Here is a 113420-nt window from a genome sequence, read left to right on the forward strand (position 1 = left end):
GGCTCGAACTGATCGCGGTCCAGTATCTGCAGCTCGTCCTGGAGATGACGCCGCTGGAGACCGGCCTGCGGATGCTGCCGCTGACCTTCGCGGCCATGGTCGCGGGCGTCCTCGGCTCCTGGATACTGCGGCGGTTCGGCCCGCGCACCATGGTCAGCTGCGGCTTCGCCCTCACCGCCTGCGCGGTGCTGCTGCTCTGCCTGATGGGCGAGCAGGACCGGCCGTGGCTGCTCGGCGCCGGGTTCGTACTGCTCGGCTTCGGCTTCCAGTCCACGCTGTTCGGCGCCTACGAGTCGATGCTCACCGAGGCCCCGGCCGACGACGCGGGTGGCGCCGCCGCCATCGGCGAGACCTCCTACCAGCTCGGCGCGGGCATGGGCATCGCGCTGCTCGGTTCCGTGATGAACGCGGCGTACGCGCCCGGACTCACCCACGTACAGGGCGTTTCCGAGGTGGCGAGCGGGGCGGCCGGGCATTCGCTGGGGGAGGCGTACCAGATCGCCGCGCGGCTCGGCGGCGGGGCGGGAAGCGCTCTGCGTGAGGCGGCACGCGGCTCGTTCGTGCACGGACTGCACGTGACCCTGATCGTCAGTGCGGTGCTGCTGCTCGTGGGCGCGGGCGCGGCGCTCCGGCTCCCGCGCCGCATGGACTGTGAGACCGCTGCGGCCGAGGAGCACGCACCCCGCGCGGAAGCGCCGGTCGCCTGACCGGCGGCTCTGCTGCTGCGGCTGTCAGCCCGGGCTGTCAGCTCTGGTTGAAGAAACCATCCGGCTGGGTGCGGGACTCACGGCCCGAGACGATCTGGGTGTCGGCCGGGGTGAGGAGGAAGACCCGGGTGGCCACGCGGTCGATCGAGCCGCGCAGACCGAAGATGAGACCCGCCGCGAAATCGACGACGCGCTTGGCGTCCGACGGCTCCATCGCCGTCAGGTTCATGATGACCGGAGTGCCCTCCCGGAACATCTCGCCGATCCGCCGGGCGTCCCGGAAGCTGTCCGGCGTCACGGTGCCGATGCGGCGCCCCTCCTCCTGGGCCTCCTCCGACGCGACCTTCACTCGCGGGTCCGTCACCCAGGCGGCTGCGCTCGCGGCGGGCTCGGGCCCCTCGTCGTAGTCGTCGTCGTAGTAACGCTCGTCATCGTTGTCGTCGACGAGGCCAAGCCAGGCACTTGCCTTACGCACCGATCCCATGGACGCCTCCTCTCACAGCGGTTCCTCTGCGTTCTGTATCCCTATGGTCGTCCATGATGCTGATGCCGCGCCAAGTGGATAGTCGCCGCGCGGGGTTTTCGTGACGGTACTGGTGCACAGTCAACACGGGGTTGTCCCAAGGTTTTCAAGGGGCGTGCGCGTCAAAGGTGCTGACCGGGCATGAAATGTGATCCTCCGCGGCGTTCGGGTGATCTTGGGTGCGTACGGGTGAACGAAAGGGTGTCGTGATCGCTCGGTACGATCGGACGTACCCGGTCCGTGCGAGTTGACACCGCGTCCTCGCTTGTTGACGGGCCATCATCCGACGTACGGGGGAGACGTCTTGTTCGGAATTGTCCGGCCTTGCAGCCATCGGCTCGGTGAGGGGCTGAAGACCCAGTGGATGGCGCACCTGTGCGGGCTCTGTCTGGCGCTGCGCCGCGACCACGGGCAGTTCGCCCGGATCGTCACCAACTATGATGGTCTGCTCGTCTCCGTGCTGACGGAGGCTCAGACCGAGGCCGTGGGTGACGGCCGCAGGCAGGCGGGTCCCTGCCCCCTGCGCGGCATGCGCACCGCCTCCGTCGCCCAGGGCGAGGGCGCCCGGCTCGCCGCCGCCGTCTCGCTCGTCCTCGCCTCGGCGAAGGTCCGCGACCATGTCGAGGACCGGGACGGCATGTTCGCCCGCAAGCCCGTCGCCGCCGCCGCGAAGAAGGTCGCCGCCAGCTGGGGCAGGGCGGGGGCCCGCAGCGGGTCCGCCATCGGGTTCGACACGGCCGTGCTCGTGGACGCCGTCGAACGGCAGGCCGGGATCGAGTCCCTGGCGGGGCCCGGCACCGCCGTACCGGAGGTGACCGAGCCGACCGAGACCGCGACCGGCGCCGCGTTCGCGCACACCGCCCACCTCGCGGGCCGCCCGCACAACGCCGAGCCGCTCGCCGCGGTGGGCCGCATGTTCGGCCGGCTCGCGCACCTCCTGGACGCCGTCGAGGACCGCGCCGCCGACGCCGCCGCCGGCGCGTGGAACCCGCTGACCGCCACCGGCACCGGGCTCGTCGAGGCGCGCAGGCTCGCCGACGACGCCGTGCACCGCATCCGCCGCACGCTGCACGAGGTCGACTTCGCCGACGGGAAACTGGCCCATCTGCTGCTCGCGCACGAGCTGAAGCGCTCGGTGGACCGGGCCTTCGGGACGGAGGCGTGCGCCACCGGGCATGGCGCGCACGCCGCGACGGCCTCCACGCCCCAGCAGGGCTCCACCCCGGACGGCCGGGTCCCGACGGGGGCGCCGGGCGGCCCCTACGCGCCGACGGGCGGCCCGGGCCCGTACGCCTCGAACAACCCCTACGGGGGCGGGCAGCCGGGGCAGCCGGTCCACCCCGGCGGGCCGGGCGGGCCTGGCGACCCCGGCTGGTTCGGCGGTTTTGGAGGCGGGGGCGGGCACGAACCGCACAAGCCCGGCAAGCGCGGACTCCTCGCCGGATGCGCCGTCGCCATCGGCCTGTGCTGCACCTGCAAGGTGTGCTGCGCGAAGGAGTACGAGGGCCCGTGGTCCCGCAAGAAGCGCGAGGGCGCCTGCCGGGACTGTGACGACTGCTGCGACGCATGCGACTGCTGTGACTGTTGCGAGTGCTGCTCGTGCTGCGACTGCGGCTGAGGCGGCCGGGCCGGGGTCAGTCCTTGATCTCCGGCGGGGAGATCCTGGACGTGTCGATGCCGGACGGGACCGTGCCCCACTTCCTCAGGATCTTCGCGTAGGTGCCGTTCGCGATCAGCTTGTTCACCGCCGCCTGGAACGCCGGGGCCAATGGCGTGCCCTTCTTGAAGGCGAAGCCGACGTCCAGGCGGTGGAACTCGTTGAGGAACTTCAGCCCCTCCTGCTGCTTCACGGCGTAGCGCAGTCCGTTGATCGTGCTCATCACCACGTCGGAGCGGCCCTGCTGGAGCGAGGACCAGACCGCGCTCGACTCGGAGTACGTCTTCACGTCGTACGGCTTCTCGCCCGCGGCCGAGCACGCCTTCCTGTTCTCCTCCAGCGTCGCCTCGAAGGTGGTGCCCGCGCCCGTCGCCACGTTCAGGCCGCACAACTGCTTGAGGTCGGTGACTTTCTTCAGGCCGCTGTCCTTGCGGACGGCGAAGCCCTGGCCGTCATTGATGTAGGTGACGAAGTCGATCGTCTTGCGGCGCTCGTCGGTGACGCCGAAGTTGCCGGTGCCGAGGTCGTACTTGCCGCTGCCCAGGGCGGGCAGGATCGCCTCGAAGCCGGCGACCTCCTGGTCCAGCTCGATGCCGAGCACCTTCGCCACGGCGTTCGCGAAGTCGACGTCCTGGCCGACGATCGTCTTCCCGTCGGGCAGATATGTCGAGTTGGGCGGGTTGCCGCCGACGGTGACGGCGATCTTCAGACTGCCGCTCTCGCTGACGTCGGGAGGAAGCAGTTCCGCCGCCGCCGGATCTCTCGCGAGGCCCGAGACCACATCCGTCGTGGGGATCTCGGCGTTCTTGGCGGCGGTGGTCTCACCGCCTGCGGCGCCGTCGCCGGAGCCGCAGGCGGTGAGACCCAGGGCGGCGACGGTGATCAGCGCGAACGTGGAGGTCAGGGAGGTGGAGCGCATGGCGTGGGGTTCTGCCCTTCGGTGACGGCACAACAGGACGACGCAACTGACGGATACGCGAGGGGAGGGGAGGGCGCAGCAGGGCGAAGGCGCGGGCAGGTACGCGAAACCGCGCGTACCGGGACGCGTGGACAAGGGGTGTGCGGGGCGCGATGGCGAAGGGGCGTACCGGCGCGCGGACGTGCGCTTACGCGGTCATACGGGGACGACGGCGCGCGATCGCGGGGGAGGGAAGAGCAGAGTCGACGCGCACAGAAGGCGTCAGAAGGGCATCAACAGGACGCGGACCACACTCGACCGAAGTCGATGTGGGAGCGCGTGACCAGCCACTGCTGCGGATGCATGCGCCAAGTGGAACAGGCATCCGTTTCGGCGTCAACTCACTTGAGACGTACGGCTCACACTGTGGACACCCTTGACAGAGCGCGTGAACGGCCCCGTAATCTCGGGGGCGGTACCGCCGCTGAGGGGCTCCGGTGCCGTTCCCGTGCGCACGCAGGTGTCGAAGGCACGATCAGGCCGGCCATCCAGGATGTCCGGCCCCACGGAGCCTTCTCATGTCATCGGACACCCTCGCCGAAGTCCCGCCCTCGGCCCCGCCGGCCGCCGCCTCCGCCGCACCGCGCATCGTTCCGCGCCGCCGTCCCGGTCAGTGGGCGGCCGCCGCCCTCGTCCTCGTCCTGCTCGGCCTCGCCGTCAACTCGGTCACGCGCAACGAGGCCTTCCAGTGGGACGTCGTGGGGGAGTACTTCACCTCGTCGTCCGTCCTGCGCGGGCTCGGGCTCACCCTGTGGCTGACCGCGCTCGTCATGGCGCTCGGTTTCGCGATCGGCACCCTGCTCGCCATCATGCGGCTCTCCGCCAACCCGGTGCTGCGCGCTGTGAGTCGGGGCTACGTGTGGCTGTTCCGGTCCATGCCGATCCTGGTGCAGCTGCTGTTCTGGTTCAACATCGGCGCCCTGTACCCGACGCTCCTCGGCGTGAAGACCGTCGACCTGTTCGCCCCCGTCACCGTCGCCGTCATCGGACTCACCCTGCACGAGGCCGCGTACGCCGCCGAGGTCGTGCGCGGCGGCATCCTCTCCGTCGACCGCGGCCAGATCGAGGCCGCCCAGGCGCTCGGGCTCAGCCGCTCGCGGCGCTGGCGCCGGATCGTGCTGCCGCAGGCCATGCGCTCCATCGTGCCGCCGGCCGGCAACATGCTGATCGGCACCCTCAAGGGCACCTCGATCGTCAGCGTCATCGCCGTGCAGGACCTCCTGTACTCGGTGCAGCTCGTCTACCACCGCACCTACCAGGTCATCCCGCTGCTCCTCGTCGCCACCATCTGGTACATCGTGGTCACCTCGCTGCTCGGCGTCGGCCAGTACTACATCGAGCGGCACTACGCGCGCGGGACGACCCGATGAGCGCGGCGCGGCAGTCCCTGGTGATCGTGGGCGCGGGGCCCCGCGCGACCGGCATCCTGGAGCGCGTCGCCGCCAACGCCCGGGACGACGGCGGGGAACTGCGGCTCGACGTGCACCTCGTCGACCCCTACCCGCCGGGCGCCGGACGCATCTGGCGGCGTGAGCAGTCGCCGCTGCTCTGGATGAACTCGCAGGCCCAGGACGTCACCATGTTCACCGACGACACCGTGCGGGTCGACGGGCCGGTACGGCCGGGCCCCGCGCTGCACGAGTGGGCCGGTATCGACGGCCGGGTCTTCGCCGACCGGCGCAGCCAGGGCCGCTACCTGCGCTGGGTGTACGAGAAGGCCGTCGCCGCGCTGCCCGAGGGGGTCGTCGTCCACCACCACGCGCGGCGCGCCCTGCGCGTCGACGGGCCGCGCGACGGACGCCAGCAGGTGTGGCTGGAAGGCCGCGCCCGGCCGCTGCTCGGCGACGCCGTCCTCCTCACCCAGGGCCACCTCGACGCCGAGCTGGACGCGGAGCAACGGGAGCTGCGCGCGTACGCGCTGCGGCACGGCCTCGTCCACCTGCCGCCGGACTTCACCGCCGACTCCGACCTGAGCGCGCTCGCGCCGGGCCGGGACGTGCTCGTGCGCGGCTTCGGGCTCGCCTTCGTCGACCTGATGGTGCTCCTCACCGAGGGGCGCGGCGGGCGCTACGAAGGGGACCGGTACATCCCCTCGGGCCGCGAGCCCGTCCTGCACGTCGGCTCGCGGCGCGGCGTCCCGTACCACTCGAAGATCGGCTACGACTGGGACGCGGCGACCGGCGGACGGCCGCCCCTGCCGCGCTTCCTCGGGCCCGCCCAGATCGACGAACTCCTCGCCCGGCCGGGCGGGTTCGACTTCCGCGCCGACGTGTGGCCGCTCGTCGACAAGGAGCTCGGCTACGCGCACTACCACCGCCTCTTCACCGCGCACCCCGAGCGCACCGCCATGGCCTGGACCGACTTCGAGGAGAAGTACGCCGCCGCGACCCCGCTCGGCGCCGAACTGCACGCCCTCGTCGCCTCCGCCGTGCCCGACCCCGCCGACCGGCTCGACCTCGACGCCCTCGACCACCCCCTCGCCGGCGTCCGGCACACCTCGTACGACGACCTCCAGGCCGGACTGCGCGCCTACGTCACCGCCGACCTCGACCGCCGCCACGACCCGGCGCACAGCCCCGACCTCGCCGTCTTCACCGGCCTGCTCTCCGTGTACGGGCAGGTCATGCGGCTCGGCGACATCGGCGACTGGTGGCACGGCTTCTTCAGCTACCTGGCGTCGGGGCCGCCCGGACCCCGCCTTCGGCAACTGCTGGCGCTGTCCCGCGCGGGCATCGTGAAGTTCGTCGGGGCCGACATGCGGGTCAGCGCCGAGGACGGGGTGTTCCGGGCGACCGGTGCCACCGTGCCGGGCCATGTCGTGGAGGCCCGCGCCCTGGTCGAGGCCCGCCTGCCGCAGCCGACGCTGGCCCGCACCCGCGACCGGCTGCTGCGCGAGCTGCACGCCGACGGGGCCCTGTCGACCCCCGCCGGGCTGCTCGCCGTCGACCCGGACGACGGGCGCGTCCTGTACCGCGACGGCGGCGCCCACCCGCGCCGGTTCGCCCTGGGCCCGCACACCGACGCGCGCGGCGCCGGAGGTTTCACCCGGCCGCGGACCAACAGCCCGTCCTTCCGGCAGAACGACGCCACCGCGCGCGCGATCCTCGCGTTCCTGCGCGACCTGTCCTGTCGTACCACCGCAGCGTGAGCGGCCCGCACTTCCTCCTTCACTCCTGACCGCCCGAGGTACCCCTATGTCTCTGACCAGCGACCCACCTGTCGAGCATCCGCAGAAGGCCGCGGCGCCGCCGCCCGCCGACTACTCCCAGCTCAAGGTCGTCCCCGTCCGCCACCCCTGGCGCTGGGTCGCCATCGCCGCGACCGCCGTACTGCTCGCCCAGTTCGCGCACGGCCTTGTCACCAACGCCGGGTGGGAGTGGGAGGTCTTCGCGGAGTTCTTCACCGCGGACGTCATCCTCAAGGCCGTCTGGACGACCCTGCAACTCACCTTCTACGGGACGGCGCTCGGCTTCGCGCTCGGCATCGTGCTCGCCTTCATGCGGCTCTCGCGCAGCCGGTTCCTGAAGACGGTGGCGTTCGGCTACATCTGGGCGTTCCGCTCGATCCCGCTCATCGTCCAGCTCCTGTTCTGGTTCAACCTGGCCTACCTCTACAAAGAGCTGCAGTTCGGCATCCCCTTCGGGCCCGGCTTCTTCTCCTTCGACACGATGGGCCTGGTCGGCGCGGTGAGCGCCGCCGTCCTCGGGCTGGCCCTGCACCAGGCCGCGTACGCGGCGGAGATCGTGCGCGGCGGCGTACTGGCCGTCGACAGCGGCCAGCTGGAGGCGGCGGCGGCGCTCGGCATCCCGCGCCTTCGCCAGATCCGCCGGATCGTGCTGCCGCAGGCGATGCGCTCGATCCTGCCGAACGCCGCCAACGAGGTCATCTCCCTCTTCAAGGGCACCTCGATCGTCTCCGTCATGGCGATCGGCGAACTCTTCTACCAGGTGCAGGTCATCTACGGCCGCAACGGCCGCGTCGTGCCGCTCCTGATGGTCGCCACCGCCTGGTATGTCCTCCTGACCAGCGCGCTCTCCGTACTCCAGCACTACGTGGAGCGCCACTTCGCGAAAGGCACGACCCGATGAGCGCCGCAGTCCCCGAGGTTCAGGTCCCCATGGTCGACATCAAGGCCGTCCGCAAGAGCTTCGGCCCGCTCGAAGTGCTGCGCGGCATCGACCTGGAGGTGAGGGCCGGTGAGGTCACCGTCGTGCTCGGCCCCTCGGGGTCCGGCAAGTCGACGCTGCTTCGCACCATCAACCACCTGGAGAAGGTCGACAGCGGCTGGATCAGCGTCGACGGCGCGCTCGTCGGCTACCGCCGCTCCGGCGACAAGCTGTACGAGCTGCGTGAACGCGAGGTCCTCAAGCAGCGCACCCACATCGGCTTCGTCTTCCAGAACTTCAACCTCTTTCCGCACCTCACGGTCCTGGAGAACGTCACCGAGGCGCCCGTCGCCGCGCTCAAGCGCCCCCGCGCCGAAGCCGTCGAGTCCGCGCGCGCCCTCCTCGGCCGGGTCGGGCTCGCCGACAAAGCCGACGCCTACCCCCGCCAGCTCTCCGGCGGCCAGCAGCAGCGCGTCGCCATCGCCCGCGCCCTCGCCCTGGAGCCGAAGCTGCTCCTGTTCGACGAGCCGACCTCCGCGCTCGACCCGGAGCTGGTCGGCGAGGTCCTCGACGTCATCAAGGACCTGGCCCACCAGGGCACCACGATGATCGTCGTCACGCACGAGATCGGCTTCGCGCGCGAGGTCGCCGACACCGTCGTCTTCATGGACGAGGGCCGCGTCGTCGAGCAGGGCGCCCCCGGCGACGTACTGGACGCACCACGCGAGGCACGCACCAAGTCGTTCCTGTCGAAGGTCCTCTGAACCCCACTCTTCCCGCTCGAACGAGATCACTCAGGAGTACGCACATGCTCTCCCGCCGCACCCTCGCCGCCTCCGTCGCCGCGCTCGCCGTCGCCCCGCTGCTCGCCGCCTGCGGGGGTGACAGCGACGCCGCCACGACCACGGGCAGCGGCGGCACCAAGAAGGTCGGCAGCATCAACATCGGCCCCGACCAGCACCGCGTCCGGGGCACGAAGGACGAGAAGATCGCCGCCTTGGTGCCCGAGGCGATCCGCGAGCGCGGCACGCTGCGGCTCGGCGGCAGCGCCGACGCCTCCCCACCGCTCGGCTTCTTCGCCACCGACGACAAGACCCGGATCGGCTCCGAGCTCGACATCGCCACGCTCGTCGCGGACACGCTCGGCCTCAGGCTCCAGCAGGAGCAGGTGAGCTGGGAGAACCTCTTCGTCGGCCTCGACAGCGGGAAGTTCGACGCCGTGTTCTCCAACGTGACGGTCACCGAGGAGCGCAAGGAGAAGTACGACTTCGCGACGTACCGGCTCGACAACATCGCCTTCGAGGCGAAGAAGGGCACGGACTGGCGGGTCAAGGGGCCCGAGGACGTCGCGGGCAGGACCATCGCCGTCTCCTCCGGCACCAACCAGGAGAAGATCCTCGTCGACTGGAGCAAGCAGGACGAGAAGGCCGGGTTGAAGCCCGTCACCATCAAGTACTTCCAGAAGGACACGGACTACTACCTGGCGCTCCAGTCCGGCCGTATCGACGCCTACCTCGGCCCGAACCCGTCCGCCGCCTACCACGTGGCCTCCGCCGGCCAGTCGCAGATCATCGGCTCCATCTCGGGCGGCGGCGACCTCGTGCAGGGCAAGATCGCGGCGACGACGAAGAAGGGCAGCGGCCTCGTCGACGCCTACGCGGCCGCCCTGGACCACGTGATCGCCGACGGCTCGTACGGGCGCGTCCTGAAGCGGTGGGGCCTGTCGAGCGAGGCCGTCCCGAAGTCCGAGATCAACCCCAGGGGCCTGCCCAAGCCGTGAGCCCCCGCCTCCTCTAACGCCGCTCCCGAAAGGTCCACCAGCCATGACCAGCCAACCGGGCCGGGGCCTGCTGCACCTCGCCGCGGCCGTCGACCTGCCCGGCACTTTCGACGCCGAGCCGCATCTTCAGCTCGCCCGCCTCGCCGAGCACGGCGCCCTCGACTTCGTCACGCTCCACGACGGCTTCGACGGGCCGGGCCCCGACAGCCTCTCCGTGCTGTCCCGGATCGCCCCGCGCACCTCCCGCATCGGCCTCGTCCCGACCGTCACCACCACCCACACCGAGCCCTTCCACGTCCAGGCCGCCGTCGCCACCCTCGACTGGGTCAGCCGCGGCCGGGCCGGCTGGCGGCCCGACGTCTCCACCGGCGATCACGAGGCGCGCCTCTTCGGGCGCCGGGCCGCCGCCGCCCCCGCCGACCTGTGGCACGAGGCGGGCGAAGTCGTCGAGGTGGCCCGCAAGTTGTGGGACAGCCGGGAGGACGGCGCCGAGATCAGGGACGCCGCCACCGGCCGGTTCGTCGACCGCGACAAACTGCACCACGTCGACTTCGAGGGGCGTACGTTCTCCGTGCGCGGCCCGTCCCTCGTGCCGCGCCCGCCGCAGGGCAACCCGGTCGTCGTGATCGACGCGACCCAGCCGTACGCGTACGACGTCGCCGCCCGGCACGCCGATGTCGCCCTGGTCGCCGTCGCCGAGCCGGACCGGCTCGCCGCCGCCCGCGACGGGCTCCGCCGCCGCGCCGCCGAGCACGGGCGCGACCCCGGCGCCCTGCGCGTCCTCGCCGCCCTGCGCATCGACCTCGGCGACGGCGAGTACGCGGCCCAGCCGGGCCACGGCGGCGGCCCGCTGCCCACCAGCGAGGGCCCGCTGTACCGCGGCGGGCCCGTCGACCTCGCCGAACTCATCACCGACTGGCACCGGGCGGGCGCCGCCGACGGTTTCCACCTGACGCCGCTCGACCCGCGCCGTGACCTGGAGCGCCTGGTCAACGGGACGGTGCCGCTGCTCCAGCACCGGGCCCTGTTCCGCACCTTCTATCCGGGCAGCACGCTTCGGGAGCATCTGGGGCTCGCCCGGCCCGCCGGCCAGTACGCCGCCCTCGCGGGAGACCCGTCATGACTCGTCCGGCCGATGAGCCGCGTAAGCAGATCCATCTCGCCGCCCACTTCCCCGGCGTCAACAACACGACCGTCCGGGACGACCCGAGGCCGAGGCCGCAGATCGACTTCGCCTCCTTCGAGCATCTGGCCCGCACCGCCGAACGCGGCCTTCTCGACTTCTTCTTCCTGGCCGAGGGGGAGCGGCCGCGCGAGCACCAGGGCCGTCTCCACGACCTGGACGTGGTCGGCAGGCCCGAGTCGCTGACCGTCCTGAACGCGCTCGCGGCCGTCACCGACCGGCTCGGGCTCGCGGCCACGGTCGACGCCACCTTCAACGAGCCGTACGAGACCGCCCGCCGCTTCGCCACCCTGGACCACCTCAGCGGCGGCCGGGCCGCCTGGAACGTGGTGACCTCCTCCTCCGCGTTCACCGGCGAGAACTTCCGCCGCGGCGGCCACCTCGACCGCGCGGACCGCTATACGCGTGCCGCCGAGTTCGTGGACGTGGCCCGGACGTTGTGGGACGCGGGCACCGAGCGCCCGTTCCGGCACGTGGGGCGGCACTTCACCGTCGAGGGGGACTTCTCCGTCCCGCGTCCGCCGCAGGGCCACCCCGTCTCCATCCAGGCGGGCGGCTCCGCCGAGGGCCGCGAGTTCGCCGCGTCCACCGCCGACGTCGTCCTCACCCGCCACGGCAGCCTGGAGGCCGGGCAGGCGTTCTACGCCGACGTGAAGGCGCGGCTCGCGAAGTACGGGCGCGAGCCGGACGGCCTCAAGATCATGTCCGGGGTGACGGTCGTGCTCGGCGACACCGCGGCCGAGGCGCAGGAGAAGGCCGCCGAGATCCGCCGCCGCCAAGTCTCCCCGCAGAACGCGATCCTCGCCCTGGAACAGGTGTGGGGCGTCGACCTGTCGTCGTACGACCCGGACGGACCGCTGCCCGACATCGACCCGGTCGTCGACTCCGGCCTCTCCCCAGGGCGTACGCACCGCGGTGACGTGCTCGCCCTCGCCGAGAAGTGGCGCGGGCTGTCCCGCGCCAAGGGTCTCTCCATCCGGCAGACCGTGATCGAGGCGAGCAGCAGGCAGTCCTTCGTCGGAACGCCGGACGCGGTCGCCGCCGGCCTCGACCGGTTCGTCCAGGGCGACGCGGCCGACGGGTTCGTCCTCGTACCGCATCTGACGCCCGGCGGGCTCGACGACTTCGTCGACGAGGTGGTGCCGCGGCTCCAGGAGCGCGGGGTGTTCCGCACGGCGTACGAGGGGACGACCCTCCGCTCGCACCTGGGTCTGCCCCCGGCATCCGGAGCGCCGACTTCCGGCCATCCCGTGGCGGCCGGCCAGGGCAGTGGAACCTGACGGGTGTCCAGCCCGTCCTCCCAGTAGAGAGCGAGCCCCGGCGGCGTACGGGATGTACGAGTGAAGCCGTCGGGGCATGCCGTCGTGGATGCGGAGATGCCGCGCACGTCCGAAAGGCGCTCTTGAGTCGATCAGTTGAATCGCCGAATACTCCCGGGCAAGCGCTTGTCAGGAACACGGCGTGTTCGGAATCCGGACGCCCGTCCCTGGCCGCGCCTCACGGGCCCCGACCCCACGCGGCCCCCGACTTCCCCCCGGGAGGAACGAGCAGTGAGGATCAAGCGCACCACCCCCAGTGGCACGGCAAGACGGACCAGGCTGATCGCCGCGGGCACCGGCTTCCTCGCCGCGGCAGCGTTCGCCGCACCCAGCGCGCACGCCGCCGAAGCCCCCCAGACCTTCAGCGCCGCCGAACTGGCGCAGACCAGCGACGCGGTGCGCAGCGCCGACATCGCCGGTACGGCATGGGCCGTCGACGCCAAGACCAAGCAGGTCGTCGTCACCGTCGACGAGTCGGTCTCGCAGGCCGAGATAGCCCGCATAAAGCAGGAGGCGGGCTCCGCCGCCGGGGCGATCCAGATCAAGCACACCCCCGGTACGTTCAACAAGCTGATCTCCGGCGGCGACGCCATCTATGCGAGTAGCTGGCGCTGCTCGCTCGGGTTCAACGTCAAGAACAGCGCCGGTGCCGACTACTTCCTGACGGCCGGGCACTGCACCGACGGCGCAGGCACCTGGTGGTCCAACTCGGGCCACACCACCACCCTGGGCACCACCGCCGGGTCGAGCTTCCCGGGCAACGACTACGGCCTCGTGCGGTACACCAACACCTCGGTGACCAAGTCCGGAGCCGTCGGCAGCGTGGACATCACCCGCGCGGCCACGCCCTCCGTGGGCACCACGGTCACCCGGCGCGGCTCCACCACCGGCATCCACAGCGGCCGCGTCACCGCGCTGAACGCCACCGTGAACTACGGCGGCGGCGACGTCGTCTCCGGCCTCATCCAGACCACGGTCTGCGCCGAGCCCGGCGACTCCGGCGGCCCGCTGTACGGCGGCACCACCGCCTACGGCCTGACCTCCGGCGGCAGCGGCAACTGCTCCTCCGGCGGCACGACGTTCTTCCAGCCGGTCGTCGAGGCGCTCAACGCGTACGGGATGCACGTCTTCTAGACCGCGTCCCCGAGACCCGGCGTCCGTGCCCGCGCGCGCACGGGCACCCGCGACGCCGGCAGTGTGAGAAACAGTGTGAGAGGCCCCCGCCGGCACGGCCCGGCGGGGGCCTCTCCTCGTCCTCTTCTTCTTCGTGCTTTTCCTCGTCACCCGGCTCTCCCGCCCCGCCCCCTGCCGGGGTTACCGTCGAAGTGATGCGTTGCTGCGCCCACTTCGGACCCAGGGGGGCCGTGGGATGGTCGAGGAACTGGTGGCGGCGGGAGTGGCCGCGTTCTGCGCCGGAGCGGTGTACGGGATGGCGGCGGCGCGGGTCGTGCGCCAGTACGAGCGGGGGGTGGTCTTCCGCCTCGGCCGGCTCAGGTCGGCGGTGCGCGGGCCCGGGTTCACGATGATCGTCCCGCTCGTGGACCGGCTCCACAAGGTCAACATGCAGATCGTCACGATGCCCGTGCCCGCCCAGGACGGCATCACCCGGGACAACGTCACGGTGCGGGTGGACGCCGTCATCTACTTCAAGGTCGTCGACGCGGCCGAGGCCGTCGTGCAGGTGGAGGACTACCGGTTCGCCGTCTCGCAGATGGCACAGACCTCGCTGCGCTCCATCATCGGCAAGAGCGACCTCGACGACCTGCTCTCCAACCGCGAGAAGCTCAACCAGGGCCTGGAGCTGATGATCGACAGCCCGGCCATCGGGTGGGGCGTGCAGATCGACCGGGTCGAGATCAAGGACGTGTCGCTGCCGGAGACCATGAAGCGGTCGATGGCCCGACAGGCCGAGGCGGACCGGGAGCGGCGGGCCCGCGTCATCAACGCCGACGCCGAGCTGCAGGCGTCGAAGAAGCTCGCCGAGGCGGCCGGGGTCATGTCGGACCAGCCCGCCGCGCTGCAACTCCGGCTGTTGCAGACGGTGGTGGCGGTCGCCGCCGAGAAGAACTCGACGCTGGTCCTGCCGTTCCCCGTGGAGCTGCTGAGGTTCCTGGAGCGGGCCACGCCGGGGGAAGCGGGGCGGGCGGCGGAGGCGGCCGTGCACCAGCTGACCGAACTGGACGGGAAAACGCGGATCGTGAAGGAACCCGCCGCGGAGGAAGACGTTCCACAGAGCACGTGAAGCGGCTCGCCGAGCACTTTCACACCATCGATTTCCGGACAGGACCAGACCTCACCCTCTGCCGAGCGCTCTGTGCACAGGGTGTTTGCAAAGGGGACCGACATGGGGCGGCGGGGGCGTACAAGGTACGAAAGGCGCACGGGAGTTCCCGCACGCGCGTCCTGAAGTCGACCTTGTGTGCTCCCTGTGACGCTCGGGATAGTGGGGTGCGTCACCCTCACGGATCCGGCCCACCCCCACATCGGGCCTGTTCCGAACCCCCCACAGGAGGACGTGAGTTGAAGCACCGACGCATATCCAAGCGGCGCGTCGCCGTGGCCGGGGCGGGAATCACCGCTCTGGTCGCCGCGGGCATCACCTTCCAGACTGCGAACGCCAGCACCCCGTCGCCGGACCCGGCGCCCCGGACCCTCTCCGTCGCGAAGGCCGGAAATCTCGCCTCGTCCCTGACACGGAGCCTCGGCACGGACACCGCCGGCAGCTACTACGACGCCGACGCCGAACACCTCGTCGTCAACGTGCTCAACGAGGACGCCGCGCAGGCCGTCCAGGCCGCGGGCGCCAAGGCCAGAGTCGTGGAGAACTCCCTCGCCGCGCTCGACGGCGCCCGCGCGACGCTGAAGAGCGACGCGACCATCCCCGGCACCTCGTGGGCCACCGACCCCGCCACCAACAAGGTCGTCGTCACCGCCGACCGTACGGTCGAGGGCGCGGCCTGGGACAAGCTGAGCAAGGTCGTCGACGCTCTCGGCGCGAAGGCCGAACTCAAGCGCACACAGGGCGAGTTCACCAAGTACATCGCCGGTGGCGACGCCATCACGGGCGGCGGCGGCCGCTGCTCCCTCGGCTTCAACGTGGTCAAGGACGGCCAGCCGTACTTCATCACGGCGGGCCACTGCACCGAGTCGATCTCCACCTGGTCCGACTCCAGCGGCCAGGTCATCGGCGCCAACGAGCAGTCCAGCTTCCCGGGCAACGACTTCGGCCTGGTGAAGTACACCGCGGACGTCCCGCACCCCAGCGAGGTCAACCTCTACAACGGGTCCGCGCAGCCGATCACCCAGGCCGGCGACGCCACCGTCGGCCAGCAGGTGACCCGCTCCGGCTCCACGACCCAGGTCCACGACGGCACGGTGACCGGCCTGGACGCCACCGTGAACTACGGCAACGGCGACGTCGTCACCGGTCTCATCCAGACCGACGTCTGCGCCGAGCCGGGCGACAGCGGCGGTTCCCTCTTCGCCGGCGACACGGCGCTCGGCCTCACCTCCGGCGGCAGCGGCGACTGCACGTCGGGCGGCGAGACGTTCTTCCAGCCGGTGCCGGAAGCGCTCTCCACCTTCGGGGCGGAGATCGGCTGATCCCCGCGCGGCAGTAGAAAGGCCCGCCTCCGCCACCAGCGGGGGCGGGCCTTCGTGCGCGGTCCTGTGCGGCCCGGGCCCGGGAGGGCCTACGACGCGACGCCCACGTGGGTCGAGCCGTCACCCGGGCCCCGGCCCGCGCCGTGCTCGTGGTGAGCGCCGCCGCGCCTGCGCTCCCGCAGAGCCGACGCGGCCAGCGTCACCACGACGCCGAGCACCGCCCAGGCCGCGAGGACGAGCAGGGACTTCGTGAGGGCGTTGCCCTGGAAGTACGCGATCGAGCGCGCCGCCCAGGTGCCCGCGCCCGGTGGCAGCCACGGCCCGATCGCCTGCCAGAACGGCGGGAGCATCGGCAGCGGGAAGGCGCCGCCCGCGCTCGGGTTGCCCGCGATGACGACGAGGAGCACGGCCAGGCCGATGCCGACGATGCCGGTCAGCTCCTCCAGGGCGAGCGTGAGCGCGCCGACCGCGAAGGTGACGAGGGCGCCGAGCCCGGCAAGCCCCCAGAAGGAGCCGGGCAGCGCGCCGAGGATCGAGTCGCCGATGATCCACGAGCCGCCGATGCCGCCGACGACGGAGACGACCGCCATGGCGCCGAGCCGGATCGCCGCGCGTTGCGGACTGCCGGACTTGGACCCGGCGCTGATCGACATGATCGACGCGCACAGGTAGCCGCCGACGCACCAGCCGACGACGAGGTAGAAGGCCGAGAGCCCGTCGAAGTCGCTGGGGGAGGCGGGGGCCACGTCGACCTTCTCCACGGTCCGCCGCTCGGCGCCGTCGACCCGGGTGGCGATCGTCTCCAGGGCGCCGGCCAGAACGGTGCCTCCGCCGGACGCGACGAGCAGGGTGTCCTTGCTGCCGCGCGGATCGAGGATCAGGGCGCCGTCGATCTCCCGGTCCATGATCTGCTGCCGCGCCGTCTTCTCGTCGGCGACCACGCGCGGGTCCAGCGGTGAGCCCGGCAGCTTCGCCATCCGCTGCTCGGCCTGGCGCGCCGCCTGCTGCGCCGGGGCGACGACGCCGAACGGCACGTCCTTCGGGGTCGGATTGTGCAGCGCCCCCACGTAGGAGGCGATGAAGAGCAGCTGGAGGGCGAGTACGCCGATCACCAGCAGCGTGGCCCGCGGGGTGACGGCGGATCTGAACTCATCGGCGAACCTCATGCCCCAACGCTCCGGCGGCGGCCGGTGTCGTGCAGTCGGGGTGGGCCGAACGGGTCTCCGGGCGCCACCTTTCGAACGCCTGTCGTACATGCGTTCGAAAGTTGGTCTATGGTGGAGGTGGGGGAGGTGAGATCCGATTGGCTCGAGGTGTGCTGGAGGTGCGTGCGGTGGACTTCACGCATCTGCACACCGTGTCCGGGTTCTCCGTGCGCTACGGCGCCTCCCACCCGGAGCGGCTCGCCGAGCGCGCCGCCGAGCGGGGCATGGCCGCCGCCGCCCTCACCGACCGGGACACCGTCGCCGGAACCGTCCGCTTCGCCAAGGCGTGCGCCAGGCACGGGGTGCGCCCGCTGTTCGGCGTCGACCTCGCGGTGGGCGCCCACGAGCCCGGTGCCAGGCGCCCGACGCCCGTACGCGGCGGCGCCTTCGTCGACGAGTCGGCGCCCCGCGCCACCTTCCTCGCCCGCGACGGGGCCCACGGCTGGGCCGACCTGTGCCACCTGATCACCGCCGCGCACGCCGGGGACGACCCCAAGGACGTCCGCCTGCCCTGGGACGCCAACCACGGCGACGGCCTCACCGTGCTGCTCGGCCCCGACTCCGACGTCGGCCGTGCCCTCGCCGCCGGCCGCCCCGACCGAGCGGCGGCGCTGCTCGCCCCCTGGCGCGAGATCTACGGCGACGCCCTGCGCCTCGAAGCCGTCCACCACGGCAGGGCGGGCACGGGCCCCGGCTCGCTGCGCCTGGCCGCCCGCACCGTCGGCTTCGCCGCCGACCAGGGAATTCGCCCGGTCCTCAGCAACGACGTCCGCTACGCCGACCCGGGCGCGGGCCCCGTCGCCGACGTCCTGGACGCCGCGCGCCGCCTCGTCCCCGTCGACCCGACCAAGGAGCTGGACAGCGGAGAGCGCTGGCTGAAGGACCCCGCCGCCATGCTGGCCGGGGCCGAGCGGATCGTGGAGGCGGCCGGCTTCCAGCGCTCCACGGCGCGCCGGCTGCTCGAACAGACCGAGGAGACGGCCGCCGCCTGCCGCGTCGACCCCGAGGACGACCTCGGCATCGGCTCCGTCCGCTTCCCCGAACCGCACCTCGTGGGCGCCGGGCGGCGCACCGCCCAGCGCGTCCTCGCCTCCCGCGCGGCCGCCGGCATGGTCCGCCTCGGCCACGCGGGCGACCGCTCGTACTGGGAGCGGCTCCACCGCGAGCTGGACATCATCGCCCACCACGACTTCGCCACCTACTTCCTCACGGTCGCCCAGGTCGTCGACGACGTGCGGGCCATGGGCGTCAGGGTCGCGGCGCGCGGCTCCGGCGCCGGATCGCTGGTCAACTACCTCCTCGGCATCGCCAACGCCGACCCGGTCGAGCACGGCCTGCTCATGGAGCGCTTCCTGTCCAAGCGCCGCTCCGTCCTGCCCGACATCGACGTCGACGTGGAGTCCGCGCGCCGCCTGGACGTCTACCGCGCGATCCTCGACCGGTTCGGCCCCGAGCGCGTCGCCACCGTCGCGATGCCGGAGACCTACCGGGTGCGGCACGCGATCCGGGACGTCGGCGCGGCCCTGTCCATGGCCCCCGCCGACATCGACCGCATCGCCAAGGCGTTCCCGCACATCCGCGCCCGCGACGCCCGCACCGCCATGGCCGAGCTGCCCGAACTCCGTGACATCGCCGCGGAGTTCGGCGACCACCCGAACCTCTGGGAACAGGTCGAGGCGCTCGACGGGCTGCCCCGCGGCGTCGCCATGCACCCGTGCGGCGTGCTGCTCTCCGACGCCTCCCTGCTCGCCCGTACGCCGACCGTGCCGACCAGCGGCGAGGGCTTCCCCATGGCCCAGTTCGACAAGGAGGACGTGGAGGATCTCGGCCTGCTCAAGCTGGACGTGCTCGGTGTGCGGATGCAGTCGGCGATGGCACACGCCGTGGGCGAGATCGAGCGGACGACCGGCGAGTCCGTGGACCTCGACTCCGTACCCCGGACCGACCCGGACACGTACCGGCTGGTCCAGTCCACCGAGACGCTCGGCTGCTTCCAGATCGAGTCGCCCGGCCAGCGCGACCTGGTGGGGCGGCTCCAGCCCGCCACCTTCCACGACCTGGTCGTGGACATCTCGCTGTTCCGGCCAGGGCCCGTCGCCGCCGACATGGTGCGCCCGTTCATCGAGGCGCGGCACGGCCGGGCCCCGGCCCGCTACCCGCACCCGGACCTGGAGGACGCGCTGCGCGAGACGTACGGCGTCGTCGTCTTCCACGAGCAGATCATCGAGATCGTCGACATCATGACCGGCTGCGGCCGCGACGAGGCCGACCGGGTGCGGCGCGGCCTGTCCGACCCCGGGTCGCAGGAGCTGATCAAGTTCTGGTTCGCCCAGCACGCGACGGTGCGCGGTTACGACGCCGAGACCATTCGGAAGACCTGGGCGATCGTCGAGGCGTTCGGCTCGTACGGCTTCTGCAAGGCGCACGCCGTGGCCTTCGCCGTCCCGACCTACCAGTCGGCGTGGCTGAAAACGCACCATCCCGCCGCGTTCTACGCGGGGCTGCTCACGCACGACCCCGGCATGTACCCGAAGCGGCTGCTGCTCGCGGACGCGCGGCGGCGGGGCGTTCCGGTGCTCCCGCTGGACGTGAACAACTCCGCGGTCGATCATCGGATCGAACTGGTGTCCGACGGCGACCGGCCGGACGGAACATGGGGCATCCGGCTCGCCCTCTCCGACGTGTACGGCATCAGCGAGGCGGAGGCCGAACGCATCGCCGCGGGGCGCCCCTACACCTCCCTGCTCGACTTCTGGGAACGGGCCCGCCCGAGCCGCCCGCTCGCCGCCCGGCTCGCCCAGGTCGGCGCCCTCGACGCGTTCGGCGCCAACCGCCGCGACCTGCAACTGCACCTGACCGAGCTGCAGCGCTCAGGACACGGCGCGCGCGGCGAGCAGCTCCCGCTGACCGGCGGACGGCGCACCGCCCCGGCCGGACTGCCCGACCTCGGCGACACGGAACGGATGAGCGCCGAACTCGGCGTCCTCGGCATGGACGCCTCCCGCCATCTCATGGGCGACTACCAGAAGTTCCTGGACGATCTCGGCGTCGTACCGGCGCGGCGGCTGCGCGACGCCGAGCACGGCAGCACCGTCCTGGTCGCCGGGGCGAAGGCGGCCACCCAGACCCCGCCGATCCGCTCCGGGAAGCGCGTCGTCTTCTCCACCCTCGACGACGGCACGGGCCTCGTCGACCTCGCGTTCTTCGACGACGCGCACGCCGCGTGCGCCCACACCGTCTTCCACTCGTGGCTCCTTCTCGTACGGGGCACGGTCCAGCGGCGCGGACCGCGGAGCCTGAGCGTGGTGGGCGAAGCGGCCTGGAACCTGGCCGAGTTGACGGAGGTCTACGGCGAGCAGGGGCTCGACGGGGTGGCGCGGCGGATGGCCGAGCCGCCGCCCGGGACGGAGTCCGGTCGGGAGCAGGGCGAGAGCGGCCGGCGGATCCAGATGGCCAACGGCTACGTGCTGAACCCGTGGGCCGACCTGAAGCCGGCCGGTGACGGGAACATGGGCCCGCGGCGCAAGCTGTGGCACCAGAGCCAGGGGAGTGCGGGATGAACGCGGTCGAGCGTCAGCGGTCCGGCGAGAGCGATGGCGAGGTGCTGTGCGTACGGTTCCTGCTGCCGCCCGGCGACGAGACATCGCTGCCCCGGCTGCTCGGACTCCTCGCCGGGTTCAGCCCGGCCGTGGAGGCGCTGCCGCCCGACACCGCCCTGGTCGACCTGCGCGGCGCCGTACGGTACTTCGGGCGCGACGCACGTCGGATCGCCTCCGTCATCCGCGTACGTGCGATCGCCCTGCACGGCGTGGAGTGCCTGATCGGGGCCGCTCCCGGACCGATGCTCGCGCGGATGGCCGCCCGCGAGGCCGCACCCGGGGAGACGCACGTGGTGCGGGACGCCCGGGAGTTCCTCGACGATCAGCCCGTCGGCGCGCTCCCCGGTGTCGGCGCCGCCACCGCGCGGACCCTGGGCGAGTACGGGCTCGACACCGTCGGCCGGCTCGCGACCGCGCCGCTGTCCACGCTGCAACGCCTCACCACCGCCCGCGTCGGACGCGACCTGCACGACAAGGCGCGCGGCATCGACCGCACCCGCGTCGTCCCGAACGCCGCCGCACGCTCACTCGCCGCCGAACGCGGCTTCGTACGCGACGAGCTGGACCCGTACCGGCACCGCCGCGCGCTCCTCGCCGCCGCCGACGAGCTGGGCGCCCGGATGCGGGACGAGGGCCAGGTGTGCCGCTCGCTGACGTTGACGGTGCGCTACGCCGACCGGTCCTCGACCGTACGGAGCCGGGCGCTCGCCGAGCCGAGCGCCCACTCCGTCGCCCTGACCGGGGCGGCGTACCGGATGTACGACGCGCTGGGGCTGCAACGGGCCCGGGTGCGCGCCATCGCCCTGCGGGCCGAGGGGCTCGGCCCGGCCGAGGCTGCCACCCGGCAGCTCACCTTCGACCCCGTGGACGAGCGGGCCAGGACCCTGGAGGCGGTGGCCGACCGGGCGCGGGCGCGGTTCGGACCCGGGGCGGTCGTGCCCGCCTCGCTGGCCGCCCGGCCGCTCGCCGCCTGACCTCAGGCGTTGGCCCAGGGCGGCGTGATCCGCGTACCGTCCGCGAGCTCCGCCTCCAGGCCGACCGAGGCCGTCACCCACATCGTGGCCGTGGCGTCGGCCGGGTTCTCGACCGCGAGGGTCGCGCCCGCGTTCACGATCGCCGCGTCCCCGGCGGTGAGGGTGTGCGCGGTGCCGTCGATCGTCAGGCGCAGCGAGCCGGTCAGGAGGTGGAGGATCTCCTCGCGGGTGACGGTGTGGGCGGGGGCCTTCGTACCTGCCGGGATCTCGCCCCGCCAGGCGGCCAGTTCCTCGCTGCCGGTGGCGGGACGGGCGTACGAGACGAAGCGGGTTCCGTGGAGTTCGTGGACGACGGCTTCGGCGGCGCGGATGACGGGCATGGCTGCTCCTCGTTCGGCGTGGGCGCGGTCAGGTGGCCCGACTGGTGGTCAAGCCGCTTGTCCATATAGTCAAGCTGCTTGACCATGCCGTCAAGGGTGTTTCAATGTCCGCGTGCAGAACTCCGACGCCATGGCCCTGTCCGTCGCCCTCCTCGCCGCAGCCGGTGAGCTGACGCAGCGCATCCACGCCTCCGTCGTGGCCAAGGGCTTCGAGGGGCTGCGGCCCGCCCACGGTTTCGCCTTCGTGCGGCTCTCCACCGGGGACGCCACCGCCACCGACCTCGCCGCGCACCTCGGGGTGACCAAGCAGGCCGCCGCGCAACTCGTCGACGAGCTGGTGCGCAAGGGGTACGCCGAGCGCCGCCCCCACCCCGCGGACGCGCGCGCCCGGCTCGTCGTGCTGACCGAACGGGGCTGGGCCTGCACCCGGGCGGCCGAGGAAGCCATGGCCGACGCGGTGCGACCGTGGGTGGAGCGGCTCGGGGAGAGCGGGGCGCGGGCGCTGGCCGCGCAGTTGACGGCCGTGGCGCCCGCGGGGCCGGTCAGGCCCGCCTGGTGAGGTGAGGTGAGGTGAGGTCAGGCCGGGTTCATCGCGTCGCGCGGCGGCGCACCGAGATGAACAGGCCCGCGGCGCCGAGCGCGAGCGCCGCGGCTCCGCCCACCGCGATGTAGGGGGTCGTGGAGTCGCCGCCGGTCTCCGCGAGGTTCTGCGTGTTTCCCTGGGCGGCGAGCTGCTGGCCGGCGCTGTCGTCCGTGGTCGGCTGAGCGGACTCGGCCGCCTGGCTTGCCTCGGTTGTCTCGTGGGACTCGTCCGGTGCGTGGGTCTCGTGCGCGTCGGCCTCGGACGCCTCTTGCGGCGCGGCCGCGCCCTCCCCGCTCATGTCCATGCCGCTGTGGTCGACCGTCGACTTGTCCGCGTCCTTTGCGATCTGCTCGTCGGTCGGGGCGGACGCCACCGGGGCCGCACCCTCCGACGTGGCGGAGGTGCCGCCGTATGTCACGTCCGAGCAGGAGTAGAACGCCTCCGGGCTGTCCGAACGCTGCCAGATGCCGTAGATCAGCTGGCGGCCCGTGCGCTCGGGCAGCGTGCCGGAGAAGGTGTAGAAGCCGCCCTCGGCCGTCGGGTCCGTCTTCGTCGCCACCGGGTGCTCCAGGTCCAGGTCGGACCAGGCCAGCGGCTTCGACGCGTCGTAGCCCTGCTTCGTCAGATAGAGGTTGAACGTGCCCTTGTGCTGGGCGGTCACCTTGTACTTGAACGTGTACGAGCCCGCCGACACCTGCGTCGCGGGCCAGTCGGCGCGGGCCAGGTCCATGCCCTTGAACTCGTCGGAGTCGGCCGAGCAGAGCTTGCCGTCCGGGATGCGCTCTTGCGACTTGCCGCCGGCCGCGCCGTCCCGGATGCCGTTCCAGTCGTACAGGGCCTGCGGACCGCCCGCGGCGACCGCCGCCTTGCACGCCGCCGAGGTCGGGTTCTCCGCGCCCTCCGCGTAGCAGGCGGCGACGCGGCTGACGGGGTCGCCGAGCGTGCCGTGCGCTGCCGCGGGGGTGGTCGACAGGGTGAGCAGGGCGAGGGGGGTGAGGCCGGTCGCGGTGAGGGCGGCGATCTTTCGGGGGGCGGGCATGAGGGCTCCTGGGCGTTGGTGAACGGGGGGTCGTGGCAGCGAAGTTAGCCCGGGGAGCTGCGCGGATCTGCCCTTCTGGGGCGTCCGAGTTGATCTTTATGGCGCGCTTAAGGTGCGGCTCAGATTGTGCTCAGGTAGAGCGGCCTCAGCGCCGTGGGGGCGTTGGTTTGTCGGTGGGTGCCGCGCCGTTGTGGTTGCTCGCGCAGTTCCTCGCGCCCCTGCAGGGCGCTGTGAGTGGTTCGGTTTGTCGGCGGGTGCCGCGTCGTCGTGGTTGCTCGCGCAGTTCCTCGCGCCCCTGCGGGGCGCCGTGGGTGGTTCGGGTTGTCGGTGGGTGCCGCGTGCTCCTAGGCGGTCCATCGGTAACGGCGCTCCGGCCGGCCTGTCCCGCCGTATCTCAGTGTCACCCGTGCCCGTCCCGTCCCCGCGAAGAACTCCAGGTATCTGCGCGCGCTCACCCGGGACAGTGAACCCGCCTCCTGGGCGCACTCCGTGGCCGAGAGGCCGTCGGGGTGGGCGCGCAGGGTGCGTTCCACCAGCTCCGCCGTGTGCGCGGCCAGACCCTTGGGCAGCTCCCGCGAACCCGGCGGGCGCGCGCCGAAGATCTGGTCGACGTCCTCCTGCCGCGCCTCGTCCAGCGTGTCCAGGCGCGCCCGTACCGCCGCCACGTGCCGCAACTGCTGCTGCAGCGCCGCCTGGTTGAACGGCTTGATCAGATAGTGCAGCGCACCCGCGCGCAGCGCCGCCCGTACGATCTCCGCGTCCCGCGCCGCCGTGATGAACAGGGCGTCCACCGGAGCCCGCGACGGATCGCGTTCCTCCGCCGCCCGCAGCCCCCGCAACACGTCGATGCCGTCCATGTCCGGCAAGTAGACGTCGAGCAGCACCAGATCGGGCCGGACCTCCTCCGCGGCGCGCAACGCCTCCGCACCGCTGTGCGCCACCCCGGCCACCTCGAAGCCGTCGAGCGCGGACACGTACCGGCTGTGGAGCTTGGCGACCATGAAGTCGTCGTCCACGACCAGCACCTTCGTCACCAGCACCTTTGTCACTGGCGCAGGGTAGGCGCGCGACCACAAGGACCACAACGTTTCTTGCTTGCGCAAGGGAGACAGCCTGTTGACGCGACGGCAACATGTGGGCCACCTCACAACCCCCCGCACACCCGACCCCCGTACTCGACAGGTGGTGGCACCCGTGCGCCTGCGCACACCCCTCGCCCTGCTCGGAGCCGCGGCTCTCGTCCTGGTGGGGCCGCCGCTGCTCACCACCGGCAGCGGCGCCGACACCGGCACGCAGATCCCCGGCCTGCGCCTCATGGTCCCCAACACGCCCGGCGGCGGCTACGACATCACGGCGCGCACCGCCGCCAAGAACGCCGAGGACGCCGGACTCACCCACAACATCGAGGTGTTCAACCTGCCCGGCGCGGGCGGCACCGTCGGCCTCACCCGTCTCGTCGGCGAGCACGGCAACGGCAAGCTCGCCATGTCCATGGGCCTCGGCGTCGTCGGAGCCGCGCGCTCGAACCACTCCCCGAAGACGCTCGCCGACACCACCCCCATCGCCCGCCTCACCGAGGAGGCGGATGTCGTGGTGGTGGCCAAGAACTCCCCGTACAAGGACATCGAGCAGCTCGTCGAGGCGTGGAAGAAGGACCCCGGCAAGCTGCCCGTCGGGGGCGGTTCGTCGCCCGGCGGACCCGATCACCTCGCGCCCATGCTCATGGCGCGGGCCGCCGGGATCCCGCCCAGGAAGGTCAACTACATCCCCTTCGACGGCGGCGGCGAACTGCTCGCCTCCATCCTCGGCAGCAAGGTCGCCTTCGGCGTCTCCGGCGTCGGGGAGTACCTCGACCAGATCAAGAGCGGCGAGCTGCGCCTGCTGGCCGTCACCGGGCCCGAACGCGTCCCCGGCCTCGACGGGCCCACCCTCAAGGAGTCCGGCTACGACGTCGACTTCACCAACTGGCGCGGCATCGTCGCCCCGCCCGGCCTCTCCGGCACCCAGCGCACCAAACTCACCACCCTCGTCCGCAAGCTGCATGCCTCCAAGGAGTGGAAGCGGTCCCTGAAGAAGAACGGCTGGGACGACGCCTTTCTCGTCGGCGACGACTTCGGCGCCTTCCTGGCAGCCCAGGACAAGAACGTCGTCTCCGTACTGAAGGAGCTGGGGCTGTGACGACCTCCACCGAGACCCGCCCGCCGCGGGCGCCCGCGCGCTCCTGGCTGCGCGACCACTCCGAACTCGGCGTCTGCGTCCTGCTGCTCGCGCTCGGCGTCCTCGTCCTCACCGACGCGCTCGCCATGGACGTCGACCTGACACAGCGCGGGCCCGTCGGGCCGAGGACGGTCCCGTTCATCGTCGGCGGCGGGCTGCTGCTCGTCGCCGTGCTGCTCGCCGTCGACGTCCTGCGCGGCGGGCGCGGCGAGGCCGAGGGCGGCGAGGACATCGACCTGTCCGAGCCCGCCGACTGGCGCACGGTCCTTCTCCTCGCCGGGGTCTTCCTCGCCACCGCCGTCCTCATCGAGCCGGCCGGCTTCCCCGTCGCGGGCGCCCTCCTCTTCTGGGGCGCGGCCTACGCGCTCGGCAGCCGCCACCTCCAGCGCGACCCGCTGATCGCCGCCGCCCTCTCCCTCCTCACCTACACCCTCTTCAACAACCTGCTCGGCGTCCCCCTGCCGGGCGGGCCCCTGATGGGAGCGCTGTGACGCCATGAACGCCCTCTCCTCCCTCATGGACGGTTTCGGCACCGCCCTCACCCCGGTCAACCTCCTGTGGGCCGCCCTCGGCGTCCTCCTCGGCACCGCCATCGGCGTCCTGCCCGGCATCGGGCCCGCCATGGCCGTCGCCCTGCTCCTCCCGGTCACGTACGGGCTCGAGCCGACCGGCGCGTTCATCATGTTCGCGGGCATCTACTACGGCGCGATGTTCGGCGGCTCGACGACCTCGATCCTGCTCAACACGCCGGGGGAGAGCGCCGCCGTCGTCGCCGCCATGGAAGGCAACCCGATGGCGAAGGCCGGACGCGGCGCGCAAGCCCTCGCCACGGCCGCCATCGGGCACTTCGCGGGCGGCATGATCGGCACGGTCCTGCTCGTCGCGCTCGCCCCCAAGATCGCCTCGCTCGCCGTCGACATCGGCGCCCCCGACTACTTCGCGATCATGGTCCTGGCCTTCATCGCGGTGACCTCCGTCCTCGGCTCCTCGCGCGTACGCGGCCTCGCCTCACTCCTCATCGGGCTCACCATCGGCCTTGTCGGACTGGACCAGATGACCGGCCAACAACGGCTCACCTTCGGTTCCTTGCAGCTGGCCGACGGTGTGGACGTCGTCATCGTCGCGGTCGGCCTCTTCGCCATCGGCGAGGCGCTGTGGGTCGCCGCGCACCTGCGCCGCTCCAGTGGCGAGGCCATCCCCGTCGGCCGCCCCTGGCTCGGCAAGGCGGACGTGCGGCGCACCTGGAAGTCCTGGCTGCGCGGCCCGCTCATCGGCTTCCCGTTCGGCGCGATCCCCGCGGGCGGCGCCGAGATCCCGACCTTCCTGTCCTACGTGACGGAGAAGCGCCTCTCCCGGCACAAGGACGAATGGGGCAAGGGCGCCATCGAGGGAGTCGCGGGCCCGGAGTCCGCGTCCTCGGCGTCGGCGGCCGGCACCCTCGTCTCGATGCTGACCCTCGGCCTGCCCACCACGGCCGTCGCGGCGGTCATGCTCGCCGCCTTCCAGCAGTACGGGATCCAGCCCGGACCGCTGCTCTTCGAGCGCGAACCCGACCTCGTCTGGGGCCTCATCGCGTCCCTCTTCGTCGGCATGGTCCTGCTCCTCGCCCTGAACCTGCCCCTGGCCCCGGTCTGGGCGAAACTCCTGCGCATCCCGCGCCCCTACCTCTACGCGGGCATCCTCTTCTTCGCCGCGGTCGGCGCCTACGCGGTCGGCGGCGAGCCCGTCGACCTGGTCATCCTGCTGATCATCGGCCTGATCGGGTTCGGCATGCGCCGCTACGGACTGCCCGTCCTGCCCGCCGTCATCGGCGTCATCCTCGGCCCCAACGCCGAACAACAACTGCGCCGCGCCCTCCAGATCAGCGACGGCAGCGTCCACGGCCTCGTCGACACGCCCTTCTCCGTGACCGTGTACGCGGTGGTCCTGCTCATCGTGGCGTGGCCGCTGGCCCGGAAGCTGGTGGCGCGGGGGAAAGGCCATGACGCAGACGGTCCGGCATGACCAGAGGCGGTCCACCCCGCCGCCCACGGGCAAGGGGTGGGCCGCGCCCTGCTCGGCTCCGTCGACGAGCGCGCGCGCCCTCGGACTGCCCCAACTGCGGCTTCGCACCAACGCGTTCACCGCAAGCGTCTCACCCGCATGCGAGCGTCCCGCCTACTCGTCGGGCCACCACGTCTTGCGCACGTCCTTGCGCACTTCGGGGCGCTCGCGCACCGTCTCCGCCGCCTCTTCCCGCAACCGGCGCGTCACGGTGCCCGCTCCGGTCGGTTTGTGGATGGTCACTCGGCGCATGGTGCCTCCTGTACCTACACGAGTTCCAACATCGTGCCGTTGTAGACCTGTTCCCGGCTGATTCCTCATCGAAGCGCAATTGTCAGTGGCGGTTGTCAGGATGTGGGAATGACGCACTCTCTGGGACATGCGGAATGGGACGCCGCCGCGGCCGACTTCGACGACGAACCCGACCACGGTCTGCGCGACCCCGCGGTCCGCGGCGCCTGGGCCGGACGCATGGCCGACTGGCTGCCTGACCAGCCAGGACACCTGCTCGACCTCGGCTGCGGCACCGGCTCGCTCTCGCTCCTCGCGGCCGAGCGCGGACACCGTGTGACCGGCGTGGATTTCGCTCCGAACATGCTGGATCTCGCCCGAAGAAAATTCGCGCCCCATGACGCCCGGTTCCTCCTCGGGGACGCCGCGGCGCCCCCTGTTCCGGCCGCCTCGTACGACGTCGTCCTCGCCCGGCACGTGCTGTGGGCACTGCCCGACCCGGCGGCGGCCCTGCGGACATGGGTGACCCTGCTGCGGCCCCGGGGGCGGCTCGTACTGGTCGAGGGCGTGTGGGGCGAGGTCAGTCCCGCCGGGATCCCGGCGGACCGGCTGCTCGGCCTCGTACGCGAACTGGTGCACGGCGGCGTGCGGCACGAGGAGTTGTCGTCCGACGCGCGGCTCTGGGGCAAGGAGGTGCGTGACGAGCGGTACGCGGTCGTCGCCCTGCGCGACTGACCGGCGCTCGGCGCTTGGTGCTCAGCGCCTGGTGCTCAGCGCAGCAGCGCCTCGAACCGGCCGCTGCGGGCCAGGAGTTCCAGCTCGTCCAGGGCCCGGGACGCCGCGTCGGCGGCGGGCGGGTCCTGGCCGGCGAGGCCGCTGGCCGCGAACTCGTCCTCGTCCAGGCGGAGCACCTGGACGCCGTCGGCGGAGACCCACAGGTCCAGATCGAGGTCGACGGAGACGATGTCACCCGCGGCTCCGCCCTCGCGGACCTCACGGACCGCCGGGCGCGTGATGTCGCAGTACCAGCCCTTCAAGGTGCCGTCGCCCGCCCGGACCTCCTTGACCGCGTACCAGCGGTCGCGCCAGTAGTGCTCGGTGAACACGTCGCCCGGCTCGAAGCGCACGAAGCCGAAGTCGCGGACGCCGTCGCCCGCCCAGTCGGCCCGCACGGTGATGCGCGTACCGTCGTCGGAGAGGAGCCGTGCGGGGTAACCGATCTTCGTACGGCCCGCCTTCACGAGTTTCACCCGTACCACTTCCGGGAGCGAGGGAGTCACTGTGCCCATGGGGCGCACGCTACGTGTCGGCCACACCCGCGTGCCTCCGCTTTTCCGGCGGCCGGGCGGCCCCTGCGCGACAATCGTGCGGTGACCTTGAAGATCCGCATTGACGACAGCGCCGCACCCTACGAGCAGGTGCGGGCCCAGATCAGCGAGCAGGCCAGGGCGGGGGCGCTGCCCGTCGGGTACAAGCTGCCCACCGTGCGCGGCCTCGCGGAGGAGCTGGGGCTCGCCGCGAACACGGTGGCCAAGGCGTACCGGGCCCTGGAGGCGGACGGGGTGATCGAGACGCGCGGGCGCAACGGCACACTGATCGCCGCCGCGGGCGACGCCGCCGACCGGGAGGCCTCGGCCGCCGCGCAGACCTTCGCGGAACGCGCCCGGCGCCTCGGCCTCTCCGAGGAGGCGGCCCTGGCGGCGGCCCGGGACGCGGTGCGCGCGGCCTACGCGTAGACGTAGACCTCCGAAGACCCGTGGCCCTACAGGTACAGGCCCGCCTCCGCGTCCCCGCGCTGCTCCGGTACCGACGTCGGCGAGATGCCCCGGCGCAGCGCGAACAGCTCGGCGAGGGTCGCGCCCTCGCGGCCGATCCCTTCCTCGGTGCCGAGCCAGCCGGTCGCCTCGCGGCGGGTCAGCGGGCCGATCTCGATCCGGGCCAGGCAGCGGCCGGGCCGGACCACGGCCGGGTGCAGGCGCTCCAGGTCCTCGTTGGTGGTGACGCCCACCAGGACGTTGCGGCCCTGGCCGAGCAGTCCGTCCGTCAGGTTGAGCAGCCGGGACAGGGCCTGGCCCGCCGTGTGCTTGGCCTCGCCGCGGATCAGCTCGTCGCAGTCCTCCAGGAGGAGCAGCCGCCAGCGGCCCTTCGCGGCGCCGTCGTCCTCGCCGATCGCGATGTCCATCAGGTAGCCGACGTCGGAGAAGAGCCGCTCGGGGTCGAGCACGCAGTCGACCTGGCACCAGTCCTGCCAGGACCGGGCCAGGGTGCGCAGCGCCGACGTCTTGCCCGTCCCGGGCGGGCCGTGCAGCAGCAGGAGGCGGCCCGCGATGTCCTCGGGCCGCACCTTCATCAGCTGGTCCATGGCCTCGGCGACCGGCTCGGTGTAGTTGCTCCGCACCTCTTCCCACGTACCGGCCGAGATCTGCCGGGTCGTGCGGTGCGGGCCGCGCCGGGGCGACACGTACCAGAAGCCCATCGTCACGTTCTCCGGCTGGGGCTCCGGTTCGTCGGCGGCGCCGTCGGTGGCGTCGCTCAGCACCTTTTCGGCCAGTTCGGCGGTGGTCGCGGTGACGGTGACGTCCGCGCCCCGGTTCCAGCGGGAGACCAGGACCGTCCAGCCGTCGCCGTCGGCGAGCGTGGCGCTGCGGTCGTCGTCGCGGGCGGAGCGCAGGACACGGGCGTCCGGCGGCAGCAGGGTGGCCCCGGAGCGGACGCGGTCGATGTTGGTGGCACGGGAGTGGGGCTGCTCGCCCGTGGCGAAGCGGCCCAGGAACAGCGCGTCGACGACATCGGAGGGCGAGTCGCTGTCGTCGACGCCCAGCCGGACGGGCAGCGCGTCGAAGGGGTTCGCGGACATGCCGCCATGATCCGTCACGAAGGGCCGGCTCGCACAGAGATTTCCGGTGTGCGGCCCCGACCCGGCTCATTATTCTCGTAGTCGATGGGACGTGATGGAGGGGGTCCGGGGGCGTCGCGGTGGCGGCTCGCCGCCGCGTTCGGCGTCGGCGCGGCGGCGCTGGCCGTCGTCCTCGCCGTGCCCGGCACCCTCGCCGACCCCGACTCCACGGGGGACCGCGCTCCGCCCGCACCCTCGGCACCGGGGCCCGGTGTCGGCTGGGGCCTCACCCACACCGAGCACTCCGCGGACGAGGGCGCGCCCGCCGCCCGCGCGCGCGTCGAGAAGCTGCTCAGGTCACGGCCGATGCCGCAGAACGAGGCGATCATGGGCTGGGGCGCGGGCAACCCCGAACCGGCGCCGGGCCGTTACGACTTCGCCGCCATGGACAGCCGCATGCGACTGATCCGCAGGTCCGGCGGTACCCCCGTGATCACGCTGTGCTGCGCGCCCGACTGGATGAAGGGCGGGAAGCCGGGCGCGGAGAACACCGACTGGAGCCAGGAGAACCTGGAGAAGGCGCCCCTGCCCGAGCACTACCAGGACTTCGCGGACCTCGCGGCGGCGATCGCCGAGCACTACCCCTTCGTACGCCACTTCATCGTGTGGAACGAGTTCAAGGGCTTCTGGGACGAGGAGCGCGGCCGCTGGGACTACGAGGGCTACACGAAGCTCTACAACCTCGTCCACCGGGCGCTGAAGAAGGCCGACCGGTCCCTCCAGGTCGGCGGCCCGTACCTGGGCATGGACAGCGTCGACCCGCAGCACACGGACCGCGGGGCGCCGGAGGGGGCGGAGGGAGCCTGGGGGCGGATGGACCAGCGGGTCGTCGACGCGTTCGACTACTGGAACGAGCACAAGGCGGGCGCCGACTTCGTCGTCGTCGACGGTGCCACCTACCCGACCGGGGGCGAGCCGCTGCCCGACGCGTTCGCGGCCACCGACAAGTTCACCGACGTCAGCGAGTGGATCAGGCGGCGGACCGGCGGTCTGCCGCTGTGGTGGGCCGAGTACTACGTGGAGCCCGCCGACGCCGCGGGCGCCCGCGAGGGCTGGAGCGAGCGGCACCGCGTCGCCGTCCAGGCCGCGGGCCTGACGGCCCTGGCGAAGGGCGGCGTCACCTCCGCCTTCCACTGGAACCCCGAGGCGCAGGCCGGGACTTCGTGCGCCGGGTGCGTGTGGCGGCCCACCGGCCGCGCCTCCGGCGGCGGCGCGCTCCCCATGTACGGCCTCCTGTCGCGGTTCCACGCGGAGTTCGGGCCCGGCACGAGGTTCCGCCGCGTCACCGTCGCCGCGACGGACAAGGAGCGCGTGCGCGTCCTCGCCGACGACGAAACGGTCCTGGTGGTGAACACCCTGGACCGGCCGATCAGCGCCGAGGTCGACGGCCGGCGCTTCCGGATGCAGGGCTACGAGGTGAAGTGGCTGCGCCGCTGAGGCGGGCGGGCGGGCAGGCAGGCGGGCGGGCGAGCGCCAAGACAGCCCGGCGTCAGGACAGGCCCGAGGTCGCGACAGGCCAGCCTCAGGCTAGGCGTCAGGACAGGCCCGAGGTCGCCGATAGGCCCAGCCTCAGACCCGGCGTCAGGGCACGCCCAGTGTGAGGAAGCGCCGGATCAGCGCCACCGCGACCACCGCGAGCAGCGCCAGCGCCCACCGGAACGTACGGTTCAGCCACCGCAGTCGCCGCACGCTCGGCGGGGCCGCCACCCGGACCACCTCGCGCGCCGCGAGCAGCACGGTCAGCGCGAGCGCCGCCAGGGCGCCGAGGGCCGTCCACGGTGTCCAGGTGATGTGCGGCCCGGCCGGACCGGAGTCGGCTCGCTCGACCGGCCCGGCCGGCTGGGCGCGCGAGCGGTACAGGGCCGCGTCCTCGTTGACGTAGACCTTCTCCAGCTCCTGCCGTGCGTCGAGGCTCCGCAGGAGCCGGGCCTGCCAGGACCGCGGGTAACCGGCGTCGAGGCGCAGGAAGGCGGCCTGGCTCTCGTTGACCACGAGGAACGTGTTCGGGCCCGCGTCCGTGACCGCCTCGACCAGGCCGTCGACCAGGACCGGGTCGACCGGCGCGCGCACCGGCACGTACGTGACCCGCTCCATGTCGCGGGCGCCCCACGGCAGCGACGGCGTCACGTCGGCGGCCGGGTCGCGGCTCAGCCACAGCAGCCGGACGCTCGGCTCGTCATGGGCGTAGACGTACTCCATCGCCGCGGCCTCGCCGGGCCTGACCCGTTCGAACGGCTCGTTGCCCCAGCGGGCCACCAGGAAGCCGCCCATGAGCAGCAGCCCCGCGAGGAGCGCGGCGAGCGGGGCGACGCTGATCCGGTCCCGGTCGCGCTCCTTCACGGTCAGCCCGGCGCGGGGGAACAGGGCGAGACCGGCGAGGAGCGCGGCGCCGGGGAGGGCGAACAGGAAGACGCGGAGCGCCATCTCACCCCCGTACGACTGCATGGCGAGACCGAGGAACGGGACGCAGGCCAGGACGGGCAGGGAGCGTTCGCGGTAGCGCCATTCGCGGCGGCGCCACCAGCCGTACAGGGCGCCGGTGAGGACGCCGCCCGCGAGGAGCACGCGCGCGTAGAGGACGAGGGCGTGGCTGGAGTCGCCGCCCTGGATGCGGCCGGTGACCGACGAGGAGACGTTCCCGCCGATTCCGCCGACGCCGCCGAAAAGGTCGCCGAGATGTCCGGCCCAGTACGGCTCCGCGGCGAAGCCGAGCCAGCCGACCACCATGACGCCGCACAGCAGCGGCAGGCCGGGCAGTTCGCAGCGGCCCGCGAGGACGAGGCCGGTCAGGGTGCCCAGCATCATGAACGGCGTGAGCTGGTGCGCCGGGACGGTCGCCGTGAACAGGGCGAGGAGGAGGGCGAGGAGCGCGACGCGCTGGCGGCGGCCGGCCGGTTCGACCTCCGTCTCGCCCGGCCGCCGCTTGTCCCACAGCACGCGCGGCGGCCGGAACCAGACGAGCAGGACCGCCACGAACATCAGGTACAGCAGGTACGTGAAGCCTTGCGGCGAGAAGTAGTCCTGGCCGACCCAGCCGCTCAGGACGAAGATCCACAGGCCGGTCCACCCGGCCCGCCAGTTCGCCCGTACCGAGCGCAGCAGCAGGAACATCGGGACCAGGCACAGGAGGTGGAGCGCCGGCGGCCACCAGCGCAGGAGTTGTTCCAGGTCGTCGATGCCGCAGGCGCGGGCGAGGAACGCGGCGGCGGCGAAGAAGCCGGGCCAGCTCCAGCGCGCGTCCAGGTTCGGCGCGGCGGTCCCGGTGCGGTCGATGTGATCCAGGAAGCCCAGATGCCGCCAGGCCGTGGCGAACCGGGGCTGCTCCTCGACGACGGCGGGCAGCGCGTGCAGGGACACGACGGTGGCGAGCAGGGTGCACAACAGCAGCGCCTTGTGCGGGGCTTCGAGCCAGAGCAGTGACGTGAAGGCGACGACGAGCAGCGCGGCGCCGACGAGCGTGGCCGGGGGCAGCACCGAGACGAGGCCGAGCCCGCCCATCGCGTCGAGGTCCGCGTCGTCCATGGAGAGGACCGGGACCCAGTAGAGGGCGAGCGCGGCGAGGAGCAGCAGCGCCAGGGCCACGACCGTGGGGCGCGCGGCCGGGCGTGGTGGTTCCGTCTCCGGGACCTCGGCGGCGTCGTACAGGGGGTGCGGGGCCTTGGGGCGCGGGCTCGCGTGGTGATCCGGGCGGAGCCGGACAGTGAGCCGGGTGACGGCGTCGCGCAGCGTTTCCGCGGCCGTCTGCCGCTGAGCGCGCTCCGTCGGCGGCGGGCCGAGATCGGCGAGGTCACCGTCGGGCGCGGCGTCCTCGGCCGGCTCCGTGGACGGGGCGACGCGCAGGACGCGCCACAGCTTCGGCGCGGCGATCGCCAGGACGACGCCGAGCGAGCAGACCTCGGCGAGGCCCGCCCCGGTCAGCCCCCTCGTCGGCAGGAACAGCAGCGTCAGGCCGAGGACCAGGGCGCAGAGCAGCCCTTGCAGCCAGGCGAGCCCCGACGTCCTGCTCTGGGCCCGCAGCACCGCGAAGTAGATCTCCATGACCACGCGCAGGGCCGCGCCGAGGGCGAGCAGGCGGAGCAGCGGGGTGGCCGCGTCGGCGTAGTCCCGCCCGAACACGCGCAGCACGTAGGGCGCGAGGAGCAGCAGCAGCCCGCAGACCGGCAGCATGATGCGGGCCATGCGGCGCAGCGCGGCCCGGGTGTGCGCGGCGAGCCGCGCGGGGTCGTGCGAGCCCTCGACGGTCAGGGACGCGCCCATGTTGACGGCGAGGAGGTTGACCGTGCCGCCGATCGTGGCGGCGACGTAGAAGTAGGCGTTGTCGGCGGAGGAGACCTGCGAGGCGATCAGCACCGGTACGAGGAAGACCACGGCGAGCGAGAACAGCGAGCCCGTGTAGTCGCCCGCCAGGAAACGGCCCACCTCGCGCGCCGTCGGAGGCGCCCCGGCCCCGTCCTGCGTGGCGGCGGCGTGCCGGGGCACGAGCCGCCGCAGGACCAGCAGGCCCAGCGGCAGCAGTGAGAAGGCGATGGCGACCGCCCACGACACGAAGACGCCGCTGGCCGGAAGGGCGACGGCGAACGCGACGAGCAGCGCCAGCTTCACCGACGAGAACACGGCGTTGCCCACCGGCACCCACGGCGCGCTGCGCAACCCGGTGAGCACGCCGTCCTGAAGGGTCAGCAGCGCCCAGGCGACGACGGCGGCGACAAAGCCGATCCCGGGCAGCGGTCCGTGCAGGAAGCGGTACGAGGGCCCCCAGGCGTCGAGCGTCAGCAGGAAGACGACGGCCGCGAGGGAGACGGCGACCGCGCTCCACCCGTACGCACGCACGACGAGGCGGCCGGTGGCGCGCCCCGCGACGGGCAGGAAGCGGGCCAGGGCCCCGGTGAGCGCCACGGCGGTGAGGCCGGCGAGGAGCTTCATCGCCGCGATCGCCGCGGAGCCACGGCCGACCGCGTCAGCCGAGTAGTAGTGCGCGGCGGCCAGCCAGAAACCGACACCGAGGACGGCCGAGACGACGGTGTTCAGCATCAGCGCGTAGGCGTTGCGGAACAGTTGGCCGCCCTGCGGCCCCTGTCCGGGGCCGGGCGGCGTGCCCTGGGCGCTCCCGGTGGCCGCCACCGTGTCAGCCACGGGCCCGCACGGCTTTCCGGGCACCGCGCACCACGGCGTACGCCGTGGTCAGCGCCCTGTCCCCGGCGAAGTACGGCCCGATGGCGCGGCCCTCGACCAGCCGCTCGAACGCGGCGGGCCCGGTGGACCGGCGCACGGTGACCCGCCGCAGGGCGTACGGTCCCTGGCGGCGCCGGGCGAGCCCGTTGCCGACGGCGAGGGCCTGCGCGAACCCCGCCGCGCGGACGGCCTGCCGCACGCGCCGGTCGGAGTGCCCGTAGGGGTGGGCGAAGGAGGCGGGCGGGGCCCCCAGCTCGCCCTTCAGTATGTCCCGGCAACGCGTCAGCTCGAACTGGAGTGCCGCGGCGCCGAGTTGGTCGAGCGGCGGATGCGTGTGGCTGTGCCCGCCGATCTCCACGCCGTGCGCGGCCAGCGCCCGCACCTGCCCCCAGCCGAGCATCGCGTCGAGCCCGCCCCCGGTGTCGTACGGGCCGCGCAGCCAGCCCGTCGCCACGAACAGGGTGGCGGCGAACCCGTACCGGGCGAGTACGGGCAGGGCGTGCCGGTGCACCCCTTCGTACCCGTCGTCGAAGGTGATGAGCACGGGCCGCGCGGGCAGCTCCCCGCCGCGCCCGCGCCAGACCGCGGCCAGCTCGGCGACGGTCAGCGGGGTGCGCCCGTGCGCGGCGAGGATCTCCATCTGCGTGGCGAACTGCCCGGGGGACACCGAGAGCCGCCGGATCGCGGGGCCCGGCTCGTGCGCGACCGCGTGGTACATCAGCACCGGGACGGCCGCACGGTCGGCTTCCCGCGCGGGCGCGCTCATGCCGTCGCCCTCTCCCGCACGTAGCCGGCCGTCGCCATGGCGAGCCCGGTCACGACGGCTCCGGCGCGGGCCGCGCCGTCCGGGCGGGCGAGGAGCGCGTCCCGGGCCGCGCGCGCCAGCGCGGCCGGGAGGACGCGCGTGACGTACGCGCGCTCGGACCTGAGCCCGCTGCCCGTGCCGACCCTTCTCGTCAGCCGGGCCTTCGAGAGCCCTTCCGCGTAGGTGCGGGCACGGAAGTAGGCGAACCGTTCGCGTTCGGGCGGGACGCGGTGGTGGACCACGGCGCGGTCGTCGATCAGCAGGACGGCGTCGGGTCTGGCGCGGCTGAGGCGGATGCACAGCTCCGTCTCCTCGCAGCCGAGCGGGCGCGGGCCGCCGTCGCGGCCGATGCCGGGGGCGAAGCCGCCCGTCGCCGCCAGGGCGGTGCGGCGGTACGAGGCGTTGCCGCCCAGCACATTGCGGACCCGCGCCGTGCCGTGCGGCAGCCCCCGGTAGGTGCACCCCACGACCCAGTCGAACTCCGCCGGGAACCAGCCGGGCCGGCGCCCCGACGCCCAGACCGGCTCGGTGCGTCCGCCGACCGCCATGACGCGCGGGTCGGCGTAGGCGGCGGCGAGGTGGCGCAGCCAGTCCCGCTCCGCCACCGCGTCGTCGTCGAGGAACGCGACGATCTCACCGGACGAGGCGGCGATGCCGGTGTTGCGCCCGGCGGAGAGACCGGGCGGCCCCGCGTTCGCGAGGACCCGGAGACCGGCCGTCCGCCCGTACTCCTCGCTCAGCCGGTCGAGCAGCGCGGGACGGTGGTCGACGACGAGGAGGACCTCCGAGGCCGGGTACGACTGCGCCCGTACGGAGCCGACCGCCGCGAGGGTGTCCGCCCAGCGGTCCTCGGTGTACGCGCAGATGACGACGGCCGCCGTGGGCCGCCGCCCGTCCTGGCGGCCGGTCAAGGCAGCCGCCCGCGCGCCGCGTCGGGCCGCGCGGCGCACGGCCCGACGCGGCGCGCCCGCCGGTTCGGCCGCTCCTTCAGGATCACCCTCAGGACCCGCAGCCCGTCCCGCACCGCACGCAGATTGCTCGCCCCGTGGATCCGCACATGCTCGTGGCTCGGGATCTCCCGCACCCGCAGCCCCGCCTTGACGACGCGGATGTTCATCAGCGTCTCCACCTCGAAGCCGGTGCAGTCGAGGTCGATCGCGTCGAGGCAGTGGCGCCAGAACGCGTTGTAGCCGTAGCAGAGATCGGTGTAGCCGGCCCCGAACTTGGCGTTGACGACCGCGCACAGCGCCCGGTTGCCGAGCCTGCGGACCGTCGTCATGTCGTCGGTGGCGCCGCCGCGGGCGAACCGCGAGCCCTTGGCGAAGTCGGCGCCGGAGACGAGCGCGGCGACGTAGGAGGCGATCTCGCGGCCGTCGGCGGAGCCGTCCGCGTCGACCGTCACGATGATGTCGCCGGAGCACGCCCGGAACCCGGTGATCAGCGCGTCGCCCTTGCCCTTGCCGGGCTGCGGCACGACGACGACCCCGGGCCGCAGCGCGCGGGCGACCGCCACGGTGCCGTCGGTGGAGTCGCCGTCCACGAGGACGACTTCGTGGATCCGGTCGGGCAGGGTGGCGAAGACGTACGGGAGGTTCCGTGCCTCGTTCATGGCGGGGAGGACGACGCTGACGCGCGGCGCGGCGCACCGGGCGGGCGTGCGGGCGGGCCCGGGAACGGCAGGGGGCGCCGGGCGCGCGGCGGGGCTGCTCACAGGTCTGGCCCTCTCGTCCGGTGGACGTGCGGACGGTGGACGTGCGAACTCGACAGCTGGGCTGGGCTCTACGGGTGTTCCTACGGGTGTTCCTACGCGTGTCTCTACGGGCGTTGCCGCGGCCGGTACGCGTACCGGCACATGAAGGCGAGGGCGCTCAGCGCCCCCACGGCGATCACCCCGCCCTCGACCGACCAGTGCCGGGTGGCGAGCATGCCCTGGGCCACCAGCATCACGACGGTGACCGCGCCGGTGAGGGACAGGACGCCGCGCACCCACGGGTCGAGGCCGCGCAGCGCGGCGGCGAACACGGCGCCGGGCGCGGCCAGGAGGTAGAAGAGCGCGAGGGGCCCGCGCAGCGGCGAGTGGGCGTCCGAGAGGACGAGGACCAGACCCGCGACCAGAGCCGCGCCCCCGGTCAGGACGGCGGCGCCCGCGAGCAGACGGGGCGCGCCGCTCGACGGGAGCTTGATCCGAATGGTCTGCATTGGCGACTTTGCCCCCCGACGCGCCGGATGCCGGACTTCAATGTGGCGCAGCGCCGAAGAGGCGTCAAGACGCGAGATGAGGGTAAGTCAGTTCTGTGACATGTACGCGTAATTGAACACTGGTCGAACGTCCGTCGGAGGTACTTCCCGGTAACTGTGGCGCGTGGTACCACAGTTATCAGCAGAGATCCTGCTAAAGGAGGTTCCATGAGACGTTTCCGACTTGCGGCATACGTGACCTCGTTCCTCTTCGCCACCGCGGCGGCCCTCACCGGGGCGGGCGCGGCCCACGCGTCCGGCACCGCCGCGGCCACCGGCTACGTGGCCCTCGGTGACTCGTACTCCTCCGGGGTCGGGTCCGGCAGCTACGACAGCGCGAGCGGCAACTGCAAGCGCTCCTCGAAGGCGTACCCCGCGCTGTGGGCCGCCGCCCACTCGCCCTCCAGCTTCAACTTCACCGCGTGTTCGGGCGCGCGGACAGCAGACGTCCTCTCCGGTCAGCTCGGCCCGCTCGGCTCCGGCACCGGGCTCGTCTCGATCAGCATCGGCGGCAATGACGCCGGGTTCGCCGACGTCATGACGACCTGCGTCCTCAACTCCGAGTCCACCTGCATCAACCGCGTCAACCAGGCGCGCGCGTACGTGACCTCGACCCTTCCCGGCAACCTCGACAAGGTGTACTCGGCGATCAGCGCCAAGGCGCCCGCGGCCCACGTGGTGGTGCTCGGCTACCCCCGCTTCTACAAGCTCGGCGGCTCCTGCATCGCCGGTCTGTCCGACGCGAAGCGGTCGGCCATCAACTCCGCCGCCGACCTGCTCAACAGCACCATCGCCAAGCGCGTCGCCGATCACGGCTTCACCTACGGCGACGTGGCGGCCAGGTTCACCGGGCACGAGATCTGCTCGGGCAGCGCGTGGCTGCACAGCGTCAACTGGGGCAACATCGGCGAGTCCTACCACCCGACGGCCGCCGGGCAGTCGGGCGGCTACCTGCCCGAGCTGACCTCCGCCGCGTGAGGACCGGTAAGCCGCGCAAGGACTAGTAAGTCGGTGAACCGGTGGCGGTCCCGCTCGACGACGTGGACGGTGTCGACGACGTGGACGGTGTCGACGACGTGGAGGGTGTCGGCGACGTCGTCGGCCTCGACGGCGTGGACGAGGTCGACGGGGCCGCCACCCTGCACGTGACCACGTAGACCACGTAGTTGGAGGTCGTCGAGCGCGGGCTGCGCACCTCGACACCGATCTGGTCGCGCAGCGTCCCGCCCGTCCGGTACGCCGTCTGCGTGGTGTCGACGGTACGGCTGCGCGCGCCGCCCGCACCGAAGCTCAGGGTCTTCCAGCCGGGCTCCGACGCGCTCCCGCTCCTGGTGACCCAGCGGTACTCGACCTGGGCCGGGGTCCGGCCCACGGTGATCCTCGCCGCGAACGCGGGCGCCCGCGCCGAGGACGGCGGGCACGTCCCCGAGTAGCTCCCGCGTACGGTGCTCACGCCGACGCGGACGGACTGGGCCGGGGCGGTGGTGCTCCCGACGCCGCCCGATCCACCGGCACCGGCTGTGCTGTCGCCACCGCTTGAGCTGCTGCCGCCACCGCCGCCACTGCCGCCCGAGGAGCCGGAGCCGCCGTTGTCGCCGCCGCCGTCCCGGTTGAGCAGCGCGTACGTCAGACCGCCGATGGCGAGGAGCAGGACGACGATCCCCGTCATGAGTGCGAGCGAGGCGCGGCGCGCGCGGCGCTGGTCCGCGCCGTCCGGGCCGTCCGGGTCCGTCGTCGTGGTCGTCGCGCCGCCGGACGCCGGCGGGGCCGGCGCCGGGAGGGGCAACGGAGGTGTGGACGTGGCCGGCTGCCGCGACGTCACCGTCGGCATCCCCGCCGTCGGACCCTGATAGCCGAACAGGCTCCCGCCCGCGCCGACGATCCGCAGGTCACGCTCCGCGTCCGCCGCCGGGGTCCGCGCGGCCGGGGCCTTGCGCAGCAGGCCCTCGATGACCGGGGCGAGCGCGCCCGCCCGGCGCGGCGGCGGCAGCTCCTCGTCGACGACCGCCCGCAACGTGCTGAGCGGGGTGTCCTGCCGGAACGGCGAGTACCCCTCGACGGCCGCGTACAGCAGCACCCCGAGGGACCAGAGGTCGGACTCCGGCCCCGGCGCCCGCCCCAACGCCCGTTCAGGAGCCAGGAACTCGGGGGAGCCGATGATCTCGCCGGTCATCGTCAGCGCCGAGGTGCCCTCGACCATGGCGATCCCGAAGTCGGTGAGCACGACCCGGCCGTCGTTCGACAGGAGTACGTTGCCCGGCTTCACGTCGCGGTGCAGGACCCCCACGTCGTGCGCGGCGCGCAGCGCGGCCAGGACCTCGGCGCCGATGTGCGCGGCGCGGTCCGGCTCCATCGGGCCCTCGGCCTCCAGCTGCTCGGCCAGGGAGACCCCGCGGACCAGCTCCATGACGATCCAGGGCCGCTGGTCCTCGGTGGCCACGTCGTACAGCGTCACCACATTGCGGTGCGCGACGCGGGCGGCGGCCCATGCCTCCCGCTCCAGACGGGCGTACATCCGCTCGACATCGGTCGTCGGCAGCCCGGCCGGGGCCCGCACCTCCTTGACGGCGACCTCACGGCCGAGGACCTCGTCCCGGGCCCGCCACACCGTGCCCATGCCGCCTTCGCCGAGCGGGTCGATCAGCCGGTACCGCCCCGCGACCACACGCTCACTCACGGGTGCCCCCATTCGCGGATCCGCGGCAAGACAAGCCTGAACAAAAGTAGCTCAACCGAGCGCGGTTGCAGCCCCCTTGAAGACCAATCCGCAGCCGAGCGCGAGCACGACGCAGGCCGAGCCGAGGGGCACGAGCCGCTGCGCCGCGCGCCGCCCCCGCGCCCTGCTCCCCGCGATCCGCCGCGCCGCGAACGCGCCCGCCCGCACCACCACGAACCCGGCGGCCGTCAGGGTGACGGCGAGCCCGGCCCCGTACGCCAGGACGAGCAGCACCCCGAACCACGCCTGCCCGAGCGCGGCGGCGCCGACGAGCACGACGACGGCGGACGGACTGGGCACGAGCCCCCCGGCGAACCCGAGGAAGAGCGCGCCGCGGAGGCCGGCGCCGGGGTGCGCGTGGTCGTGCCCGTGCCCGTGCCCGTGCCCGTGCTCGTGGTCGTGCGGGTGGTCGTGATCGTGCCCGTGCGGGTGTCCATGGCTGTGCCCGTGCGGGTGCGCCCTGTTGCGCCACGCCTTGCGTACGAGCGTCACGCCCGCGGCCGTGACCAGGACGCCGCTGGCCACTCCGAGCCAGGCCACGACCGAAGGCGCCGCCGCCGATCCGCCGATCACGAGGGCGCCGAGCGCGACGACGCCGAGCGTGTGCGTCACCGTGACCGAGGCGGCGAGCGGCAGGACGTCGCGCAGCCCGGCCCGGCCGCGGGCCGCCGCGGTGGCCGCCATCAGGGTCTTGCCGTGGCCCGGGGCCAGGGCGTGCAGGGCGCCGAGCAGGAGGGAGGTGGCCAGGGCGAGCGCGGCGAAGCCCGGGGTGAGGTCGTGCCGGGCGACGAGCCCGGACAGCGCGCTGGTCCACCGGTCGGCGCCGCGCGGCAGCACGCTCGACGCGTCGGGCCCGCTCGGCTTCCCCGCACGCAGGGCGGGCCCGCCGGGAGTGACGCGCAGGCTGGCGCTGGTGGCGTCGGGCGGCGACTTGAGCAGGTCCTCGGGGTACCGGGTGAGTCGCTGGGAGAGGGACGTACGCGGGACGTCGCTGCGCACGAGGGTCGTCCGGTCGCCCTGGGCGGTGATCTCGTGCCAGCCGGGCCCGTGCCGCCCGGGTGCGCGGAAGGCGACGGTGGCCGCCCGGTCGCGGGGGAGTGTGGCGGTCGCCTCGCACTCGACGCGCAGGGTACGAAGCCCGGCCTGACCTGGCCGGTGGACGGCGCGGCCGGTACGCAGGCTGACGACGGTCCGCGCCCCGTCGACGGTGACCTCCGTCCCCCGCACGGCCTTGCGGCACCGCTCCCGCGCCCAGTCCCCGATCCCGGCGCGTTCGACGGCGCCCCGCACCTGCGTCGCCGGAATCTCGGCGAGATCCTCGATGTGCGTGATCCGCAACCGCTCCGGGCCGGTGACGAGGCCGTCGTAGGTGTTGGTGGTGAAGTTCCCCAGCGGATGCGCGTGGGCCCGCGGCACCGGGACCAGGAGGAGGACGAGAAGGAGCAGAAGCCCGAGCCCCGCCCAACGCAGACGGTGAACGCCCGGCCATGTGCGCGGGGCGGTGGCGTCGGCGGTGGAGCAGGGGCCGGTGTCCGGCGGCGTGGCGTGGACGACGAGCCCGGTCTCCAGGCGGTCGGCATGCAGGGGCGCCCGTCGTCGGCGCCGGGTGCCGGCGGCGAGTGAGCCGCTCGGCCCGGCCCCGCGCGGACGGTCCGCACCGCCCGGCCCCGGGCGCGTCATGGCCGGCCCCCCGACAGCGCCCGCGCCGCCTCCGCCCCCACCGGGGAGAACTCCGGGTTCAGGCGCAGCGCCCGGGTCAGCCACTCCTTGCGCTCCGCGCCGCGCGCGACGGCTCCGCGGTGGTAGGCGAAGGCGGCGTCGCGGTAGCCGGTACGGGTGGCGAGACGGGCGTAGGGGAGGGCCTCGGCGTCGCGGCCGTTGACGTGCAGGGCCCAGGCGAGGGCGTCGGCCGTGTGGACGGTGTGGCGGCGGGACCACTCGGCGCGGGCCGCCCGCAGCGCGGCGCGGCGGTCGCCGTGGTCCGCGGCGGCCAGGGCCGTGTCGAGGTCGACGTCGACGCCGTTGGCGCGGGCCAGCCTGGTCCAGGCCGAGACCAGGCCGTACTGCTCGCGCGCCGCGGCCTTGTCGCCCCGCGCCTCGTACAGTTCGCCGAGCGCGACCAGCGGGCCGGGCAGCGGGTAGCGGGCCACGACGGTCCGCAGGTCCCGGATGGCGCCCGCCTTGTCGCCCCGGCCGGCGCGTGCCCTGGCCCGGCACTCCAGCGCGGCCACGTGACCCGGGTCGGCGCGCAACGCCCGCCCGCAGTGGCGCAGGGCTTCCGCGAAGTTCCCCTGCCGCCAAGCCAGTTGGCCGAGGGACGTGGCCGTGTAGGAGACGTCGCCGGGGGCGGTCGCCCCGGCCAGCGCCTGCTCCAGCGGGCGCCGCGCTCCCGCGATGTCGCCGCGCAGTTCACGTACGTAGGAGAAACGCGTGAAGACCGGCACCCCGGGGCGGCGGGCGTCCGCCTCGTCGGCGGCGCGGGACGCCTCCCGGTAGCGGCCGAGTTCGACGAGCGCGTCGATCCGGGTGGCCAGGGCGCGCTCGCTGTACGCGTTCACGGCGAGGGCGCGACGGGCGTCGTGCAGCGCGCCCGTGAAGTCGTGCCGGGCGGCGGCGAGCGCGGCGCGGCCCGCGAGCGCGGCGTCGTTGCCGCCGGGGCGCAGCTCCAGGGAGCGGGCGAGGGCCCGGTCCGCCTCGGCGTAGCGCGACGGGTCGCCCCGGGTGCGGGCCTGTTCGACGTAGGCCGTGCCGAGGTTCGCCCACCCCGCGTCGTCCTTCGGCTGGGCCCGCAGGTGCGCCTGCAACGCCCGTACGCCCGCGTCGAGTGTCCTGGTGCCGAGCCCCTGGAGCGGCGCGGCGGGTGCGACGGCGGCGGGCGCGGAGCCCTGCTCGCCGCCGCTCCCGCCGATGGCGATCGCGCCCCCCGTGAGCGCGAGCGCGAGGGCGCACGCGGCGACAGCGTCACGTCCTGAGAAGCGCGGTGCCATGAGACGTCCTCTTCCTGATCCGGGTTCTTGATCCGGGTTCTTGGTCCGCAGACGGATGGGAGGCGCGGCCCGTGGGGGGCTCACACGGGCCGCGCCGTTCAGGTGGGGGTCACGCGGCGCCTCCGCGCCGCCCCCGGGTCCGCCACCACGCGAGGCCGAGCCCGATGAGCAGGGCGCCCGCCGCCCCGGCCGCGGCCGACGCGATCAGCACGGTGTCGGTGTCGCCGGACGAACCGGTCGACGCGCCCGTGTTCACCGCGCCGCCGTTCAGCGCGCTGCGGGTCTGGTCCTCGCCGTCCGCCTTCTTGGCCGTCGGGCCGCGCGAGCCGGACGTGGGCAGGGCCACGTACGGGAAGGTGGAGCCGAACGCCTGGTCGTTGGCGTCGACCGCGTCGCCCAGGTCGTTCTTGTTGCCGAGCAGTTCGCCCTCGACGGCCTGGAGCTCGATGTCGACGACGTCGTCGGTGAGCCTGCGCCCGTTCGGGAACCCGGCGTTGTCCCCGTCGAGGACGCCGAGCCGCTTGGGTGAGTCCGTCGGCTTGACGGAGGTGTTCAGGCGGAGCATCTCGGAGGGCCGGACGTTCGGCGGCTGCGTCAGCCCCTTCACGCCGGTCAGGAACACCGACACGAGGTCGTCGCGCGGCTCCGCCGGAGCCTTGAGGCCGTAGATCTTCTCCAGGAGCTTCGGCAGCTCGGGCTTGGTCACGTACGGCAGGAAGTCCGCGTCGTTCCACGGATGGGACGCGTTGAACTTGTCCTTGTCCTTCTGCGGTACGACGACCTCGTTGACCAGCGGCGAACCGAGCCGCGACACCTGCGTCCAGCCGCCCTTGGCGTTCTTGCGCTGGGTCGTCGACCAGACGCCGATGACCGGCTGCTTCTCCGACTGCCGCAGCTCGGCCGTCGGGACCTGGAGGGCGATCGTGTTGACGTTGTACCCGGCGAGCGTGTCCCGGCCGACCTCGGAGAGGTCGCCGCCGTACAGCAGGTCGAAGACGCGCAGGTCCAGGAAGAACGGGTCGTCGGCCTGCCCGGCGAACGCGGCGCCGCCGCCCTTCACCTTCCGCGTCGCCTGGTCCCGCAGGGTCTTGTAGTCCGGCATGGAGGCCTTGCCGACGTTCGACGGCGCGACCGGCACGTCATTCGCGAGCTTCGACGTGGAGACGACCTTCTGGTCCTTCAGCTTGAGCAGGTCGATGTCGTAGGTCTGCGTGACGTTGAGGTCAGGGTCGTCGAGGCTGGTGACCGGTCCCGTGTTGTAGAGGAACGTGTTGCCGTTCTTGGTCTGCGTGTCGAACGTCCAGCGGTAGAGCAGGTCGCCCTGTCCGTCGCCGTCACTGTCGATGTGGATGTCGTGCTGGGACTTCTCGGCGAACGGATAGAAGTTCGGCCCGCCCGCCGGCTCCTCGAACGGCAGCCAGTTCGCGACGAGGGTCGTCGTGTCCGGCTTGTCGGGGCTGACGAACGCGTACACGTCCGTGTTGTCGTGCAGCGGGTCCCCCGAGATCAGCGGGGCCTCCCGGTGGCTGGAGGCGTGTGCCTGTCCTGGTTGAAGCACGGTCGCACCGGCGGCTGCGAGCCCCCCTGCGGCCAGCGCGCTCGCGACGAGCGCGGCCAGGGGGCGAACCCCCCGGCGACTCCTGGCAGTTGCTGTCATCGCGTCCGAACCTCTCTCGCATTGGTCCTCGGTGCCCGCACGGCGCGAGCTTCATGACGGCCATTCGGGGCGAGGCGCTTCGCGGATTGGTGCGGGATGCGGGAGCGCGGTGAATCGGTACCGGGCGCCGAGCCGCCCAGGGGCGCGGGGAACTGCGCGCCCAGCCACCGAAAAGCCGCGGGCGCGTTCTGCTCGTGACATGAGCAGCCGCGTCCGCGGCTTGCGTCGTGGCTGGTCGCGCACTTCCCCGCGCCCCTGAAGCGGCGGCGCCCATCCGGACGCACCCCTGTCTCCGAACCACTCGAGGCAGCACAATGCGCGCAGGGGACCGATGGGGGACCGATGGACGTCACGGACGCCGCCGACGAACTGCTCATCCGCGTGGGACGCGGCGACGAACGCGCCTTCGAGGCGCTGTACGAGAAGGTGGCGGGCCCCGTATACGGCCTCGCGCGGCGCGTCCTGCGCGACCCCGCGCAGGCCGAGGAGGTGGCCCAGGAGGTACTCCTGGAACTGTGGCGGACCGCCGCCCGCTACGACCCGGCGCGCGGCGGCGCGCTCTCCTGGGTCCTCACCCTCGCCCACCGCAGGGCCGTCGACCGCGTACGCAGCGTCCGCGCCGCGGGCGAGCGCGAGCGGCGGGTGGCCAGGCGCGCGGAGGTCCCCGCTTTCGACCAGGTCGCCGAGGAGGTGGAGAGCGGCCTCGAACGGGACTGGGTGCGCCGCTGCCTCGGCCGCCTCACCGACCTCCAGCGCCAGGCCGTCACTCTCGCCTACTACGACGGCTACACCTACCGCGAGGTCGCCCGCCGCCTGTCCGTGCCGCTCGGCACCGTGAAGACCCGTATGCGCGACGGGCTCCTGCGCATGCGGGCCTGCCTGGACGGGGCGTCGGCGTGAGCCCCCTGCCCCGGTGGCCGCGCGACCGCCACGCGCTCGCCGCGCCCTACGCCCTCGACGCGCTCGGCCCACGCGAACTCGCCTCCTTCGAACGGCACATGGCGAGCTGCGGACGCTGCGCCGCCGAGGCACGGTCGTACGCCGCCGACGCGGTGCGCCTGGCCCGCGCGACGGCGGCGCCGGTCCCGGCGGGCCTGCGCGACCGGGTCCTGGCCGCGCTCCGCGACGTGGAGCAGGAGCCGGGGCCCGCTCCGCCCGTGTCGCCGCCCCGCGCGCGCCGCCCGCTCCTCGTGCCGCTCGCCGCCGGGGCCGCCGCGCTCGCGCTCCTCGCGGCGGCGCTGCTCGGCCTCGAACTGACCCGTACTCAGGACCGGCTCGACGAAAAACGGAACGAGGCGCGTGAGATGGCCCACGTACTCGCCGCCCCCGACGCCCGCGCGGCGCGGACCGACGGACTCGCCGTCGTCGCCTCCCCGGCGCGCCGCGAGGCGGTGATCACGGTCACGGATCTTGCCGCCCCGCCCCGCGGACAAGATCACCAACTTTGGCTGATGTCGGGCTCGGAACCCCCGCGATCCCTTGCCGTACTGCCCGACCGGGGCCCCGACACGCCGTTGCTCGCCTCCGGCTTGACGGCGAGCGCTTCTTCACTGGCTGTCACCGAGGAGCCGGACGGCGGCTCCGAACGCCCGTCAAGTGCCCCGCTTGTCCAACTCGCCCTGAATTCAGTCGGATTCGGAGAGTAATCGACTTTGGGTCGTCAACCTCCCCACGGGGCAGGTGAATCGTGCGGCCGGGATACACGAGTGTCCCGATGGGGCGATAGGGTTAACCTGCCCGGGCCGGGTGCCCTCGTACGGGTGGGGAGTGACATGGAACAGATAACAGTGCGCAGCAGGCCTCGTGTGCCTGCGATCACGTGCGGAAGCAGCGCGACCAGTACGCGTCTCGACCGCCATCTCGCGGTGCTCGGCGGTCCCGCCGTGCCCCAGGGCGAGGTGGCGGAAGCGACGACGCTGATGCGTGAGCTCACCGCGCGTGACACCGCGCACAGGCGCGGCGGCAGCGCCGCGCGGGTGCGGCGGGTCTCGCTCTTCGCACCACTGCGGCGCCTGCGCCGCACGCTGTTCGGCGGCCACTAGCGGGCCGCCCGTCCAGCAGGGCTCGGGCCCGCGTCCGGCCTCCACGCCGTCCGGCGTACCGCTGCGCATCTCCGCGACCGTCATCCCCACGGCTTGCGGCGGGCGCCCCGGCGAGGAGGCAGGGTGCGGGCCCTTCTCTGTGCCCCTCTCCACGGTTCAGCGCCGGCCGCGGGTGTGGCGGCGGACCGCGAGCGGCACACACAGCAGGAGCAGGACCGCGCACCAGCCGAGCGATCCGGCGACCGGGTGCGCCACCGGCCAGGAGGCGCCCTCGGGCACCGGCGCGTTGCCGAACAGGTCCCGGACCGCCGTGCACACCGCGCTGATCGGGTTCCACTCGGCGAGCGTGCGCACCCACCCCGGCATCCCGTCGGTCGGGATGTACGCGTTCGACAGCAGCGGCAGCATGAACGTGGCGCTGCCCAGCTGTCCCGCCGCCTCCTCGCTCTGCGAGACGAGCCCGAGCAGGATGCCCGCCCAGGTCATGGCGAACCGGAAGAGCAGCAGCAGCCCGAACGCGGCCACCGCCTCGGCCGCCCCGCCCTCGGCCCGCCACCCCATCGCGAGCCCCACGAGCACCAGCGGCACCAGACCGACCGCGGTCGTCAGCAGATCGGCGCCGGCCTGCCCGAGCGGTACGGCGGCCCGGCTCATCGGCAGCGTACGGAAGCGGTCCATGACCCCGCGGTGCGTGTCCTGCGCCGCCGTGAACATCCCCGTCATGACCCCGTTGGCGGCCGTCGCCACGAGCATGCCCGGCACGAGATAGGCGCGGTAGTCGGCGCCCGGCATGGCGAGCGCGCTGCCGAAGACGTAGCCGAAGAAGAGCAGGAACACGATCGGCATCGTCTGCGTCATGACCGTGACGGCCGGGGCGTGCCGGACGCGCTGGAGATGGCGGCCGAGCATCGCCGTGCCGTCGTACAGGATCGCGGTGCTCATGCGGCGACCTCCCGGGTCTCCTGGTGGCCGGCTCGGCGGGTGAGGCGCAGGAACACCTCGTCGAGCGTCGGCGGGCGCAGGGTGGCGTCCATCAACGGGACGCCGGACGCGTCGAGTTCCCGTACGACGCGGGGGAGCGTGACGGCCGGGTCGAGGACGACCACGCCGACCGTGCGCTTCTCCGCGTCCAGGCGGGGCCGGGCGCCGGTGAGCTGGTCGAGGACGACGGCGGCCGCGTGCAGCGCCTGCTCGCCCGCCTCGTCCGGGACGACGATCTCCGCGTAGTGCCCGATCTGCGCCTTGAGCGCGGCGGGCGTGCCGGAGTGTGCGGCGCGGCCCTCGTCGATCAGCACGATCTCGTCGGCGAGCTGATCGGCCTCCTCCAGGTACTGCGTGGTCAGGACGACGGTCGTGCCGGCGTCGGCCAGTTCGCGGACCGCGTCCCAGATCGCGTTCCTGCTGTGCGGGTCGAGCCCGGTCGTCGGCTCGTCGAGGAACAGCACGGCGGGCCGCGTGATCAGGCTCGACGCGAGGTCGAGGCGGCGGCGCACGCCCCCCGAGTACGTGCGCGCCGGCCGGTCCGCGGCCTCGGTGAGCGCGTACCGCTCGACCAGCTCGTCCGCCCTCGACCGGGGCGCGCGCAGCAGCCGGGCGAACAGCCGCAGGTTCTCCCGCCCGGTCAGATCCCCGTCGACCGACGCGTACTGCCCGGTGACACCGATGCTGCGGCGGACCGCGTCCGGGGCGGACGTGATGTCGTGCCCCGCGACCCGCGCGGTGCCCGCGTCCGGGCGGAGCAGCGTGGTGAGCAGCCGGACGGCGGTCGTCTTCCCCGCCCCGTTGGGCCCGAGCAGGCCGTACACCGTGCCCTCGCGCACGGCCAGATCGAGTCCGCGCACGGCGTGCACGGCTTCGTCCCCCGATCCGAACCGTTTTTCCAGACCTTCACTAAGTACAGCGTACGTAGAAGTCATGGCCGCACCGTACCGCACTACGTACGCCGTACGTAACTGGGTCCGTCATTACGATGGTTCGCGAGGTGATGAGCAATGGCGGTCCGACCGGCCGTACCCGAAGTGATCTGGGCGCGCCCCGAGCGCTCCGGCCGTGGACCCCGTCCCGCGCACAGCAGGGACGACATCGCGGCCGCGGCCGTGCGGGTGGCCGACGCGGAGGGCATCGACGCGGTCTCCATGCGCAAGATCGCCGCTGAGCTCGGCATGGGCACGATGTCGCTCTACAACTACGTGCCGCGCAAGGAGGACCTGTACGAGCTGATGGTCGACGCCGTCAGCGCGGAGTACGAGTTCCCGGAGCCGAGCGGTGAGTGGCGGGAGGACGTGCTGGCGCTGGCGCGGCAGACCCGGCTGATCATGCACCGGCATCCGTGGCTGCCGCGGCTGATGTCGCCGGTGTACGGGTTCAGCCCGAACGCGCTGACGTACCTGGAGTACTGCCTGCGGTGCCTGGACCCGCTGGAGCTGTCCTACGGGACGAAGATGGAGCTGATCGCGGCCGTCACGGGGGTGGTCACCACGTACGTCTCCAGCGAGATCTCCGGCGTCGAGCGGACGCGTTCACTGCCGTGGAGCGCGGAGCAGGAGCAAGCCGTGCGGATCGCTTATCTGGGCGGGCAGGTGGCTTCGGGGCGGTATCCGCGGCTCGCTGCCGCGTTCGGTGAGGATTCCGGGCCCATCGATCTGGAGGCGGTGTTCGAGAGGGCGTTGCTGCGGACCCTGGCGGGTTTCGAGGCGTCGGGGTGATGCCGCGGTTCGGGTACGTCCGGCCGTCGGCCGGCTGACGCGCCGTTGTGGCCGGGCGCGCGGTTCCCCGCGCCCCTGCGACGCGCACTTCGTGCGACCTCTGTCAGAGGAAGGCGAACTGGCCGCCGGGGCCCTCCTCCGGCTGGTCCAGGACCGTTGCCGGGCGGCGGGACGCCGGGGGGACCGGGATTATTCCGGCTCGGCGGAGGTCGTAGGGGCCGAGGAGTCCGCCCAGGCCGGCGCGGAGGTCCTGTCGCTGTGGTTCCAGTTCGGCCAGAAGCGCCAGGACCGCGATGAGTTCCAGTAGCTCCGATGTCCATTGCCGGGGCCAGGCCGACGGGCGGACGGCCGCCAGCGTGCCGGGTTCCGCCGGTGCCGTGCGGCGGGCGAACCACTGTTCCAGTACGCGGACGCCGCTGACCTGGAAGTCCCAGGCCGGGGCGGGGACGGGCGAGATGCGGCCGTCGCCGATGAGGAGGGCCTCCTCCTCGCGGTCGTAGAGGAGTTCGGTGGGGCGGGGCGGCAGCGGGGCGCGGACGTACGGGCGCCGTCCGCCGGGGAGTCTGGGGCGGTCGGCGCCGTCGCCGCGCTGGTGCAGCCACAGGGTGCGGCGGCCGAGTTCCACGCCGCGCGCCCACACCTCCGGGTCCACGGGCAGCGGGACGCGGACCTCCTTCGCGTCCCGGGTGGCGGTGGCGAGGATCCAGGCCAGGAGGGATTCGGGGTGCACCTCGTGGCCGTAGCGGGCCGAGAGGTGGGGGAGCAGGCCCGGGGCGATGTTGGGTTCGGTGGCGGCGGGGCGCCGGTACAGCGGGCGGATGCCGCCCGGCCGTCCGGCGGGGGAGCGGCCCTCGGGGAGGATGGCGCAGGCCAGGAGCGCGGGGCCGCCGGCGTCGGGGACGTAGCCCTGCTCGACGAGGAAGAGCTGGCGGTCGTCCGCGACCCGCCACAGCTCCGGGCGGGCCGCGTCGATCAGGCGCTGGTCGGGGATGAGCCATTGCTCGTCGAACGGTCCGTGCAGGATCCGTACCGGCTCCGGGCACGGGCCCTCCGCGCGCGCCAGCGGCTCGGTGCCGGCGCGCTGACGCGGGAGTTGGGCGGCGGCCGTGCGCAGGGTGCGGGAGCGGGACGGCTGGAGCAGCGCCTCGCGCCGGCCCAGGGGGGCGGCGACGAACGCGTCCCACCGCGCCTTCAGCGCCGCCGCGTCCGGGGCGACCGGCCAGGCACGGCCCAGGCGCAGGGGCGCCACGGACCACGGCATGAGGTCCGAGAGCGGCATGGCGTCGGTGAGCGGCCCGTCGTTCGTCACGCCCGGCATGCTACGTGGCCTCCGCGTTCCGTCAGTGGGCGTCCAGCGTCACCGTGAACGAGAAACGGTCGCCGCGGTAGTGGATGACGGCCACGTCGAGGACTCTGCCCTCCTCGTCGTAGGTGACGCCCGTGTAGTGCAGGATCGGGCTGAGCAGCGGCACCTTGAGCAGCCGGGCCGTCTCCGGGTCCGCGAGCCGGGCCTCCACCGAGTCCGTGATGCGGCTGATCCGCGCCCCCAGCACGTCACGGAGCACCTTCGTCATCGGCCAGCGCGCCAGATCCGCCACGTCGACCCGGCCGCCGAGGTCCGGGCGGACGTAGTTGCGGGCGTGGTTCGTCGGCTCGCCCGTCTTCTCGTCGCAGCGCAGCCGGTGGTACGTGGAAACGGACTCGGTCCCCGGGAACAGTTCGGCGTACTGCACCGGGGCCGCTGCCGTGCCGTGCGCGAGGACCTCCGTCACCATCCCGGACTGCTGCGCCACGATCGCGTCGACCGAGCCGAGCAGGCGTACGGGCGCGCCCCGCTGGGCCGTCGGCTCGATGAACGTGCCGCGGCGCCGGTGCCGCGTGATCAGCCCCTCGTCCTCCAGCTCCTTCAGCGCCTGGCGCATCGTGAGCACCGAGACGCTGTAGTGCCCCGCGAGCTGTTCCTCCGTGGGGAGCCGGAGCGGGTCCTGCGGGGAGCGGCCCAGTATGGAGGCGCGCAAGGACTGCGACACCTGGTACCAGAGAGGGAGTTTGCGGTTCAGGACGATCGAGTCCGGGGCGAATGACGTCACGGGGTATCCGTATCTGTCGGGGCCGGGATCGTGCAATGCGCCTGTTCGTCTGCCGGGTTTTCTGTTCGCGCGCGAGTGCGGGTCGGTGGGGGCTGGTCGCGCGGTTCCCCGCACTCCTGGAGCATGCGGCTCCGCCGCAGCCCCATGGCGGCGCACGTCCCGCGCGCCTCTCTGAGATGGCGCACGCAGTGCGCATCTCAGGGGCGCGGGAAACTGCGCGACCAGCCACGATGTATCCGTCAGCCGCGAGGGACCCGTACCTGGCGGACGTCGGGGCGCACCCGTCACCCGCGAGGGACCCGCACGCGTCAGCCACCCGCAACCACCACCCGGCGGACGCCAAGGCGCACGCCTACCCCCTGAAGTGACGTTCGAGCCCGCGCCACACATCGTCGTACGCCCGCTGCAAGTGCCCCGCGCGAGACGCCTGCGCCGTAGCCGTGATGGGCCATCGCGTCTCGAACATGAACGCGAGGCCGTCATCGACCCGTTGGGGCACGAGCTCCGCCGCGCCGGCCCGGTCGAACGTCTCCCGGTCGGGCCCGTGCGCGGACATCATGTTGTGCAGCGACCCCCCACCGGGCAGGAAGCCGGAGGCCTTCGCGTCGTAGGCGCCCTCGATCAGGCCCATGTACTCGCTCATGACGTTCCGGTGGAAGTAGGGCGGCCGGAACGTGTCCTCGCCGACGAGCCAGCGCGGCGCGAAGACGACGAAGTCGACGCCCGCGAGGCCCGGGGTGTCGGACGGCGACGTGAGCACCGTGAAGATCGACGGGTCCGGGTGGTCGTAGGAGATCGTGCCGAGGACGTTGAAGCGGCGCAGGTCGTACACGTACGGGACGTGGTTGCCGTGCCAGGCGACGACGTCGAGCGGGGAGTGGTCGTACGTGGCCGTCCAGAGGTTGCCGCAGAACTTGTTGACGACCTCGACGGAGCCGGCCCCGTCACCCCCGTCGTCCTCGTACGCGGCGACCGGCGCCCGGAAGTCCCGCGCGTTGGCCAAACCGTTGGCACCGATCGGGCCGAGATCGGGGAGGCGGAACGGGGCGCCGTAGTTCTCGCACACATACCCGCGGGCGGTGCCGTCGAGCGGCTCGACGCGGAAGCGGACTCCGCGCGGGATCAGGGCGACCTCGCCCGGTTCGGCGGCGAGGAGGCCGAACTCGGTGCGCAGGAGCAGCCCGCCGTGCTCGGGGACGATGAGGAGTTCGCCGTCGGAGTCGCTGAACACCCGCCCGGTCATGGGGGAGTCGGCGTGGTAGAGGTGCACGGCCATGCCGGTGCGCTGGGTCGCGTCGCCGTTGCCGCCGAGCGTCCACAGGCCGGACAGCCAGTCCGTGCCGGGCGCGGGGTCGGGCAGCGGGTTCCATCGGCGCCGGTTGGGGTCGGGGACGGCTTCGGTGAAGGGGGCGGTGCGCAGGGCGCCGTTGTCGACGCGGGTGAACTCGGGGTGCGCGGCGGACGGGCGGATGCGGTACAGCCACGAGCGGCGGTTGTGGGCGCGGGGCTCGGTGAAGGCCGTGCCGCTCAGCTGCTCCGCGTAGAGGCCGAGCGGGGCGCGCTGGGGGGAGTTGCGGCCGTGCGGCAGGGCGCCGGGCACCGCTTCCGACTGGTGCTCGTTCCCGAAACCGGACAGATAGACCAGACCCTCGGCCGCTTTGCGTGCGTCCCCGCTCATCTTCGCTCCCTCGTCCCTGATTCCTATGTTCTACCGTAGGATTCGGAGATCACCCGCGCAAGAGCCCTTTCAGGACGGCAGGCATCTCCCGGACCGGAGATCCTGGGGTCGGGCCTTCTCCGGGCGGGACTCCTCCCCTGGGGGGATCCATGAAAGTGAGCGTTGCTCTACTCTCCCGGTCATGTTTGCGGTCGGATTCAGGACACCGTGGCTGCGCGCCGCCGTCGCCGCCCTGGCGTGCGCCGTGCTGACGGGGCCTGCCGCCGGGTGCGGGGGCGACGGCGGCGGTCCGCGCACGGCCGGCGAGATCCTCACCGGCCGCACCGACGGCGAAGGCAGGCCGTACCGGCAGGTCCCCGAGGAGGACGCCCCCGAGATCGGCGTCGTCGTCCAGCCGGACGGGGCACGGCCGGGCGGCTGGGACGTCCGGATCCGCGTACGCCACTTCCGGCTCAGCCCCGAGGGCACCCCTGCCGATGCCGTGCGCGGGCGCGGCTACGCCCGGCTCTTCCTGGACAGCCACCCCCTCGCCCGCCTGCGCACCACCACCTACCGGCTCCCGCCCACCCGCCTCGCCCGCGGCACGCACCACCTCACCGCCCGCCTCTACGCCGACGACCACACGGTCTGGGCGGTCGACGGCGAACCGGTCGAGGCCACCGCGGACCTCACCGCGTCGGACGCCGAACCGTTCCCGGGGACGAGCCCCGACCTCACCGCGTCGGACGCTGACCGGTCCCCGGGGGCAGGCCTCGTAGGCTGACCGCTTCGGACGCCGAACCATCGCCAGGGACGAGCCCCGACCTCACCGCGTCGGACGCCGAACCGTCCCCGGGGCAAGCCCCGTAGGCTGACCGCCATGTCCCACCCCACGTCCCTGCGGCGCGCCCCCGTCCAGCAGCGCAGTGCCGAGCGGCTGAGCCGGATCCTCGACGCCTGCGCCGAACTCCTCGACGAGCAGGGCTACGACGACCTGAGCACCCGGGCCGTCGCCACCCGGGCCGACGTGCCGATCGGCTCCGTCTACCGGTTCTTCAGCAACAAGCGCGCCATGGTCGACGCCCTGGCCCAGCGCAACCTGGAGAGTTACGCCGAGCGTGTCGCCGAGCGGCTCGCGGCCATCCCGACGGACGACTGGCGCGGCGCCATGGACGCCGTCCTCGACGAGTACCTCGCCATGAAGCGCACGGCCCCCGGCTTCTCCCTCGTCGACTTCGGCACGCAGATCCCCGTCGGCGACCCCGACGCCGACCCCAACCACCGCGTCGCCGACACCCTCACCGACCTCCTCGCCCCTCACCTGGCCCGCACCCCCGACGCGGCCCTGCGCCGCACCTTCCTCGTCGCGGTCGAATCCGCCGACGCCCTGGTCCGCCTCGCCTTCCGGCTCGACCCGGCGGGAGACGAACGGATCATCGCGGAGATCAGGCAACTGCTGCGGGCTTACCTGGCCCGCGTCCTCGACTGACGCAGCGGCGGCAGCGAACAGCGGCAGCGACCGCGGCCGTGTCCGCTTCTGTCCGGGTCCCGTTCGGGCGACCGTCTCCCCCTGCGGCATACCGCTCGGTATGCTCAACCCGCCCGCATGCCAAGCAACCGCTCAGCGACAGCCCCGGGAGACGACATGCCCCGCACCGCCCTGCGCATCTGCCCGCTCTGCGAAGCGACGTGCGGACTCAGTCTCACCATCGAGGGGACCCGCGTCACCGGCGCCCGGGGCGACCGCGACGACGTGTTCAGTGGTGGGTTCATCTGCCCGAAGGGCGCCTCCTTCGGCGCCCTCGACGAGGACCCCGACCGGCTCACCCGACCCCTGGTCCGCAAGGACGGGCGGCTCCAGGAGGTCGGCTGGGACGAGGCGTTCGACACCGTCGCGGCCGGGTTGCGGCCGGTCATCGACGCGCACGGGGCGAACTCCGTCGGCGTCGTCCTCGGCAACCCCAACGTGCACACCATGGCCGGCGCCCTCTACCCGCCCGTCCTGCTCAGCACCCTGCGCACCCGCAACCTCTTCACCGCCTCCACCGTCGACCAGATGCCCAAGCACGTCTCCAGCGGGCTGCTCTTCGGTGACGCGAACGCCATTCCGGTACCCGATCTCGACCGTACTGATCACCTCCTGCTGCTCGGCGCCAACCCGGTCGAGTCCAACGGCAGTCTGTGCACCGCGCCCGACTTCCCCGGCAAGCTCAAGGCGCTGCGCGCCCGCGGCGGCACCCTCACCGTCGTCGACCCGCGCCGCACCCGCACCGCCCGACTCGCCGACCGGCACGTGGCGATCCGGCCCGGCACGGACGCCCTGCTCCTCGCCGCCCTCGCGCACGTCCTGTTCGAGGAGAAGCTCGTCGACGTCGGGGCGCATCTAGCCGATCACGTGCAGGGGATCGATGAACTCTCCGACGCGCTGCGGGACTTCAGCCCTGAAGCCGTCGCCGGTCGCTGCGACGTCCCCGCCGACACCCTCCGCACCCTCGCCCGTGAACTCGCCGCCGCCCCCACCGCGGCCGTCTACGGCCGGGTCGGCAGCAGCACCGTCGCGTTCGGCACCGAGGCCAGCTGGCTCGTCGACGTCCTGAACGTCCTCACCGGCAACCTCGACAAGCCGGGCGGCGCCCTCTTCCCGCTCTCCGCCACCGTCCCCGCGCCCCGCCCCGCGGGACCGGGCAAGGGCTTCGCGCTCGGCCGCTGGAGCAGCCGCGTCTCCGGACACCCCGAGGCCAAGGGCGAACTGCCCCTCGCCGCGCTCGCCGAGGAGATCGACACCCCGGGCGAGGGCGCGATCCGCGCCGTCATCGCCATCGCCGCCAACCCCGTCCTCTCCGCGCCGGACGGCGACCGCCTCGACAGGGCCCTCGGCTCGCTCGACTTCATGGTCAGCGTCGACCCGTACCTGAACGAGACGTCGCGCCACGCGCACGTCGTGCTTCCGCCGCCCCCGCCGTCGCGCAGCGCCCACTTCGACTTCGCGTTCAACTCGTTCGCCGTACGCAACCAGGTCCGCTACACCCGCGCCGCCGTCCCCCTGGCGGACGGGCAGCCCGACGAGTGCACGCTCCACGCCCGCCTCGTCCTCGCCGCGAGCGGGCAGCACGGGGCGCCCGCCGAAGCCGTGGACGACATGGTCATCAGCGTCGCGCTCGGCAAGGCCGTCACCACCCCGCACTCGCCCTGCCACGGCGCCGACCCCGAGCGGCTCGCCCGTGAACTCGGCGGCGCCACCGGTCCCGAGCGCCGCCTCGACATGATGCTGCGCCTCGGCCCGTACGACCTCACCCTCGACGACCTGCTCGCCCACCCCCACGGCATCGACCTCGGCCCGCTGAAGCCGCGCCTGCCCGGCCTCCTCAGGACCCGCAGCGGCCGCGTCGAACTCCTGCCGCGGCCGATCGCCGACGACCTGCCGCGCCTGCGCCGGGCGCTCGCCGACGAGGACCACGGGCTCGTCCTCGTCGGACGGCGCCACCTGCGGTCAAACAACAGCTGGATGCACAACATCCCCGCGCTCGTCGGCGGCACCAACCGCTGCACCCTCCACGTCCACCCCGACGACGCGGCCGGGCTCGGACTGCGCGACGGCGCCTTCGCCCGCGTGCGGGCCGCGGGCGGTGAGGTCGTGGCGCCGGTCGAGGTGACCGACGCGGTGCGGCCCGGCGTCGTCAGCCTGCCGCACGGCTGGGGCCACGACCGCCCGGGGACCCGGCTCGGGGTCGCCGCGCGGAACCCCGGCGTCAACGTCAATCAACTCCTCGACGGCACCCTCCTCGACCCGCTCTCCGGCACCGCCGTGCTCAACGCCGTCCCCGTGGAGATCGAGGCCGCCGCACCGTCCCCCGCGTGACCTGGAGTTTTGCGCTTATTGCTCACGTGTCAACGTCTTGTTAACGCGTTCGCGGCGCCCCTAACGTCTCGCTGACCGCCCCTCCCCACAGGCGGCAGTTCAACGGCGAACAGAGACCTTAGGGACCCACTCCATGCTGACCATCCTCGGCTTCGCCATGATCGCCACCTTCCTGGTGCTGATCATGGCGAAGAAGGTGTCGCCGATCGCGGCGCTCGTGCTCATCCCCGCGCTCTTCTGCGTCCTGGTGGGCAAGGGCGCGCACCTCGGCGACTACGTGATCGCGGGCATCGGCGACCTGGCGCCCACCGCGGCGATGCTGATGTTCGCGATCGTCTACTTCGGCGTGATGATCGACGTCGGCCTCTTCGACCCCGTCGTGCGGGCCATCCTGCGCTTCGCGAAGGCCGACCCCGTCCGCATCGTCGTCGGCACCGCCGTGCTCGCCGCGATCGTCTCCCTCGACGGCGACGGCTCCACCACCTTCATGATCACCGTCTCGGCGATGTACCCGCTGTACAAGCGCCTGAAGATGAGCCTCATCGTGATGACCGGCGTCGCCGCGACCGCCAACGGCGTCATGAACACCCTGCCCTGGGGCGGCCCGACGGCCCGCGCCGCCACCGCCCTCAAGGTCGACGCCAGCGACATCTTCGTCCCGATGATCCCGGCGCTCGCCGTCGGCATGGTCGCTGTCCTCCTCCTCGCCTACGTCCTCGGGCGCCGCGAGCGCAAGCGGCTCGGGCACCTCTCCCTGGAGCCCGTCGCCGAGACCGTGACCGAGACCGCCGACGAGAAGGTGCTGGTCGGCGCGGGTGCCGGTAACGGTGCCACCGGTGGGGGAGACCACCCCGCGCCCTCGCCCTCACCCTCGTACGAGAACGAGGACGAGGACGAGGACGGCGACACCTTCGCCGGGCTCGACCCGAACCGCCCCACCCTGCGCCCCAAGCTGTACTGGTTCAACGCGCTCCTCACCGTCGCCCTGCTCACCGCGATGATCATGGAGCTGCTTCCCATCCCGGTCCTGTTCCTGCTCGGCGCCGCACTCGCCCTCTCCGTCAACTTCCCGCACATGCAGGACCAGAAGGCCCGGATCGGCGCGCACGCCGAGAACGTCCTCAACGTCTCCGGGATGGTCTTCGCCGCCGCCGTCTTCACCGGCGTCCTGCAAGGCACCGGCATGGTCGACCACATGGCCGAGTGGGTCGTGAACGGCATCCCCGACTGGATGGGCCCGCACATGGCCCTGGTCACGGGCGTGCTGTCGATCCCGTTCACGTACTTCATGTCGAACGACGGCTTCTACTTCGGCATCGTGCCGGTCCTCGCCGAGGCCGGGAACGCGCACGGCGTCTCCACCCTGGAGATCGCCCGCGCCTCCCTCGTCGGCCAGCCGCTGCACATGTCGAGCCCGCTGGTGCCGGCCGTGTACGTGCTCGTGGGCATGGCGAAGGTCGAGTTCGGTGATCACACCAAGTTCACCGTGAAATGGGCCGCGCTGACCGCTCTGGTGGTCCTCGGCGCGGGCCTGCTCTTCGGCATCGTGTGACCCGGTGAACCGGACCTGGCTGCTGCGCCTCGTCATCGCCTTCGGCTGCGCGCAGGCGGCGGTGTCGATGGCGCGGCCCGCCGTCTCCTACCGGGCGCTCGCGCTCGGCGCCGACGAACGGGCCGTCGGCGTCATCGCCGGTGTCTACGCCCTCCTCCCGCTGTTCGCGGCGGTCCCGCTCGGCCGGCGCACGGACCACGGGCGCTGCGCCCCGCTGCTGCCGGCCGGCGTCGTGCTGATCTCCGGCGGCTGCGCGCTCAGCGGCCTCGCGGACTCACTGGTGGGGATGGCCGCGTGGAGCGGTGTGATGGGCCTCGGCCATCTCTGCTTCGTCATCGGCGCCCAGTCGATCGTGGCGCGTCGGTCCGCCCCGCACGAGCAGGACCGCAACTTCGGCCACTTCACCATCGGCGCGTCGCTCGGCCAGCTCGTCGGACCCGTCGCGGCGGGCGCCCTCATCGGCGGCCCGGACCTGGCGGGCACCAGCGCGCTCGCCCTGCTCGTCGCGGCGGGCGGCTGCGCGCTCGCGCTCACGTCGCTGTGGCGCATCGAGCACCGGGGTACGGGGACCGAGGCCCCGGAGAGCGGTGCGCCGCGGGTCCCCGTGCACCGCATCCTGCGGACGCGCGGCGTCCCCGGCGGCATCTTCATCAGCCTCGCCGTGCTCTCCGCCACCGACATCCTCACCGCCTACCTGCCCGTGGTCGGCGAGCATCGCGGCATCGCCCCGTCGGTCGTCGGCGTGCTGCTCAGCCTGCGCGCGGGCGCCACGATCGCGTGCCGGCTCGTGATGACACCGCTCATCGACTGGCTCGGCCGGTCCGCGCTGATCGCCACGACCTGCCTGCTCGCCGCCTTGCTGTGCGCGGGCATCGCGCTGCCCGTCCCGGTCTGGGCGCTCGGCGTGATGCTGGTGCTGCTCGGCTTCTGCCTGGGTGTGGGCCAGCCGCTGTCGATGACGACGGTCGTGCGGGCGGCGCCGCCCGGCGCCCGTTCCACCGCCCTGGCCCTGCGCCTGACGGGCAACCGCCTCGGCCAGGTCGCGGCGCCCGCCACGGCGGGCCTCGTCGCGGGCCTGGTGGGCACGGCGGCGCCGTTCGTGATGCTGGGCGGGCTGCTGCTGATCGCGGCGGGTCTCGGTGTCCGGGGAGCGGGGGGAGGTGACAAGCGTCTCTGGCGCCGGAAAACTATCAGCGCTAGTTTGGGTGCCCCGAGGAGCCAGTGCCAGAGCGCGCAGCAGAAGCAGAAGCAGAAGCAGAAGCAGAAGCAGAAGCAGAAGCAGAAGGAGAGTCCATGAAGGCCCACGACGGCATGTACATCGGCGGCGAGTGGCGGGCCGCCGCGGGCGGGGACACCATCGCCGTCGTCAACCCGGTCGACGAGCAGGTCATCGGCCACGTGCCCGCGGGCACCGCCGAGGACGTGGACACCGCCGTGCGCGCCGCCCGCGCCGCCTTCCCCGGCTGGGCCGCGACCCCGCCCGCCGAGCGCGCCGCGAAGCTCGGCGCCCTGCGCGACGTGCTCGCCGCCCGCAAGGACGAGATCGCCGAGACCGTCACCGCCGAGCTGGGCGCCCCGCTGAAGTTCTCGCAGACCGTGCACGCGGGCGTCCCCGTCCTGGTCGCGGGCTCGTACGCGGAGCTGGCCGCCTCGTACCCGTTCGAGGAGAAGATCGGCAACTCCACGGTCTACGCCGAGCCGGTCGGTGTCGTCGGCGCCATCACGCCCTGGAACTACCCGCTCCACCAGATTGTCGCCAAGGTCGCCCCGGCGCTCGCCGCGGGCTGCACCGTCGTCCTCAAGCCCGCCGAGGACACCCCGCTCACCGCGCAGCTCTTCGCGGAGGCGGTCGACGAGGCGGGCATCCCGGCGGGCGTCTTCAACCTCGTCACTGGTGTCGGCGCGGTCGCGGGCCAGGCCCTCGCCGAGCACGCCGACGTCGACCTGGTCTCCTTCACCGGCTCCACCGCGGTAGGACGGCAGATCGGCGCGACAGCGGGCGCCGCCGTCAAGCGCGTGGCCCTGGAACTCGGCGGCAAGTCCGCCAACGTCATCCTGCCCTCCGCCGACCTCGGCAAGGCCGTCAACGTCGGCGTCGCCAACGTCATGGGCAACTCGGGACAGACGTGCAGCGCCTGGACGAGGATGCTCGTCCACACGTCCCAGTACGACGAGGCCGTCGAGCTCGCCGCGGCCGCCGCCGCCAAGTACGGCGACCGCATCGGCCCGCTCGTCAACGCCAAGCAGCAGGCGCGCGTACGCGGCTACATCGAGAAGGGCGTCGAGCAGGGCGCCCGCGTGGTGGCGGGCGGCGCCGAGGCCCCGCGCGAGCAGGGCTACTACGTCCAGCCCACCGTCTTCGCCGACGTCACCCCCGACATGGCCATCGCCCAGGAGGAGATCTTCGGCCCGGTCGTCTCCCTCATCCGCTACGAGGACGAGGACGACGCCGTACGGATCGCCAACGGCACCGTCTACGGGCTCGCGGGCGCGGTCTGGGCGGGCGAGGAGGCGGAGGCCGTCGCCTTCGCGCGCCGCATGGACACCGGGCAGGTCGACATCAACGGCGGCCGGTTCAACCCGCTCGCCCCGTTCGGCGGGTACAAGCAGTCGGGCGTGGGCCGCGAACTGGGCCCGCACGGCCTGTCGGAGTACCTCCAGACCAAGTCCCTGCAGTTCTGAGACCCGCGCTCCGAGATTCGTGCCCCGTGCCCTGAGCTTCGTGCAGAAAGGCCATTCACCATGGTTCGCGCCGCTGTCCTGCCCGCCGTCGGCTCCCCGCTGGAGATCACCGGCATCGACCTGCCCGCGCCGGGCCCCGGCCAGGTCCGCATCAAGCTCGCCGCCGCCGGGGTCTGCCACTCCGACCTGTCCCTGAGCGACGGCACGATGCGCGTGCCGGTCCCCGCGGTCCTCGGCCACGAGGGCGCGGGCACGGTCGTGTCGGTCGGCGAGGGCGTCACACACGTGGCGCCCGGCGCCGAGGTGGTCCTCAACTGGGCCCCCTCGTGCGGCAGTTGCCACGCCTGCTCCCTCGGCGAGGTCTGGCTGTGCGCCAACGCGCTGGCGGGCGCCGGAAACGTGTACGCCCACCGCGCCTCCGACGGCTCCGACCTCCACCCCGGCCTGAACGTCGCCGCGTTCGCCGAGGAGACGGTCGTCGCCGCGAACTGCGTCCTGCCCGCGCCCGAAGGTGTCCCGCTCATCGACGCCGCCCTCCTCGGCTGTGCCGTCCTCACCGGCTACGGCGCCGTGCACCACTCGGCGCGTGTCCGCGCGGGCGAGACCGTCGCGGTGTTCGGTGTCGGCGGGGTCGGCCTCGCCACGCTGCAGGCGGCGCGGATCGCGGGCGCGTCGAAGATCGTCGCGGTGGATGTCTCCCCGGAGAAGGAGGGGCTGGCGCGGGAGGCGGGCGCCACGGACTATCTGATCGCCTCCGATACGACAGCCCGCGAGATCCGCGGCCTCACCGGCAAGCAGGGCGTCGACGTCGCCGTCGAGTGCGTCGGACGGGCCGTCACCATCCGTACGGCCTGGGAGTCGACCCGGCGCGGCGGCCGCACCACGGTCGTCGGCATCGGCGGCAAGGACCAGCAGGTCACCTTCAACGCCCTCGAGATCTTCCACTGGGGCCGCACCCTCGCCGGCTGCGTCTACGGCAACTGCGACCCGGCGGCCGACCTGCCGGTCCTGGCGACCCACATCCGTGAGGGCCGCCTGAACCTCAGCTCGATGGTGACCGAACACATCACCCTCGACGACATCCCGACGGCCTTCGACCACATGCGGGCGGGCAAGGGCGGCCGGGCGCTGGTCATCTTCTGACGACCGGTCCGGGAAGAACCTCGGTCGGGTGCGCCGCCGTTGTGGCTGGTCGCGCCCCCCGGGGGCGCGGCTTCGTCGCGAGGGGCGTGCCGCTTGCGGTGCATCCGGCCCGGGACGGCGCACGAAGTGCGCATCTCAGGGGCGCGGGGAACGGCGCGACCAGCCACGACGCGCCCGCACTCGCCCCCGGGGACCAACCCGGCGGACGGCAAGGCGGGACGCACGCAGCAGGGTCAGTCAGAACGCACCCCGCACTCCAAGCTCCGCCGCGAAGAACCCGCCCCCGCCCCGCCCCCGTCCCGGTGACCCGAACCGCCCGCTCGGAGCCGGTCCGTTCGACCCAGCCCGACTCGAACGCCCGCCGGCAGAGCACCGCCCCGGCGGCCCCGGCCGGATGAAGCCTCCGCTCCGTCCGGTCCAGGCACCCACGCGCAAGCGGCCGCCGCCGGCGTTCCTGCTCCTTGAGCTCCCCCAGCCCCCGGAACCACGAGACCCCCGTGTCCGTGGGCGAGAGCCCCGTCCCCACCCGCCGCCAAGGAGGCGCCGGGAACGGTCCGGCGCGGACCGAAGTGTCAGCGCGCGGCCGCGACGACGGCCTCGTACTGCATCCCGAGCCCGTCGAGCAGCGCGGCGAGCCCCGTCTCGAAGGCCCGGTCGTCGACCACGTCCTGATGCTCCGCGAGGAGGTGCGCCTGCCCGAGGTGCGGATAGTCGGTGGGGTCGTACGCCGTCTCGTCGTCGACGAAGCCACCCGCGAACGAGCCGAGCGCCGACCCCATCACGAAGTACCGCATGAGCGCCCCGATGGACGTGGCCTGCGCGGGCGGCCACCCGGCGTCGACCATCGCCCCGAACACCGCGTCGGCGAGCCGCAGTCCGGCGGGCCGCCGCCCAGGACCCTGGGCCAGTACGGGAACGATGTTGGGGTGCTCGCGCAGCGCGGCCCGGTAGGAGACGGCCCAGTCGTGCAGAGCGGCCCGCCAGCCCCGCGGGTCACCCGCCTCGAACATCTCCAGGTCGACCTGCGCGCTGACCGAGTCGGCGACCGCCTCCAGGATCTGGTCCTTGGTGCGGAAGTGGTTGTAGAGGGAGGGCCCGCTCACCCCGAGCTCGGCGGCGAGCCGCCGGGTCGACACGGCCGCGAGCCCCTCGGCGTCGACGAGGGCGCGGGCCGCGTCCACGATGCGGTCGGTGCTCAGGAGGGGCTTGCGCGGTCGGGCCATGCGGCACATAGTAGGGCTGTCACCGTAAAACTAGCAGTGCTAATTAAAGGTCACCTGGGAGTCGTCCGTGAATCTGGAGCTGAGCGAGGAGCAGACGGCCGTCCGTCGGCTCGCCAAGGACTTCGTGGACCGCGAGATCGCACCGAACGTCGTGGCCTGGGACCGCGCCGAGGAAGTCGACCGCGGCATCGTGAAGAAGCTCGGCGAGGTCGGGTTCCTCGGCCTGACCATCGACGAGGAGTACGGCGGCTCGGGCGGCGACCACCTCGCGTACTGCCTGGTCACCGAGGAGCTGGGGCGCGGCGACTCCTCCGTGCGCGGCATCGTCTCCGTCTCCCTTGGCCTGGTCACCAAGACGATCCAGTCGTACGGGACCGAGGAGCAGAAGCGGCACTGGCTGCCCCGGCTCACCGCCGGTGACGCCCTGGGCTGCTTCGGTCTCACCGAGCCCGGCACCGGCTCCGACGCGGGCAACCTGTCGACGCGGGCCGTGCGCGACGGCGGCTCCGACGGGGACTGGGTGATCAACGGCTCCAAGATGTTCATCACCAACGGCACCTGGGCCGACGTCGTCCTGCTCTTCGCCCGCTCCACCGACGCCCCGGGCCACAAGGGCGTCTCCGCCTTCCTCGTCCCCGCCGACACCCCGGGCCTGACCCGCCGCACCATCCACGGCAAGCTCGGCCTGCGCGGCCAGGCCACGGCCGAGCTGGTCCTCGAGGACGTCCGCGTCCCCGCCACCGCCATGCTCGGCCCCGAGGGCAAGGGCTTCTCCATCGCCATGTCCGCCCTGGCCAAGGGGAGGATGTCGGTCGCCGCGGGCTGCGTCGGCATCGCCCAGGCCGCCCTCGACGCGGCGGTCGGCTACGCGGGCGAACGCGAGCAGTTCGGCAAGTCCATCGCCTCGTACCAGCTCGTCCAGGAGCTGATCAGCGACATCGCCGTGGACGTGGACGCGGCCCGCCTCCTCACCTGGCGCGTCGCCGATCTCATCGACCGCGGCGAGGACTTCGCCACCGCCGCCTCGAAGGCGAAGCTTTTCGCGTCGGAGGCCGCCGTCCGCGCCGCCAACAACGCCCTCCAGGTCTTCGGCGGCTACGGCTACATCGACGAGTACCCGGTCGGCAAGCTGCTCCGCGACGCCCGCGTCATGACCCTGTACGAGGGCACGAGCCAGATCCAGAAGCTGATCATCGGCCGCGCCCTGACGGGGGTCTCCGCGTTCTGAGCCGGGTACCTACGCGGCAACTGAGTAGGTGAGCGGATGTGGCCGCGGCCACATCCGCCGGATGCTGTGCGGCATGAGTGACACACCGGTCAAGCAGCAGAACACCGCGGCCTTCTACGGACAGGCCATCGCGTCCTTCGCCCTCGCGCTCACCGCCGTGTCCGTCGGGATCTACAGCCTCGACGTGAGCGGCTGGATCCGCGCCTTCCTCGCCGTCTCCATGCTCTATCTGACGACCTCGGCCTTCACCATGGCCAAGGTCGTCAGGGACCGGCAGGAGGCCGGGCAGATCGTGAGCCGGGTCGACCAGGCCCGCCTGGAGAAGATCCTCGCCGACCACGACCCGTTCAAGCCGATCGCCTGAGCCGTACGCGGACGCGGGCACCTGCGGTACGGGCCCTAAGCGCCCGCTCACCCCGGGAGGTATGGTGTGGGCGCACGTACCCAAGAGGATGTGAGCGGACCGATGACGCAGGACGAGCGGGCTCTGGACCAGGCCGTCGACGAGGTGCCGTGGGCCGAGGTCACCCCCGACGCGGCCCGGCGGCTGCTCGTCGCCGCGGTCGAGGCGTTCGCCGAGCGCGGCTACCACGCCACCACGACCCGCGACATCGCGAGCCGGGCCGGCATGAGCCCGGCCGCGCTCTACATCCACTACAAGACCAAGGAGGAGCTGCTCCTCCGCATCAGCACCATCGGCCACGAGAAGGCGCTGACGATCCTGCGCCGCGCGGTCGACGGCGGGGGCAGCGCCACCGAGCGGCTCACCGAGGCGGTCCGCTCCTTCGTCCGCTGGCACGCCGGGCACCACACGACCGCCCGCGTCGTCCAGTACGAGCTGGACTCGCTCGGCGAGGAGCACCGCCCCGCGATCGTCGCCCTGCGCCGCCGCAGCGACGCCGCCGTGCGCGAGATCATCAACGACGGCGTGCAGGCGGGGGAGTTCGACGTCCCGGACGTCCCCGGCACCACCGTCGCCGTGCTCTCCCTCTGCATCGACGTGGCCCGCTGGTTCAACGCGGAGGGCCGCAGGACGCCCGACGAGGTCGGCGCGCTCTACGCCGACCTCGTACTCAGGATGGTGGGGGCTCGGAAGCAGCCGTCCGAGGGTGGTCGCTCAGAAGTAGTTCAGAAGTAGTTCAGAAGTAGTAACGCGACACCGACTCCGCGACGCAGACCGGCTTCTCGCCGCCCTCGCGCTCCACGGTGAACGCCACGGACACCTGCACCCCGCCCGGCACGTCGTCCACGGACGTGATCTTCGCCGTCGCCCGCAGCCGCGAGCCGACCGGCACCGGCGCGGGGAAGCGCACCTTGTTCGTGCCGTAGTTGACGCCCATCTTCACGCCCTCGACGGAGATCAGCTGCGGCCCGAACAGCGGCAGCAGCGACAGCGTCAGATACCCGTGCGCGATGGTCGTGCCGAACGGGCCCTCCTTGGCGCGCTCCGGGTCGACGTGGATCCACTGGTGGTCACCGGTCGCCTCGGCGAACCGATCGATCCGCTCCTGTTCGACCGCCACCCAGTCCGTGTGGCCCAGCTGCTCGCCGACCGCGGCCTTCAGCTCGTCGGCATCCTTGAAAACCCGCGGCTCCGCCATCTCCAGTAACCTCCCAGGTCGTTGTCTAAGCGCTTGCTCAGCTCTCTGGGCATGCTAACAACGTCACGCGCCCGCCGACTAGGCTCGGCCGGGTGCCTCAGATTCCGGAGAAGATCCACGAGCTCACCGTCGGCCAGCTCTCGGCGCGCAGCGGGGCCGCCGTCTCCGCCCTGCACTTCTACGAGTCCAAGGGGCTGATCGGCAGCCGCCGCACCCCGGGCAACCAGCGCCGCTACACCCGCGACACCCTGCGCCGGGTCGCCTTCATCCGCGCGGCGCAGCGCGTCGGCATCCCGCTCGCCACGATCCGCGACGCCCTCGCCGAACTCCCCGAGGAGCGCACCCCGAACCGGGAGGACTGGGCGCGTTTGTCGGAGGCGTGGCGCGGCGAACTGGAGGAGCGCATCAGACAGCTGGGCCGCCTGCGCGACCACCTCACCGACTGCATCGGCTGCGGCTGCCTCTCGATGGAGACCTGCGTGCTCTCCAACCCGGACGACGTCTTCGGCGACCGGCTCACGGGTTCCCGGCTGATGGCGGAGCGCCGGGACCGTCGGGAGAGCCGTAAGCCTCCGGCTCGGGCGTGAGCGCGGGCCCGAGGAGCCGGAACACCGCGCAGAGCACCACCGCCGCGATGGCGCCCGCCGCGACCCCGCTGCCGAACAGGGTGCGGGCCCACGACGGCAGGTCGGCGTACATCTCCGGCGCGACGATCGGCAGCATCCCGACCACCAGGGCGAGCGCGATGACGATGCTGTCGGTGCCGTGCGAGAGTTCGGTACGGGAGAGCATCCCGAAGCCCATCACGGCGATCACCGCGTAGATGACCAGGCCCGCCGCGCCCACCACCGGCTCGGGGATCGCCGCGAGCAGCCGGGTCAGCGGCGTCAGGAGCCCGCACACGATGAGCAGCACCCCGGCCGCCGCCGTCACGAACCGGCTGCGGACGCGGGTGAGCTGCACGATGCCGATGTTCTCGGCGCTGGTCACCATCAGCGACGTACCGAAGAGGCCGGAGCCGAGCGAGACGAGGGCGTCGGCGCGGGCGATGCGCGGCACGTCGCGGCCCGGGTCCGGGGCGCGGCCGACGGCCTCGCTGTTGAGAACCGTCTGCCCGGTGGCCTCGGCGAGCGAGGCGAGGGCGAAGACGAGGAGCGGGACGGCGGCGAGCAGGTCGAAGTGCGGGGCGCCGTACGGGAAGAGGTCCGGCAGGGCGAACGTACCGCCGTGCGCGACGTGCAGCTCCGTGCCGGTGAGGACGGCGATCAGCGTGCCGCAGACGAGGCCGAGCAGCACCGCCATCTGCCGCCACACGCCGCGCAGGACGAGGAAGAAGACGGCGATGACGCCGAGCGTGGCGAAGCCGAGCCCCGGGCCCGAGGCGACCATCGGCGCCGTCACCTTGATCATGTTGATGCCGATGAGGACGACCGTCGTGCCCATCACCAGCGGCGGGAACAGCCGGACGAGCCGGCCGTAGAACGGCAGCACGCAGAGCAGGAACGCGGCGGCGACCAGGACCGAGCCGGACGCCGTCGCCGGGCCGTACTCCTGCGCGATCTGGAGGAAGATCGCCACGGCGGCACCGCCGGGCAGCATCAGGAACGGCAGCCGCGCCCCCACCCGCAGCACGCGCACGCCGAGCGACTGGAGCAGCGCGCCGATCCCGCACAGCACCAGCGTGGCGCTGAGCAGCGACGCGGTCTGCCCGGTCGACAGCCTCAGCGTCGTCGCGATGAGGATGACGGAGGAGACGGGCGCGGCCACGCCCGCGAGCAGGTGCTGGCAGGCGAGGGGGAGAAGGCGCGCGAGCGGCAGCCGTTCGTCGACCGGCCGGGTCTCCGGTGCCGCCGTGGCGGTCACCGGTTCAGCCAGGGCAGCTCGGCGGCGGAGTAGCGGTAGGAGCGGAACACGGCGTTGGGCTCGGAGGGGAAGAGCTTGCGGACCTCTTCCTCCTGGTAGCCGCCGAAGTACGGGACCACGTACTCCCAGCAGAGGTAGCCGTCCTCGGTCACCTCGAAGAGGCGGCCCGCGGGGGAGTCGGTGACCAGCGTGTTCCCGTTCGGCAGTCGCTGGGCGCTGCCCATGAACGGCGCGAAGAACGACTCGCGCGCCGGGTCGTGGTACTCCCACACGACCTTGCCGCCGGCGCGCTCGATCTCGATGACGCGGCTGAACGGCACGTCCCAGTGTGGCCGGAAGACGCCGTTGTCGAAGACGAGGAAGTTGCCGTTGGCCAGCTCGGTCGGGCAGTGCTGCTGCGAGACGACGCCCGGCTCGGAGCGCCAGACGATGTCCCCGGTGGCGCGGTCGATGACGACGACGGCCGACACGGAGCGGAAGCTCGCGAGGATGTTCCCGTCGGCGAGCGGCAGCACGCTGTTGATCAGCGGGTAGTGCTCGCGCGCGTAGTCCGGGTGGAGGGGGAAGTCCTCGCGGCCGAGCCGCTCGGAGACCTTCCACTCCCAGGTCCGGTTCCCCTCGGCGTCGACCTCGACGATCGTGTCGGCCCACACCGTGGAGCCGCCCGCCTCCGAGCCGGGGACCCCGCCGCGCACGGCGGCGGCCGCCTCTCCGGTGAGCGGTTCGAGAGCGGTGTACAGGACGCGCCCGTCGCCGTAGTGGTGGGCGTCGTGGTGCTGGAGCGGGTCCCGGTGCTCGCGCACGATCGTGCCGTCCGGGGTGATCTCCTGCATGAGGCCGCCGCGGTATTTGTGCCACATCGGGAACAGCGCGGGCTCGCCGGGCAGGACGCCGTTGTAGGCGAGGTTGCCATTGGGGAGGACACGGGCGTGCCGGCCCGGCCGGTGCGGCAGGTTCCACCGGTGCACGACCTCGCCGCGCAGGTCGATCAGGTACACCTCGCCGTCCCCGGTCAGCGGCGCGAACAGCGTGTACCCGGGGCAGGCGGCGTCCTCGTCCAGGGCGATCAGGCCGGTGCCGCGGCGGCGCCGCTGATTCTGGTCCACACGAGCCATGGAGGCCCTCCGTCCGATACTCAAGAGTGCTTAACTTTTTTAAGTGGAGGTGAACGAGTTAAGCACGGCGCTAGGCTGCACCGGAACAGGGGACCTGGGAGAAGGGCGTTACAAGTTCATGAACGTGGGACCGGGCATCCGGCGCAGGCGGCGCGCCCTCGAGCTGACGCTCGCCGAGGTGGCACGGCGCGCGGGCGTCTCCGTGCCGTTCCTGAGCCAGGTCGAGAACGGCCGCTCGCGCCCGAGCATGAACTCGCTGCAACGCATCGCTGACGCCCTCGACAGCACGGCCGTCGAACTCCTCGCCGCCGCCGAGGCGCCCCGCCCGGTCGACGTGGTCCGCGCGGCGGACGCCCCCGCGACAGATGGCGGAGCCCGCCCCTTGGTCCGTGGCCACCAGCGCTTGCACGCCCTGGAGTTCACCGGCGACCACGACTGGGACCGTGAGTACCGTCACGCAGGCGACGAGATCCTCTACGTGGCCGACGGCAGGGCGGAGGTGGAGGTGGACGGCGCGAGCCACATCCTGGAAAGCGGCGACACCCTCTATATCGCAGCTCAACGCCCCCACCGCTGGCGCCCGACGCAACCAAGAACAAGGGTCCTGGTCATGGGCGAAGCCCCGTAGGCGCTACGGGAATCGGCGCGTTCGACCCCCAGGGGCGCGGGGAATGCGCGAGCAGCCACACGCAACGGCCACGCGCGCACGAGAGCCCGACCGGGCAGACGCTCAGGCGCCCGGGCAGAACTCCAGGGCAGCCGAGACAAGCTCCGCGTTGCTCGCGCCCGGCGCCCCGTCCGGCAGCACCAGCACATCCTCGAGCCCGACCCGAGTGGGCAGGCCCAGACGTACCGCAAGCCGCAACACGGGCCAGGCCCCACCCTCCTCCCCATGCAGCAACACGGGCCGCCCATGAGCCGGATCAAGCGCATCCAGCAACGACCGAGCGGCCGAATCGGCGCCCGCGGCGTCATGTTCGGTCACCTCGGCGAGAACCCGCAGAACCTGCGGCCCGAGCGGCGACGCGACAAACCGCTCCGCCCCGTCCGTCCCCGACCAGACGCCCGCCTCGACCCCGACCCCCCGTTCGAGCAGCGCGGCGGCAACTTCCTCCGCCCCCTCCTCGTGCCAGTTCACGGACGCGTGGTCCGGCAGCGTCGTCCAGGACCGGATCCGCGCCACCCGCGCCGCCGGATCGGGCTCGGCCCACGCGCCTGTCGTCACGCCGACCGGCACCGACACCCGCGCCCGGATCGCCTCCAGGGTCGCCGCGACCGAACGTGGCGCCAACGTGTCTTGTCCGCAGGGCGATTTGGGGTGAACATGCACATCCGAGGCGCCGGCCGCGACCGCCGCCGCGGCGGCCTCGGCGAGCGCCCCGGGTGAGAGCGGCACCACCGCTCCGTCGTTCGCCCCACGCGCACCGTTCAGACACACCTGTACGAACACCATGAACCCGATGGTGCCAGCAACGACCGGCGGAGGGGATCGGACACGACATGCCAGTAGCAGTCTGCTCACTCAAGTACGAGTCCGCGCACTCGGGCGCACAGAAGATCACCTACGACAGCGACGGCTACCACCTCGTGCGCTTCCCGTACGCGACGGCCGAGGAGTCGTACGACCCGTGGAAGATGCACGACCCGGCAGCGGGCGGCGGCACCTCCAAATTCCCCGACGCGCGTTCCGGCCTCATCTGGCCGAGCCACGACGGCTGGGGCACCCTGTCGGCGCTCCTGTTCTGGGCGCCGGACAGCCGGGCCACCGAGTACCGGGCCCGCTTCGTGCGCGACCCGCTCACGGCCCGCTACGACTCGACCGCGACGACGGACATCTCGGCCACGGGAGGCGGCCAGTACCGCTCCTACACCTGGCAGATGTTCGTCCACCCCGGCACCCCGGTCGGCTTCAAGATCTCGGCGCGGACCGGCGACACCAAGCTCGCGGTGCCGATCACCCTCGCCGAGTTCAAACTCGCGATCCAGACGGACGTGATCAGGCCCTGACGGTCAGGCCCTGACCGAGCGGGGCGGTCCCGCCGACCGGAACGTCCCGCGCCCCGACGCCTCGTAGAGTCGAGAGCGTGACAGCACATGAGACGCCCGACGCCCCTCAGCCCCCGCACGCCCCGGGCCACCCCCGCGACCCGGTCACCGACGCCTCCCAAGGCGGCCAAGGCGGCCAAGGCGGCGAGAGCGCCGAAAAGTTGCTGGCGCGGACGTGCCTGCGCCTGGTGGCGCCCGGGGCCGTCCCCGCGGAAATGGCGGACGGCTTCACGTACATGCGCGGGGTCGCCGAGGGGCTGAACCTCGCGCTCGCCCTCGACGGTCCGGCCTCCGTGCGGCTGCTCACCGACCAGGACGTGGAGCGCGCGGGTGCCGACGCGCTGTGGGAGGCCGGGCAGCGCAACCTCGTACGGGAGCCGCTGCGTTCGGAGGAGGTGCGGCTCGACGGGCACGCCGTGCTGTACTCCGTGTACGGCGACTCACCGTTCGTGTCGACGAAGGCGCTGGTCCTGCCGGAGCTGGTCGCCGAGGTCACCGGGCGCCGCGTGCCGGAGGCGGGCGCGCTCGTCGTCGTGCCGACCCGGCACCTGCTGGCGTTCCACCCGATCGTGGACGGCGGCGCCGCCGACGCGATCAACGACCTGGCCACGTACGCCCTCAAGGCCCACGAGGACGGCCCCGGACCGTTGTCGCCGCGCGTCTACCGGTGGCACGACGGACGGCTGACCTCGCTCACCGTCATCGACCACGACACCCGCACCTTCTCGCTGCGCCCGCCGCCCGGACTGCTCGCCGCGATGCGGGCGCTGCACCGGCTCGACCGGTCCGGGCACCTCGCCTCGGACACGTCGGCCGCCGACACGGCCTCACTCGACGCCCGTACGGCGGCGACGGCCGACGCGATCAGCGCACTCGACGCCGAACGGCCGGACCCGGACGCGCTCGCCGACGCCTTCACCCGCGCGCTCACCCTGGCCCACGCGAGCGCCGAGGCCGATCCGGCCGCCGACCGCGTGGAGACCCTGGACGCCTGGGTCGCCGCCCTGCACCTGGGCACCGCCCTGTTCACGCAGGTCCGGCCGGTGGAGTGCCGGCTCGGCGAGCGTGAGCTGACCGTGCCCGCCACCGAACCCGGGGTGCGCGGCGACGCCCGCGCCTGGCTCGACGCCTTCTACGTCAGCCTGGTCCTGCGCGAGCGCGATCGCACGACGCGCCTGTGCGAGGTCCCGCTCGACGCCCTGCGCGGCGGTGACACCCCGGTGGACACGTACGTCCTGCACTGGATCGACGCTCTGCGGAGCCACTGGCTGCGCCGTCCCATGGACGATGTCGTGGAGAAGCTCGTCGCGACCATCGAGGCATCGCACCCGAAGAACACGACGCTCGCCCCGAAGGACTTCCTGAACGCGGTCGACTACCAGCCCGTCGCCCTGTTCCACCGGCTGCTCACGCAGGACCACGACGCGTTCGCCGACGCGCTGAAGGAAGCCCTCGCGCAGCACGGGAGCTACTGGGGCGGCTCGGCCGCGCCGCGCGCCCGCGTGGCGCTCGGCCCGCTCGCGCTCGCCTGCCTCGCGTACGACATGGAGTTCCCGGCCGCCGTGGACGCGCCGTATCTGCCGGAGTACCTGCTCAACCGCGAGCGCCTGGAGCACGTCCCCGGGCGGTGGTGAGGGCCGGGGGTGCGCCGCACCCCCGTCGCGCTGTACGTCCTGCTAGGCCGTGACCAGCTGCCGCACCCGCCTCGACTCCGCCACGGCCGCGTCGGTCAGGACGGGGCGCGGCACCACGATGCCGCAGTGGGAGCAGACGGGGCCCGACGACGGTTCGTGCGCCAGGTCGTGCTGCCAGACGAGGGCGGTGTCCGCGCACACGGGGCAGCTGTCGCCGGGCTCGCGCTCCAGGGCCGTGATCAGCCGGCGCAACACCTCGGCCAGCGGCGCCGCGGGGTGCACCGTGGGGTCGTCGCACCAGGCGACGCCGAAGCCGCCCCAGGTCAGCCGGTGCCAGTCGTCGACACTGCCGGGCCGGCGCAGCCCGTCGTGCTTCTCCTTGCGCCGCCGCTCGGCGAAGGCGACCTCGTACGCGAGCCAGACGGCCCGCGCCTCCTCCAGCTCCTCCAGAGCCGCCACCAGGCGGGCCGGCTCGGGGGAGCGGTCCTCGGGGCCGAACCCGGCCCGCGAGCACAGATGGTCCCAGGTGGCCCGGTGACCGTAGGGAGCGAACCGCTCCAGGCACTTGCGCAGCGAGTAGCGCCTCAGCGCGAGGTCGCTCCTCGGATCGCGCACCTGTCTTGCCAGACTTCGGAATCCAGCCATCGCCCTGCACCTCCGTCACACGTACGTCGGCGTCGCCGCGGCAAAAGAACGACGTCGCCGAGTAGACGTATCGACACGCGAATCGGATCCCTTTTCCAGACGGTGATTTTCTGTTCCTGTGTGGATTCCGAAAACGTGACGCATGTTCATCTTCTGTCGTCGGCTAACCGCCGGTAACCTCCGGCTGACCATCGTCGGGAGGAACAGGCATGCGACGACGCATCCCACGAACCACCCTGCACAGAAGGTCAGTCAGCCGGTCCAGCGGCCCTTTGCGGAGAATTACGGCCGCCGCGGCGCTCGTGCTCACCGCGGGACTGCTCTCCCCTCTCTCGACGGCCACGGCCGCCGACGAACCCGCGCCCGTCAGCGACTACTGCAAGGGACAGTGCGCGGACATCCTGCCGCCCGGGGCGAACGGCAGCGCCACGCTCGCCGAGATCCTCGCCCACAAGCTGCTGGGTACCCAGCCCGCTCACGCCGACGATCAGCTCGGCCCCTATGACGCCCTGTCCTCCGGCTACCCCTCACTCACGGATGACACGCTCACGAACTTCTTCAACGATGCCTCCTTCGGTGTCCCCGACGGTCAGGTGGGATCCGTCACCCGCCCTCGCGACGATGTGACGATCACCCGTGACAAGAAGAACGGCGTACCCCACATCAAAGGTTCCACGCGCTACGGAACCGAGTTCGGCGCCGGCTACGCCGCAGGCCAGGACCGGATGTGGCTCATCGACCTGTTCCGCCACATCGGCCGGGGCGAGCTGACCTCGTTCGCGGGCGGCGCCCTCGCGAACCAGGGCCTCGAGCAGGAGTTCTGGCCGCAGGCCCCGTACACCGAGGACGATCTGCAGAAGCAGGTCGAGTACATCGAGTCGACCGGCGGCGCCCGTGGCCGGCAGGCCATGGACGACGCGCAGGCCTACATCGACGGTCTGAACGCCTACCGCGTCAAGTCCAAGAACGGCCGCTACTTCCCGGGTGAGTACGTCCTCACCGGCAAGGTCGACGCGATCACCAACAGTGGTGAGATACAGCCGTTCAAGATCACCGACATGATCGCGCTCGCCTCGGTGGTCGGCGGACTGTTCGGCAACGGCGGCGGGGGAGAGGTCGACGCGGCCCTCTCGCTCATGAAGGCGCAGGAGAAGTACGGCGTCGAGAAGGGCACCGAGGTCTGGGAGTCCTTCCGCGGCCGCAACGACCCCGAGGCCGTCACCACCGTCCACGACGGCACGAGCTTCCCCTACGGCCAGAAACCGGCCGACGCGCGCGGCCGGGCCATGCCCGACAAGGACTCCGTCACCCGCGAGCCCCTCGTCCACGACCGTACGGGCTCGGCGGCGACCGCGGCGAAGTCCGGCACCGTCGCCAAGGACCCGGTGAAGGCGCCGTCGAAGCTCAAGCCGCTCCAGGGCATGTACGACGACGGGGTGCTCCCTGCCGACATGTTCGAGGACTCCGCGTCCAAAAAGGGCATGTCCAACGCCCTCCTCGTCTCCGGCAAGCACACCGCGTCCGGCCACCCGGTCGCCGTGTTCGGACCGCAGACGGGCTACTTCGCGCCACAGCTCCTGATGATGCAGGAGCTGCAAGGGCCCGGGATCAGCGCACGCGGCGTCTCCTTCGCGGGCGTCGGCATGTACGTCCAGCTGGGCCGCGGCCAGGACTACTCCTGGTCGGCGACGTCCGCCGGGCAGGACATCACCGACACCTACGCGGTCCCGCTGTGCGAGCCGGGCGGCGCCGCCCCGACCAAGAACTCGGCCTCCTACCTCTACCGGGGCACCTGCACCCCGATGGAGAAGCTGGAGAAGACCAACGCCTGGAAGCCGACCGTCGCCGACTCCACGGCCGCGGGCTCCTACCGGATGCAGGTCTTCCGCACGAAGTACGGCATCGTCACGCACCGCGCCACGGTCGACGGCAAACCCGTCGCCTACACGGCGCTGCGCTCGACCTACCGCCACGAAGCCGACTCGATCATCGGCTTCCAGATGCTGAACGACCCGTCCTACGTCACGGACGCCGCGTCCTTCCAGAAGGCCGCCCAGAACATCAGCTACGCCTTCAACTGGTTCTACGCCGACAGCCGCGACATCGCGTACTACAACAGCGGCAGCAACCCGGTGCGCGCCAAGGACGTCGACATGTCCCTGCCGGTCAAGGGCGAACAGGCCTACGAGTGGCAGGACTTCGACCCGACGGACAACACGGCGGCCCTGACACCCCCGTCCCAGCACCCCAACTCCCTCGGCCAGGACTACTACATCTCCTGGAACAACAAACAGGCCAAGGACTTCACCGCCGCCAACTTCAGCCTCGGCGCCGTGCACCGCGCCGACCTCCTCGACGACCGCGTGCAGAGACTGACCGCCAAGGGCGGCGTCACCCGCGCCTCCCTCACCCAGGCCATGGAGGAGGCCGCCGTCACCGACCTGCGCGGCGAACAGGTGCTGCCCGAGCTGCTCGCGGTGGTCCGCAGCGCGCCGGTCACCGACCCCGCGGTCGAGAAGGCCGTGCAGCAGCTGGAGGCCTGGGGCAAGGCGGGCGCCCAGCGCAACCAGACGGCTGCGGGCTCGAAGACGTACGCGCACCCGGACGCCGTACGGATCATGGATGCCTGGTGGCCGCTTCTGGTGGAGGCCGAGTTCAAGCCGGGGCTCGGCGCCGATCTCTACCAGGCGCTGAGCGGCCGGCTCAGCATCGACGAGGCGCCGTCGGCCGGGCACGGCCCGACCGGATCGCACGCCGGGTCCGCGTTCCAGTACGGCTGGTGGGGCTACGTCGACAAGGACCTGCGCACGGTCCTCGGCCGGCCGGTGCAGGGCAAGCTCGGCGACACGTACTGCGGCGCCGGATCGCTGTCGGCCTGCCGCACCGCGCTGCTGACCAGCCTCGCCACCGCCGCGGCCAAGCCCGCCACCGCGGTCTACCCCGGTGACGACAGCTGCAAGGCCGGGGACCAGTGGTGCGCGGACACCATCGTCCACCGGGCGCTCGGCGGGATCACGCACCGCGGCATCCAGTGGCAGAACCGTCCGACGTACCAGCAGGTGGTGGAGTTCCCGACGCACCGCTGAGGAAGGCGTCGACGCGGCGGGCGGCTCCAGCCGCCCGCCGCGCGCGCCCTACGCGCGCACCCGTCCGGCCGCGAGGACCACCCGTGCCAGCTCCTCGTGGAGGATGTCGCTGTGCGCCCCGGCCGGGGGCCGGCCGCGGCGCACGACCTTGGCCGCGTCCACGCTCACGCACCCCTTGCCCGGCACGCCCGTCTTCAGCGCCTCCGCGAGCGTGAGCCGGAGCGCGCCCGGGATGTCCTGGATCCCGTCGTACCCCATGGCGCCCCAGCGGACCCCGAGATCGATGGCGCCGCGGTCGTCCCCGGCGAGCCGGGACGCCAGCGGGTACATGGTGGACAGCGCCGTGTCGAAGTGCGAGTAGCACGACACCAGCGGGCCGTCGATCCGTGCCTGCTTGCCCTTCAGCGCACCGCGGCCCGCGAAGGTGTAGTGGGAGAACGCGCCCTGGAGCAGCGTCACCGACTTCACGTTGCGGGCGGTGTCCTCCATCCCCGCCAGCGCGAACGACACGAGCCGCGCCCCGAAGCTGTGCCCCACCAGATGGACGCGGACGTCCGGGGCGTCGTGCGCGAGCCGGCCGAGCAGCGGCCCGAGCCCGTCCTTGCCGACCTTGCCGGCGCGCTTCTTCATCGCGAAGTACGTGGCCTGGCGCAGGAGTTCATGGGCGCCCTTCCACGCTTTGGCGAGGCCGCCGGGCAGTCTGAACTCCGCGAGGTTCGCCGCGGCCTCCAGCGCCTCGGCGAACTGCTCGCACATGTCCCGCGTGTTCTCCTGGAGCATCGCGGGCGTGGTGTGCGGGGAGCCCTCGCTCTCGACGTCCGCGCCGAGCGCGGTGGGGCGGACCCCGACGAGCTGCCTGGTCAGGCCGCCGAACTGGTCGAAGGCGTCCGCCTGTTCCGGGTGCCGGTCGAGCAGCTCGGCCAGCCGCTGGACGACGGTCTCACTGTGCGGGAAGGTCTTGCCGAGCGCCTGCCGGGTGGCTTTGTCGAGCGTCGTGCGGGGTGCGGGCGCGCCGGTGGCCGCGCGTGCCCGCTCGAAGTCCGGGATCTCCTCGTCGGTGAAGCGGATCGACGGCCAGATCAGCCCCGCGTAACCGATCTCGGCGCCGGGCGCGAGCGACGGGAACGGTGCGAAGAAGCGGTCGTAGAGCCGGACCGCCATGTCCCGGTCGTTGTTCCAGCCGTGCGCGAGGACGATCAGGTCCCGGACGCCGCGCTCGCGCACCTCACGCAGCAGCCGGTCGCGCCGCCCGCGCTCCGGGTCGCCGTCGGCGTCGAACATCAGCTCCCAGTAAGGACGTACATGTACTTCCGGTCCGGCCATGGCCCACCCCGTGGCAGTAGTCCGTGCGGTGTGCCGCATCGTCCTGCCGAAGCCGGGGATTGGCCATACGTCCGTCACGTACTCGCCGCGCGCTTCAGGCCAGTTCGCGCTCGCGGGTCTCCGGCAGCGCGAGGACGCAGAGCAGCGAGACGACGGCCATCGCGCTCACGTACCAGCCCACCGACGACGACCCGAACGCGTCCTGCAGCCGCGTCGCCACCAGCGGCGCCACCGCGCCGCCGAGCACACCGCCCAGGTTGTACGCGAAGGAGGCGCCCGAGTAGCGCACCCGCACCCCGAACAGCTCCGGCAGGTAGGCGCCCATCGGGCCGTACACCACACCCATGCAGAACAGGGCGCCGCCGAGCGCGAGCGCGATGAGCACGGGCTGCTCGGTGTCCATCAGCGGGAACAGGGCGAGCCCCCAGACGACCGCGAGCCCGGAGCCGACGAGGACCATCCTGCGCCGGCCGCCCGCGTCGGAGCGGGTCGCGGCCAGCCACGTACCGGCGGCCAGGAACAGACACGCCACCAGGGACACCGCCAGCATCGTGGAGCGCGGCACACCGAGCGTCTTCGTGCCGTACGCCAGGCAGTACGTGGTCGCCGTGTAGAAGAGGCCGTAGGCGATGACCATGCCGCCCGCGCCGAGCAGGATCTCCCGCGGATGGCGTTTGAAGACCTCCAGGGCGGGCGCCCTGCTGGCCTCCTGGTTCTCCATCACCTTCGCGAAGACCGGCGTCTCGCTGATCTTCAGCCGTACGAACAGGCCGACGGCGACCAGGAGGAAGGAGACCAGGAACGGGATGCGCCAGCCCCACGACCGGAAGGCGTCGTCCGACAGCGTCTCGGAGAGCAGCCAGAAGATGCCGGTCGCCGCGAAGAAGCCGACGGACGGGCCGAGCTGGGGAAACGCCGCGAACATGCCGCGCTTGCCGCGCGGCGCGTGCTCCACCGCGAGCAGCGCCGCCCCGCCCCACTCGCCGCCGAGGCCCACGCCTTGCAGGAACCGGAGCAGCACGAGGAGCAGCGGCGCCCAGACGCCGAGCGTGTCGTAGCCGGGGAGCAGGCCGACGCACGCCGTCGACAGGCCCATCAGGAGCAGCGACGCCACCAGGACCGACTTGCGGCCGATCCGGTCGCCGAAGTGCCCGAAGACCAGCGAGCCGATCGGGCGGGCCGCGAACGCCACGGCGTACGTCGAGAACGAGGCGAGCGTCGCGTTGAGCGAGGACAGGTTCGGGAAGAACGCCTCGTTCAGGACGAGCGCGGCGGCCGTTCCGTAGACGTAGAAGTCGTAGAACTCGATGGCGGTGCCGATGAAACTGGCCACGGCCACACGTCTCAGGCTCTCCGCCCGGGGGTGCGGATTCGGCGTGGCCGGGGCCTTGTTCTGGCTGGTGGGGTCGTCTTTGAGCACGCTCCGTACTTTTGCGGTAGCTGTATCTTGCAGTCAATGGGTGGGATGCGCCGTCTCGGGTGGTGAGATCCCGCCGCGTGCGGGTGCGTCGTGGTTGCGCGCGCAGTTCCCCGCGCCCCTGGCGGCGACTATTTGTACGTCAGATACTTCGCGCGGGTTCTGCGGAACGTGCGCAGCTCGTCCTGCCACGCAGCCACCACCTCGTCCGTGGTCGCGCCCGCGTCGATCATCGTGCGGACCTGGGTGGAGCCCGTCAGCTTGTCGATCCAGTTGTCGGGGCGCCAGGCGAAGCCGGGCCATGCCGCCTTCGCCGTGACGAGGAGGGCGATGCCGGTGCGGACCGGGTCGAAGGTCTTCCTGTCGTCGACGTGGAGTTGTACGCCGCCGATCGTCCTGCCCTGGAACTTGGAGAACGTCGGGGCGAAGTACGCCTCCCTGAACTTCACGCCGGGCAGGTTCTCCTCGTTCGCCTTCGCGGCCCAGCGGCCGTCGATGCCGTCGGCGCCGAGGAGTTCGAAGGGGCGGGTGGTGCCACGGCCCTCGGAGAGGTTCGTGCCCTCGAAGAGGCAGGTGCCGGAGTAGACGAGCGCCGTGTCCGGGGTCGGCATGTTGGGGCTCGGCGGCACCCAGGGGAGCCCTGAGGCGTCGTAGAAGTCGTCGCGTCGCCAGCCCGACATCGCCACGGTCGCCAGCTCGACGGGGTGGGCCAGGTACTCGGCGTTGAACAGGCGGGCCAGCTCCGTGACCGTCATGCCGTGGGCCTGCGAGATCTCCCGGCGGCCGACGAACGTGGCGAACTCCTTGTGCAGGATCGGGCCGTAGGCGTTCCGGCCCGTCACCGGGTTCGGGCGGTCCAGGACCACGAACCGCTTCCCCGCGAGCTGCGCCGCCTCCATGCAGTCGTACAGCGTCCAGATGTACGTGTAGAAGCGGGCGCCCACGTCCTGGATGTCGAAGACGACCGTGTCGACGCCGGACGCGGTGAAGATGTCGGCCAGCGCCTGCCCGCTCTTCAAGTACGTGTCGTAGACGGGGAGTCCGGTCGCCGGGTCGTCGTAGCGGCCCTCCGAACCGCCCGCCTGGGCGGTACCGCGGAAGCCGTGCTCGGGGCCGAACACCGCGACGAGCTCCACGCGGTCGTCGGGGTGCATGACGTCGACGATGTGCTGGACGTCGCGCGTGACGCCGGTCGGGTTGGTGACGATGCCGACCCGTTCGCCGTCGAGCAGCCGGTAGCCGTCCGCCCGGAGCCGGTCGAAACCGGTCCGCAGGCGGTGCCCGCCGCCCGAGGGGGCGGCGCTCGCCGTCCCGGCCACGGCGAGCGGCCCGCCGGCCGCGCCCACCGCCCCCGCGCTCACCGCGAGCAGCAACCGTCTCGACACGTTCATGCAAAAACCTCCGGCATCGGCATCAGTATCGGCATCAGCGGAACTGGCATGCCCATGCACGCTAACGCCCGGATCGACGACGGGGAACGAAGCGCACGCGGATCACCTGAGGGAACCCCTTCCCCCGCGACATACCGACTGGTTAGTCTGCTGAGGCAACCGAGCCGTTCCGCGGCGTGCCGAAGTCGTGTCGAAGGAGACCGATGGTGGAGAGTCTGCAAGGCCAGGGGATCGTCGTGACCGGCGCGGGCGGCGGCATCGGCGCCGCGCTCGCCCGCCGGTTCGCCGCCGCCGGAGCCCGTGTCGTCGTCAACGACCTGGACGCCGACAAGGCCGGCAAGGTCGCCGACGAGATCGGCGCGACGGCCGTACCCGGCGACGCCTCCGCGATCATCGACGACGCCCGCGCCGCGCTCGGCGGCACCGTCGACGTCTACTGCGCCAACGCCGGGCTCGCCTCCGGCGGCACCGAGGCCGCCGACGAGCAGGTGTGGGCCCTGGCCTGGGACGTCAACGTCATGGCGCACGTCCGCGCCGCACACGCGCTGATCCCCGACTGGCTGGAGCGCGGCAGCGGCCGCTTCGTCTCCACCGTCTCCGCCGCCGGCCTGCTCACCATGGTCGGCGCCGCCCCGTACAGCGTTACCAAGCACGGCGCGTACGCCTTCGCCGAGTGGCTGTCGCTCACGTACCGGCACCGCGGGATCAAGGTCCACGCGATCTGCCCGCAGGGCGTGCGCACCGACATGCTCACGGCGGCCGGAACCGCGGGCGAGCTGGTCCTCGCGCCGACCGCCATCGAGCCCGAGGACGTCGCGCAGGCGCTGTTCACGGGGATCGAGGAGGACCGCTTCCTGATCCTGCCGCACCCCGAGGTCGCCGAGTACTACGCGGCCCGCGCCGCCGTCCCCGAGCGCTGGCTCACCAACATGAACCGCATCCAGCAGAAGTGGGAGGCCACCCAGTGACGGACGTGACGGACGTGACGACCGACTCGATCTATGCGGCCCGGCCGTGGCTCGGTGTCCTCAGCGACGCGCAGAAGGCCCCGGTCGACCCGGCCGCCACCCTCGTCCACGCGTTCGCCGAGGCTGTGCGCCGCGCCCCCGACCGCACCGCCCTCGCCTACTTCGACGGCCGCCTCTCCTACGCGGAGGCCGACGCCCTGTCGGACTCGGTGGCCGGACATCTCGCCGCCAAGGGCCTGGAGCGCGGCGACCGGGTCGCGATCATGCTGCAGAACAGCCCGCACTTCGTGCTCGCGCTGCTCGGCGCGTTCAAGGCGGGCGCGGTCGTCGTCCCGGTCAACCCGATGTACAAGTCGGGCGAGGTCGGGCACGTGCTGCACGACGCCGAGGTGACCGGTCTGGTCTGTACGGACCGCGCCTGGGAGGCGTACCTGCGCGAGACCGCCGCGGACTCGCCCGTCCGCATCGCGCTCACCGCCTGCGAACTCGACCTCCAGACGCGGAACGACGAGCGGGTCCTGAAGTTCGACCGGGTGACCCCGGCGGCCGAGGACGCCGACGACCTGGTGACCGTCGCCCGCAAGGGCCACCCGGCGCCCGCGGACCGGCTGCCTGCCGCCGACGACATCGCCCTGATCAGCTACACGTCCGGTACGAGCGGCACCCCCAAGGGCGCCACCAACCTGCACCGCAACATCATGTACAACGCGGAGCGGCAGCGCACCGGCCTCGGCATCGACGAGGGCGCCACGTACTTCGCGCTCGCGCCGCTGTTCCACATCACCGGCATGGTCTGCGAACTCGTCGCGAGCTTCGCCAACACCGGCACGCTCGCGCTCGCCTACCGCTTCGAGCCGGGTGTCGTCCTCGACGCGTTCGCCGAGCACCGGCCCGCCTACACGGTCGGCCCGTCCACCGCGTTCATGGCGCTCGGCGCCCAGCCGCAGGCGACCCGCGAGCACTTCGCCTCGTTCGTCTCGATCTCGTCGGGCGGGGCGCCGGTGCCGCCCGCGCTGGTGGAGAAGTTCCGCGCCGCCTTCGGCCCGTACATCCACAACGGCTACGGGCTCACCGAGTGCACCGCGCCCTGCGCGTCCGTACCGCCCGGCGTCGAGGCGCCCGTCGACGAGGTGTCCGGCACCCTCGCGGTCGGCGTGCCGGGCCCCGAGTCCGTCGTCCGCATCCTCGACGACCTCGGCAACGAGGTGCCCTTCGGCGAGCAGGGCGAGATAGCGGTGCGCGGCCCGCAGGTCGTGCCCGGCTACTGGCGCCGCCCCGACGCCACCGCCGAGGCCTTCCCCGACGGCGAACTGCGGACCGGCGACATCGGCTTCATGGACGAGAGCGGCTGGCTCTACGTCGTCGACCGCAAGAAGGACATGATCAACGCGTCCGGCTTCAAGGTCTGGCCCCGCGAGGTCGAGGACGTCCTCTACACGCACCCCGCCGTGCGCGAGGCGGCCGTCGTCGGCGTCCCGGACGCCTACCGCGGCGAGAGCGTCAAGGCGTACGTGAGCCTGCGCCCCGGCGCCGACGCCACCTCCGAGGAGCTGTCCGCGTACTGCGAGGAACGTCTTGCCGCGTACAAGTACCCGCGCGAGGTGGAGGTCCTGCGCGAGCTGCCCAAGACGGCGAGTGGGAAGATCCTCCGGCGGGAACTGCGTTCTCCCGCGGTGTGACCGGTCACCCTTCCCCGTGACCGGCGAAGGACGAGAAAGGCAGGTGGCGGCAGTGCCCAGGACGACGACGGACGGCGACGGCACGCCCGTTCCGCAACGACTCCTCGCGGCCGCCACCCGGCTGTTCGCCGAGCGCGGCTACGACCGTACGTCGGTGCAGGAGATCGTGGAGGCGGCGGGCGTCACCAAGGGCGCCCTCTACCACTACTTCGGTTCCAAGGACGATCTCCTGCACGAGGTGTACGCGCGCGTGCTCCGCCTCCAGCAGGAGCGGCTCGACGCGTTCGCCGACCGTGACGAGCCCGTCGAGCAGCGCCTGCGCGAGGCGGCGGCGGACGTCGTGGTGACGACGATCGACAACCTCGACGACGCGTCGATCTTCTTCCGCTCGATGCACCACCTCAGCCCCGAGAAGAACAAGCAGGTACGGGCCGAGCGCCGGCGCTACCACGAACGGTTCCGGGCGCTGATCGAGGAGGGCCAGAAGGCCGGCGTCTTCTCCGCGGAGACCCCGGCGGACCTCGTCGTCGACTACCACTTCGGCTCGGTCCACCACCTCTCCACGTGGTACCGCCCCGACGGGCCGCTCACCCCGCAGCAGCTCGCCGACCAGCTGGCGGACCTGCTGCTCCGGGCGCTGCGTCCGTAAGGCCGCCCGTAAGCCGCTTGAGCAGCGCCCCGGCCGCCGGATTGCGCGGCCGGGGCGCCCGCCCGGCGAGCACCACCGCCCGGCCCGGCTCCGGCTGCCGGATGGTCACGCAGGGCAGGCCCGCCGCCTCACCGATCCGGCGCGGCACGAACGCCACCCCGATCCCGGCCCGAACGAGCTCCACGAGCAGCCCGATCTGGGTCACGTCACAGGTGATGCGCCGCTCCAGGCCGCAGTGCGCGGCCAGGCGGCGCACGGCCGTCTCCAGGCCCGTACCGGCGCGGAAGTCGATGAACGGCTCGTCGGCGAGGTCCTTGATGAGGGTGCGTCCGGCGCGGGCCAGCGGATGCCCCGGGGCGGTGACCAGGACGAGGTCCTCCTGCCAGGTGCCGAACGAGGCGAGTCCGTCGGGCAGTTCACGCGCGTCCGGCGCGAGAAAGGCGAGGTCCAGCTCCCCGGCCCGGAGCCCCTCGATCAGCTCCGCCACGGGCGCCTCCCGTACGGAGACCTGGATGCCGGGCAGCTCCCGGTGGAACGCGGCGAGTTCGGCCGCCAGATCGACGCAGGTCAACGTCTGGATGGTGCCGATCGCGACGCGCCCCGCGCCGAGCCCGGAGACCTGCGCGACCGCCTCCTTCGCCGCCGTTGCCCCGGCGAGCAGCTGCCGGGCCCGGGGGAGCAGCGCGCGGCCCGCCTCGGTGAGCACGACGCGGCGCCCCGTACGGTCGAACAGCTCCGCGCCCAGCTCGCGTTCCAGGTTGCGGACCGACGTGCTGAGCGCGGACTGCACGATGAGTTCGGCGCGGGCCGCCGCGGTGAAACCGCCCTCGTTCACGACGGCCACGAAGTGGCGCAGCTGACGTATCTCCACCCATCTATTCTATGGATACGACCGAGCGAAACGATCTGTTGGACCGGGGAGGTGGCCCGGCACGAGGCTGCTGTCCATGGACCGCGTACCCCTGCTCTGGACCACTTCCTACGCGCCGACGGTGCCCCTCGTCGTGCGGATGGCGTCCCGCCGACTCCTGCGCCTGCGCTGCTTCCTGCGCGAACTGGCCCTGATGGATCACACAGGCGCCGGCGGATACTGACCCCAGGGGCGCGGGTACCTGCGCGACCAGCCACAACGCACCCGCACCCGCACCCGCACCCGGCGACGGGACTAGACGTACCGCTTCAGCTCCCGCCGGGCGAGAGAACGCTGATGCACCTCGTCCGGCCCGTCAGCCAAGCGCAGCGTCCGCGCCCCGGCCCAGAGTTCCGCCAGCGGATAGTCCTGCGACACGCCCCCGGCCCCGTACAACTGCACCGCCTTGTCGATGATGTCGACGACCGTGCGCGGGGTGGCGATCTTGATGGACTGGATCTCGGTGTGGGCGCCGCGGTTGCCGACGGTGTCCATGAGCCACGCCGTCTTGAGGACCAGGAGGCGCAACTGCTCGACGGCCACGCGCGCGTCCGCGATCCACTCCTGGACGACGCCCTGCTGGGCGAGCGGCTTGCCGAAGGCGGTGCGGGAGACGGCCCGCTTGCACATCAGCTCGATGGCGCGCTCGGCCATGCCGATGAGGCGCATGCAGTGGTGGATGCGGCCGGGGCCGAGCCGCGCCTGCGCGATGCCGAAGCCGCCGCCCTCCTCGCCGATCAGGTTCGTGACGGGCACGCGCGCGTGGTCGAAGACGACCTCGGCGTGGCCGCCGTGCCAGTGATCCTCGAAGCCGTAGACCGTCATGGCCCGGCGGACCTCGACGCCCGGGGTGTCGCGCGGCACGAGCACCATGGACTGCTGGCGGCGGATGTCGGGGCCGTCGGGGTCGGTCTTGCCCATGACGATGAAGATCTTGCAGTCCGGGTTCATGGCACCGGAGATGTAGAACTTGCGGCCGGTGATGACGTAGTCGTCGCCGTCGCGCTCGATGTGCGTGGTGATGTTGGTGGCGTCGGAGGAGGCGACCTCCGGCTCCGTCATCGCGAACGCGGAGCGGATCTCCCCGGCCAGCAGCGGCTCCAGCCACTGCTTCCGCTGGGCCTCGGAGCCGAACTGGGCGAGCACCTCCATGTTGCCGGTGTCGGGCGCGGCGCAGTTGAGCGCGGTCGGCGCGAGCTGCGGGGAGCGGCCGGTGATCTCGGCGAGCGGCGCGTACTGGAGGTTGGTGAGACCGGCGCCGTGCTCGGCGTCGGGGAGGAAGAGGTTCCACAGGCCCTGCTTACGGGCCTCGGCCTTCAGCTCCTCGACCACGGCGGGCGTCTGCCACGGCGAGTCGAGCGCGGCGCGCTGCTCAGCGGCGACGGCCTCGGCCGGGTGGACGTGCGAGTCCATGAAGGCGAGGAGGCGCTCCCGCAGTTCCTGCGTACGGGCGTCGAATGCGAAGTCCATGTGTGGTTCAGCCTTCCTGAAGGTCCTGGAGGGTGGTGAGGCCGTGCTCGATGAAGACCGGGACCAGCTCGCCGATCCGGTCGAAGCCCGCGCCGACGGTCTGGCCGAGCGTGTAGCGGTAGTGGATGCCCTCGAGGATCACGGCGAGCTTGAACCAGGCGAAGGCCGTGTACCAGGCGACGGCGGAGACGTCGCGCCCCGAGCGCGCGGCGTACCGCTCGATCAGCTCGGCCGGTGCCGGGTGACCAGGGGCCGAGGCGGTCGTGGAGATGGGCGAGTCCGGCAGCTCCAGTCTGGCGCTGTACATGACGAGGAGGCCGAGGTCGGTGAGCGGGTCGCCGAGCGTGGACATCTCCCAGTCGAGGACCGCCTTGATGCGGTCGACGCCGTCCGTCCCGTCCTGGCGGACCAGGACGTTGTCGAGGCGGTAGTCGCCGTGCACGATCGTCGGCGCGGGGGAGGCGGGCAGGGCGCGGCCGAGCGCGGCGTGCAGCTCGTCGATGCCGGCGAGGTCGCGGTTGCGGGAGGCGTCGAGCTGCTTGCCCCAGCGGCGCAGCTGCCGGTCGAGGAAGCCCTCCGGGCGCCCGAAGCCGGCGAGGCCCACCTCGGCCGGGTCCACCGCGTGCAGGTCGACGAGCGTGTCCACGAGTCCGAGCACGACGGCCCTGGTCCGCTCGGGCCCGAGCGGCGCCAGCTCCTCGGAGGTCCGGTACGGCGTGCCCGCCACGAACTCCATGACGTAGAACGGGGCCCCGAGCACCTCCGTGTCCTCGCACAGGAGCAGCGGCTCAGGGACCGGTACGGCGGTCGGGTGCAGCCCCGCGATCACCCGGTGCTCGCGCTTCATGTCGTGCGCGGTGGCCAGGACGTGCCCGAGCGGTGGCCGCCTGACCACCCACTTCGCGGCGCCGTCGGTGACCTCGTACGTCAGGTTGGAGCGTCCGCCCTCGATGAGCCGCCCGGACAGCGGACCGCCGACCAGGCCGGGCCGCTCACGGTCGAGGTGGCCGCGCAGCTGGTCGAGGTCGAGGCCAGGGGGGTGACTCATCGAGGTCCTCCGGAGGTCCGATGGGGTGAGTGAGGGGCATGGAAAAGCGATGACCATCATCATGCCGACCAGTCGGTATGTCGTCCAGTGGCTGAGGGGAACGTGACAGCGCCAACGGTGCCCCCGGGGCGGCGCGGACCGCAGGGTGCCTTCCCTCCGGCAGAGTGCCTGGCTCGTGGCCCCGGCGGAGTGCCTGGCTCGTGGCCCGGCTCACACCACCAGGGCCGCCGCGAACACCGCCAGGGCGACCGTGCACAACGCCGCCATCGTCGCGCCCCGCCGGGACAGGGGCGGGGGCGCCGCCTCGTGCAGGGCGAGCGCGGTGATCCGGCGATGGGCCACGGCGAGGAAGCCCAGCCAGACCAGAAGGCACAACGCCGCCGCCACGATGCCGAGCGGGCCGATACCGCCGTGCAGCACGGTCTTCGTCGCGAGCACCGCCGCGACCGTGCAGGACAGCGTCGTACGCCGCCAAGCGAGCCGGGTCCTGGCCGGCTGCAGTCCGGGGTCGCGCACGGGTGCGTCCGCCCCGCTCACCCTTCCCAGCCCACGATCACCACGACGACCATCGCGATCGCGACCAGCGCCACCACCAGGCTCAGCACCGCCGGGAACCGTGACACCGGCAGATCCTCGCCCCGCCGTATCGCCCGCTCGCACCGCACCCAGTGGCTCACCGCCCGCAGGGAGCAGAGAACCCCGGCGGCCAGCAGCGCCAGCGCCAGGCCGACGCGCCACGCCCAGCGCAGGTCCGGCAGGAACTGGTCGACGGCGAAGCCGCCGCCGATCAGCGCGAGGGCTGTGCGCACCCACGCCAGGAACGTGCGCTCGTTGGCCAGCGAGAAGCGGTAGTCGGGGGTGTCCCCGTCGTCCCTGATCCGCTCCGGGGCGAACCAGAGGCGGACGTTGCGCACGAATTCGATCACTGGCACGACCTTACCCGGGGGTCACGCGCGGGCCCTGAGCCGCTCGTACGCCGCCAGGCTGTCCGGCGTCCACGGCCACGCGTCGAGGCGCCGCTCCAGCTCCGCCGGGCTCAGGAACGTGTACCAGTCGATCTCCTCGGCCTGTGGCCGCACGGGCAGTGCGCAGGTCACGTCGTAGACGTACGACCACCAGGAGCCGCCGGTACCGTCCGCGCGGCCGTCGTACAGGAACTTGAACAGCGGCCTCGGCGCCGGGAGCCCGCTCACCCCCAGCTCCTCCTCGGCCTCCCGCAGCGCGGCCTCGTCGTAGCTCTCGCCCGTGCCGACGACTCCGCCGACGAACATGTCGTACCGACCCGGGAACACGAGTTTGGTGGTGGTGCGCCGGTGTACGAAGACATTGCCCTCCGGGTCGCGGGCCAGGATGAACGCGGTCCGGTGCCGCAGTCCCTGCCGGTACGCCTCCCCGCGCGGGGCCTGCCCGATGACACGGTCCTCTTCGTCGACGATGTCCACAATTTCCTCAGCGGAGCTCATACCGCGAGGCTAATCGAGCGCCCATCGGGTGCGGGTTGCGTCGTGGCCGGTCGCGCAGTTCCCCGCGCCCCTGGAGAGGCGGCTGCGCCGCCGTCCCTCCTGGGTGCGTTGCTACGCGCGGCTCTCGTCGTGGCCGGTCGCGCAGTTCCCCGCGCCCCCGAGATGCGCACTGCGTGCGCCATCTCAGGCGCGCGCGACACGCGCCCTCATGGAGCAGCGGCGCAGCCGCATGCTCCAGGGGCGCGGGGAACGGCGCGACCAGCCACGACGAAGGGTGCAGTCGGCGACGCACTCAGGAGCGCGCCACGGTGCGAGCCGCGCCCGGCGGTGGTGCGGGCCGTGCAGCCCCTTACGCCCCGCTCCGCATCTGATCCCGGTCCCGCGCGGCAGCGCCTGGCATGGCCGGGTGCAGCCCCAGCAGAACCACCCCCACCACGACCCCGGCCAACCCCACCGCCTGCCACGCCAGTGCCCCCGCGTCCATGCGCAGCTGATCCCCGAGAAACCCCACCCCGCACACGATCCCGGCAAGGGGCTGCGCCGCGGTCAGCGCGGGGAGCGACATCCGTAGCGGCGCCGTCTCGAAGGCGCTCTGGACGAGGACGAGCCCCGTCACCCCGAGGGCGAACACGGCGTACGGCTGCCAGGAGGTGAGCAGCCCGGACCACCCGTCCGCGCCGAACCGCTGCCCGGAGACGCGGGTCAGGGCGTCCTGCAACCCGTACAGAAGCCCCGCCGCGACGGCGAGCAGCGCGGGCGCCGCGCTCAGCCGGGACCGTTTGGCGAGCGCGGCGAGGAACAGGGCGCCGCCGACCATGAGGCCGATGATCAGCCAGTGCCGCAGGGGATCCGTGACCGCGTCGCCGCCGCGCGGCTGCCCCGCCACGATGAACGCCGTCACGCCGCCCGCGAGGAGCAGAAGCCCGGCCCAGCCCTGCCGCCCGAGCGGCTGTCTCGTCTGGCGGCGCGAGAGGACGAGCGCGAAGAGCAGGTTCGTCGCGAGAAGCGGCTCGACCAGCGTCACCTCGCCCCGCCCGAGCGCGACAGCGCCCAGCGCCATGCCGCAGATCATGAACCCGATGCCGGCGAGCCAGCGCGGCACCCGGATCAGGTCGACCAGCAGCCGGGGGGAGAGGAAGTCGCCGAGCGGGGCGTGCTGGGCCGCGTTCTGCTGGAGGACGAAGCCGATGCCCAGGCAGAACGCCGCGCTCACGGCGAGGACGAGTACGAGAACCGACACGCTGCGCACCTCGGACGGCTGCGATTCGGGCAGGAGACTCGGGCAGGAGTGGTTATCCGCCGACGATAGCGCCCTCCGGCGCACCCCGCCCCACGACGAGTGCCCCAAATGGCACCCAAGGCACCCGAACTCGGCCGGTGAACGGCCGAGTTGATCAAGTTCGTCACCGGATCACCCTTGACGCGGAGGTTCCCCTGCCGGTTTGCTGTGCGTGATCATTCGTGCGGGGGCCACGCAGTGTCGCGTCGCCGCCGCGCGTACGCCGCTCCATGGCTGAAGAGTTCCCAGCCGAACAGACCCAGCCGAACCGTCGTGGCCGAACAGACCCAGCAGAACAGACCCAGCAGAACAGACCCAGCAGAACAGACCCAGCAGAGCAGTCGTAGCAGAAGTCGTAGAGGTACCGCCGCGGTGTCCCCACCCCCGCCTCCGCTCGGGCGCCCCCGGAAGAAGGCCGCGCACTCCTTCGACCCCGCGCTCGACGACACCGCGCTCATCGCCGCCCGCGGCGCTCTCGCCCAGGGCCGCTGGACCGAGGCGCGGACGCTGCTCGCCGGCACCGGCGAGGACTGGGACCGCCGGGGCCACCGCGTGACGGGGCTCGCGCAGGAGCCCACCGCCGCCGCCTGGGTCCGCGACTGGCGCCTCGCCGAACCCGAGTCCACCGACGCCGCCGTCCTGCTCGCCTGCGCCGCCGTGTACCGCGCCGTGGCCGGAAAGGGCCATCCCGACAAGGCCCGCGCCGCCTGCCGGGAAGCCGCCGCCCTGGTGCCGCGCGATCCGACGCCCTGGCTCGGACTGCTGCTCCTGGAACGCGAGTTGGGCCGCGAGGAGGACGTCGTACGCCTCTTCGACGAGGTGCGCCTGCGCCACCCCGTCCACCACCACGCGCACCACCTGATGGTGGCCAGGCTCGCCGAGCGGCGCGCCGCCGCGGGCCAGGACCCGCTGCACGAGGTGTACGACTTCGCGTCCTGGGCCGCCGAACAGGCCCCGTCCGACTCGCCGTTGGCGGTGCTCCCGGTGATCGCGCACGCCGAGCGCTACCGCGTCCTCGCCAAGGCGGGCGTCGAGCCGCCCGAGCCGAAGGCGTCCGGGCACTGGACGGGGCGGCGGGCCCGCGTCGTCATGAAGGCCGCGTTCGACTGGTGGCTGGAGTGGGGCGACCCGCACGACCGGGCCGGCGCGGCCCACCCGCGCGGCCGTATCGACCTCAACTTCCTGGCCCACGCCAAGTACTGCGAGGGCCGGCCCGCCGAGGCCGCCGCCCTCTTCCACCGCATCGGCACGCACCTCACACCGGCGCCCTGGTCCTACCCGGACCGGGACCCGTACGAAGCGTTCCACGCCGCGCGCGACGCCGCGCTCGGCGCGGCCTAGACAACCAGACGGCCCAGACGACCAGAGAGGACAACCCCGCGATGACGACGGGCAGTTCGAGCACGAGCGACAGAGCCGTGGCGGCCGAGCCGGGCATCAGCACGTATCTGGGCGAGGAGAGCGCGCTGCGCGCCGGACGGCTCGGCACGGCCGGGCTGCTGCTCTCCGTGCTCGCCGCGACCGGCCCGCTGATGGTGGTCGCGGGCGTGATGCCGACGACGTTCGCCGTCATGGGCGTGGTCGGCATGCCCCTGCTCTTCCTGATCCTGGGCGTCGTCCTGACCCTCTTCAGCGTCGGCTACGCCGAGATGAGCCGCCACGTGCACAACGCGGGCGCCTTCTACGCGTACATCTCCCGCGGCCTCGGCCCGACCACCGGCGCGGCGGCGGCCCTGGTCGCGCTCGTCGCCTACAGCGTGCTCCAGGTCGGGATCTTCGGCATCTTCGGCTTCGAGGTCGCCGGTCTCTTCCAGCAGTACCTCGACGTCGAACTCGCCTGGTGGATACCGGCGCTCGTGGCCGTCGTCGCGGTCGGCGTCCTCGCCCTGCTGAAGATCGACGTCAACGCGAAGGTGCTCGGCGTCCTGCTGCTCCTCGAGGTCGCCGTCGTGGTCGTCTTCGACATCGCGGCGCTCGGCGACCCGGGCCGCGAGGGCCTGTCGATGCACGCCTTCAACCCTTCCACGCTCTCCGGCGTCGGCCTCGGCACCGCCCTGTGCTTCTGCATCGCCGCGTTCACCGGCTTCGAGCAGGCGCCGGTCTACGCGGAGGAGACCAGCCGCCCGCACATCCTCGTGCCCCGCGTCATGTTCATGGCGGTGGGCGGCGTCGCCGTCTTCTTCGCCTTCAGCTCCTGGGCGCTGACCGTGGCCACCGGCCCCGGGGGCATCGTCGGCGAGGCGCAGAAGCAGTCGGCGGGCCTGCTGTTCGGCCTGACCGAGGACCGGCTCGGTGGCACGTTCACCGACGTCGTCCACGTCCTCTTCGTCACCGGCATGTTCGCGGCGCTGCTCAGCTTCCACAACGTGGTGGCCCGGTACGCGTTCGCCATGGGCCGCGAGGGTCTGCTCCCGGCCCGCTTCGGCCGCACCAACAGCGGCACCGGCGCGCCCGGCACCGGCTCGGTCCTGCAGTCCGTGATCTCGCTGATCGTCGTCGTCTGCTTCGCCGTCGCCGACGACGGCCCGGCGGGCGACCCGACCGCCCCGGTCCTGCACCTGTTCACGTGGGGCGGCAACGTCGGCGCGCTCGGCGTCATCCTGCTGATGGCCACGGCGTCCCTCGCCGTCATCGTCTTCTTCGTGAAGCGCGGCGCGGCGGGCGCGCAGGCCTGGCGCCTGGTGGCCTCCGGCATCGCGGGCCTCGCCCTGCTCGTCATCGCCGGTTACACGATCAAGGACTTCGACGTCCTGGTCGGCTCCGGCTCCGGCTCCGCCCTCAACTGGCTGCTGCCCGGCATCATCGCCCTCGCCGCGGTCGTCGGCGTCGCCTACAGCCTGGTCCTGCGCTCCCGCAATCCGCAGGCGCACGCCAGGATCGGCCTGGGCAACGAGGCGTTCCAGCTGGAGAAGAAGGCCGGCTGAAGCAGGCCGCCACCCGCTGAACGGCTCCGGCCCCGCCCCCGTCACCAGGTGTGACGAAGGGCGGGGCCGGAGCCGTTCGGAGCGGTTCTGTCGGAGCGGTTCTACAGGACCAGCGAGAGCAGCAGCACGAGGGCGCCCGCGACCACCGAGATGATCGTCTCCATGATCGACCACGTCTTCACCGTCTGGCCGACGCTGAGTCCGAAGTACTCCTTGACCAGCCAGAACCCGGCGTCGTTGACATGGCTGAAGAACAGCGAGCCCGCGCCGATCGCGAGGACAAGCAGCGCCGTGTGGGTGTCCGACATGTTCGCCGCGAGGGGCGCGACGAGTCCGGCGGCCGAGACGGTCGCGACCGTCGCCGAGCCGGTGGCGAGGCGGATCACGACGGCGATCAGCCAGGCGAGCAGCAGCGCCGGGATGGACCAGTCCTTGGAGATGTCCAGGACCATCTGGCCGACACCGGAGTCGATGAGGGTCTGCTTGAAGCCGCCGCCCGCGCCGACGATGAGGAGCACGCCCGCGATCGGGGCGAGCGACTTCTCGGTGGTGGCCTGGAGCCTGCCCTTGGTGAACCCGGCCGGGCGGCCGAGCGTGAACATGGCCACGATGACGGCCACGAGCAGGGCGGTCAGCGGGTTGCCGATGACGTCGAAGACGCGCTGGACGGTGTGGTCCGGGTTGTCCACGACGATGTCGACCAGGGCCTTGGCCAGCATCATCACGACCGGCAGCAGGATGGTGACGACGGCGGCGCCGAAGCTCGGCCGCTTCTCCAGGTCGTCGGAGGCGCGCCCCGGAACCATCTTGTCGGGCACGGGGACGTCCACCCAGCGGGCGGCGTACTTGGAGAAGACCGGACCGGCGACGATCACCGTCGGGATGGCGACGAGGATGCCGAGCGCCAGCGTGATGCCCAGGTTGGCGTCGACCGCGTCGATCGCGACGAGCGGGCCGGGGTGCGGCGGGATCAGACCGTGCATGACCGACAGTCCGGCGAGCGCCGGGATGCCGATCCGCATCAGCGAGTAGTTGCCGCGCTTGGCGACCATCAGGACGACCGGGATCAGCAGCACGATGCCGACCTCGAAGAAGAGCGGCAGGCCGATCACGGCGGCGATCAGGACCATCGCCCACGGCATCGCCTTGCCGCCGGACTTGCCGGCCTTGGCGAGGATCGTGTCGACGATCTGGTCCGCGCCGCCGGAGTCGGCGAGCAGCTTGCCGAGGATCGCGCCGAGCGCGATCAGCACGCCCACACCCGCGACCGTGGAGCCGAGGCCCGCGGTGAAGCTGGTGATCACCTTGTCGAGCGGCGCCCCGGCGACCGCGCCGAGCGCGAGCGAGCCGATGGTGAGCGCCAGGAAGGCGTGGAGCTTGAACTTCGTGATGAGCAGGACGATGACGGCGATGCCCGCGAGGACGGCGATCCCGAGCTGGGCGTGGCCCGCGGAGGTGATCGGCTCGACGGCGTCCGCTGCCAGCATCTCGACGCTGAGACTGGTCACGGTGGTGGGTTCCTTGGTACGTGGTGGGGTCTGAGGGGGCGCTGCTGAAGAGGGATTACTCGGAGTCGAGCGCGGTCAGGGCCTCGACGGCCCGGTCCGCGATCTCCTCGGGGGAGCCCGACACATCGACGCCGACGCCCGCCTCGTCCGCCGCGAGCGGCTGGAGCGTGGCGAACTGCGAGTCGAGGAGCGCGGTCGGCATGAAGTGGCCCTGCCGGTGCGACATCCGGTCCTCGATGAGCTCGCGGCTGCCGGTGAGGTGGACGAAGACGACGCCCGGGGCCGCGGCCCGCAGCCGGTCGCGGTAGGAGCGCTTGAGGGCGGAGGAGCTGACCACCCCGCCGAGCCCGGCCCGGCCGTGGGCCCACTCGCCGATGGCGTCCAGCCACGGCCAGCGGTCCTCGTCGGTGAGGGGCGTGCCGGCGGTCATCCTGGCGATGTTGGCCGGGGGGTGGAAGTCGTCGCCCTCGGCGTACGGAACGCCGAGCCGTTCGGCGAGCAGGGGACCGATCGTTGTCTTGCCGGTGCCCGCTACGCCCATGACCACGACGACGTGGGGGGTGCTCATCGCTGCCTCGCTGTCTTCATCGCTGTCTCCGTCGACATCGCTGTGTCACGCCACTGAAACCCGAATGGTCTGACTAATTCAAGAGACTGTGACTTATAAGTCAGACTTTTTGTTGTCCGTGCCCGAACCGTACGCTGACCCCATGACCACGAAGGACCGGGGACTGCACGCCCGCGTACTGGACAGCCTCGGTCCCGCCATCACGGCGGGCGAGTACCCCGAAGGCAGCGTGTTGCGCACGGACGAGCTCGCCCAGCGTTACGAGGTGTCGCGCTCGGTGATGCGCGAGGCGGTGCGGGTCCTGGAGTCGATGCACCTGGTGGCGTCGCGGCGGCGGGTCGGCGTGACCGTCCGCCCGGCCGGGGAGTGGAACGTCTACGACCCGCAGGTCATCCGCTGGCGTCTGGCCGGCGCCGACCGCCCGCGCCAGCTCCGTTCGCTGACCGTGCTGCGCTCGGCGGTCGAACCGGTCGCCGCCGGGCTCGCCGCGCGGCACGCGACGGCCGAGCAGTGCGCCGCGCTCACCGAGTGCGCGCTCGGCATGGTCGCGACCTCACGCGGCCAGCAGCTGGAGGCGTACCTCGTCCACGACATCGAGTTCCACCGGATCGTGCTCAACGCGTCGGGCAACGAGATGTTCGCCCACCTCGGCGACCTGGTCGCCGAGGTCCTCGCGGGCCGCACCCACCACCAGGTCATGTTCGAGGACCCGGACCCGGCGGCGGTGACCCTGCACGTGTCGGTCGCGGAGGCGGTACGGGGAGGGGACGCGGAGCGCGCGGAGGCGCTCACGCGCGAGATCGCGGTCGGGGCGCTGCAGGAGCTGGACGTCCTGGCGCCCTGAACCCCCGCGTACCGCCGTGTACCGCCGCCGTATCGCCGTATCCGGCACGGGACCTACTCGATGAAGTCCCCGTCGACGTACACCCAGGCGCCGCCCAGCCGCAGGAACTGGCTGCGCTCGTGCAGCGCGCCCGCCCGGCCGCCGTCCTTGTAGCGGGCGCGGAAGGTGACGGTGCCGCTCTGGTGGAACGCGGAGCCGTCGGTGGCGTCCAGGATCTCCAGACCGGCCCAGGTAAGCGCGGGGTCGAACTCGATCGCCGGCGGCCGGGTGTCCGGGTGCCAGGTGCGCAGCAGGTACGCGGCGTCCCCGCGGGCGAACGCCGTGTACCGGGAGCGCATGAGGGCCTCGGCCGTGGGCGCGGCGGCGCCGCCCGAGTGGTAGCGGCCGCAGCACTCCCCGTACGGCCGGGGGAGGCCGCACGGGCAGGTGGGCGAGGTGGGGGAGGTGGGGCGTGCCATGGGCACATTGTCACCCACCGCATGGTCCGCCACCCCTCCCTCGCTACGGCGTGACGGTGAGGGGCGCGCCCCGGGTGCGGTCCGACGCCGGCCCGGTCTCCATCTCGTACGTGCCCGCCTCCACCACGAGCCGCAGGTCGCGGCCGACGGAGGCGAGCGTTCCGGCGGTCACCTCGAAGGCCACCTCGCGCCGCTCGCCCGGCGCGAGATCCACAGCGGTGAACCCGCGCAGCTCCCGCACGCGCGGCCACGACGAGCCGCCCGAGACGCGTCGCACGTAGAGCTGTACGGTCTCGCGGACGGCCGTCCGGCCGGTGTTCGAGACGGTGACCGTGCAGGTCAGCCGGGGTTCGTCGGCGGGCACTCCGGATCGGCTCAGCACGGGCGCGCCATAGCCGACCGTCCCGTACGACAGCCCGTGCCCGAAGGCGTACCGGGCGGTCGCCGGCTGGTCGACGTAGCCGCGGTACCCGTGGTCCTTGCCGTTGTAGAAGACGGGGAGCTGGGCCGCGGAGCGCGGCACGGAGACGGGGAGGCGCCCGGTGGGCGCGGCGGCCCCGAACAGCACGTCGGCGACGGCCCGGCCGCCCCACGGCCCCGGATACCACGCGGACAGCAGCGCCCCGACGCGCCCGGAGAGGTCGGGCAGGGCGTGCGGGCGCCCCTGGACCAGCACCGCCACCACCGGCGTCCCGGTGGCCGCCACGGCGTCGAGCAACGCCGACTGACCGCCCGGCAGGCTGAGTTCCGCCAGATCCACACCCTCGCCGCATGTCATGCCGACGGGGTTGCCGGACGAGACCACCGCCGCGCCGTTCCCGTCGAACCGCGTGCCGTCCTCGCGGGCGCTCGACCCGCCGAGCACGAGCACCGCGACATCGGCGCCCGCGGCCAGGGCGACGGCCTCGGCGATCCCGGAGCGGTCGTCGCCGACCAGGTCGCAGCCGCGCGCGTACGTCACCTCGCGGCCGGTCCCCGCGGCGGCGCGGATGCCGTCGAGCACGGTGACGCCGGTGCCGGGCCGCTGCGGCGCCGTGTAGTCGCCGATCTGCTGCGGCACCGAGTCGGCGTTCGGGCCGAGGACGGCGATCCGGGACACGACGGGCGGCAGGGGCAGGGTCGACCCGTCGTGCTCCAACAGAGTGATCGACGCGCGCGCGAGCCGCTCGCTCAAATCCCGTGTTTTTACGGAGCTTTCCGCACCCTTGGTGCGGACGTAAGGAGTCTCGAAAAGTCCCAGCCGAAACTTCAGCGCCAGAATGCGACCGACGGCCCGGTCGAGCCTCTCCTCCGCCACGAGCCCGCGCTCGACGGCCTCCGCGAGGTGCGGGAAGGCGTCGTCCCACAGGCTGAGATCCGTGCCCGCTGCCAACGCCGTCGCGCCCGCCGCCACCGGGTCGCCCGCGAGCCGCACCAGCCGGTCGAGCGCCTGCCCGTCCGCCATGACGATCCCGTCGAACCCCCACTGGTCACGAAGGACTCCGGTCAGCAGGTACGGGTTGGCCGCGCACGGCAGGCCGTCGAACTCGTTGTACGCCGCCATGACCCCGGCGGCCCCGGCCCGTACCCCGGCGCGGGCCGCCGCCAGATGGATCTCGTGCAGTTCCCGCGGGCCCAGCTCGGTCGCCGCGCTGTTGCGCCCGCCGACCGTCGCGCCCTGCCCGGCGAAGTGCTTGAGGACCACGCCGACGCCCTCCGCACGCGCTCCGCGCACCAGAGCCTCCGTGAACCGGGCGGCGAGGTACGGGTCCTCGCCGAAGCACTCCTCGGCGCGGCCCCAGCGCGGGTCGCGTATCAGGTCGAGGGCGGAGACCAGGGCCAGGTGCCCGCCGCGCGCCCGGAGCTCGGCGGCAGCGGCGGCGGCTGCCTCCTCGTACAGCTCCGGGTCCCAGCTCGCGCCGACAGCCAGGTTGACCGGCAGGACCGTGCCGTCCAGGGCCTGATGCCCGTGCGGCACCTCCTCGACCATCAGCACGGGTATGCCGAGCCGGGTGCCCTCGACGACGTGGCGCTGTACCGTGTTCGCGACCCCGGCCGCGTCCGCCGCCGTGATCCCGTCGGCGAACGTCACGCCCGACCAGGGGTCGGCGCGCTGCAACCCGTACAGGGCGCCCATCCCGTCGTACGCCGCCACCTCCGTACGGAAGACGTCGGTGAGCCGGTGGTGTCCGTCCGGGCCGCGTTCGTAGGCCTGCCAGCCGTACAGCCGCTGGTTGACCTGGCCGACCTTCTCCGTCAGCGTCATGCGGCCGAGCAGGTCGCGTACGCGGTCGGGGACGGGTGCGGCCGGGTCGCGGTGGAGCGGCTCGCTCATCGGAGTTCCAGGACGCGGACGCCGAAGGCGGGGAGCGTCACGGTGTCGAGCCGCTCGCCGGAGTGCAGGTCGTGCAGTGTGCTGTCGCCCGCCGTCGCCGGGCGCACGGTCACCGGCTCCTCCGCCTGGCTGACCAGCCACACGAACCGGCGCCCGTCCTCGTGCGCCAGGACATCCGCGCCGACGTGCGCCTCGTCCACCGTCACCGCCCGCTCCACCCCGGCGACCTCGGCGAGCGCCGCGTACAGGCGGTGCGTCTGCTCCGGGTTGACGCGGGCGGTGCGGGCGGCCATGTGCTCCAGCGGATACGTGGCGAGGACGGTGCGCCCGCGCCCGGTCTCGCGGCACAGCAGGGCCGGGCGGCCGTGCCCGTCCACCGCGACCACCCGGGCGTCACGCGCCACGACCGGCAGGTACGCGCGGCTGTCCTCGTTGCCCGCGACCGGGAAACGCAGCACGTCACCCGCGCGGACGGAGCCGAAGTCCTCCTGGAACGTCATCTCCAGCGTGTCGTCCTCGATCGGCTCCGCGACCCCGTACGAGAGCTGCTGCTCGACGCCGAACAGGCCGTCCAGGTCGTCGAACCAGGGGCCGCGCGTGCCCGGGTGCTCGCCCGAGCAGAACGACAGGTAGACCGTGGCACCCTCGTCCGCCCGGCGCTGGAGCGCCCGCCGCGTCCGCGTCGTCAACTGCCGCGTCGCGGGCAGCAGGTACAGGTCCACGTCCTCGGCTATGCCGTCCGCCTCACGGGTCAGGCCCGCCGGAAGATCGGCGGCGCGGGCGGCCACGTACCCCTGGTGCAGCGATGTGAAGATCAGCGGGCGGTCGGCGGGGCGGCTGTACGGGTAGCCGCGCTCCAGGAACGCGGGCACGACGAAGGCGGCACCCGCGTCCGCGCGGCGGCAGCGCGCGAAGTCGACGGTCCTCAACACCTCGGCGAACGCCGCGAGTTCGCGCAGCGGTTCCTTCGGTGCGCCCGCGCTGTCCGTGATGCCGAAGTGCATCTCGAAGGGGTGGTGGTCGTACGGGGACCGGTCCCACAGGGCGTCGTAGTCGGTGTTGTTCCAGGCCATCCAGCCCGTCGCGCCGCCGAGGAGGGAGTTGTGCAGGGTCTGGCGGTAGTACACGCCCGCGTTCGCCGCCGAGACCGTGTCCGTGGACAGGCCGAACTCCTCCAGGACCACCGGCTGCCCGGTGACCGACGCCAGCTCGCACTCGAACGCGGCGCGGTAATGCTGGCGCGCCTTGTCCGTGTCCGAGCGGTAGACGTGCGGGCCGACGAAGTCCACGTACTCGGCGGTGTCGCGCAGCGAGAAACCGTTGTCGCGGCCGGTCACCTCGATGCCCCAGGCGCCGTCGCCGAGCGAGACGGGCTGCGTCGCGCCCGCCGCGCGTACGGCGTTGCACATGGCCTGCGCCCACGCCGTGACCACGTCGCCGGCGGGCGGGTCGACCTGGTAGACGCGCCCGTAGCCCGGCATCTCGTTGGTGATGAGCCAGCCGGTGACGGCCGGGTGGTCCTTGAAGCGGCGCGTCATCTGCGCGGCGAACCACGCCTGGCGGCCCACCATCCACACGTCCTCGTAGAGGTCGCGGCCGCCCCGCCAGGCCGGGTCCCAGTTCTCGCCGGACATGTGGCCGACGATGAACGTCGGCACCGTGCCCATGCCCAGCTCCCGGTGCGCGTCCAGGAAGTCGCGGAAGCGTTCGCACAGCGCCTCGTCGACGCGGTGCGGCTCGGGGTGGAAGTCCGGCCAGTAGAAGAACGAGCGCGTCATGTTGAGCCCGTGCTCGCGCAGCACCCGCAGCTCCTCGCGCACCACCTCCGGGTCGTAGTCGCGCCACATCAGGGGCCCGCCCGTGCGGGACCAGAAGTTGGCGCCCAGCCAGGGCAGGACGGCGGCGTCGTGGGTCAGGTGGGCGCTGTGGCGTCGCATGGTGGTACGGGTCTCCGTTGCGTTGCTGTCGTGCGTACGGTGATGCGTCAGTTGTGCGGGGCCGGGCCCGTCGACTCGCGGATCACGAGCCGGGGCCGGTCGACGAGCGGCGTCGCGGGCAGGTCCTCGCCGCACCGGGCGAGCAGCGTGCGGGCGGCGGCGGCGCCGACCCGCTGCACCTGCTGGTCGACGGTGGTCAGGCGCGGGTGCAGCCAGCCGCCGAGCGGCAGGTTGTCGTAGCCGACGACCGACAGGTCCTCGGGGACGCGCAGACCGGCCCGCTGGGCGGTGCCGATGCCGCACACGGCCATCGAGTCGTTGGCGTAGACGACGGCGGTCGGCCGGTCGTCGGCGGCGAGGAGTCCGCGGGTCGCGGCGACAGCGGCGGCCTCCGAGAAGTCGGTGTGGCGCACGGCGGCGGGCGCCAGCCCGGCCGCCGCGAGGGTCTCCTCGAACACGGCGAGACGCAGGCGGGTGTGCTGGAGCTCGGCGGGCCCGGCCACGTACGCGATGCGCGTGTGACCCAACTCCCGCAAGTGTTCGACGACTTCGACGACACCCGCGCCCTGGTTGCCGAGCCCGACGACCGGCACGGACGCGTCCGGGGTCGGCGCTCCGAGCAGGACGGCGGGCAGGCCGAGACGGGTCAGGAGCGCCGGGCGCGGGTCGTCGGCGCGGGCGTCCGTCAGCACCGCTCCGTCCACCCGCTTCTCGGCGGCGAGCCGCTCGTACAGCGCGCCCTCCTCCCCGACATCGGCGACCAGGTGCAGCAGCAGGCCGTAGCCGCGCGGTGCCAGTTCGCCCTCTATACCGGTGATCAGCTCGCTGAAGTGCGGGTCCGCGCCGAGCACATCGGTGGGCCTGCGCACGACGAGCGCGAGCGTACGGGTGCGGGCGCTGCGCAGCGCCGACGCCGACGCGCTCGGCGACCAGCCCAGGTCGAGGGCCGCGTCGAGGATCCGCTGCCGCGTCGACTCGGCGAGCCGGCCCTTGTCGTTGAACGCCTGTGACACCGCCGCCGTCGACACCCCGGCCGCCGCCGCCACCGCCTTGATGGTCGGCCGGGCCTTCGTCCTGCCGCTGTCCGGAGTGCCGCTCACATCTTCACCGCCCCACTCACCAGTGCCTGCTGCATCCGCTTCTGCAGCACCGTATAGACCACCCAGACCGGGACGAGGGTCAGGACGGTGCCCGCCGTGAGGACGCCGTAGTCGGTGCCGGTGATGGCCTTCAGGGTGGGCAGCGCGACCTGCACGGTGCGATGGGCCGGGTCGGGGCCGATGATGACGAGCGAGTACAGGTACTCGTTCCAGAAGGTCAGGAAGTTGAGCAGCAGGACCGTCGCGATGCCGGGCAGACACATCGGCGTGTAGACGTGGCGCAGGACCGCGAAGGTGGACGCGCCGTCGAGCCGCGCCGCCTCCTCCATCTCCTTCGGGATCGTCCGCATGAACTGCACCAGGATCACCACCGACAGCGGCATCGCCGTCGCGGGCAGGAAAAGGACCATGAACGTCCGCGTGTGGAACAGGCCGGTGGCCGCCGCGAGGAGGAACGTGGGGAACAGCGCCGCGAACGTCGGGATCAGGAAGCCGAGGGAGAAGACCTTCTCGACGAGGGAGGCGAGGCGGCCCGTCGACCGGGCGAGCGCGAACGCCGCGGGGATCGCCAGGGCCAGCGTCAGGGCCAGCGAGAAGACCGTGACCACGGCCGAGTTGACGACCGCGAGCCCCAGGTCCGCGCTGTCGAACGCGGTCGAGAAGTTGCCGAAGCCGAAGTGCGTCGGCAGCGCGAAGGGGTGCGCGAAGATCTCGTCGTTCGTCTTGAACGCCGAGGCGATGAAGTAGTAGAGCGGGATGACCAGGAGCACCGCGTACAGCCACACCAGGATGTGCGCGGGCAGCCAGGACCGGCCGAAGCGGGAACGTGCCGAGGACTTCAAGGCGTACTCCGATCAGGAACTGGCGGTCAGTAGCTCTGCCGGAACACGCGCCGGACGGCGAGCAGCCCGACGAGGCCGACGAGGAAGAGGAGGACACCGACGGTCTGGCTGTAGCCGAGGTCCGCCGCGATGAACGCCTTCTGGTAGACGAGGAACGACAGCGTCGTCGACGAACTCCCAGGACCGCCCTGGGTGAGGAGCAGCACGTGCTGCGCCGAGCCGAACAGCGTCCACAGGAACTGGAGCATCGTCACGACACCCACGTACTCCTTGATCACCGGGAAGTGGACGCGCCACATGGTGCGCCAGTGCCCGGCCCCGTCCAGCTGCGCCGCCTCGCCCAGCTCCTCCGGCACACTGCCGAGCCGCGCCGCGAACAGGACGGCCGTGAAGCCGATCCCGGCCCAGATGTCGAGCGCGATCAGGCACGCGAGCGCGGTCGACGGCGAGGCCAGCCACGCGTCGGCGAGCGAGCCGAGGCCGACCGACTCCAGGCCGCCGTTGAGCAGGCCGTCGGGGGAGAGGGCGGCGTAGAAGACCATGGCCTTCGCGGGCGTCGAGATCAGGCCCGGGATGAACAGCAGGTACCGGATGACGCGGTGGCCGGGCGGCTTCTGCGCCACGTAGTAGCCCAGCATGTACGCGCACGCCACCATCACCGGGATGGCGACGACGAGCTGGATCGCGGTGTTGGACACGGCGTCCCAGAAGACAGGGTCGCCGAAGACCGCGCGCACGTTGTCGAACCCGGCGAACGAGACCGGCTGGAGCATGCCCGGCCAGTGCAGCGCCGCCACCACGAAGATGGCGACCAGCGGGCCGACCATGAAGACCAGGTACCAGACGAGCGCGGGCAGCGCGAGCACCGTGCCGCCCTGCCGGCGCGGCCGGCCGCCGGGGCCCGGCGAAGCGGACGGAGGGGTGGGGCGGCTGACCGCTGCCTCGCCCGCTGTCGACGTCATCGTCGTCATTGGAGCAACTCCCTGTGCGTGAGTGAGCGGCGGTCAGATGCCGCGGTAGGCGGCTTCGAGGACCTGGCGGACCTTGGCGGCGCTCGTGCCGCGCGTGAACGACGTACTCGTGGCGGTGATCAGACCCTGCGTCGCCGCGGGCGGCACGAACAGGTCGGGGAGCAGCACCTGGCCCACGTCGGAGCCGAGCTTCTGCGCCGCCGCCACCAGCGGAAACTCGGTGCTGACGGCATCGGAGTGCAGCGCCATGTCGCGCCCTGACTCCTCGATGAACCGCGACACCGTCTCCTCGCGGTAGAAGAACTTGAGGAACTTCTCGACGGCGTCGATCTTCTTCGTGCCGTTCGGGCTGATCCAGAAGCCGATCAGGGTGTACGTGCGCAGGATCGTCGGCTTGCCGTGGGCCGCGCCCGGCGCCAGCGGCCAGCCGCCCACGTCCGTGTGGCGCGCCACCGCCTCCGGCACCTTGGCGAGCGCCGACGACATCGCCGACTGCATCGCCGCCGCCTGCGTGTTGAACTGCGTCGTCATCGTGTCCGACGTCAGGCCCTGCGCCTTGTCGGCGAAGACCCCGGCGTCCCGCAGCTCCACGAAGTAGTCGATGCCCCGGCGCGCCCCGCGGCCGCTGAAGTCGCCGGTCTCGTAGACGTGGCGGGCCTCGTCCTCGGTGAGGAACGTCTGGATGATCTGCGCGAGCAGCTTCTGCCCGGTCCAGTCGTTGCCGCCGGTGGTGACGGGCGCGAGGTTCTTCTTGCGGAGCTTGCCCGCCGCGCGGATCAGCTCGTCCCCGGTGGCTGGGACGGTGTCGACGCCCGCGCGGTCGAGCAGCGCGCGGTTGAAGGCGACCGGCCAGTTCGTCGCGAAGTACGGGAAGGCGCGCAGCCGCCCCTTGCCGTCGGTCCAGGCGTCGAGCGCGACGGGCAGCACGCGCTTTCGCAGGCCCCAGTCGTCCAGGTAGCCCTTGACGTCCACCGTGGCGCCCACGTCCGTCCAGGCCAGCGTCTTGTCGTACAGGTTGACCATGACGACGTCCGGCTCCTTGCGGGCCAGGCGTGAGGTCTCGTAGACCTGCGCGAGGTCGTCGCCGTTGACGAGGTTCCTGACCTTGAGCCCGGTCTCCTTGCGGAAGCGGTCCAGGGCGTCGAGGTAGGTCGGTGAGCCCGGCGCGGTGGTGCCGAGCTGGCTGTGGACCACGAGCGTGCCGGGGTCGTCGTCGGCCGCCGCCAGGGAGGAGCAGGCGGACAGGGCGGGTGCGGCGGCGAGCGCGCCACCTGCGGCGAGGAAGCCGCGCCGGCTCATCTTCGAGGGCGCGAGGGGGACTGGGGGCACAGCGGTACGTCTCCAACCGAGGGATGGTTAATCGATATACCTGCGGGGGTGCGAGCACCGTATGAGCCCCCTGGGAAACGGTCAACCCCCGTTGCGCATGGTGAAACGGGGGGTTTCGGGATATTGGCGAACCCGAGGATCAGACCTGCTCCGCGCGGAAAGCCGCCGGAGTCACCCCCGTGTGCTGCTGGAAGAACTTCGAGAAGTTCGCCGAGTCCCCGAACCCGACCGCGACCCCGATCCGCCCCACCGGCAGCTCCGTATGGGCGAGCAGCCGCTTCGCCTCCAGGATCACGCGCCGGTCGATGAACGCCTTCGGGGTCTGCCCGGTCGCGGCGCGCACCGCACGGACCAGGGTGCGGCGCGAGTAGCCCAGCTCGTCGGCGTACGCGCTGACGCTGTGGTTCGTCGTGAAGCCCTGCTCGACGGCGGTGCGGAAGCGGCTGAACGTCGTGTCGGGCTGCGGCTCGCACGCGTCCGCCGCCGCCCGCGCCGACACATGCGCCACGCGCAGCATGAACGCGGTGAGCGTGTGGCGCAGGACCGAGGTGTGCAGGCTCAGGGGGAGGGTCGTGGTGTCGAGGTACTCGCGCTGCAACTGCTCCAACGCGGCGTCGATCACCGCGAGTTGAGCCTCGTCGGGGTGGAGGATCGGCGGCCGGTCGTAGCGGTACATGCCGGTCGCCTCGACGATGGCGCGCGGCAGGAAGCCGGGCTGCATGGTGAGCGCCGTGCCGACATACGGGTCCGTCGTCGAGAAGCCGTGCACCTGACCCGGCCGGATCCACAGGATGTCCCCGGCCCCGACCTCGTACTCGGTGAAGTCGATCATGTGGCGGACGGGGCCCTCGCGGAAGAAGAGCAGGACGTGGAAGTCGATGCGGTGCACGCGCCGCGACAGGCCGACGCCGCCCGCCCACGGACCGTCCGTGCCCATCGGCCCGACCTGGATCCCGACCCCGGAGACGCTCGCGCTCGGATCGAAGGGATACGTACGGATGTGCTCCGCGCTTCCCAGATGTGCGCTCGTCTGCGCGGTGCCCTGCTCCGTCATTCACTTTCCTTGGTTTCGACCGGTCTGCGTGTCCCATTTTCACCGAACGGTGGCACGGGCGCACCTACCGAGCGAAAAGTATGACCTTTAACGTCGTACCTGGTTCCACCTGGGCGTTTGGCCTCGGCGGGCTGCCGCCTCGCGGCACAGCAAGAGCACCACGGATGCGAAGGAAGTCATACAGATGAGCACGCAGACACCGAACGGCCTCGACCCCTTCGAGACCCCCTTCGAGTGGACCGATCTCGACCAGCGTGCCGTCGACACCGCCCGCCTCCTGGCGGCCGACGCCGTGCAGAAGGTCGGCAACGGCCACCCCGGCACCGCCATGAGCCTCGCGCCCGCCGCGTACACGATCTTCCAGAAGGCGATGCGCCATGATCCGGCCGACCCGGAGTGGACCGGCCGCGACCGCTTCGTCCTCTCGCCCGGCCACACCAGCCTCACCCTCTACACCCAGCTCTTCCTCTCCGGCTACGAGCTGGAGCTGGACGACCTGAAGGCGTTCCGCACCCAGGGTTCCAAGACGCCCGGCCACCCCGAGTACGGCCACACCGCCGGTGTCGAGACCACCACGGGCCCGCTGGGCCAGGGCCTCGCCAACGCCGTCGGCATGGCGATGGCCGCCCGCTACGAGCGCGGCCTGTTCGACCCCGAGGCCCCGGAGGGCACCAGCCCCTTCGACCACACCATCTGGGCGATCGTCTCCGACGGCGACCTGGAGGAGGGCGTCTCCGCCGAGGCCTCCTCGCTCGCAGGACACCAGAAGCTCGGCAACCTCGTCTTCCTCTACGACGACAACCACATCTCGATCGAGGGCGACACCGCCACCGCCTTCTCCGAGGACGTGCTGAAGCGCTACGAGGCGTACGGCTGGCACGTGCAGCGGATCACGCCGCGCGAGGACGGCGACGTCGACGTCGAGGCCCTGTACGAGGCGCTCGCCGCCGCCAAGGCCGAGACCTCCCGCCCCTCGATCATCGCCATGCGCACGATCATCGCCTGGCCCGCCCCGAACGCGCAGAACACCGAGGCCTCCCACGGCTCCGCGCTCGGCGCCGACGAGGTGGCCGCCACCAAGCGCGCCCTCGGCTTCGACCCCGAGCAGTCCTTCGTCGCCGAGGAGAAGGTCGTCGCCCACACGCGCGGCGCCCTGGACCGCGGCGCCGAGGCCCACGCCGCCTGGGACAAGCAGCTCGCCGAGTGGCGCGGTGCCAACCCGGACCGCTCCGAGCTGCTCGACCGGATCGTCGCGGGCCGCCTCCCCGAGGGCTGGGAGCAGGCGCTGCCCACCTTCGAGACCGGCACGAAGGTCGCCACGCGCGCCGCGTCCGGCAAGGTCCTCCAGGCGCTCGGCCCGGTCCTGCCCGAGCTGTGGGGCGGCTCCGCCGACCTCGCCGGCTCCAACAACACCACGATCGACAAGACGTCGTCGTTCCTGCCCGTCGGCAACCCGCTGCCCGAGGCCGACCCGTACGGCCGCACCGTGCACTTCGGCATCCGCGAGTTCTCGATGGCCGCCGAGATGAACGGCATCGCGCTGCACGGCAACACCCGCGTCTACGGCGGCACGTTCCTCGTGTTCTCCGACTACATGCGCAACGCCGTCCGCATGTCGGCCCTCATGCAGCTCCCGGTGACGTACGTCTGGACGCACGACTCCGTCGGTCTCGGCGAGGACGGCCCGACGCACCAGCCCGTCGAGCACCTGGCCTCCCTGCGCGCCATCCCGGGCCTGAACGTGGTCCGCCCGGCCGACGCCAACGAGACGGCCGTCGCCTGGCGCGAGATCCTGCGCCGCGGCTCCGTCAAGCCCGCCCCGCACGGCCTCGCGCTGACCCGCCAGGGCGTGCCGACGTACGAGACGAACGAGAACGCCGCCAAGGGTGGCTACGTCCTCGTCGAGGCGTCCAAGGAGACCCCGGACCTCATCCTCATCGCCACCGGTTCCGAGGTGCAGCTCGCCGTCGAGGCGCGCGAGACCCTGGAGGCCGAGGGCGTCGCCACCCGCGTCGTGTCGATGCCGTCCGTCGAGTGGTTCGAGGAGCAGGAGCAGGGCTACAAGGAGAGCGTCCTGCCCGCCGCCGTCAAGGCGCGCGTCGCCGTCGAGGCCGGCATCGGCCTGACCTGGTACCGCTACGTCGGCGACGCCGGCCGCATCGTCTCCCTGGAGCACTTCGGCGCCTCCGCGGACGCGAACATCCTGTTCCGCGAGTTCGGCTTCACCGCCGAGAACGTCGCCGCCAAGGCCCGCGAGTCGCTCGCCGCCGCCCGCGCCTGACCCTCCACCTCCCGCTAGAACGCTGTCCCGAAAGAAGATGAAGCAGAACATGAGCAACGCCGTCGCGCCCCTCAAGTCCCTCTCCGACGAAGGCGTTTCCATCTGGCTGGACGACCTGTCCCGCAAGCGCATCGACTCCGGCAACCTCGCCGAGGTCATCGAGAAGAGCCACGTCGTGGGCGTCACCACGAACCCGTCGATCTTCCAGGCCGCCATCGGCTCCGGCGAGGGCTACGAGGAGCAGCTCGCCGACCTCGCCGTCCGCAAGGTCACCGTCGAGGAGGCCGTGCGCATGATGACCACGGCCGACGTCCGCGCCGCCGCCGACATCCTGCGCCCCGTGTACGACGCGACGCAGGGCCGTGACGGCCGCGTCTCCATCGAGGTCGACCCGCGCCTCGCCCACGAGACCGAGGCGACGATCGCCGAGGCCAAGCAGCTGGCCTGGCTCGTCGAGCGCCCCAACGTCATGATCAAGATCCCGGCGACCGAGGCGGGCCTCCCGGCGATCACCGAGGTCATCGGCCTCGGCATCTCCGTCAACGTCACGCTGATCTTCTCCCTGGACCGCTACAAGGCCGTCATGGACGCCTACCTCGCGGGCCTGGAGAAGGCGCACGAGCGCGGCATCGACCTCGGCGGCATCCACTCCGTCGCGTCGTTCTTCGTCTCGCGCGTCGACGCCGAGATCGACAAGCGCCTCGACAAGGTCGGCACCGACGAGGCGAAGGAGCTGAAGGGCAAGGCCGCCCTCGCCAACGCCCGCCTCGCCTACGAGGCCTACGAGCAGGTCTTCGCCGGTGAGCGCGCCGCCGAGCTGGCCGCCGCCGGTGCCAACAAGCAGCGCCCGCTGTGGGCCTCGACCGGCGTCAAGGACCCGGCCTACAAGGACACCCTGTACGTCGACGAGCTGGTCGCCCCGGGCACCGTCAACACCATGCCGGAGGCGACCCTCCTCGCCACCGCCGACCACGGCGACATCCACGGCGACACCGTCACCGGCACCTACGACGCCTCCCGCGCCGAGCTGGCCGCCGTCGAGAAGCTCGGCATCTCCTACGACGAGGTCGTCAAGCAGCTCGAGGACGAGGGCGTCTCCAAGTTCGAGATCGCCTGGAACGACCTGCTCGCCACCGTCCAGACCCGCCTCGCCGGCAAGGACGGTGCGGGCAAGTGAGCGTCACCGCCTGGCAGAACCCCCTGAGGGACCCGCGCGACCGGCGTCTGCCGCGTATCGCGGGCCCCTCCGGGCTCGTCATCTTCGGCGTCACGGGCGACCTGTCCCGCAAGAAGCTGATGCCGGCCGTCTACGACCTGGCCAACCGCGGCCTGCTCCCGCCGGGCTTCTCGCTCCTCGGCTTCGCCCGCCGCGAGTGGGAGGACCAGGACTTCGCGCAGGTCGTCCACGACTCCGTACGCGAGCACGCCCGCACCCCCTTCCGCGAGGAGGTCTGGGCCCAGCTCGCCGAGGGCATGCGCTTCATCCCCGGCGACTTCGACGACGACACCGCGTTCAAGCAGCTCCGTGACGCCGTCGACGACCTGGACGAGAAGCGCGGCACCAGCGGCAACTACGCCTTCTACCTCTCGGTGCCGCCGAAGTTCTTCCCCAAGGTCGTCAAGCAGCTCAAGAAGCACGGGCTCGCCGACGCGCCCGAGGGCTCCTGGCGGCGCGCCGTCATCGAGAAGCCCTTCGGCCGCGACATGGAGTCGGCCAAGGACCTGAACGCGATCGTGCACGAGGTGTTCGCCCCGGAGCAGGTCTTCCGGATCGACCACTACCTCGGCAAGGAGACCGTCCAGAACATCCTGGCCCTCCGCTTCGCCAACCAGATGTACGAACCCGTCTGGAACCGCTCGTACGTCGACCACGTGCAGATCACCATGGCCGAGGACATCGGCATCGGTGGCCGCGCGGGCTACTACGACGGCATCGGCGCCGCCCGCGACGTCATCCAGAACCACCTGCTCCAGCTGATGGCGCTCACCGCGATGGAGGAGCCCGCCTCCTTCGACGCCGAGTCCCTCGTCACGGAGAAGCTGAAGGTCCTGCGCTCCGTCCGGCTCCCCGCCGACCTGGAGACCTCGACCGTCCGCGCCCAGTACGCGGCCGGCTGGCAGGGCGGCGAACGGGTGAAGGGCTACCTTCAGGAAGACGGCATCGACCCCAGGTCGAAGACCGACACCTACGCCGCCGTGAAGCTGGAGATCGACAACCGCCGCTGGGCGGGCGTCCCCTTCTACCTGCGCACCGGCAAGCGCCTGGGCCGCCGCGTCACCGAGATCGCGGTCGTCTTCCAGCGCGCCCCGCACTCCCCGTTCGACTCCACCGCCACCGAGGAACTCGGACAGAACGCGATCGTCATCCGCGTCCAGCCCGACGAGGGCATGACCGTACGCTTCGGATCGAAGGTCCCGGGTACCTCGATGGAGATCCGGGACGTCTCCATGGACTTCGCCTACGGCGAGTCGTTCACGGAGTCCAGCCCGGAAGCGTACGAAAGGCTGATCCTGGACGTCCTGCTGGGCGACGCCAACCTCTTCCCCCGCACGGAGGAGGTGGAGGAGTCCTGGCGCATCCTCGACCCGGTCGAGGGGCACTGGGACACCCACGGCACGCCCGCCCGGTACGCCTCGGGAAGCTGGGGCCCGAAGGAAGCGGACGAGATGCTCGCACGAGACGGACGGAGCTGGCGCAGGCCATGAAGATCGACCTGACCGACACCACGGCAAGCAAGATCAACAAGGCGCTCGTCCAAGGGCGCCGCGAAATCGGGACCCCGGCCGTGGGCATGGTCCTGACGATGGTGATCGTCACCGACGAGGAGAACGCGTACGACTCGATCAAGGCCGCCGAGGAGGCGTCCCGCGAGCACCCGTCCCGCACCCTCGTCGTCATCAAGCGCACCGCCCGCACCCCGCGCGACCGGCAGGGCAACCGCCT

101 protein-coding genes (2 of these 101 cut by a window edge) are annotated in these 113420 nt (G+C 72.4%); 52 read left to right on the forward strand and 49 right to left on the reverse strand.

Annotated features, from left to right (window positions below; all coding sequences use genetic code 11):
* On the forward strand, positions 1–707 hold the final stretch of the coding sequence (locus ACH4RC_RS29410) for an MFS transporter (protein WP_398206265.1). The gene continues 892 nt to the left of window position 1, outside the view; only the last 707 of its 1599 coding nucleotides appear in the window; its start codon lies beyond the left edge, outside the window; it ends in the stop codon at positions 705–707.
* Between the two features lie 37 nt (positions 708–744).
* On the opposite strand, the gene ACH4RC_RS29415 is transcribed toward ACH4RC_RS29410, so the two are convergent.
* Positions 745–1191: a cell division protein SepF gene (locus ACH4RC_RS29415; protein ID WP_398206266.1), complete on the reverse strand. Its 447-nt coding sequence runs from the start codon at positions 1189–1191 to the stop codon at positions 745–747.
* A gap of 343 nt (positions 1192–1534) precedes the next feature.
* On the opposite strand from ACH4RC_RS29415, the gene ACH4RC_RS29420 reads away from it, so the two are divergent.
* A complete protein-coding gene (locus ACH4RC_RS29420; protein WP_398206267.1) occupies positions 1535–2848 on the forward strand; it encodes a DUF5685 family protein in 1314 nt (437 codons plus the stop codon).
* 16 nt (positions 2849–2864) lie between these two features.
* Here the strand turns inward: ACH4RC_RS29420 and ACH4RC_RS29425 are convergent, their stop codons facing one another.
* Complete coding sequence (locus ACH4RC_RS29425; protein ID WP_398206269.1) at positions 2865–3806, reverse strand: transporter substrate-binding domain-containing protein; 942 nt, start codon at positions 3804–3806, stop codon at positions 2865–2867.
* 557 nt (positions 3807–4363) lie between these two features.
* On the opposite strand from ACH4RC_RS29425, the gene ACH4RC_RS29430 reads away from it, so the two are divergent.
* The 10 genes from ACH4RC_RS29430 (at position 4364) to ACH4RC_RS29475 (ending at position 15836) form a co-directional block, all read left to right on the forward strand.
* The gene (locus tag ACH4RC_RS29430) at positions 4364–5215 is read left to right on the forward strand and encodes an amino acid ABC transporter permease (protein ID WP_398206270.1); all 852 of its coding nucleotides are present in this window, start codon (positions 4364–4366) and stop codon (positions 5213–5215) included.
* Entirely contained in the window at positions 5212–6993 is a 1782-nt protein-coding gene (locus ACH4RC_RS29435) for an FAD/NAD(P)-binding protein (protein WP_398206272.1), read from the forward strand. The genes ACH4RC_RS29430 and ACH4RC_RS29435 overlap by 4 nt, the downstream gene beginning before the upstream one ends.
* Positions 6994–7039: 46 nt before the next feature.
* Entirely contained in the window at positions 7040–7933 is an 894-nt protein-coding gene (locus tag ACH4RC_RS29440) for an amino acid ABC transporter permease (protein ID WP_398206273.1), read from the forward strand.
* Positions 7930–8715, forward strand: a complete 786-nt coding sequence (locus tag ACH4RC_RS29445) for an amino acid ABC transporter ATP-binding protein (RefSeq protein WP_398206275.1) — start codon at positions 7930–7932, stop codon at positions 8713–8715. Before ACH4RC_RS29440 ends, ACH4RC_RS29445 begins: the two co-directional genes overlap by 4 nt.
* Positions 8716–8759: 44 nt before the next feature.
* Positions 8760–9731: an ABC transporter substrate-binding protein gene (locus ACH4RC_RS29450; protein ID WP_398206276.1), complete on the forward strand. Its 972-nt coding sequence runs from the start codon at positions 8760–8762 to the stop codon at positions 9729–9731.
* Between the two features lie 43 nt (positions 9732–9774).
* Positions 9775–10854, forward strand: a complete 1080-nt coding sequence (locus ACH4RC_RS29455; protein WP_398206278.1) for an LLM class flavin-dependent oxidoreductase — start codon at positions 9775–9777, stop codon at positions 10852–10854.
* A complete protein-coding gene (locus ACH4RC_RS29460; protein ID WP_398206280.1) occupies positions 10851–12194 on the forward strand; it encodes an NtaA/DmoA family FMN-dependent monooxygenase in 1344 nt (447 codons plus the stop codon). Before ACH4RC_RS29455 ends, ACH4RC_RS29460 begins: the two co-directional genes overlap by 4 nt.
* Before the next feature lie 270 nt (positions 12195–12464).
* Entirely contained in the window at positions 12465–13367 is a 903-nt protein-coding gene (locus ACH4RC_RS29465) for a S1 family peptidase (protein ID WP_398206282.1), read from the forward strand.
* 235 nt (positions 13368–13602) lie between these two features.
* Positions 13603–14475: a slipin family protein gene (locus ACH4RC_RS29470; protein ID WP_398206284.1), complete on the forward strand. Its 873-nt coding sequence runs from the start codon at positions 13603–13605 to the stop codon at positions 14473–14475.
* 278 nt (positions 14476–14753) lie between these two features.
* Positions 14754–15836 (forward strand): S1 family peptidase, encoded by a 1083-nt coding sequence (locus ACH4RC_RS29475; RefSeq protein ID WP_398206286.1) that lies wholly within the window; start codon positions 14754–14756, stop codon positions 15834–15836.
* 89 nt (positions 15837–15925) lie between these two features.
* Here the strand turns inward: ACH4RC_RS29475 and ACH4RC_RS29480 are convergent, their stop codons facing one another.
* Entirely contained in the window at positions 15926–17002 is a 1077-nt protein-coding gene (locus ACH4RC_RS29480) for a DUF3533 domain-containing protein (protein WP_398206288.1), read from the reverse strand.
* 149 nt (positions 17003–17151) lie between these two features.
* On the opposite strand from ACH4RC_RS29480, the gene ACH4RC_RS29485 reads away from it, so the two are divergent.
* Complete coding sequence (locus ACH4RC_RS29485; RefSeq protein WP_398206290.1) at positions 17152–20601, forward strand: DNA polymerase III subunit alpha; 3450 nt, start codon at positions 17152–17154, stop codon at positions 20599–20601.
* Positions 20598–21614: a DNA polymerase thumb domain-containing protein gene (locus ACH4RC_RS29490; protein WP_398206292.1), complete on the forward strand. Its 1017-nt coding sequence runs from the start codon at positions 20598–20600 to the stop codon at positions 21612–21614. The genes ACH4RC_RS29485 and ACH4RC_RS29490 overlap by 4 nt, the downstream gene beginning before the upstream one ends.
* Positions 21615–21616: 2 nt before the next feature.
* Here ACH4RC_RS29490 and ACH4RC_RS29495 read toward each other — a convergent pair whose 3' ends face one another.
* Positions 21617–21994 (reverse strand): cupin domain-containing protein, encoded by a 378-nt coding sequence (locus ACH4RC_RS29495; protein WP_398206294.1) that lies wholly within the window; start codon positions 21992–21994, stop codon positions 21617–21619.
* A 112-nt stretch (positions 21995–22106) separates the two neighbouring features.
* Here ACH4RC_RS29495 and ACH4RC_RS29500 point away from each other — a divergent pair, with 112 nt between their 5' ends.
* The gene (locus ACH4RC_RS29500) at positions 22107–22553 is read left to right on the forward strand and encodes a MarR family winged helix-turn-helix transcriptional regulator (RefSeq protein ID WP_398206296.1); all 447 of its coding nucleotides are present in this window, start codon (positions 22107–22109) and stop codon (positions 22551–22553) included.
* A gap of 28 nt (positions 22554–22581) precedes the next feature.
* Here the strand turns inward: ACH4RC_RS29500 and ACH4RC_RS29505 are convergent, their stop codons facing one another.
* Both ACH4RC_RS29505 and ACH4RC_RS29510 read right to left on the reverse strand, forming a co-directional pair.
* Positions 22582–23616: a lytic polysaccharide monooxygenase gene (locus ACH4RC_RS29505; protein ID WP_398206297.1), complete on the reverse strand. Its 1035-nt coding sequence runs from the start codon at positions 23614–23616 to the stop codon at positions 22582–22584.
* Between the two features lie 344 nt (positions 23617–23960).
* On the reverse strand, positions 23961–24650 hold the full coding sequence (locus tag ACH4RC_RS29510) for a response regulator (protein ID WP_398206456.1): 690 nt from the start codon (positions 24648–24650) through the stop codon (positions 23961–23963).
* A 160-nt stretch (positions 24651–24810) separates the two neighbouring features.
* Between ACH4RC_RS29510 and ACH4RC_RS29515 the strand changes: the two genes are divergently transcribed.
* The 3 genes from ACH4RC_RS29515 to ACH4RC_RS29525 are packed head-to-tail and all read left to right on the forward strand — an operon-like array spanning position 24811 to position 27837.
* Entirely contained in the window at positions 24811–25794 is a 984-nt protein-coding gene (locus tag ACH4RC_RS29515; protein ID WP_398206458.1) for a Bug family tripartite tricarboxylate transporter substrate binding protein, read from the forward strand.
* Positions 25791–26324 carry a tripartite tricarboxylate transporter TctB family protein gene (locus ACH4RC_RS29520; protein ID WP_398206299.1) on the forward strand — a complete coding sequence of 178 codons (534 nt, stop codon included), beginning with the start codon at positions 25791–25793 and terminating at the stop codon, positions 26322–26324. Before ACH4RC_RS29515 ends, ACH4RC_RS29520 begins: the two co-directional genes overlap by 4 nt.
* A 4-nt stretch (positions 26325–26328) precedes the next feature.
* Positions 26329–27837 (forward strand): tripartite tricarboxylate transporter permease, encoded by a 1509-nt coding sequence (locus ACH4RC_RS29525; protein ID WP_398206301.1) that lies wholly within the window; start codon positions 26329–26331, stop codon positions 27835–27837.
* 153 nt (positions 27838–27990) lie between these two features.
* Here ACH4RC_RS29525 and ACH4RC_RS29530 read toward each other — a convergent pair whose 3' ends face one another.
* Complete coding sequence (locus ACH4RC_RS29530; RefSeq protein ID WP_398206303.1) at positions 27991–28128, reverse strand: hypothetical protein; 138 nt, start codon at positions 28126–28128, stop codon at positions 27991–27993.
* A gap of 108 nt (positions 28129–28236) precedes the next feature.
* On the opposite strand from ACH4RC_RS29530, the gene ACH4RC_RS29535 reads away from it, so the two are divergent.
* Positions 28237–28842, forward strand: coding sequence for a class I SAM-dependent methyltransferase (locus tag ACH4RC_RS29535; RefSeq protein WP_398206305.1), 606 nt, complete (start codon positions 28237–28239; stop codon positions 28840–28842).
* A gap of 35 nt (positions 28843–28877) precedes the next feature.
* Here ACH4RC_RS29535 and ACH4RC_RS29540 read toward each other — a convergent pair whose 3' ends face one another.
* A complete protein-coding gene (locus ACH4RC_RS29540) occupies positions 28878–29396 on the reverse strand; it encodes a DUF402 domain-containing protein (protein ID WP_398206307.1) in 519 nt (172 codons plus the stop codon).
* An 81-nt stretch (positions 29397–29477) separates the two neighbouring features.
* Between ACH4RC_RS29540 and ACH4RC_RS29545 the strand changes: the two genes are divergently transcribed.
* On the forward strand, positions 29478–29843 hold the full coding sequence (locus ACH4RC_RS29545) for a GntR family transcriptional regulator (protein WP_398206308.1): 366 nt from the start codon (positions 29478–29480) through the stop codon (positions 29841–29843).
* Between the two features lie 26 nt (positions 29844–29869).
* Here the strand turns inward: ACH4RC_RS29545 and ACH4RC_RS29550 are convergent, their stop codons facing one another.
* On the reverse strand, positions 29870–30964 hold the full coding sequence (locus tag ACH4RC_RS29550; protein WP_398206309.1) for a DUF5925 domain-containing protein: 1095 nt from the start codon (positions 30962–30964) through the stop codon (positions 29870–29872).
* Positions 30965–31048: 84 nt separating this feature from the next.
* On the opposite strand from ACH4RC_RS29550, the gene ACH4RC_RS29555 reads away from it, so the two are divergent.
* Positions 31049–32440, forward strand: coding sequence for a xylan 1,4-beta-xylosidase (locus ACH4RC_RS29555; protein ID WP_398206311.1), 1392 nt, complete (start codon positions 31049–31051; stop codon positions 32438–32440).
* Between the two features lie 144 nt (positions 32441–32584).
* On the opposite strand, the gene ACH4RC_RS29560 is transcribed toward ACH4RC_RS29555, so the two are convergent.
* The 5 genes from ACH4RC_RS29560 to ACH4RC_RS29580 all read right to left on the reverse strand — a co-directional run bounded on the left by ACH4RC_RS29560 (position 32585) and on the right by ACH4RC_RS29580 (position 39179).
* Positions 32585–36034, reverse strand: coding sequence for a lipopolysaccharide biosynthesis protein (locus tag ACH4RC_RS29560; RefSeq protein WP_398206460.1), 3450 nt, complete (start codon positions 36032–36034; stop codon positions 32585–32587).
* A 94-nt stretch (positions 36035–36128) separates the two neighbouring features.
* Positions 36129–36941 (reverse strand): polysaccharide deacetylase family protein, encoded by an 813-nt coding sequence (locus tag ACH4RC_RS29565; protein ID WP_398206313.1) that lies wholly within the window; start codon positions 36939–36941, stop codon positions 36129–36131.
* Positions 36938–37891, reverse strand: coding sequence for a glycosyltransferase (locus ACH4RC_RS29570; protein ID WP_398206314.1), 954 nt, complete (start codon positions 37889–37891; stop codon positions 36938–36940). The genes ACH4RC_RS29565 and ACH4RC_RS29570 overlap by 4 nt, the downstream gene beginning before the upstream one ends.
* The gene (locus ACH4RC_RS29575) at positions 37888–38691 is read right to left on the reverse strand and encodes a glycosyltransferase family 2 protein (protein WP_398206315.1); all 804 of its coding nucleotides are present in this window, start codon (positions 38689–38691) and stop codon (positions 37888–37890) included. Before ACH4RC_RS29575 ends, ACH4RC_RS29570 begins: the two co-directional genes overlap by 4 nt.
* A 104-nt stretch (positions 38692–38795) precedes the next feature.
* Positions 38796–39179 carry a hypothetical protein gene (locus ACH4RC_RS29580; protein WP_398206317.1) on the reverse strand — a complete coding sequence of 128 codons (384 nt, stop codon included), beginning with the start codon at positions 39177–39179 and terminating at the stop codon, positions 38796–38798.
* A gap of 207 nt (positions 39180–39386) precedes the next feature.
* On the opposite strand from ACH4RC_RS29580, the gene ACH4RC_RS29585 reads away from it, so the two are divergent.
* Positions 39387–40196, forward strand: a complete 810-nt coding sequence (locus ACH4RC_RS29585) for an SGNH/GDSL hydrolase family protein (protein WP_398206318.1) — start codon at positions 39387–39389, stop codon at positions 40194–40196.
* A gap of 22 nt (positions 40197–40218) precedes the next feature.
* Here ACH4RC_RS29585 and ACH4RC_RS29590 read toward each other — a convergent pair whose 3' ends face one another.
* The 4 genes from ACH4RC_RS29590 to ACH4RC_RS29605 form a co-directional block, all read right to left on the reverse strand.
* Positions 40219–41907, reverse strand: coding sequence for a serine/threonine-protein kinase (locus ACH4RC_RS29590; RefSeq protein WP_398206320.1), 1689 nt, complete (start codon positions 41905–41907; stop codon positions 40219–40221).
* A 39-nt stretch (positions 41908–41946) separates the two neighbouring features.
* On the reverse strand, positions 41947–43614 hold the full coding sequence (locus ACH4RC_RS29595; RefSeq protein ID WP_398206322.1) for a nickel transporter: 1668 nt from the start codon (positions 43612–43614) through the stop codon (positions 41947–41949).
* On the reverse strand, positions 43611–44921 hold the full coding sequence (locus ACH4RC_RS29600) for a tetratricopeptide repeat protein (protein WP_398206323.1): 1311 nt from the start codon (positions 44919–44921) through the stop codon (positions 43611–43613). The genes ACH4RC_RS29595 and ACH4RC_RS29600 overlap by 4 nt, the downstream gene beginning before the upstream one ends.
* A gap of 109 nt (positions 44922–45030) precedes the next feature.
* Positions 45031–46578 carry a DUF4331 domain-containing protein gene (locus ACH4RC_RS29605; RefSeq protein ID WP_398206325.1) on the reverse strand — a complete coding sequence of 516 codons (1548 nt, stop codon included), beginning with the start codon at positions 46576–46578 and terminating at the stop codon, positions 45031–45033.
* A gap of 342 nt (positions 46579–46920) precedes the next feature.
* Here ACH4RC_RS29605 and sigK point away from each other — a divergent pair, with 342 nt between their 5' ends.
* The 3 genes from sigK to ACH4RC_RS29620 all read left to right on the forward strand — a co-directional run bounded on the left by sigK (position 46921) and on the right by ACH4RC_RS29620 (position 48620).
* Positions 46921–47478: an ECF RNA polymerase sigma factor SigK gene (gene sigK / locus ACH4RC_RS29610; protein ID WP_398206327.1), complete on the forward strand. Its 558-nt coding sequence runs from the start codon at positions 46921–46923 to the stop codon at positions 47476–47478.
* On the forward strand, positions 47475–48224 hold the full coding sequence (locus ACH4RC_RS29615) for an anti-sigma factor domain-containing protein (RefSeq protein WP_398206328.1): 750 nt from the start codon (positions 47475–47477) through the stop codon (positions 48222–48224). Before sigK ends, ACH4RC_RS29615 begins: the two co-directional genes overlap by 4 nt.
* Positions 48225–48350: 126 nt before the next feature.
* On the forward strand, positions 48351–48620 hold the full coding sequence (locus ACH4RC_RS29620; protein ID WP_398206329.1) for a hypothetical protein: 270 nt from the start codon (positions 48351–48353) through the stop codon (positions 48618–48620).
* A 156-nt stretch (positions 48621–48776) separates the two neighbouring features.
* Here ACH4RC_RS29620 and ACH4RC_RS29625 read toward each other — a convergent pair whose 3' ends face one another.
* On the reverse strand, positions 48777–49562 hold the full coding sequence (locus ACH4RC_RS29625) for an ABC transporter permease (RefSeq protein WP_398206330.1): 786 nt from the start codon (positions 49560–49562) through the stop codon (positions 48777–48779).
* The gene (locus ACH4RC_RS29630; protein ID WP_398206332.1) at positions 49559–50536 is read right to left on the reverse strand and encodes an ATP-binding cassette domain-containing protein; all 978 of its coding nucleotides are present in this window, start codon (positions 50534–50536) and stop codon (positions 49559–49561) included. The genes ACH4RC_RS29625 and ACH4RC_RS29630 overlap by 4 nt, the downstream gene beginning before the upstream one ends.
* 75 nt (positions 50537–50611) lie before the next feature.
* On the opposite strand from ACH4RC_RS29630, the gene ACH4RC_RS29635 reads away from it, so the two are divergent.
* Positions 50612–51325 (forward strand): TetR/AcrR family transcriptional regulator, encoded by a 714-nt coding sequence (locus tag ACH4RC_RS29635; protein ID WP_398206333.1) that lies wholly within the window; start codon positions 50612–50614, stop codon positions 51323–51325.
* Positions 51326–51428: 103 nt separating this feature from the next.
* Here ACH4RC_RS29635 and ACH4RC_RS29640 read toward each other — a convergent pair whose 3' ends face one another.
* The 3 genes from ACH4RC_RS29640 to hmgA form a co-directional block, all read right to left on the reverse strand.
* The gene (locus ACH4RC_RS29640) at positions 51429–52643 is read right to left on the reverse strand and encodes a type ISP restriction/modification enzyme (protein WP_398206335.1); all 1215 of its coding nucleotides are present in this window, start codon (positions 52641–52643) and stop codon (positions 51429–51431) included.
* Between the two features lie 22 nt (positions 52644–52665).
* Entirely contained in the window at positions 52666–53415 is a 750-nt protein-coding gene (locus ACH4RC_RS29645; protein WP_398206336.1) for a GntR family transcriptional regulator, read from the reverse strand.
* 352 nt (positions 53416–53767) lie between these two features.
* Complete coding sequence (gene hmgA, locus ACH4RC_RS29650; RefSeq protein WP_398206338.1) at positions 53768–55093, reverse strand: homogentisate 1,2-dioxygenase; 1326 nt, start codon at positions 55091–55093, stop codon at positions 53768–53770.
* A gap of 181 nt (positions 55094–55274) precedes the next feature.
* Here hmgA and ACH4RC_RS29655 point away from each other — a divergent pair, with 181 nt between their 5' ends.
* The 7 genes from ACH4RC_RS29655 to ACH4RC_RS29685 all read left to right on the forward strand — a co-directional run bounded on the left by ACH4RC_RS29655 (position 55275) and on the right by ACH4RC_RS29685 (position 64308).
* Positions 55275–55856: a hypothetical protein gene (locus tag ACH4RC_RS29655; RefSeq protein WP_398206340.1), complete on the forward strand. Its 582-nt coding sequence runs from the start codon at positions 55275–55277 to the stop codon at positions 55854–55856.
* Between the two features lie 96 nt (positions 55857–55952).
* Positions 55953–56561, forward strand: a complete 609-nt coding sequence (locus tag ACH4RC_RS29660; RefSeq protein ID WP_398206341.1) for a TetR family transcriptional regulator — start codon at positions 55953–55955, stop codon at positions 56559–56561.
* Positions 56562–56717: 156 nt separating this feature from the next.
* Positions 56718–58931, forward strand: coding sequence for a molybdopterin oxidoreductase family protein (locus tag ACH4RC_RS29665; protein ID WP_398206342.1), 2214 nt, complete (start codon positions 56718–56720; stop codon positions 58929–58931).
* A 133-nt stretch (positions 58932–59064) separates the two neighbouring features.
* Positions 59065–60483: a CitMHS family transporter gene (locus tag ACH4RC_RS29670; protein ID WP_398206343.1), complete on the forward strand. Its 1419-nt coding sequence runs from the start codon at positions 59065–59067 to the stop codon at positions 60481–60483.
* Between the two features lie 4 nt (positions 60484–60487).
* Entirely contained in the window at positions 60488–61780 is a 1293-nt protein-coding gene (locus ACH4RC_RS29675; protein WP_398206345.1) for an MFS transporter, read from the forward strand.
* Positions 61777–63165, forward strand: coding sequence for an aldehyde dehydrogenase family protein (locus ACH4RC_RS29680; RefSeq protein ID WP_398206347.1), 1389 nt, complete (start codon positions 61777–61779; stop codon positions 63163–63165). The genes ACH4RC_RS29675 and ACH4RC_RS29680 overlap by 4 nt, the downstream gene beginning before the upstream one ends.
* A gap of 60 nt (positions 63166–63225) precedes the next feature.
* A complete protein-coding gene (locus ACH4RC_RS29685; protein ID WP_398206349.1) occupies positions 63226–64308 on the forward strand; it encodes a Zn-dependent alcohol dehydrogenase in 1083 nt (360 codons plus the stop codon).
* Between the two features lie 572 nt (positions 64309–64880).
* Here ACH4RC_RS29685 and ACH4RC_RS29690 read toward each other — a convergent pair.
* Positions 64881–65531, reverse strand: a complete 651-nt coding sequence (locus ACH4RC_RS29690) for a TetR/AcrR family transcriptional regulator (protein WP_398206351.1) — start codon at positions 65529–65531, stop codon at positions 64881–64883.
* A 67-nt stretch (positions 65532–65598) separates the two neighbouring features.
* On the opposite strand from ACH4RC_RS29690, the gene ACH4RC_RS29695 reads away from it, so the two are divergent.
* The 3 genes from ACH4RC_RS29695 to ACH4RC_RS29705 all read left to right on the forward strand — a co-directional run bounded on the left by ACH4RC_RS29695 (position 65599) and on the right by ACH4RC_RS29705 (position 67897).
* Positions 65599–66759 carry an acyl-CoA dehydrogenase family protein gene (locus ACH4RC_RS29695; protein ID WP_398206353.1) on the forward strand — a complete coding sequence of 387 codons (1161 nt, stop codon included), beginning with the start codon at positions 65599–65601 and terminating at the stop codon, positions 66757–66759.
* A 73-nt stretch (positions 66760–66832) separates the two neighbouring features.
* The gene (locus tag ACH4RC_RS29700; RefSeq protein WP_398206355.1) at positions 66833–67123 is read left to right on the forward strand and encodes a YiaA/YiaB family inner membrane protein; all 291 of its coding nucleotides are present in this window, start codon (positions 66833–66835) and stop codon (positions 67121–67123) included.
* A 102-nt stretch (positions 67124–67225) separates the two neighbouring features.
* On the forward strand, positions 67226–67897 hold the full coding sequence (locus ACH4RC_RS29705) for a TetR/AcrR family transcriptional regulator (protein ID WP_398206462.1): 672 nt from the start codon (positions 67226–67228) through the stop codon (positions 67895–67897).
* A gap of 1 nt (position 67898) precedes the next feature.
* Here ACH4RC_RS29705 and ACH4RC_RS29710 read toward each other — a convergent pair whose 3' ends face one another.
* Positions 67899–68360: a MaoC family dehydratase gene (locus ACH4RC_RS29710; protein ID WP_398206357.1), complete on the reverse strand. Its 462-nt coding sequence runs from the start codon at positions 68358–68360 to the stop codon at positions 67899–67901.
* A 92-nt stretch (positions 68361–68452) separates the two neighbouring features.
* Between ACH4RC_RS29710 and soxR the strand changes: the two genes are divergently transcribed.
* Entirely contained in the window at positions 68453–68947 is a 495-nt protein-coding gene (gene soxR, locus ACH4RC_RS29715) for a redox-sensitive transcriptional activator SoxR (protein WP_398206359.1), read from the forward strand.
* On the opposite strand, the gene ACH4RC_RS29720 is transcribed toward soxR, so the two are convergent.
* The gene (locus ACH4RC_RS29720; RefSeq protein WP_398206361.1) at positions 68877–70223 is read right to left on the reverse strand and encodes a uracil-xanthine permease family protein; all 1347 of its coding nucleotides are present in this window, start codon (positions 70221–70223) and stop codon (positions 68877–68879) included. The genes soxR and ACH4RC_RS29720 overlap by 71 nt on opposite strands.
* Positions 70220–71338 carry an aryl-sulfate sulfotransferase gene (locus tag ACH4RC_RS29725; protein ID WP_398206363.1) on the reverse strand — a complete coding sequence of 373 codons (1119 nt, stop codon included), beginning with the start codon at positions 71336–71338 and terminating at the stop codon, positions 70220–70222. Before ACH4RC_RS29725 ends, ACH4RC_RS29720 begins: the two co-directional genes overlap by 4 nt.
* Before the next feature lie 118 nt (positions 71339–71456).
* On the opposite strand from ACH4RC_RS29725, the gene ACH4RC_RS29730 reads away from it, so the two are divergent.
* Positions 71457–71966 (forward strand): helix-turn-helix domain-containing protein, encoded by a 510-nt coding sequence (locus tag ACH4RC_RS29730; RefSeq protein WP_398206367.1) that lies wholly within the window; start codon positions 71457–71459, stop codon positions 71964–71966.
* Between the two features lie 102 nt (positions 71967–72068).
* Here ACH4RC_RS29730 and ACH4RC_RS29735 read toward each other — a convergent pair whose 3' ends face one another.
* Positions 72069–72791: a 3-keto-5-aminohexanoate cleavage protein gene (locus ACH4RC_RS29735; RefSeq protein WP_398206369.1), complete on the reverse strand. Its 723-nt coding sequence runs from the start codon at positions 72789–72791 to the stop codon at positions 72069–72071.
* 47 nt (positions 72792–72838) lie between these two features.
* Between ACH4RC_RS29735 and ACH4RC_RS29740 the strand changes: the two genes are divergently transcribed.
* Together ACH4RC_RS29740 and ACH4RC_RS29745 are read left to right on the forward strand one after the other, a co-directional pair.
* Positions 72839–73345, forward strand: coding sequence for a hypothetical protein (locus ACH4RC_RS29740; RefSeq protein WP_398206371.1), 507 nt, complete (start codon positions 72839–72841; stop codon positions 73343–73345).
* Positions 73346–73422: 77 nt separating this feature from the next.
* A complete protein-coding gene (locus ACH4RC_RS29745; RefSeq protein ID WP_398206373.1) occupies positions 73423–75018 on the forward strand; it encodes an immunity 49 family protein in 1596 nt (531 codons plus the stop codon).
* A 42-nt stretch (positions 75019–75060) separates the two neighbouring features.
* Here ACH4RC_RS29745 and ACH4RC_RS29750 read toward each other — a convergent pair whose 3' ends face one another.
* Positions 75061–75663 carry a hypothetical protein gene (locus tag ACH4RC_RS29750; protein ID WP_398206374.1) on the reverse strand — a complete coding sequence of 201 codons (603 nt, stop codon included), beginning with the start codon at positions 75661–75663 and terminating at the stop codon, positions 75061–75063.
* A gap of 209 nt (positions 75664–75872) precedes the next feature.
* Between ACH4RC_RS29750 and ACH4RC_RS29755 the strand changes: the two genes are divergently transcribed.
* Positions 75873–78749 carry a penicillin acylase family protein gene (locus tag ACH4RC_RS29755; protein ID WP_398206376.1) on the forward strand — a complete coding sequence of 959 codons (2877 nt, stop codon included), beginning with the start codon at positions 75873–75875 and terminating at the stop codon, positions 78747–78749.
* A 48-nt stretch (positions 78750–78797) separates the two neighbouring features.
* Here ACH4RC_RS29755 and ACH4RC_RS29760 read toward each other — a convergent pair whose 3' ends face one another.
* The 3 genes from ACH4RC_RS29760 to ACH4RC_RS29770 all read right to left on the reverse strand — a co-directional run bounded on the left by ACH4RC_RS29760 (position 78798) and on the right by ACH4RC_RS29770 (position 82880).
* Positions 78798–80072: a serine-threonine protein kinase gene (locus ACH4RC_RS29760; protein ID WP_398206378.1), complete on the reverse strand. Its 1275-nt coding sequence runs from the start codon at positions 80070–80072 to the stop codon at positions 78798–78800.
* A gap of 94 nt (positions 80073–80166) precedes the next feature.
* Entirely contained in the window at positions 80167–81420 is a 1254-nt protein-coding gene (locus ACH4RC_RS29765; RefSeq protein ID WP_398206464.1) for an MFS transporter, read from the reverse strand.
* Positions 81421–81620: 200 nt separating this feature from the next.
* Positions 81621–82880, reverse strand: coding sequence for an exo-beta-N-acetylmuramidase NamZ domain-containing protein (locus tag ACH4RC_RS29770; RefSeq protein WP_398206380.1), 1260 nt, complete (start codon positions 82878–82880; stop codon positions 81621–81623).
* Positions 82881–83083: 203 nt separating this feature from the next.
* On the opposite strand from ACH4RC_RS29770, the gene ACH4RC_RS29775 reads away from it, so the two are divergent.
* Genes ACH4RC_RS29775 through ACH4RC_RS29785 form a run of 3 tightly spaced genes read left to right on the forward strand, consistent with a single transcriptional unit; the run spans position 83084 to position 86176 of the window.
* The gene (locus tag ACH4RC_RS29775; protein WP_398206382.1) at positions 83084–83848 is read left to right on the forward strand and encodes an SDR family oxidoreductase; all 765 of its coding nucleotides are present in this window, start codon (positions 83084–83086) and stop codon (positions 83846–83848) included.
* Positions 83845–85527: a class I adenylate-forming enzyme family protein gene (locus ACH4RC_RS29780; RefSeq protein WP_398206384.1), complete on the forward strand. Its 1683-nt coding sequence runs from the start codon at positions 83845–83847 to the stop codon at positions 85525–85527. The genes ACH4RC_RS29775 and ACH4RC_RS29780 overlap by 4 nt, the downstream gene beginning before the upstream one ends.
* Positions 85528–85579: 52 nt before the next feature.
* Positions 85580–86176, forward strand: coding sequence for a TetR/AcrR family transcriptional regulator (locus ACH4RC_RS29785; RefSeq protein WP_398206386.1), 597 nt, complete (start codon positions 85580–85582; stop codon positions 86174–86176).
* Here ACH4RC_RS29785 and ACH4RC_RS29790 read toward each other — a convergent pair.
* A complete protein-coding gene (locus ACH4RC_RS29790; protein ID WP_398206388.1) occupies positions 86115–87047 on the reverse strand; it encodes a LysR family transcriptional regulator in 933 nt (310 codons plus the stop codon). The genes ACH4RC_RS29785 and ACH4RC_RS29790 overlap by 62 nt on opposite strands.
* 76 nt (positions 87048–87123) lie before the next feature.
* Here ACH4RC_RS29790 and ACH4RC_RS29795 point away from each other — a divergent pair, with 76 nt between their 5' ends.
* The gene (locus ACH4RC_RS29795; RefSeq protein WP_398206390.1) at positions 87124–87270 is read left to right on the forward strand and encodes a hypothetical protein; all 147 of its coding nucleotides are present in this window, start codon (positions 87124–87126) and stop codon (positions 87268–87270) included.
* Positions 87271–87341: 71 nt separating this feature from the next.
* Here the strand turns inward: ACH4RC_RS29795 and ACH4RC_RS29800 are convergent, their stop codons facing one another.
* The 6 genes from ACH4RC_RS29800 to ACH4RC_RS29825 form a co-directional block, all read right to left on the reverse strand.
* A complete protein-coding gene (locus ACH4RC_RS29800) occupies positions 87342–88556 on the reverse strand; it encodes an acyl-CoA dehydrogenase family protein (protein WP_398206392.1) in 1215 nt (404 codons plus the stop codon).
* A gap of 7 nt (positions 88557–88563) precedes the next feature.
* Positions 88564–89604, reverse strand: a complete 1041-nt coding sequence (locus tag ACH4RC_RS29805; RefSeq protein ID WP_398206394.1) for a phosphotransferase family protein — start codon at positions 89602–89604, stop codon at positions 88564–88566.
* Between the two features lie 210 nt (positions 89605–89814).
* Complete coding sequence (locus ACH4RC_RS29810) at positions 89815–90120, reverse strand: DUF202 domain-containing protein (RefSeq protein WP_398206396.1); 306 nt, start codon at positions 90118–90120, stop codon at positions 89815–89817.
* 17 nt (positions 90121–90137) lie between these two features.
* Complete coding sequence (locus tag ACH4RC_RS29815) at positions 90138–90530, reverse strand: YidH family protein (RefSeq protein WP_398206398.1); 393 nt, start codon at positions 90528–90530, stop codon at positions 90138–90140.
* Between the two features lie 21 nt (positions 90531–90551).
* Positions 90552–91067: an NUDIX hydrolase gene (locus ACH4RC_RS29820; RefSeq protein ID WP_398206400.1), complete on the reverse strand. Its 516-nt coding sequence runs from the start codon at positions 91065–91067 to the stop codon at positions 90552–90554.
* Between the two features lie 349 nt (positions 91068–91416).
* Positions 91417–92307: a DMT family transporter gene (locus ACH4RC_RS29825; protein ID WP_398206402.1), complete on the reverse strand. Its 891-nt coding sequence runs from the start codon at positions 92305–92307 to the stop codon at positions 91417–91419.
* Positions 92308–92718: 411 nt separating this feature from the next.
* Between ACH4RC_RS29825 and ACH4RC_RS29830 the strand changes: the two genes are divergently transcribed.
* Both ACH4RC_RS29830 and ACH4RC_RS29835 read left to right on the forward strand, forming a co-directional pair.
* Positions 92719–93687 carry a hypothetical protein gene (locus tag ACH4RC_RS29830; protein ID WP_398206404.1) on the forward strand — a complete coding sequence of 323 codons (969 nt, stop codon included), beginning with the start codon at positions 92719–92721 and terminating at the stop codon, positions 93685–93687.
* Between the two features lie 41 nt (positions 93688–93728).
* A complete protein-coding gene (locus ACH4RC_RS29835; protein ID WP_398206406.1) occupies positions 93729–95270 on the forward strand; it encodes an APC family permease in 1542 nt (513 codons plus the stop codon).
* Between the two features lie 101 nt (positions 95271–95371).
* Here the strand turns inward: ACH4RC_RS29835 and ACH4RC_RS29840 are convergent, their stop codons facing one another.
* On the reverse strand, positions 95372–96778 hold the full coding sequence (locus tag ACH4RC_RS29840; RefSeq protein ID WP_398206408.1) for a gluconate:H+ symporter: 1407 nt from the start codon (positions 96776–96778) through the stop codon (positions 95372–95374).
* Positions 96779–96833: 55 nt separating this feature from the next.
* Complete coding sequence (locus ACH4RC_RS29845; RefSeq protein WP_398206410.1) at positions 96834–97346, reverse strand: gluconokinase; 513 nt, start codon at positions 97344–97346, stop codon at positions 96834–96836.
* A gap of 142 nt (positions 97347–97488) precedes the next feature.
* Here ACH4RC_RS29845 and ACH4RC_RS29850 point away from each other — a divergent pair, with 142 nt between their 5' ends.
* Positions 97489–98190: a FadR/GntR family transcriptional regulator gene (locus ACH4RC_RS29850; protein ID WP_398206412.1), complete on the forward strand. Its 702-nt coding sequence runs from the start codon at positions 97489–97491 to the stop codon at positions 98188–98190.
* A gap of 53 nt (positions 98191–98243) precedes the next feature.
* On the opposite strand, the gene ACH4RC_RS29855 is transcribed toward ACH4RC_RS29850, so the two are convergent.
* The 8 genes from ACH4RC_RS29855 to ACH4RC_RS29890 all read right to left on the reverse strand — a co-directional run bounded on the left by ACH4RC_RS29855 (position 98244) and on the right by ACH4RC_RS29890 (position 108195).
* The gene (locus ACH4RC_RS29855) at positions 98244–98648 is read right to left on the reverse strand and encodes a YchJ family protein (RefSeq protein WP_398206414.1); all 405 of its coding nucleotides are present in this window, start codon (positions 98646–98648) and stop codon (positions 98244–98246) included.
* Between the two features lie 43 nt (positions 98649–98691).
* Positions 98692–100962 (reverse strand): glycoside hydrolase family 3 N-terminal domain-containing protein, encoded by a 2271-nt coding sequence (locus ACH4RC_RS29860; RefSeq protein ID WP_398206416.1) that lies wholly within the window; start codon positions 100960–100962, stop codon positions 98692–98694.
* Positions 100959–102899, reverse strand: a complete 1941-nt coding sequence (locus ACH4RC_RS29865) for a cellulase family glycosylhydrolase (RefSeq protein WP_398206418.1) — start codon at positions 102897–102899, stop codon at positions 100959–100961. Before ACH4RC_RS29865 ends, ACH4RC_RS29860 begins: the two co-directional genes overlap by 4 nt.
* Before the next feature lie 47 nt (positions 102900–102946).
* Positions 102947–103999 carry a LacI family DNA-binding transcriptional regulator gene (locus ACH4RC_RS29870; RefSeq protein ID WP_398206420.1) on the reverse strand — a complete coding sequence of 351 codons (1053 nt, stop codon included), beginning with the start codon at positions 103997–103999 and terminating at the stop codon, positions 102947–102949.
* Entirely contained in the window at positions 103996–104841 is an 846-nt protein-coding gene (locus ACH4RC_RS29875; protein ID WP_398206422.1) for a carbohydrate ABC transporter permease, read from the reverse strand. Before ACH4RC_RS29875 ends, ACH4RC_RS29870 begins: the two co-directional genes overlap by 4 nt.
* 26 nt (positions 104842–104867) lie before the next feature.
* Positions 104868–105812, reverse strand: a complete 945-nt coding sequence (locus ACH4RC_RS29880; protein WP_398206424.1) for a carbohydrate ABC transporter permease — start codon at positions 105810–105812, stop codon at positions 104868–104870.
* Between the two features lie 33 nt (positions 105813–105845).
* Positions 105846–107111 (reverse strand): ABC transporter substrate-binding protein, encoded by a 1266-nt coding sequence (locus ACH4RC_RS29885; RefSeq protein WP_398206466.1) that lies wholly within the window; start codon positions 107109–107111, stop codon positions 105846–105848.
* A 169-nt stretch (positions 107112–107280) separates the two neighbouring features.
* The gene (locus ACH4RC_RS29890; protein ID WP_398206426.1) at positions 107281–108195 is read right to left on the reverse strand and encodes a helix-turn-helix domain-containing protein; all 915 of its coding nucleotides are present in this window, start codon (positions 108193–108195) and stop codon (positions 107281–107283) included.
* A gap of 184 nt (positions 108196–108379) precedes the next feature.
* On the opposite strand from ACH4RC_RS29890, the gene tkt reads away from it, so the two are divergent.
* The 4 genes in view from tkt to opcA are tightly spaced (at most 49 nt apart) and all read left to right on the forward strand, a layout consistent with a single transcriptional unit that may run on beyond the window.
* Entirely contained in the window at positions 108380–110476 is a 2097-nt protein-coding gene (tkt, locus tag ACH4RC_RS29895; RefSeq protein WP_398206428.1) for a transketolase, read from the forward strand.
* Between the two features lie 49 nt (positions 110477–110525).
* The gene (gene tal / locus ACH4RC_RS29900) at positions 110526–111653 is read left to right on the forward strand and encodes a transaldolase (RefSeq protein WP_398206430.1); all 1128 of its coding nucleotides are present in this window, start codon (positions 110526–110528) and stop codon (positions 111651–111653) included.
* The gene (gene zwf / locus ACH4RC_RS29905; RefSeq protein ID WP_398206432.1) at positions 111650–113182 is read left to right on the forward strand and encodes a glucose-6-phosphate dehydrogenase; all 1533 of its coding nucleotides are present in this window, start codon (positions 111650–111652) and stop codon (positions 113180–113182) included. Before tal ends, zwf begins: the two co-directional genes overlap by 4 nt.
* A protein-coding gene (opcA, locus tag ACH4RC_RS29910) for a glucose-6-phosphate dehydrogenase assembly protein OpcA (protein ID WP_398206434.1) crosses the window boundary here: on the forward strand, positions 113179–113420 show its start. Its footprint extends 802 nt past the window's final position; the window shows 242 of its 1044 coding nt (coding positions 1–242); its start codon is at positions 113179–113181; its stop codon lies beyond the right edge, outside the window. Before zwf ends, opcA begins: the two co-directional genes overlap by 4 nt.

This window comes from Streptomyces sp. NPDC016845 (assembly GCF_044332585.1).
Classification (GTDB): Bacteria; Actinomycetota; Actinomycetes; order Streptomycetales; family Streptomycetaceae; genus Streptomyces.

Excerpts from the sequence above, each read along its gene's own strand:
- ACH4RC_RS29415 (WP_398206266.1), bottom strand. The coding sequence starts at position 1,191 with ATGGGATCGGTGCGTAAGGCAAGTGCCTGGCTTGGCCTCGTCGACGAC.
- ACH4RC_RS29425 (WP_398206269.1), bottom strand. The coding sequence starts at position 3,806 with ATGCGCTCCACCTCCCTGACCTCCACGTTCGCGCTGATCACCGTCGCC.
- ACH4RC_RS29430 (WP_398206270.1), top strand. The coding sequence starts at position 4,364 with ATGTCATCGGACACCCTCGCCGAAGTCCCGCCCTCGGCCCCGCCGGCC.
- ACH4RC_RS29435 (WP_398206272.1), top strand. The coding sequence starts at position 5,212 with ATGAGCGCGGCGCGGCAGTCCCTGGTGATCGTGGGCGCGGGGCCCCGC.
- ACH4RC_RS29440 (WP_398206273.1), top strand. The coding sequence starts at position 7,040 with ATGTCTCTGACCAGCGACCCACCTGTCGAGCATCCGCAGAAGGCCGCG.
- ACH4RC_RS29445 (WP_398206275.1), top strand. The coding sequence starts at position 7,930 with ATGAGCGCCGCAGTCCCCGAGGTTCAGGTCCCCATGGTCGACATCAAG.
- ACH4RC_RS29450 (WP_398206276.1), top strand. The coding sequence starts at position 8,760 with ATGCTCTCCCGCCGCACCCTCGCCGCCTCCGTCGCCGCGCTCGCCGTC.
- ACH4RC_RS29455 (WP_398206278.1), top strand. The coding sequence starts at position 9,775 with ATGACCAGCCAACCGGGCCGGGGCCTGCTGCACCTCGCCGCGGCCGTC.
- ACH4RC_RS29460 (WP_398206280.1), top strand. The coding sequence starts at position 10,851 with ATGACTCGTCCGGCCGATGAGCCGCGTAAGCAGATCCATCTCGCCGCC.
- ACH4RC_RS29470 (WP_398206284.1), top strand. The coding sequence starts at position 13,603 with ATGGTCGAGGAACTGGTGGCGGCGGGAGTGGCCGCGTTCTGCGCCGGA.
- ACH4RC_RS29480 (WP_398206288.1), bottom strand. The coding sequence starts at position 17,002 with ATGAGGTTCGCCGATGAGTTCAGATCCGCCGTCACCCCGCGGGCCACG.
- ACH4RC_RS29490 (WP_398206292.1), top strand. The coding sequence starts at position 20,598 with ATGAACGCGGTCGAGCGTCAGCGGTCCGGCGAGAGCGATGGCGAGGTG.
- ACH4RC_RS29495 (WP_398206294.1), bottom strand. The coding sequence starts at position 21,994 with ATGCCCGTCATCCGCGCCGCCGAAGCCGTCGTCCACGAACTCCACGGA.
- ACH4RC_RS29505 (WP_398206297.1), bottom strand. The coding sequence starts at position 23,616 with ATGCCCGCCCCCCGAAAGATCGCCGCCCTCACCGCGACCGGCCTCACC.
- ACH4RC_RS29525 (WP_398206301.1), top strand. The coding sequence starts at position 26,329 with ATGAACGCCCTCTCCTCCCTCATGGACGGTTTCGGCACCGCCCTCACC.
- ACH4RC_RS29530 (WP_398206303.1), bottom strand. The coding sequence starts at position 28,128 with ATGCGCCGAGTGACCATCCACAAACCGACCGGAGCGGGCACCGTGACG.
- ACH4RC_RS29535 (WP_398206305.1), top strand. The coding sequence starts at position 28,237 with ATGACGCACTCTCTGGGACATGCGGAATGGGACGCCGCCGCGGCCGAC.
- ACH4RC_RS29540 (WP_398206307.1), bottom strand. The coding sequence starts at position 29,396 with ATGGGCACAGTGACTCCCTCGCTCCCGGAAGTGGTACGGGTGAAACTC.
- ACH4RC_RS29550 (WP_398206309.1), bottom strand. The coding sequence starts at position 30,964 with ATGTCCGCGAACCCCTTCGACGCGCTGCCCGTCCGGCTGGGCGTCGAC.
- ACH4RC_RS29555 (WP_398206311.1), top strand. The coding sequence starts at position 31,049 with ATGGGACGTGATGGAGGGGGTCCGGGGGCGTCGCGGTGGCGGCTCGCC.
- ACH4RC_RS29560 (WP_398206460.1), bottom strand. The coding sequence starts at position 36,034 with ATGCTGAACACCGTCGTCTCGGCCGTCCTCGGTGTCGGTTTCTGGCTG.
- ACH4RC_RS29565 (WP_398206313.1), bottom strand. The coding sequence starts at position 36,941 with ATGAGCGCGCCCGCGCGGGAAGCCGACCGTGCGGCCGTCCCGGTGCTG.
- ACH4RC_RS29580 (WP_398206317.1), bottom strand. The coding sequence starts at position 39,179 with ATGCAGACCATTCGGATCAAGCTCCCGTCGAGCGGCGCGCCCCGTCTG.
- ACH4RC_RS29585 (WP_398206318.1), top strand. The coding sequence starts at position 39,387 with ATGAGACGTTTCCGACTTGCGGCATACGTGACCTCGTTCCTCTTCGCC.
- ACH4RC_RS29590 (WP_398206320.1), bottom strand. The coding sequence starts at position 41,907 with ATGGGGGCACCCGTGAGTGAGCGTGTGGTCGCGGGGCGGTACCGGCTG.
- ACH4RC_RS29595 (WP_398206322.1), bottom strand. The coding sequence starts at position 43,614 with ATGACGCGCCCGGGGCCGGGCGGTGCGGACCGTCCGCGCGGGGCCGGG.
- ACH4RC_RS29600 (WP_398206323.1), bottom strand. The coding sequence starts at position 44,921 with ATGGCACCGCGCTTCTCAGGACGTGACGCTGTCGCCGCGTGCGCCCTC.
- ACH4RC_RS29605 (WP_398206325.1), bottom strand. The coding sequence starts at position 46,578 with ATGACAGCAACTGCCAGGAGTCGCCGGGGGGTTCGCCCCCTGGCCGCG.
- sigK (WP_398206327.1), top strand. The coding sequence starts at position 46,921 with ATGGACGTCACGGACGCCGCCGACGAACTGCTCATCCGCGTGGGACGC.
- ACH4RC_RS29620 (WP_398206329.1), top strand. The coding sequence starts at position 48,351 with ATGGAACAGATAACAGTGCGCAGCAGGCCTCGTGTGCCTGCGATCACG.
- ACH4RC_RS29625 (WP_398206330.1), bottom strand. The coding sequence starts at position 49,562 with ATGAGCACCGCGATCCTGTACGACGGCACGGCGATGCTCGGCCGCCAT.
- ACH4RC_RS29630 (WP_398206332.1), bottom strand. The coding sequence starts at position 50,536 with ATGACTTCTACGTACGCTGTACTTAGTGAAGGTCTGGAAAAACGGTTC.
- ACH4RC_RS29635 (WP_398206333.1), top strand. The coding sequence starts at position 50,612 with ATGGCGGTCCGACCGGCCGTACCCGAAGTGATCTGGGCGCGCCCCGAG.
- ACH4RC_RS29640 (WP_398206335.1), bottom strand. The coding sequence starts at position 52,643 with ATGCCGGGCGTGACGAACGACGGGCCGCTCACCGACGCCATGCCGCTC.
- hmgA (WP_398206338.1), bottom strand. The coding sequence starts at position 55,093 with ATGAGCGGGGACGCACGCAAAGCGGCCGAGGGTCTGGTCTATCTGTCC.
- ACH4RC_RS29655 (WP_398206340.1), top strand. The coding sequence starts at position 55,275 with ATGTTTGCGGTCGGATTCAGGACACCGTGGCTGCGCGCCGCCGTCGCC.
- ACH4RC_RS29660 (WP_398206341.1), top strand. The coding sequence starts at position 55,953 with ATGTCCCACCCCACGTCCCTGCGGCGCGCCCCCGTCCAGCAGCGCAGT.
- ACH4RC_RS29665 (WP_398206342.1), top strand. The coding sequence starts at position 56,718 with ATGCCCCGCACCGCCCTGCGCATCTGCCCGCTCTGCGAAGCGACGTGC.
- ACH4RC_RS29670 (WP_398206343.1), top strand. The coding sequence starts at position 59,065 with ATGCTGACCATCCTCGGCTTCGCCATGATCGCCACCTTCCTGGTGCTG.
- ACH4RC_RS29680 (WP_398206347.1), top strand. The coding sequence starts at position 61,777 with ATGAAGGCCCACGACGGCATGTACATCGGCGGCGAGTGGCGGGCCGCC.
- ACH4RC_RS29685 (WP_398206349.1), top strand. The coding sequence starts at position 63,226 with ATGGTTCGCGCCGCTGTCCTGCCCGCCGTCGGCTCCCCGCTGGAGATC.
- ACH4RC_RS29690 (WP_398206351.1), bottom strand. The coding sequence starts at position 65,531 with ATGGCCCGACCGCGCAAGCCCCTCCTGAGCACCGACCGCATCGTGGAC.
- ACH4RC_RS29700 (WP_398206355.1), top strand. The coding sequence starts at position 66,833 with ATGAGTGACACACCGGTCAAGCAGCAGAACACCGCGGCCTTCTACGGA.
- ACH4RC_RS29705 (WP_398206462.1), top strand. The coding sequence starts at position 67,226 with ATGACGCAGGACGAGCGGGCTCTGGACCAGGCCGTCGACGAGGTGCCG.
- ACH4RC_RS29710 (WP_398206357.1), bottom strand. The coding sequence starts at position 68,360 with ATGGCGGAGCCGCGGGTTTTCAAGGATGCCGACGAGCTGAAGGCCGCG.
- ACH4RC_RS29725 (WP_398206363.1), bottom strand. The coding sequence starts at position 71,338 with ATGGCTCGTGTGGACCAGAATCAGCGGCGCCGCCGCGGCACCGGCCTG.
- ACH4RC_RS29730 (WP_398206367.1), top strand. The coding sequence starts at position 71,457 with ATGAACGTGGGACCGGGCATCCGGCGCAGGCGGCGCGCCCTCGAGCTG.
- ACH4RC_RS29735 (WP_398206369.1), bottom strand. The coding sequence starts at position 72,791 with ATGGTGTTCGTACAGGTGTGTCTGAACGGTGCGCGTGGGGCGAACGAC.
- ACH4RC_RS29740 (WP_398206371.1), top strand. The coding sequence starts at position 72,839 with ATGCCAGTAGCAGTCTGCTCACTCAAGTACGAGTCCGCGCACTCGGGC.
- ACH4RC_RS29750 (WP_398206374.1), bottom strand. The coding sequence starts at position 75,663 with ATGGCTGGATTCCGAAGTCTGGCAAGACAGGTGCGCGATCCGAGGAGC.
- ACH4RC_RS29755 (WP_398206376.1), top strand. The coding sequence starts at position 75,873 with ATGCGACGACGCATCCCACGAACCACCCTGCACAGAAGGTCAGTCAGC.
- ACH4RC_RS29760 (WP_398206378.1), bottom strand. The coding sequence starts at position 80,072 with ATGGCCGGACCGGAAGTACATGTACGTCCTTACTGGGAGCTGATGTTC.
- ACH4RC_RS29770 (WP_398206380.1), bottom strand. The coding sequence starts at position 82,880 with ATGAACGTGTCGAGACGGTTGCTGCTCGCGGTGAGCGCGGGGGCGGTG.
- ACH4RC_RS29775 (WP_398206382.1), top strand. The coding sequence starts at position 83,084 with ATGGTGGAGAGTCTGCAAGGCCAGGGGATCGTCGTGACCGGCGCGGGC.
- ACH4RC_RS29795 (WP_398206390.1), top strand. The coding sequence starts at position 87,124 with ATGGACCGCGTACCCCTGCTCTGGACCACTTCCTACGCGCCGACGGTG.
- ACH4RC_RS29800 (WP_398206392.1), bottom strand. The coding sequence starts at position 88,556 with ATGGACTTCGCATTCGACGCCCGTACGCAGGAACTGCGGGAGCGCCTC.
- ACH4RC_RS29805 (WP_398206394.1), bottom strand. The coding sequence starts at position 89,604 with ATGAGTCACCCCCCTGGCCTCGACCTCGACCAGCTGCGCGGCCACCTC.
- ACH4RC_RS29820 (WP_398206400.1), bottom strand. The coding sequence starts at position 91,067 with ATGAGCTCCGCTGAGGAAATTGTGGACATCGTCGACGAAGAGGACCGT.
- ACH4RC_RS29835 (WP_398206406.1), top strand. The coding sequence starts at position 93,729 with ATGACGACGGGCAGTTCGAGCACGAGCGACAGAGCCGTGGCGGCCGAG.
- ACH4RC_RS29845 (WP_398206410.1), bottom strand. The coding sequence starts at position 97,346 with ATGAGCACCCCCCACGTCGTCGTGGTCATGGGCGTAGCGGGCACCGGC.
- ACH4RC_RS29850 (WP_398206412.1), top strand. The coding sequence starts at position 97,489 with ATGACCACGAAGGACCGGGGACTGCACGCCCGCGTACTGGACAGCCTC.
- ACH4RC_RS29855 (WP_398206414.1), bottom strand. The coding sequence starts at position 98,648 with ATGGCACGCCCCACCTCCCCCACCTCGCCCACCTGCCCGTGCGGCCTC.
- ACH4RC_RS29860 (WP_398206416.1), bottom strand. The coding sequence starts at position 100,962 with ATGAGCGAGCCGCTCCACCGCGACCCGGCCGCACCCGTCCCCGACCGC.
- ACH4RC_RS29865 (WP_398206418.1), bottom strand. The coding sequence starts at position 102,899 with ATGCGACGCCACAGCGCCCACCTGACCCACGACGCCGCCGTCCTGCCC.
- ACH4RC_RS29880 (WP_398206424.1), bottom strand. The coding sequence starts at position 105,812 with ATGACGACGATGACGTCGACAGCGGGCGAGGCAGCGGTCAGCCGCCCC.
- ACH4RC_RS29885 (WP_398206466.1), bottom strand. The coding sequence starts at position 107,111 with ATGAGCCGGCGCGGCTTCCTCGCCGCAGGTGGCGCGCTCGCCGCCGCA.
- ACH4RC_RS29890 (WP_398206426.1), bottom strand. The coding sequence starts at position 108,195 with ATGACGGAGCAGGGCACCGCGCAGACGAGCGCACATCTGGGAAGCGCG.
- tkt (WP_398206428.1), top strand. The coding sequence starts at position 108,380 with ATGAGCACGCAGACACCGAACGGCCTCGACCCCTTCGAGACCCCCTTC.
- tal (WP_398206430.1), top strand. The coding sequence starts at position 110,526 with ATGAGCAACGCCGTCGCGCCCCTCAAGTCCCTCTCCGACGAAGGCGTT.